We start from the raw sequence: 111,061 nt of genomic DNA on the forward strand, positions 1-111,061 counted from the left end.
GGCGTACGAGCACATCGGCCCCTACCGCTCGGCGCTCGACTGGATCACCGGCGACGCCCACACCATCGACAACAGCGCGCTCACTCCGAGGGAGACCGCCGTCCGGATAGCCGAGGCCGTACACAGCGGGGCGGCCCCGGCCTGCGGCATCGTGCAGACACCCGACCCGACCGCGGAGACCGTCGCGGCCGGGGTACTGCTCTTCGACGAGGAGGGCCGGGTGCTGCTCGTCGACCCCACCTACAAACCCGGCTGGGAGTTCCCGGGCGGCGTCGTGGAGTCGGGCGAGGCCCCGGCGCAGGCCGGGATCAGGGAGGTCGCCGAGGAGATAGGCATACGGCTCGAACAGGTGCCGAGACTGCTGGTCATCGACTGGGAGGCGCCCGAGCCGCCCGGATTCGGTGGCCTGCGGCTGATCTTCGACGGGGGGCTGCTGCCGGGCCGGGACGCCGAGCGGCTGGTGCTGCCCGGCTCCGAGCTGCGCGGCTGGCGGTTCGTCACCGAGGCGGAGGCGGCCACCATGCTGCCGCCCACCCGCTACGAACGGCTGCGCTGGGCGCTGCGGGCGCGCGAGAAGTCAGCCGTGTTCAACCTGGAGGCAGGGGTCCCGGTCGGCTGACCCCGGGCGATCCGTGCGGCGGACGTACGGGACGACGGGCGTGGCCGCACGGATCCACGCGTCGGGCGTGCGCCGCCCGACGCGTGGTGGCGGCGGGCCGGTCCGCGATGAGCGGGCCCGGCCCCCGGGGCACGATCCGGGTGTTCAGGCCTGCTTGGAGGCGGCGTAGTTCTGCAGGAACAGTGCCTCGGCCACCGACATCCGCTCCAGCTCCTCGGGCGACACGCTCTCGTTCACCGCGTGGATCTGTGCCTCCGGCTCGCTCAGCCCGATCAGCAGGATCTCCGCCTCCGGGTACAGCTCGGCGAGCGCGTTGCAGAGTGGGATCGAGCCGCCCATCCCGGAGGACTGCATCTCCTCGCCGGGGTACGCCACCCGCATGGCGTCCGCCATCGCCGTGTACGCCGGGCTGGAGACGTCGGCGCGGAAGGGCTGCCCCTGGCCGATCTGCTCGACCGAGACCCTGGCGCCCCACGGGGCGCGCGAGAGCAGATGCGCGGTGAGCAGCTTCGTCGCCTCGTCGGCATCGCCGCCCGGCGGCACCCGGAGGCTGATCTGGGCCCGTGCGCTCGCCTGCACCGAGGGCGTCGCGCCGACGACCGGCGGGCAGTCGATCCCGATCACGGTGACGGCCGGCCGTGCCCAGATCCGGTCCGCGACCGTACCCGTGCTGATCAGCTCCACCCCGTCCAGCACCTTCGCGTCCTTGCGGAAGTCCGCCTCTGGGTACTGGAGGCCGTCCCACTTCGCGTCGGTGGTGAGGCCGTCCACGGTCGTCGTGCCGTCCTCGGCGCGCAGCGAGGCGAGCAGCTGGATCATCGCGGCGAGGGCGTCGGGCGCGGCGCCGCCGAACTGCCCGGAGTGCAGGTTCCCTTCGAGGGTGTCGAGGCTCACCCGCAGCATCGTCATCCCGCGCAGGGTCGAGGTGACCGTCGGCAGACCGGCGCGGAAGTTGCCGGTGTCGCCGATCACCACGGTGTCGGCGGCGAGCAGCCCGGGGTGGGCCTGCGCGTACCGCTCCAGACCGCCGGTGCCCTGCTCCTCGGAGCCCTCGGCTATCACCTTCACGGAGACCGGGACCCTGCCGTTCGCCTTGAGGGCGCGCAGCGCGAGGATGTGCATGACGAAGCCGCCCTTGCAGTCGGCCGAGCCCCGGCCGAACCAGCGGCCGTCGCGTTCGGTCAGCTCGAACGGCGGGGAGAGCCAGGCGGACTCGTCGAGCGGCGGCTGCACGTCGTAGTGCGCGTAGAGCAGCACGGTGGGCGCTCCGGCCGGACCGGGAAGGAAGCCGTACACGGCCTTGCTGCCGTCCGGGGTGTCGAGCAGGGCGACGTCCTGGAAGTCCTCCTCGCGCAGCGCCCCGGCGACCCACTCGGCCGCGGCGTCGCACTCGCTCCTCGGGTACACCGCGGGATCCGCCACCGACTGGAAGGCCACCAGCTCGGCGAGCTCCGTCTTCGCGCGGGGCATCAGCGAGGCGATGGTTTCGGGAATCGGATGGGCGGTCATGGGCACGCTCCTAGCAGGTGCGACGTTATGTGTACGAATCCGCGTACTTGAACGCCGCGAACGTGGCGTTGTGGTGACGACGGAGGCACGGCCGATCCTCCCACAGCGGGGGTCGGCCCGAACGCGCCGTAGGATGCCGTGAGCAGCTTGGGCCACTGGTCGGATCGGGAGCAGAAGCACATCGTGAGCAGCGAGAACGCAGACGCCGGACATGAGCACGAAGAGTCGTCCGTGTGGGATGTCGTCGTAGTCGGCGCCGGACCGGCGGGCGCCTCCGCGGCATACGCGGCGGCGGTAGCCGGCCGTCGGGTGCTGCTGCTGGAGAAGGCGGAATTGCCCCGTTACAAAACGTGCGGCGGCGGCATCATCGGGTATTCGCGTGATTCGCTGCCGCCAGGCTTCGAACTGCCCTTGCGGGACCGGATCCACGCGGTCACGTTCTCGCTCAACGGCAGGCTCTCGCGGACCCGCCGCTCCAAGCGCATGCTCTTCGGGCTGATCAACCGCCCCGAGTTCGACGCGGGCCTGGTCGAGGAGGCGCAGAAGGCCGGAGCCGAACTGCGCACCGGGGCGACGGTCTCCCGGGTCGAGCAGCACGGGGCCGCGGTGCCCGACCGGCGCACGGTCGCGGTCGTGCTGTCCGGCGGCGAGACGGTTCTGGCCCGTGCGGTGGTGGGTGCGGACGGCAGTGCCGGGCGGATAGGAGCCCACGTCGGGGTGAAGCTGGATCAGGTGGACCTCGGCCTGGAGGCGGAGATCCCCGTTCCGCAGACGGTCGCGGAGGACTGGGCCGGCCGGGTGCTGATCGACTGGGGCCCCATGCCGGGCAGTTACGGCTGGGTGTTCCCCAAGGGCGACACCCTGACGGTCGGAGTGATCTCGGCGCGCGGCGACGGCGGCGGTACGAAGCGGTATCTGGAGGACTTCGTCGCGCGGCTCGGCCTGGCCGGTTTCGAGCCCAAGATCTCCTCCGGCCATCTGACGCGCTGCCGCAGCGACGACTCGCCGCTGTCGCGCGGCCGGGTCCTCGTGTGCGGTGACGCGGCCGGTCTGCTGGAGCCGTGGACGCGCGAGGGCATCTCGTTCGCGCTGCGTTCGGGACGGCTCGCCGGTGAGTGGGCGGTCCGGGTCGCGGAGTCGCACGACGCGGTGGACGCCCGTCGTCAGGCGCTCAACTACGCCTTCGCCATCAAGGCCGGGCTGGGCGTCGAGATGAGCGTGGGACGGCGGATGCTGAAGCTCTTCGAGCGGCGCCCGGGTCTGCTGCACGCGGTGCTGACGGGCTTCCGCCCGGCGTGGAACGCGTTCGCGGGGATCACCCGGGGGACGACTTCGCTGGCCGAGCTGGTCCGCTCGCATCCGCTGGCGCAGCGGGCGCTGTCCACGATGGACCGCAAGTAGCCGTCGCCACCCGGGGGAAGGGAGCCGTCGGGGCGGGCCGGCCGGTCAGCCCTCGACGGTGATCCGGAAGACGGGGTGGTCGGGGCAGGCCGCCAGCAGCTCGGCGTCCGTCGACTTCGCCGTGATGCCCTGGAAGTACTGATTGACCTCCCAGCCCCAGCGCTTCAGGTAGGCGCGGACGACGAGCACCTTCTGCTCGTCGTCCGCGATCTCCACGGCGGTGAAGGCGCGGTTGCTGCGGCCCTTGCGCAGCTCGCCGCCACCCGCGGCCCGCATGTTGCGCACCCACTGCGAGTGGCCGCGTGCCGAGACCAGGTACTGGGCGCCCTCGTAGGTGTGAGGGTTCACGGGGATGCGCTGCATCCGGCCGCTCTTGCGGCCGCGGACCGACAGCTCCTGCGTGCCGAGCAGGCTGACGCCGTACCGGGCGAGCCGGCCGACATAGCCGTTCAGCCGGACGTTGAGCGGGCTTCCCTGAAGGTAGTAAGCCTGCGACATGGTGACCCCCACAGTTTCGGAGAGCGGTGCTCTCGCTTGAGATCAGTGTGCATGAGAGTGGTGCTCGAATGCAAGAGCAGTGCTCTCGTTATTGGTCGGCGCTCTGGAATCGTGGCAGAATGCGCCCATGAGCGCTATCCGAGGAGCCAGGGAACGGGCCCGTATCGAGGTCACCGCCGCCATCAAGGACGAAGCGCGCAAGCAGCTCGCCGCCGAGGGAGCGGCGAAGCTCTCGCTGCGCGCGGTGGCACGTGAGCTCGGCATGGTCTCCTCCGCCCTCTACCGCTACTTCCCCAGCCGCGACGAACTGCTCACCGCCCTGATCGTCGAGGCGTACGACTCCGTGGGCGAGGCCGCCGAGAAGGCCCGCCGGACCGTTGCCCGGGACGGCTCCGCACCCGCCGCGCATCTGGCCCGCTGGGTCGCGGTCGCCTGCGCCGTTCGCGGCTGGGCGCTGGCGCGCCCTCATGAGTACGCCCTGATCTACGGTTCGCCGGTGCCCGGCTACACCGCGCCGCAGGCCACCATCGCGCCCGCTTCGCGCGTCGGCCTCGTCCTCATCGCCGTCGTCGAGGACGCGCACCGCGAGGTGGGGCTCGCGCTGCCGCCGCTCGCCGAGGAGTTGCGCCCCGAGGCCGAGCGGCTCGCCGCCGAACTGGCCCCCGGCCTGCCCCCCGCCGTCGCCGTACCGATCGTCGCCGCCTGGTCACAGCTGTTCGGGCTGGTGTCGTTCGAGATCTTCGGCCAGTTCAACCGGGTGGTGGAGGCCAGGGACAGCTTCTTCCGCCATGCCGTCGAGGAACTGGGCCGCACGGTCGGCCTGCTAGGCACGGCGGCTCGCGGCACGTTGGGCGCGGCGGGCGCAGCGAATACTGAGAGCGCGGCCGTCCGGGCGCAGCGCTGACCCCCGGCTGACCTCCGGCTGATTCCCGGCCGATCCGCGGCGCCCGCCCGGCAGTCCGCTTCACCTCTCCCGCTTCGACCGACCCTGATCCGACAGCTCCCGGCCCGCCCGCCCCCGTTCGCCGTACTCCACAGGGAGTACGGGTGATCGCCACGCCCGGCGGACGCCCGCGCGGTGGTCCGCGGTCTAGCGTGGCCGGCATGGAAGAGCAGCGCTCACAGGCAAGCGGTGGCCCCCCGGGCGAACAGGGCGGACCCCCGCGGCGACGCCCCTGGGCGCACGGCGGACCGGACGGCGGCACGGCGGGTCCCCGGGGGCCCGGCACGCCCTGGGGCCACCCGGAGCCGCCGCGCTGGCTGATTGGAGTACGCGGGCGGTCCGCCGCCCGCCTGCCGTGGGTGTCGACTCTGCTGATCGGCGTCGTCGTCATGGTCGGGTCGAGCGTGGCGGCCCACGGCCAGGCCGGTGACAAGGCACCGCTGGACCTCTTCGCCCGGCTTCTGCTCCTCGCCTCCGTGGCCGTGCTGCTGCTGCGCCACCGTCACCCCGTCGTGGCCGTCTTCGTGAGTTCCGCCGCGGCGATGGTCTATCTCGGTGCCGGATATCCTTACGGCCCGATCTTCCTGGCCGTCGCCGTGGGCTGCTTCAGCGCTGTCGTCGCCGGGCACCGCCGGGCCGCGTGGTCGGCGCTCGGCATGGTGTGGCTCGGACACCTACTGGCCGCCCACTGGCTCTACCGCCGGCTGCCTCCCTCGGGCGACTCGGCCGCGCCCTGGGGGCAGGAAGTGGCGGTCGCCGCCTGGGTGGTGGCCATTGTCGCCGCCGCGGAGTTCGTCCGCGTACGCCGTGAGCAGTGGGCCGCCCAGCGGATGGAACGGGCGGCCGCGGAGAGACGGCGGGCCGAGAAGGAGCGCCTGCGGATGGCGAGGGAACTCCACGACGTACTCGCGCACAGCATCTCGGTCATCAACGTCCAGGCCGGGGTCGGCCTCGCCCTGCTCGACTCCGACCCCGAACAGGCCCGCGCGGCGCTCACCACCATCAAGGCCGCCAGCAAGGAGGCGCTCGGCGAGGTCAGGCAGGTCCTCGACACGCTTCGCACCCCCGGGGACGCGCCCAGGGCGCCGGCGCCCGGACTCGACCGGCTGCCCGAGCTGGTGGAGCAGGCCGCGAGCACCGGTCTGACCGTCAACGTCAGGGCGGAGGGCACACGCGGCGCCGTGCCGCCCGGCGCGGACCTGGCCGCCTTCCGGATCGTGCAGGAGGCGCTGACCAACGTGGTGCGGCACTCCGGTTCGCGTACCGCGGAGGTCGGGATCGGGTACGAGCCCGGCCGCATCCGGCTCCGGATCGACGACCGGGGGCCCGCGACCGGCACCGACGCCGGAGGCAGCGGCAACGGACTGGCGGGCATGCGGGAGCGGGCCGCCGCGCTGGGTGGCACGATCGAGGCGGGGACCCGGCCCGACGGCGGCTGGCGGGTGCGTGCCGAGATTCCGCTGCCCGCCGGTGCGGCCGGCGGGGCATCGCCCCACGAGAAGGAGACACCGTGATTCGCGTACTGCTCGCCGACGACCAGCTGCTGGTCCGGGCGGGATTCCGGGCACTCCTGGACGCCCAGCCGGACATCGAGGTGGCCGGCGAGGCCGCCGACGGCGAGGAGGCCGTCCGGCTGGTACGTGAACTGCGGCCGGACACCGTGCTGATGGACATCCGGATGCCGCGTCTCGACGGCCTCGCCGCGACCCGCGCCATCACCGGCGACCCCGCGCTGAACGAGGTGAAGGTGGTCATGCTCACCACCTTCGAACTCGACGAGTACGTCTTCGAGGCCATCCGTTCCGGAGCCTCCGGCTTTCTGGTGAAGGACACCGAACCGGAGGAGCTGCTGCGGGCCGTGCGAGCGGTGGTCGCCGGTGACGCGCTGCTGTCCCCGGGTGTCACCCGGCGGCTGATCGCCGAGTTCGCGGCCCGCTCCAAGGAACCCGTCGCGGCAACGGGACTGAGCGAACTGACGGAACGGGAGAGGGAGGTGATGGCTCTGGTCGGCATAGGACTCTCCAACGAGGAGATCGCCCGCCGGCTCGTCGTCAGCCCGCTCACGGCCAAGACCCACGTGAGCCGCACCATGGTGAAGCTCGGGGCCCGCGACAGGGCCCAACTGGTCGTGCTCGCCTACGAGTCGGGGCTGGTACGCCCCGGCTGGCTGGGCTGAACCGCCGCTGTCGAGCCCTGTGCCGGACTCTGCCCCCAACGACCCGCCGGACCCGCCCGCCCGAGTTCGACAGCACCGTCGCGTCGGCCGAACCGCCACAGCACGTCGATGACGCGCCCCATGAAGACGAGCCCGGCCACGCAGGCCGCGACCGTCACCATCACGGACCGCAGGCCACCGCGCGGTGCGAGGAGCACGGTGGGGACGCTGACCACGGCAAAGGCCCCGGCGGCCAGCACGGCCCCGGTCAGCAGGGCGAAACCGGTCTCGACGGTCATGGCGTCCCGCTCGGCCCCGCTTCGGTGTCCCATGTCCGAAGTGTCACAGCCGCGGTGACGGGCGGACAACCCCGCCTCCGGCGCCGGGCAGGGCGCCGGAGGCGGGGTCGGAGGCGGCTGCCCGACGTGATCAGTTCACCGCGGACTTCTCGCGCCACAGGCGGGCGAGAGCGGGGTCGCCGGTCACCGTGAGGGCGGTGAGCGGCAGCCGGTTCCAGAGCGAGAGGCACAGGTCCCGGGCCGTGCCGCTCAGTTCGCAGTCCACGGCCCCCTCCGTCGGCTCCCCGGTCCCGCGCACGGTCCGAGGCGCATCCGCCGACAGCTCCACGTTCCACACCGCCCCGGTGTCCGTGGCCCGCACCCGCAGCGTGCGGGGCGCTTCGGTGCGCAGCCGGCTCTTGGGGCGGGCCTGGAACCCGCGGAGCAGTTCGTCGACGCCGTCCACGGCGTGCCCGGCCGCCACCGGGGAGAGGACGCCGCCGCGTGCCGACTCCGCGTCGACCCGGTGGATGGTCGTCTCGTGCGCCTGCCGCCGCGCCCAGAAGGCCAGCGGCGACGGCGCGGCGAAGAAGGTCCAGCACCGCAGGTCCGGCGGTGCGCCCTCCAGGGCGTCGACCAGACCGCGGTGCCCCTCGCGGTACCGGTCGAGCAGCTCGGCCCCGTCCAGGTCGGGCTCGGCCGGGCCGCGGACGTAGGAGGTATGCCCCTCGGTCACGAAGGCGGTCGCCCAGGCGTGCACCATGGCGGTGTGCCGGAGCAGATCCCGCACCTGCCAGCCCGGACAGGTCGGCACGGCCGCCCCGGTGCCGGCCTCCGCCGCGGCTTCGGCCAGCAACCGGCCCTCGGTGGCCAGGGTGTTGATGTGCTCCGTGATGTCCATGGCACGGATTGTGCCAGTGCTCAGGCGCCCTGCGGGTGGGCGGAACGGGTCCGGCCGGCGCCCCCGCGCAGCAGGCGTACGAACCAGCCCAGGACGAACGACTGCACCAGCACGGACACGATCAGGGCCAGGTACATGTACCAGTCGGGTCCGGCCGCGTCCGCTCCCCACATCGCCGTTCCGAGCAGGAAGAGGAACACGGTGGGGGCCGCCAGGAAGAAGAGCCAGACGCCGGAGAACGAGGCGTCCTCGTGCGCGACGAACAGCGTGTCCACCGTGACGAACACGGCAGTGGCCGCGACGACGCCCAGATAGATCAGTGAGGCGGCGTTCCCGAAGGTCAGGCGTGCCATCGCGCGAAGGTGCTGCTTGGTCGTGACCGGCTTGTTCATCATTGCTCCCCGTTGGTGGCTGACCTCTCCATCGTGCGTCCGGGGAACCGTTTCTGCCTGAGTACGGCTACTCACCTGCGCCGGTATGCGACACATTGCGGGCGCCGTACCCCAGCGCCGCGGCCGCGGTCGCCAGCAGGGCCACCGTGGTCAGGGCCGCAGGCAGCGAGAACCAGTCGGTGAGGAACCCGATCGCGGGCGGTCCGAGCAGCATTCCGCCGTAGCCGAGCGTCGAGGCCGCGGCCACTCCGCCGGGACCCGCCAGCTGACCGGCCCTGCTGATCGCCACCGGGAAGATGTTGGCCAGGCCTAGCCCGGTGACCGCGAACCCGAGCAGCGCGAGCCAGGTGGTCGGGGCGAGCGCGCCGAGCAGCATGCCCGCCGCGGCGGTCGTGCCGCCCGCGACCAGGGTCCGGGTCTGGCCGAGCCGTTCGAGCAGCGCCGTACCGGTGAGCCGGCCCGCCGTCATGGCCAGGGCGAACAGCGAGTAGCCCGCCGCCGCGATCCCCGGGTGGGCGTGCAGGTCCTGTTCCAGGTGGAGGGCGCCCCAGTCGGCCAGGGCGCCCTCGCCGTAGGCGGTGCAGAGCGCGATCATGCCGAAGAGGAGCACCACGCGGCGGCCCCGCCCGTCCAGGCGCTTGGGGCGCTCGCTGCTCGCGGACGCCTCCGCCTTGGGCTTCGTGACGGTGTGCCGCAGCAGCACGGGGCCCGCGAAAGCGGTCACCAGGAGTCCGAAACCGGTCAGGATCAGGAGGTGCGTGGAGGGGGAGAGGCCGCCCGCGACCAGCCCGCCGAGCCCGGCACCGATCATGCCTCCGAGACTGAAGGCGGCGTGGAAACTGGGCATGACGGGGCGCCGCAGGGTGTTGACGAGGTCCACCGCCGCGCTGTTCATCGCCACGTTCATGCCGCCGTACGCGGCGCCGAACACCAGCAGGACCAGGCCGAGCGAGAGCGCCGAGTGGGTCTGTGCGGGCAGCGCGATGCTGAGCGGGAGCAGGACTCCGCAGACCACGGTCACCACGTGGCTGCCGAAGCGGTTGCAGAGCCTGCCGGTGATCATCATGGTGATCACGGCGCCGGCGGACACACCGAGGAGTGCGAGGCCGAGGGTGGCGGCCGAGGCGCCGGTCTGGTGCTTGATGGCCGGGATACGGACCACCCAGCCGGCGAAGATGAACCCGTCGAGGGCGAAGAAAACGGTCAGCGCGGTGCGGAGACGGGAGAACGAGGGTGGGGCGGGGTTGCCGCCCGGTCCCCCCGGCAGGGCCGTCCGCAGTTTGTTTAGTTGCGGCACAAACTCAGCATAGAGGCCTGCGGACAACGGGCGCAAGACGGCTGCCGGCGGTGGCCGCGCAGGGGAGGAACCCGGCCACCACGGCGTCGGCGGCACCTCCGGATCATGGGAGACTCGCCCCCATGAACGGCAAGGCGACCACCGCCCGGACGAAGTTGGAGAGGGGCCGCAGCGCGCTCGGCCCCGCGTTGGAACTGGTCCATACCGGACGCGCGCCCACCCGTGCGGTCCTCACCTCCGAACTCGGCGTCACCCGTGCCACGGCAGGCGCGGTCGCCGCGGAACTGGAGGCGCTCGGCCTGATCAGGGTGGACTCCAGCCCCGGTTCGGCCGCAGGCTCGCAGGGCCGCCCCTCGCACCGGCTGGCGGTGCGGGAGTCCGGGCCGGTGGCCGTCGCGGCCCAGGTCCACTCGGACGGCTTCCGGGCCGCGCTGGTGGGCCTGGGCGGCCGCCTCGTCGCGACCGCCCCTGGCTGCGTCACCATCACGGCCGACCCGGCGCAGGTCATCGGTGAAGTCGTCGAGGACTGCGCCCGGTTGCTGCGGGACAGCGGGCTGAGGTGCGTGGGCGCGGGGCTCGCCGTGCCGTCCGCCGTGGCCGAGCCCGAGGGCACCGCCCTCAACCCGCTCCACATCGCCTGGCCCGCGGGCGCCCCGGTACGCGAGATCTTCGCCACATGCGTCCGCGAAGCGGGCATCGCGGGACCGGCGTTCACCGGCAACGACGTCAACCTCGCCGCGCTCGCCGAGCACCGGCACGGAGCCGGGCGCGGCGCCCAGCACCTGCTCTGCGTGGCCACGGGCCACCGAGGCGTCGGCGGGGCGCTCGTCCTGGACGGCCGCCTGCACAGCGGGAGTTCGGGGCTGGCCCTGGAGGTCGGCCATCTCACGGTCAACCCGGAGGGCCGGCCCTGCCACTGCGGCGGCCGAGGCTGCCTCGACGTGGAGACCGACCCGCTCGCCTTCCTCACGGCGGCCGGGCGCCGGCCCGGCCCCGAGGAGTCGCTCCTCAAGCAGTCCGGGGACCTGCTGCGCAACGAGTACGACGACGTGGCCGTGCGCGTCGCCGCCGAGGAGCTGATCGACCGGCTGGGCCTCGGCCTCGCCGGGCTGGTCAACATCCTCAACCCGGACCGGATCATCCTCGGCGGGCTGCACCGCGCGCTGCTCGACGCAGACCCGGAACGGCTGCGGGCCGTGGTCGCCGACCGCAGTCTGTGGGGGCGCAGCGGGAGCGTGCCGATTCTGCCCTGCACCCTTGACCACAACAGCCTGGTCGGCGCGGCGGAGCTGGCCTGGCAGCCGGTGCTGGACGACCCCCTGGGCGCACTCGCCTGAGCGTACGCGCGGACGCCGGCCGGGCCGGGGCCCCGTCGGCGTCCGCGCGCTTCACGCCTCAGCCCACACGCACCGGTTCGAACGCGAAGGCCCCGGCCGGGTTGGTGACCAGCGCCGCCTCCACGAGATCCGCCCCCAGGGCCTCCTCCAGGCGCGGACGCAGCCGGCGCAGCAGGTACGGCATGCCCGGCGTCTCAGGCACGGTGGTGTCGCCGCCGAGCAGCAACTGCCCACCGAAGCCCGCCTCGGCCAGCGCCGCGAGTTCCTCGGGCAGCCGCCAGTCCGTCGCGTGGTTGGCCCGGGACGGTCCGTCGAAGGCGAGGAACGCCCCCGCCCGTGCCGCATCCCGCTGCACGGCGCCGTCCGGTGAGCGGCCCAGGTGCCCGAGGATCACCCGCTGCGGCGCGACGCCCAGTTCCCCGCAGAGCAGTTCGAGCACATCGAGCGCGGCGGTGCCCAGCTCCAGGTGGACGGCGATCGGCGCGCCCGTGCGGTGATGGGCCTCGGCCGCCGCGGTCATGGTGAGCCGGGCGTGTGCGTCGACCCTGTGGAAGGCGCCGGCGACCTTGATCAGCCCCGCCCGTACGCCGGAGGAGCCGATGCCCTCCGTGAGCTCCGCGACGAAGAGCGGGGCGAGCCGGTCCCGGATCCGGTCGAGTTGCGCGGGCGGATACTGCGCCGCCTGGTGCAGCCCGGTGGCCGCCACCACGTGCACGCCCGTCGAGCGGGACAGCGCGGCCAGCGATCCGGCCCCGCGCCCCATCCCGTGGGGCGTCCACTGCACCACCGTGCGGCCGCCGGACTCCTTGAAGGCGCCGAGCCGTCGGGCGGCGTCCTGCGGGTCGTCCAGTTCCTGGCCCGGCAGCAAGGGGCTGCGGATGAAGAGGTGGTCGTGGGCGTCGCACACGCCGAGTTCGCCGGGGGCGACGTCCCCGAGAACGGTGCGGACCGTGGCTACCACTGGCGCCCCTCCTTGAGTTCCTCGCGTTGCGGCCGGCTGACGTGGAGCACCTCGAAGCGCTCGCCGGGCTCCCCGGGCGCGGGATCGTCCCAGAGCGTGAAGTGGACCAGCTCCCAGTGGCGGGGGTCCGCGGCCAGCGCGGTGACGACCGCGCCGGGCACCTTCGCGAGCCGGCGGCTCTCCTCCAGCGCGGCCTCGACCGCGTCGGCCGGGGCGGCCGCCGGGGCGACGAGCGAGCGGCTCCGGGTGGCGGTGCGGGGGAGTGCGGCCGACGAGGGGCCGAGCTCGAACGACAGCCCGGTCCAGTGCCGCACTTCCGGGCGCCCGAAGTCCCGCACGATGCCCTGGAATCCGGGTCCCCAGAGGAAGGAGTTCATACCCTCGGGCGTCGACCAGAGATAGAACGGCGCGTACTGGTTGACCGGTGAGTCCTCGCCGCGTTCCCGGATCAGGTAGGCCTTGACGCCGAGTCCGGGGAAGTCGTCCAGGAGGGGGCCCTTGGCCGTCACCCGGTCCCGGATGATGCCCATGTCGTAGTCGGCGGGCAGGGTGATCTCGTACTGCATGGCGTGCATCGTCCGCTCCTCAGGTCGTGGGGTACTCGGCGACGGCGGCCTCGGGGTGCCAGTGGATGGTGGCACCGTCATCGGCTGCCTCGACGAGGGCCAGATGGGTCATGAAGCTGCGGGGCGCGGCGCCGTGCCAGTGCCATTCGCCGGGCTCGATCCACACGGTGTCACCGGCCCGGACCGGCTCCACCGGACCGCCCCGGCGCTGCACCAGGCCCTCGCCCTCGGTGACATGGAGGACCTGGCCGTGCGGGTGGGTGTGCCAGGCGGTGTGCCCGCCCGGCGCGAAGTGCACGCTGAACATCCTCAGCCGGGACGGCGGTTCGGGCGCCGCGATCTCGTCGAGCCAGACACTGCCGTTGAAGTGCTCGGGAGGTCCGGCCTGTGTGTCGGGGCGGTTCCTGGTGATGCGCATCTGTGCGGTGCTCCTTGTGCGGCGGGTCGCGGGCGGCGGCGGTTCAGGCGGCATCCGTGGCGGGGGCGAGCAGCGTGAGCAGGCCGCGGACGGCGGCGTCGAAGGCGTCCGTCGAGCCGGCGGCGCGGGCCAGTACGTAGCCGCCCTGCACCGTCGCGACGATCGTCGCGGCGATGTCGTCCGGCACCAGGGTGTGGCGGAACTCGCCGCGCTCCAGCCCCTCCTGGACGATCGTGGCCAGCCTGTCGCGCAGCCAAGCGATCGTCTCGTCGACGGGGGCCCGCAGTTCGTCGCTCGCGATGACGTCCGGGTCCATCGTCAGCCGCCCCACCGGGCAGCCCCGCAGGACATCGCGTTCACGCAGCAGGTAGCGCGAGACGCGCTCGTACGCCGGCCCGGGCGCGTCGAAGGCGCGCCCGGCCGTCTCGCGCATCTCGGCGGACGTCTGCTGGATGGCAGTGAGGGCCAGCTCGGGCTTCCCGCTGAAGTGGTGGTACATGCTGCCCTGGCCCGCGCCCGCCCGCTGCTGGATGGCCTTGGGGCTCGTACCCACGTATCCGCGCTCCCACAGGAGCTCCTGAGTGGCTTCGATCAGACGGTCCGGAGTGCTCATGAAGACACTGTACATACTAGTAGGTACAGAATCTACGAGTTCAGGGATGGGGCGGGAGCAGCCGCCGGCCCGCCGTCTGCTCCCGTGGGGGTAGGCGCGCTGCCGCCGGCCGTACGACGACGCGGACCCCTGCCCGGAGACAGGCTCGGAGGTGAAGGAAGAACGTGGACGAGAAACCTCGAACGAGGAGCTGACCGAGATGAACACCCTGGCCTTCAACGGCGGACCCGGACCATGGATCCTCTTCTTCCCGCTGATCTGGGCGGCCGTCGTCATCGGCGTCGTCACGCTCGTGCGCCGTACCCTCTGGCGCGGCGGACGTGGCGGGCGCGGCCCCTGGCAGGTCCGGACCGCACGGGGCGGGCCCGTTGAACCCTCGCCGATCGAGATGCTCGGACGCCGCTTCGCCGTCGGGGAGATCGACGAGGACGAGTACTGGCGCCGTCTCTCCGTCCTCGACGAGCAGTTCGGAACCCGTGGCAGGGACCGTGCGGCGTGACCGTCGCACCGCCGGACGAGCGACAGGAGCGGAACGCCCCGGGAGGCGCCCCGCTCCTGTCGTGTCAGCCGACCGACACGGACCGTGCCACCGAGGGCTGCGCACCCTCCGGCGACATGATGCCGCTCAGGTCGAACGGTCCGTCGGTCGTCGCCCCGTACACCGAATGCGGTGGCTGGGCGGCGAACAGGGAAGGGGCCGGAAGGGTGAACCAGACGATCTTTCCGGCTCCGCCCCGGGGGCGGACACCCCAGCTCTCACTGACCGCGGCGATCAGTGCGAGTCCGCGACCCGAGGTACTGGAATCGTTGGCCTCGCGCACGGTCGGTAGCCGTGGGTCGTGGTCGTGAACGGACACCGTCAGCCGTTCGAGCAGCAACTCGACCTCGACGGTGCATGATTTGTCCGGCTGTGCATGCCGGTGGACATTGGTCAGCAGCTCCGTGACGCCCAGCGCTGCATGGTCGATCAAAGGATCGAGATGCCAGTAGCGCAATTGCGCCGAGATGATTCTGCGGACCTGACCGATTCGCGACGGCAGGGCCTGGAGCTCCACCGTGCAGTGCCTGCTTGGCTCGCTGATCACGGCTGCGACTCCCCGAAATAGGTCCGGAAGAAGACGAAGGGACGGATTCAGCAGCTGGCCGACTGCTGATTCCGGGCCGGCGGCCTGGATCACAGTGTCACCGCCGGTAAACCATGAGTGACGTGACTCCAATGTCGCTCAGGGGATACGGCTCCGCAACTCGCGGTGCCCCCGAGGCCCCGCTCCGTCAGCCGCGCACGGCGGCCGCCCCGCGCAGCGCTTCGAGGAACCGGCGCGCCGGGCCGGCGTCGTCGGGCTTTCCCGGGCGTCGCGGCATCGTCAGCCGGTACCGCGTCCCGTTGACCCTCGCCACCGTCGCGTCCGAGCCCGCGAACCACGCTCTGCCCGTGCTCACGGTCCCCACCGGTGCGCTGTCGATCTCCCGGCCGTAGCTGGTCAGCAGCGCCAGCCGGCCGTCCTTGACGGTCACCTGGCCGGCCCGTGAGAGCGAGCGCGCCCACCGGTCGATGCGCACGCCTGTCTCACTGAACTCCGTTTCGGACATGGCCCCTTCGCCCCCTTCGTCACGCCCCCGAATGAAAGTGTGCACAACCCGGCCCCGCTGCACCAGACCGGGGTGGGGCGCAATGACGGATTTGCGCCGGGACGGCTCCCGCAGGCGTCCCGCCCGCAACACCAAGGCAGGGCTATGGAGTATCAAAGTCAACGTTTGTGCAGGTAGGGGGCATATCGTGGGGCGCGTCGAGACCGGTCGTACGAGGAGAAGCGCGCTGATGGACACGAGTGAGCACAGACACGACGGCGAAGCGGTCGACACCATCGACATCGACCGCACCGACCTGGCGTACCGGGCCTGGCTCAAGGAGGCCGTACGCAAGGTCCAGGCCGATGCCAACCGCTCCGCCGACACCCATCTGCTGCGCTTCCCGCTGCCCGAGAGCTGGGGCATCGACCTCTACCTCAAGGACGAGTCGACGCACCCCACCGGCAGTCTCAAGCACCGGCTGGCGCGCTCCCTCTTCCTCTACGGGCTCTGCAACGGCTGGATCCGCCCGGGAAAGCCGGTGATCGAGGCGTCGAGCGGTTCGACCGCCGTCTCGGAGGCGTACTTCGCCAAGCTGATCGGGGTGCCGTTCATCGCCGTGATGCCCCGCACCACCAGCCCCGAGAAGTGCCGGCTCATCGAATTCCACGGCGGCCGCTGCCACTTCGTGGACGACTCCCGCAGGCTGTACGAGGAGTCCGCCACGCTCGCGGCGGAGTCCGGTGGTCACTACATGGACCAGTTCACCTATGCCGAGCGGGCCACGGACTGGCGCGGCAACAACAACATCGCGGAGTCGATCTACCAGCAGCTGAGGCTGGAGCGGTACCCCGAACCCGCCTGGATCGTCGCCACGGCGGGCACCGGCGGCACCTCCGCGACCATCGCGCGGTACGTGCACTACATGCAGCACGACACCCGGATCTGTGTGCCCGACCCGGAGAACTCCTGTTTCTTCGACGGCTGGACCCACCACGACCCCCTCGCCACCAGCGACTGCGGATCACGCATCGAGGGGATCGGCAGACCGAGGATGGAGCCGAGCTTCGTCCCCGGAGCCATCGACCGGATGATGAAGGTCCCGGACGCGGCCACGGTCGCGGCCGTACGCGCACTGGAGCGCTCCATCGGCCGCAAGGCCGGCGGCTCCACCGGGACGGGGCTGTGGAGCGCGTTCAAGCTGGTCGCGGAGATGCTCGCCCAGGGCGAGACCGGCAGCATCGTCACCCTGATCTGCGACCCCGGGGACCGGTATCTCGACAAGTACTACTCCGACTCCTGGCTGGCCGCCCAGGGCCTGGACATCGAACCCTGCACCCGGACCATCGACCACTTCCTGGAAACCGGCAACTGGCCCGGAACGCAGAGGAGTACGGCCTGATCCCCCCGGGAGCGCACGCCGCGCCGCTCAGCCCCCGGCCGGACCGGAGAGCCGCCGGCCGAGGTTGCGCACCGCGTCCCGGAACGACCTGCCGACCGCCGGCCGGGCCCGCCGCAACGTGAACCGGAACAGCGCCGAACCGTCGGCCGCGAAGGTCCACCGCACCCGGGTGCCGGTGCCCGCCGGAGTCAGCAGCCACTCCTCCACCAGGGCGTGCAGCCCGGGGGCGTTGGATTCGTCGATCCGATAGGCGTACCGCCTGCCGGGCTCGGCGGCGACGATCGTCTCCCGGAACCTGATCCCGCCCCGGAGCCGCACCTCGCGTCCGGCGCCCGCGTCGACCGGCCGCGCCGCCGTGACCTGTGTGAACCACTCGGGCGTGGCCTCGACGTCATCGGCCAGCGCGCGGTACACGGCCTCGGGCGGCGCGGCCACCTCGGCGGCGAAGACCAGTCTCAGCGGAGCGGACTCGATGAAGTCGAGGTCCACCGTGCGGAGTCGCCGTGCCATGGAACGCACCTCCCGTGCGGTCGGCCGCGGACGGGCCGCTGTCACCCTATCTGGCGCACCGTCAGATGTCTCCGGTGGTACGCCGGCCGAATCGGCCGCCCGTACGAAGGGGCCCGGTCAGCGCACCGCTGTGAGTGAACCGCCCTCCCTCAGCCGGGCCTTCAGTTCGACCGAGGTGTTCCGCGCCGCCCGCACCGCGAGCGTCGTACCGGCCGCAGATTCGCGGACCGCCCCGGTGGCTTCGATCCGGTTCACCGCACGGCTCCCCGCCGCCAGCACGTACCACTGCCCGGAGGGCGCCTTCCAGTGCGTGCCGCCCAGGACGTGCTGACCGAACCTGCTGCACAGCGCCGTGTCGCGCTGGTCGCCCACCACGGTCGCCGGGGCGCTCGGTGAGGGATCGGGGGCCAGGAACTGCACCAGCACGCGTCCGGGGCCCTGCCAGGTGTCGGCCCGGGTACAGACCCACTGGGCCGGGGCGCCGCCCTCCGGCAGGCGCTGCTCGGCGAAGTCCCAGTTGTTGACCGCACGCACACCCGTCCCGCGCAGCGCCCGCAGTGAGCACGCGGTGCGCGCCCAGCTCAGCAGTGCGGGGCCGCCCGTCGCCTCCCTCGGCTGCCGTGCGGGCGCGCCGCCGCCGGGTTTCGGGGTGAAGGTGAGATGGACCGGGTTGAGATCGCCCAGGTCGGTGAGGAGGAAGGCGTGCTTCTCCACGATGCGTTCGGAGGAGCGCAGTTGCATCACCGGCCAGGAGTCGCAGCTGCCGCCCGGCGACGGACGCGCGACGGCGGCCGTCACACCGTCCGCCCCGACCTTCAGCGCACGGGCCGGAGTGTTCGGCCGCAGCAGATCGCGCGTCGTGGTCTGCGAGATCCAGGGCGCCAGCAGATAGCGGGCACGGTCCCCGCTGCGGCTGACGACCACCGCGGCTCCCGTCGTCACGTCCGCGTCATCCGTCCGGGCGAAGTCCAGCGCGGGAGCCCCGGACCCGGACAGCGGCTCCGCGTAGCGCACCACCCGTACCCCGCCGTCGTGGAACAGCACCACGGCGGCACCGTCCACCTCTCCCGCGTACAGCAGCCGCGGCGGCTGGGCCGGAGCCACCGCAAGGGCCCCCGGGGTGGTCGAGACCGCGGTGCCCCGCGGGGTACGGCCCCAGGCCCGCAGCGCCCGGCCGAGGAGTTCGCGGTCATCGGCGCGGTCACCGCGGGCCGGCCACGCGGTGAAGTCGACACGGGAGGTGTCCGCCCACTCCTCGGCGGCGGTACGCAGCAGCGCCGCCGGATCGAGGGCGGGGGCGAGCGTGCTCCGGGCGTCGGGGAGGCGGACCGCCGAACCCTCCTCCGCCAGCGCGACCACACCGCCCGCCACCACGCACAGCGCCGCCACGCCCGCCACCACCCGCATCCGGTGCCGGCGTCGCAGCAGATCGCTCGGCCGGGTCTGGACCACGCACGGGTCGAACTCCCCGGAACGCAGCAGCACCCCGGCCCCCGCCCGGTCGCCGGCCCCGAGCTGCCTGGCCGCCCGCACCGCACTCGCCGGGTCCTTCGCATCGGCACGGGCGAGCAGGGCCTGCGCCTCGGGCTCGCCCAGCTCCTCCAGCAGCCGCAGCGCGAACGCCGCCCGGACAGCCGCGGACACCGCCGACAACTCCTGGTCCAGAGCCAGTTCGGCCGCTCCGCCGGCCCGCGGGAAGAGCCGCAGACCCCAGACGGCCGGGAGCGAGGGACGCAGCGCGGCCGGGGCCGGCAGCCGGCCCGGCCACCAGGGCGGCCGCCGCTCGTAGGCCAGCGCGGTACGCAGTACCCGTAACCGCATCCAGGCGTAGGCGGAGGTGACACCGTCGTCGGGAGCGGGGCCGGGGGAAGCCCCGCGAGTCTGTGCCGGCACCCGGACGGACGCCGGTGCCTCGGGCGCCGTACCCGCCCCCGGCAGCGCACGCTGCACCGAGGCGTGGGCTGCCAGCACCCTGCGGTGCCGGCCGAGAGCGGGCGGCAGCACCAGATAGGCGAGCCGGACGAGACGCGGATAGTGCTCCACGAGCGCGGCCTCGGCCTGCGGGACGCCGGGGCGTTCGCTGCTGCCAAAGGACCGCTGCTGCGGTTGGTGGATCGGCATGAATTCGGTGCTTCCTGAGCCGTAGGCGGAAACCGTCACACCGACAAACGACTCGATCGTGTGACGGTCACATCACCTGTTCAGGGCGCCCGTCAGCACCGTGCGGACCGCTCACCGGTCACCGATAGCCCTGCGCCGGCCGGTCGAGCATGGAGTCGAGCACCCGGCCGAAGATCCGCCGCCCCGCCCCGGAGATCAGCGGATCACCCCACCTCGGCAGCAGCCGGACACTCAGCTCCTCCACCCACACCACATGGGAGCCGGCATGGGTGGGATACACATCGATGGAAGCCCGGCCCAGCACCACCCGGCCACGCTTCTCCAGACGGCACATCCCCGCCCGGCTGCCGGACGGCGGCGACCACCGGACCACTTCCATCGGATCGTCGAACGCCAGCGGACCGACGCCGGTACGCGCCACGAAGACCGTCCCGGTCCGCGTCGGCAGCCCGGCGGGCACCGTGATCGTGGTCAGCGGGACATGCGCGGCGTGCCGTTCCCAGTCCGTCACCCGGCGCCAGGACTCGGCTGCGGGAAGAGGAGTGAAGCGCTCGATCCGGAAGACGGCCACAGCACGATCCTAGGCCGTCACGCCCCTCCCGCGAGCTGAGCGGAATCCGGGGCCACCGAGGGCCGGGCCGACCGCCGCTCAGACCTGCGCGGGCCCGCCGTCCGTGTCCCGGCCCGCGACCACCAGGCCGGGCAGGTGCTCCTCGATCTCCTCGCGGGCCTCCCCGGACAGGCCCGCGTCCGTGACGAACGTGTTCACCTGCTCCAGCGTCGCGAACGAACTCAGTCCCACCGTGCCCCACTTGGTGTGGTCCGCGACCACCACCACGCGCCGCGCCGACTGCACGAAACGCCGGTTCGTCTCGGCCTCCGCCAGGTTCGGCGTGGACAGACCGGCCTCGACCGAAATGCCGTGCACGCCGAGGAAGAGCACATCGAAGTGGAGCGAGACGATCGCCTGGTCCGCGACCGGGCCGACCAGCGAGTCGGACGGCGTCCGCACCCCACCGGTCAGCACCACCGTCGCGGCACCCGGCCGGGCACCCGGCGACCCCGGACGCTGCGCCGCGTGGAACACGTCGGCGACCCGCACCGAGTTGGTCACCACCGTCAGGTCCGGGACATCGAGCAGGTGCTGGGCGAGCGCGTAGGTCGTGGTGCCGCCGGAGAGCGCGATCGCACTGCCGGGCACGGCCATCGCGGCGGCAGCCCGCGCGATGTCCTCCTTGGCGGTCAGCTCCAGCGTCGACTTCGCCTCGAAACCGGGCTCGTGCGTACTCGCCTCGACCACCGGTACGGCGCCGCCGTGCACCTTCTCGATGACACCCTGGCGGGCCAGCGCGTCCAGATCCCGGCGGACGGTCATGTCGGAGACGCTCAGCTTGCGGGTCAGCTCATTGACCCTGACCCCGCCGCGCCTGCGCACCTCGTCGAGGATCAGCGCACGCCGCTGCTCCGCGAGCAGATTCTGATTCTCGCTCAACGCCGGGTCCGGTCCTTCCCTGTGGCCGTGCAGGAGTCCGTTCGGACGGGCTCATCCTGCCACGCGGTGTCGCGGGCCGCCGCACTGGGGAGATTTCGTAAGAGCGGCACGGATTCCGCCACCCGGCCGCGAGTCTGGTGACCGGCCATCAGCCGGCTTCCCCCTGCGAGAGCGAGTCACCCCAGTGCCACCTCCCACCCAGGCCCCGCAGAGCACCGGACCAGCGCTGGAACTGCTGGTCCACGGTGTGGGCGGAACCACGCCCCAGGAGATGCTTCTCGACCCGCGCACGGTGCGCGTCACCGGTGACGCCACCGCTGCCATCTACCGGCGCTCCGGCGACGTGGACGCGGAGCAGCACCCCGAGCGGTACCGGGATCAGCCCATTCCCGAGGCCTACTGCTGGTCCAATCTCACGTCCGGCAACGGCTCGCGTGCGCTGTGGCTCCTGCTGCTCCCGTTCATGGTGATCAACCTCGCCCACTGGATGCGCCCGGCCGCCACCGGCCGGCCCCGCACGATCCGGCTCTACGGGGCGCTCGTGCGGCTGGTCGCGCTGAGCCTCACCGTCCTGCTGACCGCCGCGGCCTGCGAGGTCGCGCTCGATCTGACCGCCTGGCAGTGCGCCGGTGTGCACGCCTGCTCCGACCAGCGCTCGTGGCTGGGATTCCTGTCCGCCGCCCAGGGCGGCTGGTGGTCCCAGCCCGGCCGCCGGCTCGCCCTCGCGGCGCTGGTGCCGACCGCCCTGGTGGGACTGCTCTGGTACCTGTCCAACCGCACCTGGAGCGCCTACGAGTCCCAGCGCCCGCTGACCGGCCCGGTCCCGGACGACGACGGCAGCGGCGGGCCCTTGGCCGGTGCCCCCGCCGAGCCCCTGCGGCCCGCGCTCGGGCGCCCCGGATTCTGGTTCGGCCGCCGGCTCGTCGCCCGGCTGCGCGCCGCCCACACCGCCGCCGGCTTCCTGACCGTCACCGCCTCCGTCGCAGGCGCCGCGGCCAGGCACGACCGGGCCGCCGACGGCGCGGTCCCCGCCCTGTACGGACGGCTGATCGAGGCGCTGCTCGTCCTGGGCATGCTCGTCGTGCTCTGGGTCGTCTGCCGGCGCGGCCGCAGCGAACGGCGCCTCGACAACCGGCTCGACCGCGCCGTCATCACCTGTCTGCCGGGAGCCGCGCTGACCCTCCTCGTCCTCGCCTCGGTGCACGCCGCCTGGTCCCGCCCCGGCTGGGCCTCGGCGGGCACCCTCCCCGGCGACATCACCTTCCGCGTGGTCACCCTCGCCCAGGGCGCCCTCGTCGTCGTCCTCGCCTCGGTGGCGTGGCTCCTGTACCGGCGCAGCCCCGGACCGCGCACCGTGATGCACGGACTCGGCGGCCCCGCGGTCGCGATGCTCGCCTGCGCACTGGGCGGCGTGATGACCGGCGGGGTGGCCCAGCGGGTGGCCGACTGGCTCGACGGGCCCGGCAGCCCCGGCATGGGCCGCAGCGCCGTCATCGACGGACCGCCGGTCCTGCTCAGCTGGCAGGCCTCCGTCATCCCCGTGCTGCTGGTGCTGCTCCTGCTCCCCGGCATCGCGCTCGGCGTACGGACCTACCTCACTTCCCGCCGTCTGGAGCCGGTCGTCGACGCCGAGTACGAGGAGCGGCGGCCCGACCCCGCCCGTACCAGGCAGATCGCCCTGACCCGCGCCACGGCCGCGCTCACCGACTCGGCGCCCGGCATCGTCGGCCTGGTCTCCGGCGCCACCCTGCTGCTCGGCGCCGCGGCGGTCGGCGGGGCCTGGGCCAGCGGACAGGTGCCGGGACTCGCGATGGACGGCAGCAGCCCCTTCGTCGAATCGGTGGCCGAGGCGGCGCAGTCGACCGGCTCCTGGATGGTCGGCTTCGGCTTCCTGGTCTTCGTCGCCTGCGGCCGGCGCGCCTACCGGGACGCCTCGGCCCGGCGCACCATCGGCATCCTCTGGGACGTCGGCACGTTCTGGCCGCGCGCCGCGCACCCCTTCGCACCGCCCTGCTACGCCGAGCGCGCCGTCCCCGACCTGGCCTCACGCATGTCCGGCTGGACGGCACGGACCCGGGGCCGGCTCGTCATCTCCGGCCACTCCCAGGGCAGCGTCCTGGCCGCGTCCGCGGTCTGGCAACTGCCCGCCGCGACCCGGCGCAGGGTCGCCCTGCTGACCTACGGCTCACCGATCGAGCGGCTCTACGGACGCTGGTTCCCGGCCTACTTCGGCCCCGCCCAATTGCACGGGCTGCACCGCTCCGTGCACTGCTGGCGCAACCTGTGGCGGGCCACCGACCCGATCGGCGGCGAGGTCCGCCTCGGCGAGGAGTCCGGGCCCGAGGTGGACCGGGGCCCCCTGAAGGACCCGCTGGTCTACGGGCGCACCCCCGAGCACCCGCTGCCAGAGCCGGTGCTGGGCCACTCCGACTACCAGGCCGACCCGGTCTTCGCCCAGGAGCGGGCCGCACTCCTGGAACGGCTGTCCCCGCTGCTGCCCCAGCAGGCCGACGAGCCCCGGCACGAGCTCAGGGAAGTTCCGGGAGGTCCTCCGGATACAGCAGGGTGAGGTCGTCCGTGCTCGTCTCCGCGAGCTGGGCGACCCGGCCCGCATGCCGCTCCACCATCGACTCGAAGGTCTGACGGGCCGTCCGGCCGTTGCCGAACGCGGGCCCCTTGGGGAGCTCGGTGAAGTACTTCAGCAGCGCCTCGTCCGTCCCGGAGGCCAGGCTGTACTCCTGCTCCTCGGTCTGCTGCTCGACGATCCGCAGCAGCTCCCGGGGCTCGTAGTCGCTGAAGGTGATCGTCCGTGAGAACCGGGACGCCACACCGGGGTTGACCGTGAGGAACCGCTCCATCTCGTGGGTGTACCCGGCGACGATGACGACCACCGCGTCCCGGTGGTCCTCCATCAGCTTCACGAGCGTGTCGATCGCCTCGCGGCCGAAGTCCCGCCCGGAGTCCTCGGGGGACAGGGCGTACGCCTCGTCGACGAACAGCACGCCGCCGCGCGCCCGGTCGAAGGCCTCCTGGGTACGGATGGCGGTCGAGCCGATGTGCTCGCCGACCAGGTCGACCCGGGACACCTCGACCAGATGGCCCCGCTCCAGCACACCGAGGGAGGCCAGGATCTCGCCGTACAGCCGGGCCACCGTCGTCTTGCCGGTGCCCGGGGAGCCGGTGAAGACGAGGTGGCGGCGGACGGACGCGGCTTTCAGGCCGGCCTGCTGCCGTCGCCGCCCCACCTCGATCATGTCGGTGAGGGCGCGCACCTCGCGCTTGACGCTGTCGAGCCCGACCAGCGTGTCCAGCTCACCCAGGACCGCCCCCGAGGTACGCACCGGCTCGGCCGGCGCCTGGGCGGCGACGGGCCCGGCCGCACGCGGCGCGGGGACCGACCCGAGCAGTCCGGGTGTCGTCCGGGTCGCCGTCAGGACGGCCGGCGGCGGGGGAGTGGCGGTGCGCAGCGCGCTCTCGTCGCTGGTGCAGTCCTCCACGACGGGGCCGGTGCCGGACCCGTCGCCCTGGGCGCCGCCGTCCGGGAACTCGTAACCGCCGCGGGCACAGCGTTCGGTGCGGCATCGGGTCAGCGTCGTACGGCAGCCCTCCATCACATGGAAGCCGTAGCCCTCGCTGCCGGTGACCCGGCAGCCGTGGAAGGTGCCTCGGCCCTCGGCCGACACGTAGAAACCGGCCTCGGCGGGCGAGGTGACCGTGCAGCGCTCGATCGTCGGATCAGCGCCCTTGGTGACGATCACGCCCGTCTGGGCGGCGTCGATGGTGCAGTTGTTGAGGGTGCCGCCGCTCCCGTGGTCGCGGAACCAGGCACCGGTCGACGTCTCACGGATCCGGCAGTCGTCGAGCTGCGCGGTCGCCCCGTCGCTCACCGACACCGCCGTGTTGCGGATCTGGGAGAGATCGCTGTCCACGACGTCGGCGCGCGAGCCCCGGTCGAGCACGAAGATGGCGTCCGGAACGTCGTGGACGCGGCAGGAATCCAGTATCACCGTCGCGCCGTCGCTGACCCAGACCGCCGGGTAGTCGCCCGTACTGTCGTGGATCTCGCACTGGTTGGCGTCGACCCGGGTGCCCGGGTCCCAGACCGAGAGCCCGTTGCGGCCGAACCGGCGCACCGTGGAGCGGGTGAGGGTGAGGACCGAGCGCGAACGCAGGTCGACCGCGTTCTCCGGGATGTCATGGATGTCGCAGTCGGCGAGCGTGAGCACCGCGTCGGTGTCGAGGGTGACCCCGTCCGCGGACGTGCGGTGCACCGTGCAGTCGGTGAGATGGGCGGAGGCGCGGGCGGCCACCTGTATTCCGCTGCCCTTGATCTCGTAGATCTCGCAGCCGACCGCTTCCAGCCCGCTGCCCTCGCCCGTGACGGACAGTCCCGCGCCCGAGGAGTGGTGGACGCGGCAGCGCTCCAGGCGGGGGTGTGCGCCGTCGCGCACCGAGACACCGGACTGTCCGGCCGAGACGATCTCGCACTCCTCGAACACACCGCCCGCGCCGTCGAGTACGGCGATGCCGACGCCGGCCGGATTGTCGACGGTGCAGCGGCGCACGGTCGGCCGGGCCGCACCGCGCACCTCCAGGCCGGCGGCCGAGCGGGTCACGATCCGCAGGTCCGCGAGCTCCGGGGCGCCTTCCTCGATCAGCAGGGCGGGAGCCGCGGAGTCCTGGCCCTCGATGTGGAGGTCCTGGACCACGGCGGAGGCACGCAGCGTCAGCGGTACGCCGTCGGCCGGGGCGATCCGGACGGAGCCCAGGGAGCCCTCGGGCCCGCGCAGCGTCACCGCGCGGGCGATGACGAGGTTCTCCCGGTAGGTGCCCGGCGCGACGGTGAGCACATCACCGTCGGCCGCGGCCTCCAGGGCCGCGGTGAGGGAGGCGTATTCGCCAGTGCGGCGCCGCCACCGCGATGTGCCGGTGTGCGTCACCTGGACCGTGCCCTGTGCCATGGCGCTGACGTGCCCCCGCCTCGTGCGTGTGTGATGCCCTGGTCACCGGCCTCACGGCGATGACCACCCAGAAGTCCACCCGCCGCAGTGACGAGCGGGCCGGTCCACCGTAGCGCGCGCGGAGGGCGGGAGTTGACCTGATCGGCACCCTCCCGGTGCCGTGACGGGCAAAGCCTGCCGGGCGGGACGGGCCCGGCTCAGCTGCCGGTGCCGGTCCGGCCCCAGTCGGGCCCGGCCTTGGCCCATGCCCGGTCGAGCCGCTCGTACCGTGCCCGCACCATGCGCCATACGATCAGGCGCCGTCCGGCCTCGATCAGCAGGGCGGTGAGCATCGCGGAGCCGAGACCGGCCAGTGCGGCGTGGGTGTGCGCCGTCGGAGCGTCCATGGGGCGCAGTGCGGGATGCCCCTGAGGGTCCGTCCAGATCCTCACCCGGGTCCCCGGTGCGGTGTTGCGCACGGAGGTCGTCACCGTGGCGCTGCGTGCCGTGCCGTCCGGTGCGCGCCAGCGGGCCAGCACCGTGGTCATGGCCGCGCGGTCGGTGGAGATCTCCGGGTCGGCCACGAAGTGCCGCGAACCCGTGGCCCGGTGCACCACGACGGCGTTGGTGAGACGGGTGCGCGCCTGCTGGGCGCGCACCGATTCCTGCAACGCGTCATCGGCGAGTGAGCCGAAGAACCAGCCGAGCGCCGGTGACGCCACCACGAGCAGCACGAACGCGGCCAGGGCCACCCACGCCTCGTGCCGGTCCGTGGCACGGCGCAGAGAGTTGTGCCGCCAACGCCAGACTCCCGAAAGTGCCCGCACAGTCCTGCACCCCCTTCCGTATCCGTCTTAACCCGATACGGTGCGGTCCGCGCGCCGGAGCGGCGAGGAGAGAGCAACCTCACCCCGCCCAACGCGCCGGCCGGCCACGGGAGTTCCCGTCCGCGGGGGGCCGTTCGCCGCGGACACCCGCGCGGGGGGCGGCCGCTGACCTCCTGCGGCCAGCGAGCCCGCGGCGCAGGCGGGCATCCGGCGAGGGCGGTCGTCGAGTCCCCATGGCTCGACTGCGCTCTCGCCGGTCGTCTGTGCCGTCGGCATTCCGATCGGGCGGCTGAGGACGGCACTCGGTACGGCAGGGCGCATGCGCCCATTCTGCCAGCCACAGCCGACAGGCCGCCGCCCGCGGGGGGCGGTGTGCCCCCTCAGGGCCCCTGAATGCCCCCGGACGGTTTTCCCGGTCCTAGTACCCGCGGCCCCCCTGGTACGGGCGGTTGTACGGGTCCTCGTACGGAGACTGCGCGGGAACCGGTCGCGGGGACGCGGGACGCATCGACTCGTAGCCGGTACCGGGCGCGGGCCGCGGCTGCTGGTGCTGTTGCGGCGGCGACTGGTAGCCACCGCGGCTCGCGGCGGGCTGCTGCGGGATGTACGGCGCCGGGGCGTGCTGCAGATGTGCCGGCTGCATCGGCGCGTAACCCTGACCCTGCTGAGCGGCCGGCTGCGGGTAGCCGTACGACGGGGTGGGCTGGGAGGGCGCCGAGGGAAGGGCCGGCAACGCCGACGGAAGCGCCGGCAGATAGCTGTTGCCGGTGTCGTAGGCCGCAGGCACTCGGATCGGTGCGATCTGGGGGGTGCCCCGCTCCGCGACCAGGGAGTCGTAGATCGGAGTGTCGGGGAACGACGGCGCGGCGTAGTAGCCGCCACCGTAGGTGGAGCGAGGGGAGGTCATGCCACCTAAGTTAAGCCCACGATGTGCTGATTGGGGAGTCCCAATCTTGGGGTTATCCGTTTTACGCGGATTCTGCCCTCCTGACCTGCCAGAACATTGTTAAAGCCTTCGTTAACAGAGGGGGCTTTTCAGTCGGGGGTTCCGCAGGACGCGAATAGGTCTTGGTCAAATCCGGATAAGCGAGCCGGCCGCGCGGCTAAGGGAGTTCGGCGCCGAGCCGATCATGAACACGGAAAGAAAGGGAGGGAGCGGGCCGCCCACTGTCCGGCGGTCCGCTCCCTCCCCTTTTTCTCCTCCGCGCCCGGTCAGGCGGCCGGGTCGCGCCGCAGCGCCACCACGTCGATCTCCACGAGGATGTCCATCAGGTCCGAACCGACGGTGGTGCGCACCGGGCGCGGATCGCTGAAGTGCTCCCGGTAGACCTCGTCGTACGCCGCGAAGTCCCGTCGCAGATGCTGGAGGTGGACCGTCGACTTCACCACGTCGTCCAGGTCCAGGCCGTCCGCCCGGAGCAGCGCACGGAGGTTCGCCAGGACCTGACGGGTCTGCTCCCGGACGGTGTCGGCCACCGCCCCGGTGTCCGGGTCCTGCGGGCCCAGGCCCGAGGTGAACAGGTACGGGCCGGCGGCGATCGCCCTGCTGTAGCCGCCCGCCGGCGGCGGCGTGCGGTCGCTGTGCACCGCGCGCCTGACGGGGGCCGCGCCGTCCCGGGAAGCGGTGCTCATCGGGTCAGGTCCCCCTCGCGCTCGTTGACGCCGGCGTAGTGGCGCAGCTTGTCCTCGTCGACCGTGACACCCAGTCCGGGACCCTCCGGCACCCGCAGCCGGCCGTTCTTGAGCGTGAGCGGCTCGATGATGTCGTCCGCGTGCAGGTAGTACATGGAGTCGATGGCGCGCGACAGCACCGGAGTGGACGCGACCACCGCGAGGTGCGCGGCCGTCGCGATGCCGAGCTCGCCGCCGCTGTGCAGGTTCATGCCGAGCCCGAACGTCTCGCAGTGCGCGGCCAGCGCCTTCGTCGGGGCTATGCCGCCCCACTTGTACACGTCACCGTGGATCACGTCGACGGCGTTCAGCCGCATTGCCGGCGCGAAGTCCTCGAAGCGGACCACGCACATGTTGGTGCACAGCGGGATGCGGACCCTCTGCCGGACCTGGCTCATGCCCTCGATGCCGACGCACGGGTCCTCCAGGTACTCCAGGTCCAGCTCCTCCAGGGCGATGCCTGCCCGGATGGAGTCCGGCACCGACCAGGCCGCGTTCGGGTCGACGCGCAGGTTCACGTCGGGCAGCGCCTCGCGCACCGCGCGCAGGATGGCGACGTCGCCCTCCACGTCCTTGGTGCCCTTGAGCTTCACGGCCGTGAAGCCGCCCTCGGCCACCACCCGCACGGTGTGGTCGGCCAGGGCGCCCGGCAGCTCCGCGGGGCGGGCACCGGGCGCGTCGGCGCGGGTGATCAGCGCGGTCAGCGGAACCTCGTCGCGGACCCGGCCGCCCAGCAGGTCGGTCACCGACTGGCCGGTGGCCTTGCCCATGGTGTCCCAGCAGGCGACGTCGAGCGCGGCGAGCGCCGCGTAGCCGAGGTAGCCGTAGAAGAACGGCACCATGTGGTGGCGGCGGTGGAAGGACTCCAGGGCGAACGGGCTCGTCCCGATCAGGTCCTTCGCGAGGTCGCGGACGATCGCGGCGACCGGTTGGCCCCACATCGTCTCGCCCCACCCCTCGATGCCGGAGTCGGTCCTGATGCGCACCACGGTGCGCGTCTCCCCGGTCTTCGTCTCGAAGGAGCTGGTGAACGGGTTGACCAGGGGCAGGTTGACGACCTGGACGTCGACCTCGGTGATCTTCATGCGGTGCGGGTTCCTCTCGGTGGGGGCGGGTCGGGGGCGGGTCACGCGGCGGGGCGGGTGGCGGCGTCGAAGGCGAGTACCGCGCGCGTCAGACCGAGGGCGCGGCGCTCCAGCAGACGGACCCCGCTCCCGGCGTCGGCGCCGGACGCGTCGTCGGTGGAGCCGCCCACCCGTTCCCATTCGCCGTGCCGCTCCACGGTCAGACCGGGGTAGGGCGGCTTGTCGAACAGCGGTGGCGGATCGACGGGCTCGCGCCCCGCCCGCCCGGTCCGCACCAGCTCGGGACGGGCGGCCAGCATCAGCGAGGTCTCGAACCAGCCGGCGTGCCCGGGGATCAGCCCGGCGTGCTCGGCGCCCTCGGCCTCCTTCGGGTCCGTCCCGGGCTCCCCGGTGTCGGTGAGCGTCCAGTACGAGCAGGCCGCCGCGGTCACGTCGGCGCGCAGCGCGAACCGCTTGACCGCGAGGCGCATGATCTCGTCGTTGCCGCCGTGGCCGTTGACGACGAGGACCCGGCGGTAGCCGCAGGCGGCCAGCGAGTCCAGCAGCTCGTCCAGGACGGTGCCGAGCACCGGGGCCGACAGGGTCAGCGCCGCGGCGAACAGATGGTGCGGGCTGTGCCCGTACGGCAGTGTCGGCAGCCGGATCAGCTCGGGCACGTCCTCACCGGCGGCGGCCCGCTCCTCCAGGAGGGCCAGGGCGCGGGAGACCACCGCGTCCGCGAGCATCGTGTCCGTGCCCATCGGCAGGTGCTCGGCGTGCTGCTCCTGCGAGCCGATCGGCAGGATCGCGATCCCGTCGGCGGCCGCGGCGCGGGTCTCGCGCCAGGTGCTCTCGGTCAGATTCCGGTGGGTCATGCCGCTGTCTCCCCGGATCGAGGGCATGACAGAGTCGGCGCATGGCGCATGAACGTATTCCTTTGCGGTTGGTACCCGATCCGCAGCCGGACGAGCCGGCCGGGCGGGACGTCGGTGTGCTGGGCGCCGTGGAGGTGCTGCCCGGCCTGGTGCGGTCCGCGCTGCTGGAGCGCACCGGGGTCGTACGGGAACGCGCGCAGGCCCGCTTCGACGCGGGCAGCGGCGACCCGAGCGTGGTCGACGCGGCGCTGCGGGAGGCGGCCGAGGTGTTCGCCGGCCTGACCCCGCTGGGCGTCGGCGTGGCCGCCGCCGGGGTGGTCGACCCGGCGGCCGGCCGGATCGTCGAGGTCAACGACGCGCCCGCGCTGCGCGGCTACCCGGTCGCGGACCGGCTGACGGAGCTGACCGGTGCGCCGGTCCAGGTCGAGCACCGGGCCCGCGTCCAGGTCCTCGGGGACCGCTGGTTCGGCGCGGGGCGCGGCCGGCGCTCCTTCGCGTCCGTCGCGACCGGTGAGGTGCTCGGCGTCGGCATCCTCTACGACGGTCAGGTGCTCGCCCCGGTCGGCGGCCGCAGCGGCGCCCACATGACGGTCACCGCCACTGGCGACGTCTGCACCTGCGGCCGGCGAGGCTGCTGGAAGACCGTGGCGACGACCCGCTGGCTGCGCGAGCGCGCCGCGGAACTCGGCATGGACCCGCGAGCCGTCTCGCCGGGCACGCTGCTCGCCTCGGCCGACCCCGCGGCCCGCGAGCTCGTCGTGCGGTACGCGGAGAACCTCGTGCTCGGTCTCGCCACCGTCCAGCAGCTTTTCGCCTGCGGCCTGTTCGTCCTGCACGGCGAGGCCCTCGACGGCGGTGAGCCGTTCCGGGAGCTGATCGAGAACCTGCTGCGCGCCGACGGGCTCGGCGGCGGCGAGGCCCCCACCGTGGTGCTCGGCGAGCCCGCCGACACCGGCGCGCTGCTCGGTGCGGCGGGGTTGGTCCTGTCCGGGCGCTAGGCCCCCGTGCGGCGGTGTCATGCCGCCTCGTCCTGTACCGCCGCCCGGACGCGGCGCCCCCGCGACGGGTCGGGGACCGGCACCGCGTCCAGGAGCCGCCGGGTGTACGCGTCCTGCGGGTCGGCGAAGACCTGCCGGGCGGCGCCGCTCTCCACGATGCGGCCCCGGCGCATCACCGCGACCCGGTCCGCGATCTGCCCGACGACGGCCAGGTTGTGCGAGATGAAGAAGTACGTGAGCCCCAGGCGTTGCTGGAGCTCCGCGAGCAGGTCCAGGACCCGGGCCTGCACGGACACGTCGAGTGCGCTCGTCGGCTCGTCCAGGACGACCAGGCGCGGCTCCAGGGCGAGGGCCCGTGCGATGGAGATGCGCTGGCGCTGCCCGCCGGAGAACTCGTGCGGATAGCGGTCCAGGATGTTCGCGTCCAGGCCCACGGCGTCCAGGAGCTCGCCCGCCCGTTCGCGTACCGCCGCCCGGCCGCGCCGCCCGCGCGCCCACTCCTCGTGCGTGACGAGCGGCTCCGCGACGATGTCCGCGATGCGCATCCGCGGATTCATGCTGGAGTAGGGGTCTTGCAAAACGACCTGCATCTGCCGTCGCAGCGGCCGCAGTTCGGCGCCGGTCAGCGACAGCAACTCCGTACCGTCGAACCGCACACTGCCCGCCGTGGGCTCCAGGAGACGCAGCAGCAGCCGGGTCAGCGTCGTCTTGCCGCAGCCGGACTCCCCGACCAGGGCGAACGTCTCTCCCTCGCGGACCGTGAGGGAGACGTCGTCGACGGCGACGCTCGGCGGCCGGCCGGGGAACTCCTTGCGCAGTCCGCTGATTTCCAGAAGGTCGCTGGTGGTCATGGGGCGGGCTCCAGTCGGGGGGTGGCGGCCAGCAGGTCACGGGTGTACTGCGCGCCGGGACGGGCGAAGACCTGCTCCACGTCCCCGGTCTCGACGACCTCGCCGTGCCGCATGACGGCGACGCGGTCGGCAGTCTCCGCGACCACCCCGAGGTCGTGCGTGATGAGCAGGACGGCCATGCCGTGCCGGCGCTGCAGCGTGACGAGGAGTTCGAGGATCTGCCGCTGCACGGTCACGTCGAGCGCCGTCGTCGGCTCGTCCGCGATCAGTACGCGCGGCCGGGCCACGAGAGCGGAGGCGATCATGACGCGCTGGCGCAGCCCGCCGGACAGCTCGTGCGGGAACTGCCGGTAGCGGTGCTCCGGGTCGGGGATGCCGACCTCGTCGAGCGCGGTGAGCGCCGCCAGCCGCGCCTCGGCGCGGCTGTGGCCGCCGTGCAGCCGCAGCGCCTCGGCGACCTGCGCGCCCACCCGTTGCAGCGGGTCGAGGCTGGTCATCGGGTCCTGGAACACCATGGAGATCCCGGCGCCGCGCACCTTGCGCAACTCCCGCTCGCGCAGGGCCAGTACGTCCATTCCGTCGAGGAGTACCCGGCCGCCCGCGTACACGCACGGCGGCTCGGGGTTGAGGCGCATCGCGGACAGCGCGGTGGCGGACTTGCCGCTGCCGGACTCACCGACGACGGCGAGGGTCTCACCGGCGGCGACGGACAGGCTCACACCGCGCACCGCGTGCACGGTGGAGGCGGCGAGTTCGAAGTCGACGCGCAGGTCCCGGAATTCCAGGACGGGCGCGGTGTCGGGGGAGTGGGTCATCGGCGGTACGCCTTCGGGTCCGCGACGTCGCGCAGCGCGTCGCCCAGGATGTTGATGGCCAGGGAGGTGAGCATCAGGGCGACACCGGGGAACACGGCGATCCACCAGGACGTTCCGAGGTACAGCTGTCCGTCGGCGAGCATGCCGCCCCAGGTCACCGTCTCCTTGGGCACGCCCAGGCCCAGATAGCTGAGCGAGGCCTCCGCGACGATCGCGGCCGCGATGTGCAGCGTGCCGATGGTGGCGAGCGGCGCCATGACGTTGGGCAGCAGGTGCCGCCGCATGATCGTCAGGTCGTTGACGCCGATGGCCCGCGCCTCGGTGATGAAGTCGCGGGTGCGCAGCGACAGGACCTCGGAGCGCACCACGCGGGCGTACGAGACCCAGCCGGTGATGCCCAGGACGACGATCACGTAGCCCAGTCCCGAGCCGACGAAACCGACGACGGCCAGCGCCAGCAGGATGGCGGGGAAGGCGAGCTGGACGTCGGCGACGCGCATCACGACGCGGTCGGTCCAGCCGCCGAGGTAGCCGGTGGCGAGGCCCGCGGCGGTGCCGATGACGCCGGCGAGCAGAGCCGCGCCGGCGCCGACGAGGAGCGAGACGCGGGTCCCGTACACGATGCGGGAGAGCAGGTCACGGCCGAGCTGGTCGGTGCCGAGCAGATGGGCGCCGCTGCCGCCGGACTTCCAGACGGGCGGCTGGAGGCGGGCGAGCAGGTTCTGCGCGTTCGGGTCGGCGGGCGCGATCAGCGGTGCGCACAGCGCACAGACGACGATCAGCGCGAGGAGGATGAGCGCGACCGCGGCGAGGCGGTTGCGCAGCAGGGAACGCCATAGGGACGGCTGCTTCGCGGCGGCCGGGGCGACAGCGGCGGTGGGTGCCGGGGCGGTGGTGGTCATCGGGAGTTCCTCACCCTCGGGTCGAGGAGGCCGTAGGACAGGTCCACGAGCAGGTTGACCACGACGAACGTGGCGGCGAAGAGCAGCACAGTGCCCTGGACCAGGGGGAAGTCGCGGTTGGCGATGGCCTGCACGGTCAGCTGGCCGACGCCGGGCCAGGAGAAGACCTGCTCGGTGAGGATGGCGCCGCCGAGCAGGCTGCCGACCTCCAGACCGACCACGGTCACCACGGGCAGCGACGCGTTGCGCATCCCGTGCCGCAGCACGGTGCGCACCGGGCCCAGACCGCGGGCGCGGGCGGTGCGGATGTGGTCCGAGCCGAGCACGTCGATCAGGGACGAACGCAGCAGCCGCGCGACGACGGCGACCGAGTAGACGGAGAGCGTGACCGACGGCAGGACCAGGTGCGCGAACGTGCCGTACCCGGAGGCGGGCAGTGCGTGCAGGCCGACGGCGAACACCAGGATCAGCAGGATGCCGATCCAGAACGGCGGCGTGGACTGCCCGACGAGCACGGCCGTGATGACGCCGCGGTCGGCCGGCTTGCCCCGGCGCATCGCCGCGATCGTTCCGGCGGGCAGCGAGATCAGCAGCGTCACCACGAAGGCGCCGGCCGCGAGCAGCAGGGTGGCCGGGATGCGGTCGGCCAGCACCTGGCGCACCGGCTGGTTGTAGAAGAGGGAGTCGCCGAAGTCGAAGCGCGGCAGGCCCCACAGATAGTCGAGGTACTGACTGAACAACGACTTGTCCAGGCCCAGGCTGTGCCGCAGCACGCTCTCCTGCTGGGCGGTGGCGTCCGGCGGCAGCATCACCTTCACCGGGTCGCCGGACAGCCGCACCAGGAAGAAGACGACGGTCGCGGTGCACAGCAGTACCAGGACCGCGGTACCCAGGCGGGCGGCGGCCGGGCGCAGTACGGCGACGAGGCGGCGGCCCGGTGCTTCGGCCGTGCCGGCGGACCCGGCGGGCAGGGTCAGGGACTCGCTCATCACACCGCCACCTTCGCGCTCGCCATGTCGAGGATTCCGGCGGCGCCGGGCGTCCAGCTCGGCCGGGTGTTCTGCACGTAGATGTTGTCGATCTGGTACAGGGACACGAACGGCGCCTCGTCCTTGATCAGTTGCTGAAGACCGGAGAAGGCGCGGCGGCGCACGGCGGGATCCACGGACAGTTCCTCGACGTCCACGAGCTTGTCGGCACGCTTGTTGTGCCAGCGGCTCTGGCGCCGGTCGCTGCGCACGTTGGACTGGAGCATGCTCTCGCCGTCCAGCGTCCACACGGTCGAGGCGGCCAGGTACATCGGGCCCAGCGCACCGTGGTTGTCCGAGGTCAGGCGCTGGGCGTAGGTGCCCGGGTCGAGCAGATTCACCCTGGCGTGCACCCCGGCCTGGGCGAGCAGCCCCGAGATGGCCTCGGCGACGTTCGCGTCGATGTTGGAGGCGGTGAGCGAGGTGCTGATGCCGTCCGGGTGTCCGGCCTCCGCTAGGAGCGCGCGCGCCTTGGCGGCGGAGCGGACGTAGGGCTTCACGGCCTCGTCGAAGCCGAAAGCCCCGCGCGGGATCATCGCCGGAACCTCGGCGGCGTTGCCGCCGAGCACCGCCTTGATGAGCAGGGGTACGTCGACGGCGTGGTTGATCGCCTGACGGACCCGGCGATCGCGCAGCGGACCGGTGGACAGGGTGTCGAGCGACAGGTACGAGGTGCGGACGCCGGTGTGGTGGCCGATCCGCACACCCGGATAGCCGGCCAGCTGCTGCGCGGCGTCCGGGGTCATGCCCGCCACGATGTCCACGCCGCCGCTCTGCAGGGCGGCCAGCGCGGACGAGGAGTTGGGGGCGGGTACGAAGACGAGTTCGTCGACGTGCGGGCGGCCCTGCCAGTGGTCCGCGTAGGCGCTCAGCCGCAGTTCGTGGTCGCGCTGCCAGCGCCGGAACGCGAAGGGGCCGGTGCCCACGGGGTGTGCGGCGAAGCCCTCGTCCCCGACCTTGTCCAGGTAGCGCGGAGGTACCACGACACCTCCGAACAGTGACAGCTTCGCGGGCAGGATCGGGTCGTGCACCGAGGTGTGGAGGTCCACCGTGTAGCGGTCGACGACGCTGACGTCCTCGACGTAACGCAGCTCCACGATGGGTGACTTGGTCGCGGGGTCGAGCAGCCGCTTGATGCTGAACCGGACGGCCTGCGCGTCGAACGGCTCGCCGTTGTGGAACGTGACGCCGCGCCGCAGCTCGAACCGCCAGACCTTGGGTTCGACGGCCTTCCAGGAGAGCGCGAGCCTCGGCCGCAGGGTGTTGTCGCGGCCCAGGGTGGTGAGCGTGTCGAAGATGTTGATCAGGGCGTTCATCGACGTCATGTCGCCCTGCTTGTGCGGGTCCATCGTCTTGGGATCCCCGGTCTGGGAGACCCGCAGGACGTTGCCGGCGGCGTCCGCGGGCGGCGCCCCGCATCCGCTGAGCAGCGCGGGGACGGTCAGCGCGGGCGCGGCCAGAGTGCTCGCACGCAGCACCGAGCGGCGGGACCAGCCGGCGCGGGGGCCGCTTTGCCCTCCACGTATTCGTTCCATTGAACAACACACCCGTTCCGGTGAATGGAATGCAGTGCGGGTAAGGTAATCCCCATGGGGAAACCGGTCAACAGTCGTTCGCAGCAGCAGACGTCCGCCACCGCTCTCGACGAGGCGGCCGTGACAGCCCTTCCACCCGCGCCAGGCCCGGTGGACAAGGCGATGGAAGTTCTCTCCGCCCTCGCGGAAAACGGAGCACCACACCGCCTCGCGGACCTCGCCCGCCACACGGGCCTCGCCAAACCCACCGTGCACCGCCTGCTGCGCGCTCTCGCGGCCAACGGTTACGCCGAACCGGCCGAGGGTGGCAGCTACCGCCCGGGGCCCCGCCTCCTCGGGCTCGCCGCGAGCGTGCTGGCCGACGACGCCGCCACCCGACAGGCCGCTCCCGTCCTGGAGGAACTACGCATCCGCACCGGCCTGTTCGCCTCCTACGCCGTGCGCGACGACCGGACCCTGGTCCACCTCCGCGTGCACGCCCCCGCCCAGGGGCCCGCCGTCGGCCTGCGCCCCGGCACGCGCGAGGCCGTCACCGCGGGCGCCGCGGGACTGGCGCTGCTGGCGGCCCTGCCCGCCGGTGACGCCGAAGACCTGCTGACCGGCCCGGACGGCGCCCCCGCCGACGAGGCGACGCGCACCGCGCTGGCCGCCGCCGCCCGCGACGGCTACGCCGCCGACAGCGCCGACTCCTGGCGGGACCGCCGCGCACTCGCCGCGCCCGTGCGCGGCGCCTCGGGCCACCCGGTGGGCGTGCTCGTCCTCACCGGACTCGCCTTCACCCTCGACGAGGCGGCCGCCCGCCTGTACGGGCCGATGGTGCGCTCCGCCGCGGCCTCGGTCTCCGCGAGCCTGGCCGCACAGCCGGGCGCCCGGCTCGGCCTCGTGGCCGACCCGGGCCAGGGAGCGGGGCGGACACGATGACCACCCACCACGCGGCGGCGCGGCGGCGCATCCTCGAACAGGGGCGGGAGCGCGGCCTGTACTCGGGCGCCGCCTGGTCCCTGGGCGACGCGAACGGCCCCTACGACCGGGGCTGGACCGGAACCCGCGCGCACGGCGGCACCCCCCTGGACGGCACCGACCTGTGGGACCTCGCGTCGGTGACCAAGCCGATCGTGGGCCTCGTCGTCATGGCGCTCGTCGAACGGGGTGTACTCGGCCTCGACGACACGGTGGGCCACCACCTGGGCCGCTACCGCGACAGCCCGCACGCCGGCCGCACCGTCGCCCAACTCCTCGATCACACTTCCGGACTGCCCGGCGGCGTCCCCCTCTACCGCCGGCACCCCACCCGCGAATCGCTGCTCGCCGCGCTCGGCACCCTGGAGCGCGGCACCGAACCGGGCACCCATGTCGCGTACTCCTCGCAGGGGTTCATCCTCCTCGGCCTGATCGCAGAACAGGCGGCGAACCGGAGCCTGGACGCCCTGCTGGCCGACCTGGTCAGCGCCCCCGTCGGTCTCCCCGACCTCTGCTTCAGGCCCGGCCCCGAACGGCGGGCCCGTGCGGTGGCCACCGAGGACTGCCCCTGGCGCGGCCGGACCGTGACCGGTGAGGTGCACGACGAGAACGCCGTCGTGCTCGGCGGCGTAGCGGGCCACGCCGGTCTCTTCGCCACCGTCACCGACATGGAACGGCTCGCACGCGCCCTCCTCGGCGGCGGCCCGCCGCTGCTCGCACCGGACACCCTCGCGCTGATGACCGCGCCCCGCACCGACCACCTGAACCTGCGCCGGTCCCTGGCCTGGCAGGGAACCGACCCGCACGCCTCGCCCGTGGGTGACACCTTCGGCTCCGCCTCGTTCGGTCACACCGGTTTCACCGGCACCAGCCTGTGGATCGACCCGGAGGCGGGCCGCTACGCGATCCTGCTGGCCAACCGCGTCCACCCGCACCGGGCCGAACGCGGATTCACCCCCCTGCGGAGGGAGTTCCACGACGTCCCGGCCGGTCGCTGACTTCGGTCCGGCAGGTTTCCGCGGGTCCGGCGATCCCGAAGGCGACGCATCGATGGAGATGCATCGTCAACGATGGACCTGGCGTAGTGTGCGGCCATGAGTTCCTCGACGACCCCGGTCCAGCTCTTCCTCCTCGGGCGGACCCTCATGAAGATCGGGGAGGAGGCTCTCCCCGGTCTGCCTCCGGGTGCCGACGCCCATCGCGTCGGCACCCGCGCGGCCCTCGTCGTGCTGAGTGACCTCCTCGGCCACCCGGACACCTCGGTCAGCGCGATCGCGGTGCGCACGGGCCTGCCCCAGAGCCAGGTGTCGGGCGCCGTGGCCCGGCTGAAGGACGCGGGTTCGATCGTGACCGCGCCCGACCCGGCCGACGGCAGACGGCAGTTGATCCGCGCGGCGCCCCAGGTGTCGGAGCGGGTCTCCGAAGTGCGGGCGTCCCGGATCGACGACGCGCTGGCCACCGCGCTCGGCACGGACGACTCCGGGCGGCTGCGCGAGGTCGCGGAGGCCCTGGACGTGCTCGCCCGGCACCTCACCCCCGAGGCGGCGGGCCGCCTGCGGTCGTGAACCGGGACGGGAGACGACGGCAGTCCGGGGCCGGGCGCTGCGTAACAGCCTTCCCGCACCTCATTGACAGCGCTTTCTGAGGTGGGCGAGTATCCCTTCCCGAACACCCCTGACAACGTTGTCCACAGCGGGAGACCTCATGCAACCGCAGGAGCACCAGGGCGGACTGCCGCGGCGGCGGCTGCTCCAGGCAGGCGCCGTACTCGGTCTGGCCGCGACCGGGGTGGCCAACGCGTCACCCGGCCACGCGGCCACGCGGGCGGCGGCGGCCGGGCCGCCCGGCATCGAGTTCGGCGGCGGACAGGACCAACTGCTGGGCGCCGCCTACCGGTCCGCGTGCCACAACCTGCTGGACATCAACACCGTCCCGTACGACCCGGCCGAGTACAACCAGACCGGCCTGATGACGGACTCGCCCGGAACGTTCATCCGGGCGGGCGGCGGATACGAGCAGCCCTGGACCCGGGACGCGTCGGTCAACTCCTGGAACGCCGCCAGCCTCCTGACGCCGGACGTGGCGCGCAACACCCTGTGGGCGGTGTGCCGGCGGCAGGACGACGGCACGCTGATCGTGCAGCAGGACAACCAGTGGTGGGACCAGATCGTGTGGGCGGTCGCCGCCCGGCACCACTATCTGGTCACCGGGGACCGCGAGTTCCTCACCGACGCCTGCCAGGCCGCCGTCAACACCCTTCGGGCCGACCGCGATCAGCACTTCAACGAGAGCTACGGCCTCTTCGAGGGACCCGCGTTCCTCCAGGACGGAATCGCCGGCTACCCCGCCCCGCCCGCCGATCCCGACAACCCCTCCTCGTTCGTCCTCGACCACCCGGGCACGGACAGGATGATGTGCCTGTCCACCAACTGCCTCTTCCACGCCGGGTACCTCGCCACCGCCGAGATGGCGCAGGAGACGGGCGATGCGCGCACCGCACGGGAGTTCCGGCTGGCCGCCGCCCGGCTGCGCACGGCGATCAACGCCCACCTCTGGCGGCCCGACGCGGGTACCTACGGCTACTTCATCCACGGCGCGGGCGAGCGGGCGGGCCGGCTGGAGACGTACCAGGAGGCCAACGGCCTCGCGTTCGCCGTGCTGTGCGGGGTGGCCTCCCGGAGCCAGGCGCGTACGGTCCTGGACCGGACCCATCACTCCCCGCACGGCGTGGTCAACGTGTGGCCGCACTTCGACCGCTTCGACGACGCGCACCCCGGCCGCCACAACGCGATCGTGTGGCCGATGACGGTCGGGATGTGGGGGCACGCGGCGGCGGCAGGCGGCCGGACGGACCTGCTGGCCCGCGCGGTCACCGACATCGCCTCCCTCGAACACCGGGACGGCCATTTCTGGGAGATCCACAACGCGATCACGGGCGCGGTGGACGGCGGTTGGCAGAACGCGCGGCAGTGGGGCTCCGAGCCGGACCAGACCTGGTCGGCCACGGGCTACCTGCGCCTGATCCACCAGGGCGTCTTCGGCATCCGGCACGAGCGGGACGGGATCCGGTTCACCCCGAACCTGCCGCACGGATGGGGTCCGGTGACCCTGCACGACGTGCCCTACCGTGACATGACGCTGGACATCACCCTCACCGGCTCGGGCCGCCGGGTGGCCTCGTCGACCGTCGACGGACACCATCGCAGCGCGGTCCCGGCGGGACTGCGGGGCCGGCACCGGGTGCGGATCGAACTGCGCTGAGCTCCTGGGGACGGACCGGCGGGCCCGCGATGGCTCCCGCCGGTCCGGACGTTCTCCCTGTCGGCGTGCTCAGGCCCGGCTGCGGCGGCGGCGCAGGGCGGTGAGGCCCAGCAGCCCCCCGCCGGCCGTGACGAGGGACGCGGCGGCCACGGTGGTCGCGGAGGCGCCGCCGCCCCGGTCTTTGCCAGCTGCGTGGTCGTATGGGAGGTCGTCGTGCCGGCGGCTGTCGCCGAGGGCGTGGCCGAGGCGGTCGCGGAGGCCGAGGTCGCGGCCGTCTGGGTGGCGGTGCCGGTGGCGGCCGCCTTCAGCGTGAGCGAGGCCGACGAGCCGCAGAAGGTGCAGGTGGTCGGTGCCGCCGTTGCTGTCTCCGTTGTGCGGGGTGCCCATCGGGAGGCCGAGGCGCAGTTGTACGGTCCGCGCCCGGCCGGCGGCCAGCGGGAAGGTGTCGGGGAGTTCGCCGGCGAACTCCGTACCGGTCAGTGTCAGCGGCACCGTCTTCCACGCGGTCGTGCCGAGCCGGTACTGCAGGCTGACGGCGTTCGGCGGCTGGCCCTCGCCCCCATCGATGCGGTAGCCCAGTCGCGCCGAAGAGGCGTCGACCGCACCGGTGTTGGATGCCGTGGTGGTGAAGCCGACCAGCCCGCCGGCCAGCCCGATCTCCGCCGGAGCAGCCGTTGAGACGGACAGCTCGGGGGGCTCCGTGTCCGCCGCTGCCGCCGTGGCCGGCGGTGCCAGGACGGCACCGGCGGCGGCCAGCAGCAGACCGGCGCCCGCGGTCGTGGCGGACGAACGCAGTCTGCGTGCGGTGATGTTCAACGTATCTATCCCCCCGGAGTGCGTGTGTGGCGCGGTGGACCGACGTGCCCGATGGCGGTGAGCGGATTCGCTTGCCGTCTGGCAGAGTTGGACACGCCGGTCCGGCATCCGCTCGTGATGTGTTTTGCGACGGTTCGGTAACCGGCGGGGCGCGCCCCGGAGGAGGGGGCAACGCCCCGTCATGTCAGCCGGCCGGCGCGGAATGCGCGGAGCCCGCCGGTGTTGGGACGGAACCTGGACATGTACAGGACCATTTCAAGATCGACTCGGCCCTAGTGTCGGTGCCAGCAGGGAATCACCGCAATCGAAAGCCGCTGGAGTTCATGATGCGTTCGCGTCTCGCCGCCCGTTCCGCCCGTCTCGTCCTGGCCGCCGCGGCGGTGACGGCCCTCGCCGTCACCGCCACCGCCTGTGGGCCCGAAGACACCACGGACACCGGCAGCTCCGCGGCCCCCTCCGCCGCCGCATCCGACAGCGGCAGCTCCTCCGGCGACACCGCTTCCTCCGGCGGCTCCTCCACGGGCGACGCCTCATCGAGCGGCTCGGGCGAGGAGACCGGTTCCGGGGACAAGGCCTCCTCCGGCGGCGACACCGGCTCCGGCTCCGGCGACAAGAGCGGCTACGGGCAGTCCTGCGGCACCAACGACCTGGACTTCACGATCACCTCGGAGTCGCAGGCGGGCGGCTACTACCTGGTCGCCGCCAAGGCCAAGTCCGGCATCACCTGCTACCTGGACCCCAACACCCCCAGCGTGTCCTTCGGGTCCGGCGCCGACGGTGCCGCGTCCCCGGTCGGGCAGGGCGGCGAGGACCCCATCAAGCTCAGCGGCTCCAGCGTCGCGTACACCGGAATCAACCCCATCACCACCAACAGCAATGACGGCAAGGAGTTCGACAGCGTCATCATCTCGACCACCGAGGACGACGCCAACCCCGCCGAACTGAAGCTCCCCGACACCGCGCACGTCGACAAGCCCATCGTCACCAACTGGGCCACCGACAGCGCCGAGGCCGTCCCCGTCATCGCCTGACGGAGCCGTACCCGGGCCCCGACGGACGCCGCCCCGCACACCGCGGCGTCCCTCGGGGTTCCTGCGGCTACCGGGGAGGCGCCAGGGTGTACCGCGTCTCCTCCGGAACGTGCGACGTGTCGCGGCGGGCCAGCAGCCAGTACAGGGCCGCGGGGATCACCAGGCCCACGATCCAGGAGATGTCCGCGCCGCCCAGCGGATCCACCAGCGGCCCCGTATAGAAGGTCGTCGCGAGGAACGGGAGCTGGGCGAGCACACCGGCCCCGTAGACCGTGAGCGCGTCCCAGCGCCAGGCGCCGTAGCGCCCCCCGGGGTCGGAAAGCGCCGGGATGTCGTACCGCTCCCGCGAGATCAGGTAGTAGTCGACCAGGTTGATCGCGGACCACGGCGTGAAGAACGTCAGCAGGAACAGCAGGAAGTCCTTGAAGGACGTCAGGAAGCTGTCCTTGCCCAGGAGCGCCACCACCGTCCCCGCCACCATGATCACCGCGATGTACGCGGCCCTGCCGCGCGGCGACAGCGTCTTCTGGCCGCGGAATCCGCTGATGCCGGTCACCATCGACATGAAGCCGCCGTAGGTGTTGAGCACGTTGATGGTCAGCTTGCCGAACGCGATCACGAAGTACAGGAACGACGCGATCAGCCCCGCACCGCCCAGGCCGACGACGTATCCGACCTGGTCGGAGAGGAACGCGTCCCCCGCGCTCGCCGCCACGAGCACCCCGAACGTCATCGACCACTGCGAGCCGATGGCCGATCCCGACAGCGTCCACCAGAACGTGGCCCGGCCGGACGTCGTACGCGGCAGATAGCGCGAGTAGTCCGCGACGTACGGCCCGAAGGCGAGCTGCCAGGACGCCGAGAGCGACACCGCGAGCAGGAACATCGGAAGATCGAAGTGCGCGTCCCCGAGCAGCGCCGACAGGTCCACCCGGTCCAGGAGCCGGATGCCCAGGTAGATGAAGGCCAGCGCGCAGACCACGCTCGCCACCCGCCCCAGGACGTGGATCACGCGGTAGCCGACCGCCGCCACCACCGCCGTGACCACCGCGAAGACGATGATGCCCGTGGTGTCGTCGGTCTGCGTGAGCTGGGCGGTGGCCTGTCCGGCCAGGACGCTGCCGCTCGCGAAGAAGCCCACGTACATCAGGACGACCAGGAGGAGCGGAACGACCGCGCCGCGCACCCCGAACTGGGCGCGGGACTGGATCATCTGGGGCAGGCCGAGCTTCGGCCCCTGCGCGGAGTGCAGGGCCATGACGGCGCCGCCGAGCAGATTGCCCAGCAGGAGGCCGACGGCCGACCACACCACGTCGCCGCCGAAGACGACGGCGAGCGCGCCGGTGACGACTGCGGTGATCTGCAGGTTCGCGCCGAGCCAGAGGGTGAACTGACTGAACGCTCTGCCGTGCCGTTCGCCGTCCGGGACGACGTCGATGGAGCGGCGCTCCACCAGGTCTTCAGCTGCCATGACTCGGTTACCCGGCCTCTCGTTGGTATGTCCTGCCGTGCGGTCCCGCGACGGGCGCTACTTGATTCCGTGCTGTGCCGCCCAGTCGCCCGCGACGTCCTCGGGGTCCTTCTTGTCCTTGTCCACCAGGCGGTTCAGCTCGGTGAGGTCCTCGGTCGTCAGCGCGTTGCCGAGGCGGGCGAGCGCCTTGCGGACCGTCGAGTCGGCCTTGCGGTCGGCGATGAGCGGGACGATGTGCTGGCCCGGGACCAGGTTCTTGGGGTCGGTGAGCACGACCCAGTGTTCGGCGGCGATGTCGGTGTCGGTGGTGAAGAGGTTCGCGACGTCCACGTCCCCCTTCTTCAGGGCGCCCTTGACCAGCGGCCCCGAGGAGTCGAGGGACTTGAACTCCTTGAACTCGACGCCGTACACGTCCTTGAGTCCCACCGCGCCGACCTCACGCTTCTTGACCTCGGGTGCTGCGCCGATGACGAGCTTGCCGTTGTGCCGGGCGAGGTCCCCGAGTGACTTGAGGCCGTACTCGGCGGCGGTCTCCCGGGTGACGACGAACGCGTCGGAGTCCTCGGCGCGGCCGTAGGGCAGGATCTGCAGACCGGCCGGCAGGGCCACGGCCAGGGCGTTCTGCATCTCGCCCTCCTCCGCGGCCTTCGACTTCGTGTCGAGGTAGTGCAGCAGGGCGCCCTGGTACTCGGGCAGGAGGTCGATGTCGCCGCCCTTGAGAGCGGGGATGAGGATCTCGCGGGTGCCGAGGTTGGGGCGGACCGTGGTCTTCACACCGGCCGCTTCGAGCGCCGCCGCGTAGAGGTGGCCGAGGACCTGGTTCTCCGTGAAGTTGGCGGTGCCGATGGTGACGCCGTCCTTGCTGGAGCCCCCGCCCCCGCCGCCGGACCCCTGCCCGTCGAGCGAGGTGACGCCGCCGCTGCAGGAGGCGAGCACGGGGACGGAAGCGGCGGCAAGGAGTCCGCCGAGGAGGTTTCTGCGGTTCATCGTGTTTGCTCCTAGGCCGACTTGGCGGGGCGGTTGCGGAAGAGGGCGCGTTGCAGGGCGGAGAGCGCGAGGTCCAGGACGACGGCGACGAGCGCCACGAGCACGGCTCCGCCGAGTACCTGTACGAGGTCGCGCTGGGCGAGCCCGTCGAAGACGTACCGGCCGAGCCCCCCGAAGGAGACGTACGCGGCGATGGTGGCCGTCGCGACGACCTGGATGAGGGCGAGTCTGAGCCCGGTCATGATCAGGGGGAGTGCGAGGGGCAGTTCCACCTGGAAGAGGACCTGGTGCCAGCGCATGCCCTGGCCGCGCGCCGCGTCCCGGACCTCGGGGTCGACGGCGGTCATCCCGGCGTAGGTGTTGGTGACGATGGAGGGCACGGCGAGCGCCACCAGGGCGATGTAGACCGGCCACATCGAGAGGCCGCTGGCCAGGAAGACCAGCACGACGAGCCCGACCGTGGGCAGCGCGCGCCCGAAGCTGGAGAGGTTGATCGCGAGGAAGGCGCCGCGGCCGGTGTGCCCGATGAGGAGGCCGACCGGGAGCGCGATGGCGGCGGCGATCAGGGTGGCGAGCAGCGAGTACTGGAGGTGTTCGGCGAGGCGGTGGCCGATGCCGTCCGGCCCGGTCCACTGCTCACTGCTGACCAGCCAGGCGCCGAGGTCCTTGAAGAGTTCGTACATGAGCGCTCAGGCCCCCTGCTTCTGCCGGCGGGTCCACGGGGTCAGGACGTACTGGAGGGCGACGAGGACCGCGTCCGCCACCAGTGCGAGGAGCAGGGTCAAGGCGACGCCGACGATGACGGGGGTGGGGAAGTTGCGCTGGAAGCCGTCCGTGAAGAGCTGCCCGAGCCCGCCGTCCCCGATGTACGTGGCCACGGAGACCAGGGAGATGGCCATCACCGTGGCGATCCGCACCCCCGCCATGATCACGGGAAGGGCGAGGGGGAGTTCGACGGTGAGCAGGGTGCGCAGCGGCCGGGTTCCCATGGCCTTGGCGGCCTCCTTGGTCCTGGCGGGCACGGAGTCCAGACCCTCGACGGTGTTCCGCAGGAGCACGACCAGGGTGTAGATCGTCAGGCCGGTGACGGTGGTGGTGCGGGTGAGCCCGCTGACCGGCAGGAGGAGCACGAAGACGGCGATGGACGGGATGGTGAACAGGATGTTCGACAGCCCGAGGAGCAGTCCGCGCAGTCTGCGTACCCGGTGCGCGAGCACCGCCAGGGGGAGCGAGACGAGCAGGCCCAGGAGTACGGCGGTGAGGGCGGCCTGGAGGTGGGAGAGGGCCAGGCTGGTGAGATCGCCGGAGTGGTCGGATATCCACGACCAGTCGACGCTCATGCGGCCACCGTGCTCGCCGCGCTGTGGACGCGCCCCGCGTGGTCGTGGATGTCCTCGCGGGACGTCACACCCGTGAGGACGCCCTCCGCGTCGACCCGGGCGACCAGGCCGCTGGGCGCGGCGATCGACTCGTTGAGTGCGGACAGCAGCGAGTCCGTGTCGCGCAGCGGCCGGACCGGGGCCTGTGCCTCGGTCTCGGTGTCGTGCCAGGCCAGCGGCTTGCGGGCGGCGTCGAGGGTCAGCTGCCAGCGGGTGCCCTTGGGTGCGGGCCCCTGGGTGACCTCCGCCAGCGCGGTCAGGGACAGCAGCTTCAGACCGCGCTCCGCGCCCAGGAAGTCCGCGACGAACGCGTCCGAGGGGCGGGCCAGCAGTTCGGCGGGGCCGGCGCACTGGACGAGGTGGCCACCGGTACGGAAGACGGCTATGCGGTCCCCGAGCCGGACGGCCTCGTCTATGTCGTGCGTGACGAAGACGATGGTCTTGTTCAACTCCCGCTGAAGGCGCAGAAGTTCGTCTTGCAGCTGGGTGCGCACCACCGGGTCGACGGCGCCGAACGGCTCGTCCATCAGGAGCACCGGCGGGTCCGCGGCGAGCGCCCGCGCCACGCCGACCCGCTGCTGCTGGCCGCCGGAGAGCTGGTGCGGGTAGCGCTTGCCGGCCTCGGCGGAGAGGCCGACCGTCTCCAGGAGTTCGGCGGCCCGCGCCCGCGCCTTCCGGCGCCCCCAGCCGAGCAGCAGCGGCACGGTCGCGATGTTGTCGAGGACCGTGCGGTGGGGGAAGAGCCCGGACTGCTGGATCACGTAGCCGATGGAGCGGCGCAGTTCGGCGGCGTCCTGCTCCAGGACGTCCTTGCCGTTGACCCTGATCGTTCCGGAGGTCGGATCGACCATCCGGTTGATCATGCGGAGCGTTGTCGTCTTGCCGCAACCGGAAGATCCGACGAGGACGGTCACGCCTCCTTCCGGCATCTCGAGCGTGAGGTCGTGCACCGCGGTTGTGCCGTTCGGGAAGCGCTTGTTGACCGTGTCGAATTGGATCATGTGGAGTCCCTTGCCCGGCTGCATATCATCATGCAGAGTTCTTGGTGTCTGAATAGATTGTCAATAGTCAGTCGCCGTTCAGGTGTAAATCCCTGGTGACAAGTGGCCGTAGGGCAAGACGGAGCTTCCGGTTGAGGAGGAATTGCGCGTGATGTCGTCTCATATCGCGGACGAGGTGACTGGCGACAGCGAATCGGTCGTCGTCCTCGACGGTCGCGGACTGATGGTCGCAGATGTCGTACGCATGGCCGAATCCACCGTAAAACCCGTTCCGGCAGCGGATGGTATGAAGCGTGTGGAGACCTCGTGGAACGCCGCCCGGGAGATCGCCTCATGGGGTCGCGTCTACGGCCGCTCCACCGGAGTGGGCGCCAACCGGAATGAGTCCGTACCGACGGAGGCGGCCGCCGACCACGGTCTGCGGCTGCTGCGCAGCCACGCCGGTTCGATCGGTGACGAGCTGCCCGCACGGCAGGTCCGCGCCATGCTCGCGGTCCGCGCCAACCAGCTGCTCGCCGGCGGGGCGGGCCTGCGCCCGAGCGTCGTCACGGCGCTCTGCGAGGCACTGGAGACGGGTGCCTGCCCGAAGGTCAACGAGTTCGGCTCGGTCGGCACCGGCGACATCGCGGCCCTCGCGCAGATGGGCCTCGCCCTGGCCGGCGAACACCCCTGGCAGGGCCCCGGAGCGGCCCCCGAACCGCAGCCCCTCGACAACAACGACGCCCTCGCCCTGATCAGCAGCAACGCGCTCACCCTCGGGCAGTCCGCGCTCGCCCTGCACGAACTGCGCGGCCTGATCGCGGCCACGCAGGTGGTGGCGGCGCTGTCCCTGATGGCGACCGACGGCTCGTACGAGGCGTACGCGCTGCCCGTGCACGAGGCACGGCGGCACGCCGGTTCGTACGCGGTCGCGGAACGGATGCGGCTGCTGCTCGGCGCGGCCGACCGCCCCACGCCGCCGCTCGGCCGGATCCAGGACCCCTACGGCTTCCGCTGCGTGCCGCAGATCCACGGGCCGGCGCACGATGCGGCGGACGCGCTGGAGGACGTGCTCACGGTCGAGATCAACGCGGCGGCCGAGAACCCGCTGATCTCGGCCGACGATATGGCGGCCTACCACCACGGCGGCTTCTACATCGCCCAACTCGCCCTGGCCCTCGATCACTTCAGGCTGGCCGTGACTCAGGTGGCGCGGCTGTCGACCTCGCGCCTGTCCACGCTGAACGAACCGGCCTTCACCCGGCTGCGGCCGTTCCTCGCGGACGGCGCCCCGGCCGCGTCGGGCGTGATGATCCTCGAGTACGCGGCCGGGGCGGCGCTCGGCGACCTGCGCGCCTTCTCCGCGCCCGCGTCCCTCGGTCACGCGGTGCTCTCGCGCGGGGTCGAGGAGCAGGCCAGCTTCGCCTCGCTGGCGGCCCGCCAGACGCTGCGGGCGTGCGAGGCGTACCGCCTGGTCGTTGGCTGCGAACTCGTAGCTGCGGTAAGGGCGTTGCGTCAGCGCGACATGAGGCTGGACCCGGAGCTGCCCGTCGGCCGGGCCTTCGCCCTTGCGGACGCGGTGCTCGACGCGGAGCTGGCCGACCGGCCGTTGACGGACGATGTGACGGCTGCCGCCGGGCTGCTCGACCGGTTCACCGAGCTGTGGCTGGACCTCGGATCGCGGGACGCGACGGCCTTCGACGATCAGGGCGTGGTGCGACGCACGTGACGGGCGGCCGTTCGGACATGTGACCGGAAGAACCGCCCCGGCAGGTGCAGACCGCGAGAAATTGAGCAGGCGAGAGGTATGGGCTCACTTCTTCGAACCACCCCATCACCGTCCGAGTCGTCGCCCCGGTCACGGGAGAGGAGGAGGGCGTGGCGGGCCGGACCGCTCAGGCCCCGGCTGCTCGCCCCGCTCGCGGTCGCGACGGTCGCCCTCGCCGCGGCCGGCTGCGGCGGGACCACGGCCTCGGCCGGGCAGTCCGCCCCGAGCGACTCCGCCGGCAGTGGCGCGCCGACGGCGAAACCCTCCTCGGGCCCGCCGTCCTCCGCTCCGGCGGCGGCCACGGGCGCCCCGGAGAGTTCGGCCGCCCCCGGGAACTCGACCGGCCCGGACTCCGCCGGCTCCGTAACGGGAACCCGGCGCTGCACGACCAAGGACCTGTCGATGAGTCTGAGTACCGGCGACGGGGGTGCGGGCCAGGTCCACTACCGGCTCGCGTTCGCCAACAAGTCCGGCCACCCGTGCGCCCTGCGGGGGTACCCCGGCGTCTCGCTGATCAGGCGCGACGGCAGCGTGATCGGCGTCCCCGCCGAACACGAGGGCGCCGCGGGGCGGCAGACCGTGATCGGCGCGGGCGGGACGGCGGACGTCACGCTGCACACCCTGAACCAGGGGATCGCGGATTCCGGCTGCTGGCGCACGCCCGACTACCTCAGGGTCTACCCGCCCGGCTCCAAGGAGGCGCTCACCCTGCGAACCCCCGACCTCCGGGTCTGCGGCGACCGCTTCACCACCACGGCGGTGGAGGGCTGACCCCGGAGCGGTCACGGGGCGCCCCGGCCTCCCCGGCTGCGCCGAGGGGCCACCGGCCGAGGGCCGCCCGGGATGTCCCGGACGGCCCTCGGTGCGTGGTGCGTGGTGCGTGGTGCGTCGGGGTGCGACCGCTCAGCCGAGGCTGCCGGTCATCGCGTTGAGCAGGGTGCCCGAGGCGTCGTCGTTCTCCAGGGAGAAGGCGAACATGCCCGCCAGCCCCTTCTCGGCGGCGTACGCGGCGCGGGCCTCGATGGCCCGAGGCGTGTCACCGGTCCAGAAGTTGGTGCCGTCGTAGATCCATGAGCTCTCGGTGACGGGATCCCAGTGGGTCTGCGCCGCCGTCGGGTTCAGTTCCTTCCAGGCCGCGAGTCCGGCCTCCTGGCTCAGGGGTTTGGCGGGCGTGGGGCCGGTGGCGCTCCGGTAGAGCCCGTAGTCCGTCCCGGCGGGCACACCGGTCCAGCCGCGCCAGTAGAACGGCACACCGAGCACCAGCTTCGAGGCGGGGAATCCGCCGCTGATGCCGTACTCGGGCAGTCCCTCGGTGTAGGCGGTGACCGCCGTGTCGAGGTTGTACTTGGCACTGCCCGGTTCGATCGGGGCGGTCGGGTCGGCGGGGCTGTCGTGCAGCGGGTCCTGGTGGTTGGTGGGCCCGGTCGCGTCCCAGGAGCCGTGCATGTCGTACGTCATGACGTCGGCGTAGTCCAGATAGGCGCCGATCTTGTCCGTCTCCAGGTACTTGATCTTGTCCTGCCCGCTGGGCAGCGCCGCCGTCAGCAGGAACTTCTTGCCGACCGTCGCGCCGTACGCGTCGAGCTGGGTGCGGAACTCCTTGAGGAGCAGGGTGAAGTTGGCCTTGTCCGCGTCGGCGTGGTGGTTGCCGGTGTGGCCCCCGGCCGATCCCGGGTATTCCCAGTCGATGTCGATGCCGTCGAAGACGCCGGCCGCCGAGGCCACGCCGCCGGACGGGTCGCCCTGGACGTTCTTCGGCAGGTTGCCCTTCATGAACATGTCGATGCAGGAGGAGACGTACGCCTTCCGGGACGCGTCGGTGGCGGCGGCGTCGGAGAAGTACTTGGAGTAGGTCCAGCCGCCCAGTGACACGGTCAGCCGCAGATTGGGGTACTTGGCCTTGAGGGCGCGCAGCTGGTTGAAGTTGCCCTTGAGCGGCTGCTCGTAGACGTCGGCCGTGCCGTCCACGCTGTCGCCCGCCGCCACGTCGGCCTGGTAGTCGGCGTAGGCATCACCGGCGCCGTCGCCCGCGTTGGGATTGTCCTCGTTGCCCGCGTCCGACGCCTTGATGGCCTCGAAGCACTTGTGCGTCGTGGGATGGACGTTCTCGAAGGCGTACGTCACCACATCGAGCCCGGCCGCCGCACCGCTGGTGCCGATCTGCTTCGGGTAGTACGCGTTCTCGTAGATCCCCCACTGGTCGAAGTAGGCGGAGGCGTACGGCTTCGCGGCCGGTGCGTCGCCGGTCGTCACGGTGACGGGCCCGGACTGGCCCGAGGCGTGGCCGGCCCGGTCGTAGCCCTGCACGGTGAAGGTGTAGGAGGTGCGCGGCCGGAGGGAGCTGACGGCGACGGTGGTGCCCATGGACGTGGCGGCGATCACGCCCTTGGCGTAGACCTTGTACGCGGGTACGTCGCCGTTCTGCGAGGAGTCCGTCGACCTGTTCCACTTCAGTACGACAGCGTTCCCCGTGACCTTCGTCGAGACCAGGCCGGTGGGGGTGCTGACCTTGCCGTCGCCGGTGGGGCCGTTCGGGTCGGTGGTCGGCGGAGGGGTCGTCGGCGGGGTGGTCGGGGGAGTGGTCGGCGGCTCGGTGGGGTCACCGGTGGGGCCGGTCAGGGTGAGGTCGTCCGCGTGGTAGGTGCCCTGGCCGTACCAGCCATGGGTGTAGACGGTCACCGATGTGGTGCCGGCGCCGGTGGTGAAGGTGGTGGACAGCCGCTTCCATGAGGCGGCGTCCGGCGCCCAGACGCTCGCGTCGACACCCGTGCCGGTCGCGCCCAGGTACACGTAGCTGCCCTGGACCCAGCCGGCGAGGCTGTACGTCGTCTTCGGCCGCACGGTCACCGTCTGGCTGCACCGGCCGGTGTCCGAGGCCGTGGTGGTGGCGGCCAGCGCGCCCGAGCCGCTGTGCGCGGGAGCGGCGGAGACGGCACCGGCGGCGCACGTCCACCCGTCCAGGGACGCGGTTTCGAAGCCGGGGTTGTTGAGCAGTTCGGCGTCCGTCGCGGCAGCGGAACCCGGCACGGCGGCGAGCGCCGCGGCCGAGGCGACGAGGACGGCGGCCACCGCCAGGGCGCTGTGGCGCAGGACGGTGCGTCGCGCCGGGCCGCGGACCGCCGCAACTCCGGGGCCGGGTGGGTTTGCGGGCATCATGCAACCTCCGTGGGGGACGGACCGCACCAGGGGATGTGTTCATGCCACATCTAGCGGCACGTCCAAGAGATTGGACTGGACCAATGTGCCCGTCAAGAGGTGCGGCAGACAGTCGGAGGAATTTGGATTAGACCAATTTTGCGGCGCGGAGGCATCGGGCCAGCTGGCCCGGCCCGCGCCCCCGAGGACCAGGGGGAGGGCCGTGGGGAGGCTGCCGGTTCGCGCAACCTCCCCAGTGATCGGGCGGAGTTGGCGGGAGTGATCAGCCGGGCAGCTTCGCCGGGACGACCTTGTTCGAGCCGCCGTTCTCCGTGTCCATGGCGTAGAACGCCACCTCGCCCCGGTTGTTGATGCCGATGCCCTCGGTCGGCACCCGGCGCGGGCATCTCCCTCTCGGCAGCGGTGCCCCGGCGTGACCGGCGTGGACGGTACAGGCGCGACGGGTGTTGGCCCGGACTGGAAGACCGGGAGAGGCGGCATGACTGCCGGACGCGGTGGTGGTCCGGAATCGGGCGACGTGGATCAAGTGTCTTCACGAGTGGATCAGTTCTGACAGCACCCCCTGGCCGCCGCCGACCCCTCCGGCGCGCGGGCCACGCGGCTCCCGAGGCTGAAGCTGGAGGCCCCGCCGCACAAGGCATTAGGTTGACCGGAAAAGGTCTCGGCAGCCGGACTCACGATGGGGGCGAGCATGACCATGCTAAAGGGAACGAATGTTCCAGTGGCGGCGCAGGCCGTGCGCGTCGAACTGGGCTGGCACACCGCTCCCGGTACGCCGGACGTGGACGCCTCGGCGCTCCTTCTCCTCGGCTCGGGCAAGGTCCGCAGCGACGCGGACTTCGTCTTCTACAACCAGCCGGCCCACGCGTCCGGTGCGGTGCGTCACGAGGGCAAGCAAGTCAGCGGCGCGTCGACCACCGACAGCCTGGCCGTCGATCTGGCACGGGTGGAGCCCGCCGTGGAGCGCATCGTGCTGGCCGCCTCGGCGGACGGCGGCACGTTCGGCCGGGTGACGGGGCTGTACGTACGGATCACGGACACGGCGAACGGCTCCGAACTGGCGCGGTTCGACAGCGCCGACGCCACGGTCGAGACCGCGTTCATCCTCGGTGAGCTCTACCGGCGCCAGGGCGCCTGGAAGTTCCGGGCCGTGGGCCAGGGGTACGGGACCGGACTCGAAGGCCTCGCCACGGACTTCGGGATCTCCGTCGATGAACCGCAGCAGGCACAGCAACCGCAGCAGGCACCTCAGCCTCAGACGCCCCCGCAGCCCCAGCAGCCCAATCCGGCAGCACGGGTTGACTCGGTGCCGCCGCCGCAGCCGTCGACCCCTCAGGCACCGCATTCCCAGCCGGCCGCCGCCCCGCCCGCGCCTCCGGTCCCGCCCGCGCCTCCCGCCCCGCCGGTCACCCAGCCCGTCCGCCTCACCAAGGTGACGCTCACCAAGGAAGCGCCGTCGGTCTCGCTCGCCAAGCAGGGCGGTACCTCGGGGTCCATGCGCGTCAATCTCAACTGGGAGGTGCGCAAGCAGTTCAAGGGGTGGGGGAGCAAGCTCGGCCGGGCCGTCGCGAACCACGCGGACCTCGATCTCGATCTCTGCGCGCTCTACGAGCTGACCGACGGACGCAAGGGCGTGGTGCAGGCACTCGGAAACGCCTTCGGGGCCCTCCAGCAGGCGCCCTACATCCACCTCGACGGTGACGACCGGACGGGCGCCGTGTCCTGCGGCGAGAACCTGACCGTCAACCTCGACCAGAAGTCCAGGATCCGCCGCATCCTGATCTTCGTCACCATCTACGAGGGGGCCCGGAGCTTCGCCGATCTGCACGCGACGGTGACCCTCCAGCCCCAGCACGGCGCCGCGATCGACTTCTCGCTCGACGAGTGCACCGTCCCGTCCACGGTCTGCGCGCTCGCGCTCATCAGTAACGACGGGGGCGACTTCACCGTGCAGCGGGAGGCCCGATACCTGGTGCCGCAGCGCGGGGTGAGCCCGCAGCGCACCATCGACCAGGCCTACGGCTGGGGCATGAACTGGACCCCCGGCCGCAAATGAGCCCGCCCGCGGTCACCGGTCCGGTGCGGCCTCGGGGCGCGCGTACGTACGCCCCTTCCAGGCCGCACCGCGGCCCCGGTAGTGCTGGACGGCCGAATCGACCGTCATCAGCAGGTACAGCAGCGCGGTGAACGGCAGCAGCGGAGCCAGCCACAGGGACTGCCGGTAGTACCCCAGCATCGGCATGTACGTCGCGGCCATCACGACCCAGGCCACGCCGCCCGCCCAGGCGGCCGCACCGTTGCCGCCCAGCAGCCCCGCCACGAGCGTCACCGGCGGCGCGAGGTAGACGAGCGCGAGCCCCAGCACCGTCCCGAGCAGGAGCAGCGGGTTGTGCCGCAGCTGGGCGTATGCGCTCCGGGAGATCATCCGCCACAGGTCGGTGAGGCACGGGTACGGCCGCACACTGTCCACCCGGTCCGCGAGCCCCAGCCAGATCCGGCCGCCGCTGTCCCGCACCGCACGGGCCAGCGACACATCGTCGATCACCGCCTGCCGGATCGACTCCGGCACCCGCGCCCGGACGGCGGCCTCGGTCCGCAGCAGTACGCAGCCGCCCGCGGCCGCCGCGGTCCGCGCGCCCGCCCGGTTCACCCGGCGGAACGGGTAGAGCTGCGAGAAGAAGTAGACGAAGGCCGGTACGACGAGCCGCTCCCAGGTGCTCTGGACCCGCAGCCGTGCCATCTGCGACACCAGATCGAACCCGCCCGCCCCGGCGGCCGCCACCAGCTCCCGCAGACTGTCCGGCTCGTGCGCGATATCGGCGTCCGTGAGCAGCAGGTACTCCGGCTCCCTGGCCCGTGCCACCGCCATCCCGTGCCGTACGGCCCACAGCTTGCCCGTCCAGCCCGCCCGGAGTTGCCCGGGAGACACCACGGTCACCCGGAGCCCGCCGTGCCGTACGGCCAGCGCACGGGCCACCTCCCCGGTGCCGTCCTCGCTGCAGTCGTCGACCAGGAAGATCTCGGCCGGCCCCGGATAGTCCTGCGCCATCAGCGACGGCAGGCTCACCGGGAGCATGTCGGCCTCGTCCCGTGCCGGGACGACGATCGCGACGGACGGCCAGTCCCCGGGTTCCGTGCGGTCCGGAAGCCGCTGGTCCGTCCGCCAGAAGAAGCCCTGCCCCAGCAGCAGCCACACCCACGCGGCGAGGGAACCCACGGCGATCCAGACAATGGCGGTCATTGGCCGAAGTCTGCCCCACTGAGCCGGGACCGCAAGGGTGGTCGACTATGGTGACCGGGTGAAGATCGCGCTCATGGACTCCGGAATCGGCCTGCTCGCCGCCGCAGAAGAAGTACGCCGGCTGCGGCCGGACGCCGATCTGGTGCTCTCCTCGGACCCCGCGAGCATGCCCTGGGGCCCGCGCACCCCCGAGTACGTGACGGAGCACGCGCTCGCAGTGGCCCGCGCGGCCGCCGCCCACCGCCCGGACGCGCTGATCGTCGCCTGCAACACCGCCTCCGTACGCGCCCTGGCGGCGCTGCGGGCGGAGCTCGAACCCGGCCTGCCGGTCATCGGGACCGTGCCCGCGATCAAGCCCGCCGCGGCCGCGGGCGGACCGTTCGCCATCTGGGCCACCCCGTCGACCACCGGCAGCCCGTACCAGCGAGGACTCATCAGGGACTTCGCCGGCTCCGCCGCCGTCACCGAGGTCCCCTGCCCCGGGCTCGCCGACGCCGTGCAGTACGCGGACGAGGAGGGCATCGACCAGGCCATCGCCGCGGCCGCCGCGCTCACCCCGCCCGATGTCCGGGCCATCGTGCTCGGCTGCACCCACTACGAGCTGGTCGCCGAGCGCATCCGCGACGCCGTGCGGCAGCCCGGCCGGCCCGCCGTGGCCCTGTACCCCTCCGCCGGGGCCGTCGCGGCCCAGGCGCTGCGCCGGATCGGGGCCCAACCCGCTCCGTCGGCCGAACCGGGCACCGGTCTTGTGGTGCTCCTCGGCGGCCAGGTGTCCGAGATGCCCGAAGCCGCTCTGGCCTACCCGGAGGGGCGTCGCCTCATGGCGGCCACGCCCGCTCGCTGACCCCAGGGCGACCCGGCCGGGGCCGCCGGACCCGTTCCGCCGCGCGGTTTCTTCAGTACGCTGCTTGGCATGAGGGACCATCCCCGAGAACCGAGGCACACCGGAGCCGACTCCCCCCCGGCGGTCTGGACGGGCCGGGCCACCAACCGGACCCAGTGGGTGCTCGCCGCTGCGGGCGCCGCCTGCCTGGCGCTCGGCATCCAGCTCGCCGTCAGTTCCACCTGGACCTCCGGTATCGCACCGCTGCTGATGTCGGTGATCGGCTGCATGGCGGCCGGACTGCTGATGCTCTTCGGCACCCTCGCCTTCGTGAACGTGGCCGTCAGGGTCGACGGCGACGCCCTCGAAGTGCGCTGCGGCCACATGGGACTGCCGCGCCGCCGGATCCTGCTCACCCACGTGGTGGGCGCGGAGTTCGCGCCCCGGGTCACCCCGCGCCAGTGGGGCGGCTGGGGCTACCGCTGGCGCCCCGAGCAGGGCACCGCCGTGGTCGTCCGACGCGGCGAGGGCCTGGTGCTCCGGCTCGGCGACGGCAGGACCTTCACGGTGACGGTGGACGACGCCGAGGCGGGGGTCCGCTTCATCCGCGACCGGCTGCACCTGCCGGCCACCGGCGCCCCGGCCGGCGCCTGAAACACCGGAGCCCCCAAGCACCGCACCGGCCCCAAGGAGAGCGCACCGGCCTCAAGCACCGCACGGCCCCAAGCGCCCGCACCGGCCATGCGGGACGCGGCCTCAGCCGCCGTCTCCGATGGGCCGCCTGGCCGACGCCGGCCCGGCCAGCAGACCGGCCCCGGCCGTCACCGGCGTGAAGCTCAGCGCGTTGCCGAATCCGGCCAGCACCGCCGGCGCGGTGAGCGCGGCGCCGGCGGTCAGCACGACCGGGGTGCCGCGCGGCGAGCGCCACAGCACGTACAGCAGCCGGCCGAACGCGGCCCCCAGCAGCAGCATCCCCACCACACCCTGCTCGGCCGCCTACTGCAAGGGGGCCGAGCCGAGTGCGACTTGCCGTCGGAGTGGAGGGTCTGCTGCGCGGTGGCGCTCAGCTCGGCGAAGCGGCCGGGGCCGATGCCGCGCAGCGGGTGCTGCCCGGCCAGTTGCGCGGCGTCCTGCCAGAGCCGCACCCGGTTTCCGGTGAGCCGGCCTCAAGGGAGGTGGTCAGCCCGTCCGGCAGCACGCCCCGGGCCACCGCCCAGGGGACGGCGGTGACCAGACCGGCGGCCAGGGCGAGCCCGACGAGAGCGGGCAGCCGCCGCCGGACCCCCGACGCGGCGACCGAGCACAGCAGCACCCCGAGCGCGGCCGCGCACCCCGCGGCCGAGCCGAGTCCGAGCGAGGCGCAGGCCGTGCCCAGGGCCAGCAGCCGCAGGGTGAACCGCAGGGACTCCCGGCCGGCCGCCGCCGCAGCGCAACAGGCCGCGCCGGCCGCGAGCACCAGCAGCCCGGCCGCCGCCCCGGTGCAGCCGGGCGCGGTGTCCGTCGTGGCCGTGGCACCGGGCACCCCGTCACGCCAGACGAACGCCATGGCGAGGGCGGCCGGCGCGGCGACCGTCGCGGTGGCCACCGGCAGCAGCGTTCCGCAGATGCGCCCGCAGGCGAAACCCGCCGCCACCGCGAGGAGCGCCAGCAGCACCCCCTCCGGCCGGGTCTCCCGGCCCGCCGCGCTGATCAGGGACCAGATCGCGCAGGCGGCGAGAATCACCGCACCGGCGGCGTCGGACGCGTTGCCGCCCGCCGGCTCCCGTTCCGTGGATGAGGTCATCACGTCCGTCCCCCGGCCTGTGACGGTCCCGGGCGCGATGGCCGGAACCGGCCGGGTCGGCGAGGGACTGCGGCACAGGTTGTCGGCATCAACAGGCATATGTGCGGAAGATACGGAGAAACGATCCGGCGGTAGGGATTCCGCCATCGGGACAGGGCTGCGGGGCGCACAGCCCGCCACCGTAGACTCCGCCGGGTGAGCACCACCATCGCCCCGGTCGGCGACCCGCAGAAGCCCGCCTCCGTCCATCGAGCCAGGCGCCTGCTGCCTCGGCTCGTCCGTCCCGGCGCAGCCCTGCTCTCCGGGCTGATGCTGTACGCGAGCTTCCCGCCCCGGCCCCTGTGGTGGCTGGTTCTGCCCGGTTTCGCACTGCTCGGCTGGGTGCTGTTCGAGCGCAGGCTCCGGGCCGCGTTCGGCCTCGGTCTGCTCGCCGGGCTGGGCTTCATGCTGCCGTTGCTGCACTGGACGGGAGAAGAGGTCGGCCCGGTGCCGTGGCTGGCCCTGGCTGCCGCCGAGGCACTGTTCATCGCGGTGGGCTGCATCGGCATCTCCGCCGTGTCCCGGCTCGCAGGCTGGCCGTTCTGGGCGGCCGCGGTCTGGGCCCTGGACGAGGCGGTACGGGCCAGGGTGCCGTTCGGCGGCTTCCCCTGGGGCAGGATCGCCTTCGGTCAGGCGGACAGCGTGTTCCTGCCGCTCGCCGCGCTCGGCGGCACCCCGCTGCTCTCCTTCGCCGTGGTGCTGTGCGGCTTCGGACTCTTCGAGGCGGTCCGCCGCTTCCGTCTCCGCCGCGCCACCGGGGAACTGCCCCGTCTGGCCGCCGGGGTGACCGCGGCGGCCGTCCTGCTCCCGGTCGCCGCCGCACTCGCGTCGCTGCCGCTGGTGGACGACTCGGCCGAGGACGGCACCGCGACCGTCGCCGCGGTCCAGGGCAACGTGCCCCGGCTCGGCCTCGACTTCAACTCCCAGCGCCGCGCCGTCCTGGACAACCACGCCAACCGTACGGAGCAGCTCGCCCGGGACGTGAAGGCGGGCAAGGTGCCGCAGCCCGACTTCGTCCTGTGGCCGGAGAACTCCTCCGACCTCGACCCCTACCGCAACGCCGACGCGAAGATCGTGATCGACGACGCGGTGAAGGCCATCGGGGTGCCGACCGTCGTCGGCGCGGTCGTCGAGCCCGACACCGGCAAGCTGCGCAACACCCTCATCCAGTGGGACCCGGACAAGGGCCCGGTGGCCACGTACGACAAGCGCCACATCCAGCCGTTCGGCGAGTACATGCCGATGCGTTCCTTCGTGCGCGTCTTCAGCTCGGACGTGGACCGGGTGCAGCGCGACTTCGGTCCCGGCAAGAAGGTCGGCGTCTTCGACCTGTCCGGCACCTACGTCGGGCTCGTCACCTGCTACGAGGCCGCGTTCGACGACGCCGTGCGCGACACGGTCGAGCACGGCGCCCAGATGATCGCCGTCCCCAGTAACAACGCCACCTTCGGCCGCAGCGAGATGACCTACCAGCAGCTGGCCATGTCCCGGGTGCGCGCGGTGGAGCACAGCAGGTCCGTCGTCGTCCCCGTCACCAGCGGCGTCAGCGCGGTCATCCGCCCGGACGGCACCGTCGTCCGCAAGACGAAGATGTTCACCCCGGACGCGCTGGTCGAAGAGGTGCCGCTGCGGTCCTCGCTGACTCCCGCGACCAGGATGGGACCGCTGCCCGAAGGGGTGCTCTCGCTGCTCGCGGTCATCGGCCTCGGCTGGGTCGGCACGCGGGCGCTTCGGGCACGGCGCAGCCGCTGAACGGCTCAGCACGCCGCGTAGGGTCATGTCATGGCAACTCCTGACTTCATCCGAGAGATTCGCGCCACCGCGGGTCAACAGCTGCTCCTACTGCCCGGCGTCAGCGCCGTCGTCTTCGACGAGGAGGGCAGAGTGCTGCTCGGACGGCGCGCGGACACCGGGAACTGGTCGATCATCGGCGGCATCGCCGAGCCGGGGGAGCAGCCGGCGGCGACGGCGGAACGCGAGGTGCACGAGGAGACGGCCGTGCACTGCGTCGCGGAACGCGTGGTGCTGACCCAGGCACTGCCGGCCATACAGTACGAGAACGGCGACCGGTGCCAGTACCTGGACATCACCTTCCGCTGCCGGGCCACCGGCGGCGAGGCCCGCGTCAATGACGACGAGTCGCTGGAGGTGGCCTGGTTCGGGGTCGACTCGCTGCCGCCGCTGGAGGAGTTCGCGCTCCTGCGCATCAAGCAGTCGCTCAACGACGGACCGACCTGGTTCGAGGCCACCGACTCGCCCTGAACGCGACGGGCCGGGCGGGGCTCCGAACGGCCGCCGCCGGTCCGGGTCACCGGCAGGAATCCGGCGGGGCCGCAGGCCGGTGCGCCGACCCCGGTCGTCCGGGCGGGAGTTGTGGTCCGGCGGGTGCGGATGTGGCACAGTCGGGCCGTGGACGCACTGAGGCCCCAGGACCCCGCGCGAATAGGCGCCTACCAGTTGCTCGCCCGTCTCGGCGCGGGCGGCATGGGGCAGGTGTATCTCGCCCGGTCGCCCGGTGGCCGGCTGGTGGCGGTCAAGGTCATCCGGGACGAGATCAGCGATCACCCCGAGGTACTGGCCCGGTTCCGGCGCGAGGCCGCGACCGTCGAGACCGTGCGCAGCGTGTACACCGCCCAGTTGATCGAGGCGTCGCTCGGCACGTCCCCGTACTGGCTCGCCACGGAGTACGTGCCGGGGCCCACACTGCGCGCCGCCGTCGGCGCGGGCGGCCCCTTCCCGCCGGACAGCGCGCTGCGGCTGCTGGCCGCGCTGGCCGAGGGGCTGGCAGCGGTCCACGTACACGGAGTCACGCACCGGGACCTGAAACCGCACAACGTCATCCTGTCCCCGCAGGGACCGCAGCTGATCGACTTCGGGATCGCACGGGCGATCGATCAGTCGGTCCTCACCCGGGAAGGGATGGCCTCGGGGACACCTGGATACACGGCCCCCGAGGTGCTGCTGGGCAACGAGGCGGGTCCGGCGGCGGATGTCTTCGCACTGGGTGCGACGCTCGCGTACACGGCGACCGGCCGGCCCCCGTACGGCACGGGCGACGCCGCCTCAATCAGTTACCGGAGCGTGCACGAGGAGATCGACCTGGCGGGCGTGCGGCCGGACCTGGCCGCGCTGATCCGCATGTGCGTCGACAAGGATCCGGCGGAGCGGCCGGGGCCCGCCGTCGTGATCGCGCTGTGCGGGGTGGACTCGCCGCTGGCCTCGGACGCCCACTACGGCAGGCTCGTCCGGGCCGCCGGGCCCGGCCTCGTACCGGGGGACGAGATCACGCCGCCCATGGCGCCCGGTGGGCGGGCGGAGCCGGAAACGGTGCCGGCCGGCGACGCCACCACCCCGACGCGGCGTGCGGAGCGTGAGCCGGCCGATCAGCCGGTGGCGGCGCCCGCGACGGCCGACGCGGGGCCGTCCGGCAGTCCGGGCCGGGGCAGCGCACGGTGGGGGAAGATCTGGGTCGCCGTGTGCGCGGTGGCGATCGCGGTGCCGCTGACGGTCTGGCTGCTTCCGGAGACGGACGGCAAGGGTTCCGATGCCTCGGCCGAGCCCGGTGCCACCGTGTCGAGCCGGCCGGCCGCTGGCCGTTCGGCAACCGCTGACAGGACGGCGGGCCCACCTGGCCACATCGAGAACGACCGTGTCCCGAAGGACCGCTGGACCCTGTCGGACGATCCCGGACAGGCCGCCCTGGGCAGCGGCCGCTGCGTTCCGGACCGCGTTCCCGAGTCCTTTCCGCCGTCCGGCCTCATGTCCACCGTCTCGCACACCTCCGGCTCCGACACCGCCTCGGTGTCGATGCGGTTCGAGGACGCGGGCAAGGGGGAGCGGCCCGCGCCCTACTACGTGTCGGTTGGCGTGCGGCCCCCGCACGAGACCGACCGCGCCACCGGGCGGCCGCTCGCGTCCGGGGCAAAGGGCATCGGCTTCACCAGCAAGCCGGTCGATATCTACTCCCACTGGTCCTCCGGCGGAGCCGTCAGCCTCACGTACCCGGACGACTTCCGGGCGCACTTCGGTGCGAAGACCCTCGACGCGATCCCGGTGGGAGACGACCGGGGTGACTGGACGGTGATGATCTACCGCGTCGACGGAGGGCCCAAGGAGTACACCCCCGTCGTGTGCAACGGCTTCCACGCCTGAGGCGGTCCCTGTCCGCCCCGGCCGGGTCAGGCCGCGTAGGCGGACACGGTCAGGGTCTCGGAGAGGACGCGCCACAGGGCCCAGGCACCAGCGCGGCTCGCCGCGCTGCACAGCGTCCGCTCGCTGCACGGGGTCGGCCGGTCCTGCCAGGCGCTGACGACCAGGCAGTGCAGGCCGAGACTGCGGGCGAACGTGAACCGGATGTGCATCCCCTCGCCGAGGCTGTGGCCGGGAAGCGTCGCGATCTGGAGGCTGTCGTACCCGATCGCCTCCACCCGGACCGGGTTTCCGCCCAGCAGATCGCATGCGTCGGCCGGGTGGATCACGGCCGGGCAGTCACCGCTCACCGGAAACAGCCAGAAGTTGCCGGTGAGCTGCTCGCGTACGTCGTGGGGGCTGGTGAAGGGGTGGAAGCCCAGCGAGTAGCCGTACCGGTAGAGCTGGTCCGTACCGGTCGACGGCGGTTGAGACCTGAGCGAGCCTGCCCAGGGCGGTGCTGACCCGATCGACGGTGACCCGCTCGGTGGTGACGCGGCGTACGACGGGGACGCCGCCGTCGCCGTGAGCAGGAGTGCGGCGGCGAGCAGGCCTGCGGGCGCGGCACGGGCAGGCGTCCCGCCCGGCCTCGGGGCGGCGCCGCCGAGCACCCGGCGCGGAGTGCGGCCTGCCTTCCGCATCAGCACCTCCCGAAGCGCGAACATGAGCCAAGTGGAAGGTATGCGCTGATATGCGGTTCGGCATCTCGGCGCCCGCCCGGGATGCCGTGCAGGGGTGGCGCGGGGTCAGAGCCTCTCGTTTGGATCATGCCGGGCTCGCGGTGTCCGGCACGCACATCTGCGGCGTTGTCGTCGGTCGCCAATGCTCCGCGTTCACTCCCTCCTCCGCCTTGCAGCCGCACGCACCGGACACCGCTCCCTGATCCGGCCTGATCCAAACGAAAGATCCTAAGGGCTGTCCCGTAATCCCTGGTGGATCAGCGCGCGGCGTCAGATGCGGTGCATCGCAAGGCGGAGGAGCGTCCGCATACTGGATGTATTCGGGCGTTTCGACAACGCAGCGAGGTGCCGTAGCTGTCGTCGTGCGCCCGCCAGGGATTACGGGACAGCCCTTAGGCGCCCGCTGTCACGGCCTTGAGCTCGTCGAGCGACTCCCGGATGAGCCGCGACATGTCCGGGGAGCCGGTTGCCGCGATCCAGCGCTCGAACGTCACCTTGAAGACGGCGATCCCCGCCTCGGCGGCAAGGCTCGCCGCCGGTTCCGGGACACCGCGCCGGCGCAAGGTGTCGGAGATCGCCGCGGAGAGCCTCGCGAGCTTGATCAGTTCGCGTTCCTGCAGATCGGCATTGGCGGCGATGATCATCTGGCGTTGCCGCGCGTATGCGTGACGGTCCTGGAAGACGGCCGCCGCCGCGTCGAGCGCCGCGGCCACGGCGTCGATCGGAGCCGCCGAATCGGGCACCTCCGTGAGCGTGTCCACGAAGAGTCCCTGCAGCGCGGACGAGCCCGCGAACAGCACTTCGCGCTTGTCGCTGAAGTGCCTGAAGAACGTCCGCTCGGTGAGCCCCGCCCGTCTGGCGATCTCCGTCACGGTCGTCTGTTCGAACCCGCGCTCGCTGTAGAGATCCATCGCGGCCTCTTCCAGCCTGCCGCGCGCGTTCGGCTCCCATCTGCCCATAGCGGTGATTCTATGCGATGACAGTGACTGCCATCAGGTGTACTGTGATGACAGTTGCTGACATCGACTGTCCGTCGTTCTCCTGAGGCGTGGACGGTCGGTATATCCGGGAGGTTCCCATGCGCGTTTTCGTTACCGGAGCGTCGGGCTGGATCGGTTCCGCCGTCGTTCCCGAGCTCATCGGCGCGGGCCACCAGGTCGTCGGGCTCGCCCGCTCGGCCGCCTCGGCGGCCGCGCTCGAAGCGGCAGGGGCCGAGGTGCGGCGTGGCAGCCTCGACGATCTCGACGAGCTGCGGAGCGCCGCCGAAGGCGCGGACGGAGTGATCCACCTGGCGTTCAAGCACGACATAGCCTTCTCGGGGAACTTCCAGGGGGCCGCCGAAGCGGACCGTGCGGCGATCGAGGCGTTCGGTGAGGTGCTCGCGGGCTCGGACCGGCCCTTCGTCATCGCGTCCGGGACGCTGGGCCTCGCGCCGGGGCGGGTCGCGACGGAGCGGGACGGGCTCGCCCCCGGCTGGGAGGTGCCGTTCGAGGGGGCGAGGGCCCGGCTGGCCAATGCCCAGCTGACGCTCTCCTTCGCCTCCCGAGGCGTCCGCTCATCCGTGGTCCGGCTTCCCCCGACGGTGCACGGTGACGGGGACAACGGCTTCATCGCCTCCGTTGTCGGGGTCGCCCGTGACAAGGGGGTCTCCGCCTATGTCGGTGACGGCTCCAACCGCTGGCCGGCCGTGGCCCGGTTCGATGCCGCACGCCTCTTCCGCCTGGCGCTGGAGCAGGCCCCGGCGGGATCGGCGCTGCACGCGACCGCTGATGAGGGGGTCCCGATCCGCGAGGTCGCCGAGGTGATCGGACGCGGTCTCGGTCTCCCCGTGACCGCCGTCCCGGCGGAGGGCGCGGCCGAGCACTTCGGCTGGCTCGGCGGCGCCCTGGGCATGGATGGTCCGGCGTCGAGCGCCCTGACCCGCGAGCTGCTCGGGTGGCAGCCGACCCACCCCGGGCTCCTCGACGACCTCGGCAAGGGGCACTACTTCGACGCCCCGTCCGCCGGGCACGCCTGAGGTTCAGGAGCTGTGCGGCGCCCGATTCCTCAAGGGCAGGACCCGATCAGGACCCGGGGGTGAACGGGCCCGGCGTGCCGGGTCGTTGTGCCGGGGTCCACACGCCGAACCACTGCTCGGCACCGTAGTCCTGGAACCGCTCCACCTCGGTGAACCCCACCCTTGCCGCGAGACGCATCGAGGCCTCGTTGGCGGTCTGGGTGCGGAGCACCACCGCCTCGCCGGGCAGCTCGCCGGCGAACCAGGCGAGTGCCGCCGCGCAGGCCTCGGCGGCATACCCCTGACCCCAGACCCGGGGCAGGAAGAGGTAGGCGAGCTCGGTGTTCCCGATGTCCGGACGGATGTGCCCCGGGCGCTCGTCGTGCGGATCGAGCGAAATCGTGCCGATCGCCGCGCCGTCGAGCTCGGCCACGAAGAAGCCGGGCCGCCGGCCGGGCACTTCGGGCACCTTGCGTTCGAGCTCCTCACGCGGCTGTGGGCCACCGAGGTACGCGGTCACCTCCGGTGAGGCGTTCAGCTCGATGGTCATCGCGCGGTCCTGGGGCCCGGACTGCCGCAGGACGAGCCGCTCGGTCGCTATCGGGGCGGTCGGCCAGATGATCGGTCGGCTGTCAGTCATGCCGGCCAGCCTAGATCAGCCGCCCCTGCGGCGATCAAGGAGCCGTGTGCCTCCCGGCGAAGCCCTGCCGGGTGGCACACGGCGCGCCGGTCCCGTGCGAGCCCGCCCCGGGCGCCGTCAGTCGCGCCGGGCGAGCAGGAACAGGTGCGGTTCGGGCACTGCCGCCGGATGGGCCGGAGTGAACACGCTGCTGGTTTCCGACAGGACCGCGAATCCGGCCCCGGCCACCAGCGCGGTGAACTCCGCAGGTCCGAAGCTGGTCACCCGCGCCGGCCGCCCCATGAACTCACCGCTCACGTCCTCCAGGTCCAACGGCACCGTCGCGACTGCCAGGTGACCGCCGCTCCGCAACGCCCGCCCGAGCCGGTCCAGTACCGCCGCCTGTTCGGCGCGCGACATCTGCAGGAGCGAGAAGTACACACACGCGGCGTCGAGACTCCCGTCCTCCAGGGGCAGTTCGCGGATATCGGCACAGCGGAACGCGGCCCGGGGCACCTGCCGGGACGCGATGCCCACCATGACCGCCGAGACATCGACCCCGAGCACCACATGACCGGCGTCGGTGAGGACCTGCGCGGTCGGCCGTCCGGTGCCGCTGCCGACGTCCAGTACCCGGCTGTGCGGTGCCAGGTGCTCCAGCAGTATTTCCAGCGAGGCCCGGTGGGCGGCCGATCCGGCGAACGCCTGCTCGTACTCGGCGCCGATGGCATCGAACAACGAGGCAGCCGTGGGCTGTTGACCTGCGTCCATCGCGATCCACTCCTTCTCGGGCTGCCGCCGCCGGCCCGCCGGTGTCCGGTCCCGCAGTCTGGCACAGCGGCCCGCCGCTGACCGTGCTGTCGGCGCACTCGAACGCCCGGAACGCCCGCCGGGTCCGTGACTACTGCAGCGCGTGCACCGCGGCGCCGAAGACCGCAGGCGCGCGGTATGCGGCGGGGACGATCAGACGCGCCGTCGCCGGATGCCGGGCGACCGCCAGCAGTCCCTCGGTGAGGAACCGGTGACGTCTCGTCAGCGTCCGCCACCGGGCCGGGTAGTCCTGCGGCCGGCCGGCCGCCAGGCAGTCCACCGCGGCCGCGGCTGTCGCCAGGGCCAGCGCCACCCCTTCGCCGGTCAGCGCGTCCACATAGCCCGCCGCGTCACCGACCAGCAGGACGCGCCCGGCCCGCCGGTCCAGCGCCCGCCGCCGCAGCGGTCCGGCGCCGCGCACGGGCCCCGCGTCCAGGCCGGCGAGCGAGGCGGCCAGCCGGGGGAACGCCGTCAGGTGCTCCTCGTAGGAGCGCCGTTCCCGGCTGAGCACGGCCACGCCCACCAGGCCGTCCCCGAGCGGCGTCACGTACGCCTCGCCGCGCCGGGACCAGTGGACCTCCACGAACTCCGTCCACGGGGCGAGCCGGTAGTGCCGGCGCTGCCCGTACCTGCGCACCGCCGGGCCCGGCCCGTCCAGGCGCAGCTCGCGGCGGAGCGGCGAATGCAGCCCGTCGGCGGCGACCAGCCAACGGGCCGTCAGTCCGCCCGCGCTGACCCGGTCCCCGCTCTGCCGCACGCCGGTGACCTTGCCCGGCACGATCCGGACACCGAGCTCCACCGCCCGGCCGTGCAGGGCGGCGTGCAGCTCGGTCCGCCGCACGCCGAGCCCCGTCCGCCCCCGGAACACCGCCGCCGCGCTGCGCGCCCCCTCCACGTACCGGATGCCGCGGAGCCGGTGCCCTGACACGTCGACGCCGAGGGCCTGCAGTGCGGTGACGCCGCTGGGCATGATGCCCTCGCCGCAGGCCTTGTCGATGGGCGAGGCGCGGGGTTCGACGACGACCGTCTCCAGGCCGAGCCGGGCCGCCCGGATCGCCGCGGCCAGGCCCGCCGGACCGCCGCCCGCCACCAGCACGTCGATCACGCCGGCACGTCCGCCGCCGTCGTGGCGGTCAGGGCCGCCTCCTCGCACCGCACGCGTACGGTCATGAGCGCCCCGTTCAGCACCGTGAAGAGGGCCGCGGTCAGCCACGCGCCGTGGACGAGGGGCAGCGCGAGCCCCTCGGCGGCGACGGCGACGTAGTTCGGGTGACGCAGCAGCCCGTACGGCCCGCCGGTCACCAGCGGCAGCCCCGGAACGACGATCACGCGGGTGTTCCACCTGTGTCCGAGCGTACGGATGCACCACCAGCGCAGGCCCTGAGCAGCCACCACCACCGCCACCATCGCCCAGCCGAACAACGGCACGAACGGCGGGTCCGTCAGCCGGACCTCCGTGAGACAGCCCAGCAGCAGGGCCGTGTGCAGCGCGACCATCGCCGGGTAGTGGGCGCGGCCGGTCTCGACCCCGCCCCTGGCCAGCGCCCAGCGGGTGTTGCGGAGTGCGACGAAGAGTTCGGCGAGCCGTTCGCCCGCCACGGCCAGCACCAGCGCCGTGTACCAGATCATGTGTCCTCCGGACTACCAGCGCAGCAGCACCAGTTCGCAGCAGAATCCCGGTCCCATCGCCAGCAGCAGCCCCGGCGAACCCGGCTCCGGCCGCCGCTGCTCCAGCGTGTCCCGCAGTACGTGGAGCACCGAGGCGGAGGACAGGTTCCCCACCTCGGCCAGCGAATTCCAGGTGACGTCGAGCGCGCCGTCGGGGAGCGAGAGAACCTCGGACACGGCCTCCAGGACCTTCGGGCCGCCCGGGTGGCACACCCAGTGCGCCACGTCCTTCGGTTTGAGCCCGTGCTCCGCCAGGAAGTCGCGCACGTCGTCCGCGAGATACCGGCGCACGACGTCCGGGACGGCCGGATCGAGGAGCACCTTGAAGCCGGAACCGCGAATGTCCCAGCCCATCACGTGCTCGGTGTCCGGATACATGCGGCTGCGGGTCGCCACCACCTCCGGCCCGGCACCGGCCGCCCGGCCCGCGCCGAGCGCCACCACGGCCGCCGCCCCGTCGCCGAAGAGCGCGGTCGCCACCAGGTTGGCCGTCGACGCGTCGTGGCGCTGGAAGGTGAGCGAGCACAGTTCCACCGAGAGCAGTACCGCCACGTCGTCGGGGCGGCCGAGAAGATAGTCGTGCAGCCGGGCCACCCCGGCGGCCCCGGCCACGCAGCCGAGCCCGAACACCGGCAGCCGCTTCACGTCGGGGCGCAGCCCGAGCCGCCCCACCAGCCGGGCGTCGACCGAAGGAGCGGCCACCCCGGTGACGGACGTGAACATGAGGAGGTCCACGTCCTCGGGCCGCAGCCCCGCCGTCCGCAGCGCCCCGCGCAGCGCGTCCGCGCCCATGTCCACGGCCGCGCGGATGAACACGTCGTTGGCGTCGCCGAACCCGCCCAGCTCCGCGTACCGCTCCAGCGGCAGCACCATGTTCCGCGTGCGCACCCGGGCGTTCTCGTGCAGCCGGTCCAGCACCCGCCGGCCGGTCCCGGGCGGCAGACAGGTGCGGGCCACCATGTCGGTGACCTCGCGCTGCGTGTGGCGGTACGGGGCCGGGGTGCCGTGAACGGCGGCGATCCGGGTCATCCCGGGTCCTGATTCGGAGACGTCATGGCCCAACCCTGCCCCACTCAGGAGACAAAACGGCGCAAACGTCCCGTGTGGCTGCCATGTCCCTCCGGCACGGAGTACCTACGATCACCGGATGGCTACCCCCGACCCGCCGCGCCTGTACGCCGCGACCGGCCGGCCGCCGCGCCGCGCGGCGGCGCTCGCCCGCTCCTGCCACCCGGGCCCGGTGGTCGCGGTCGGCATGCTGACCGGCGCGCTGGGCGTGGGTGTCGGGCTCGACGGGGTCCGCCTCGCCCTCCTCGTCGCCGCGGTGCTGAGCGGGCAGCTCTCGGTGGGATGGTGCAACGACGCCTTCGACGCCCGGCGGGATGCCGCGTCCGGGCGCCGCGGCAAGCCGGTGGCCGACGGCTCCGTGACCCGCCGCACGGTGTGGACGGCCGCGTTCACCGCCGCGCTGCTGTGCGTTCCGCTCTCGCTGGCCTGCGGACTGCTCGCGGGTACGGTGCACCTGGCCGCGGTGGCGGCGGCCTGGGCGTACAACCTCCGGCTGAAGGCGACGCCACTGTCCTGGCTCCCTTACGCGATCGGCTTCGCCGCCCTGCCGGCGGTGGCCGCCCTGACCCTGCCCGGCAGCCCGGGCCCGGCCTGGTGGGCCGTCACGGCCGGCGCGCTGCTCGGCCTCGCGGCCCATCTGGGCGATGTGCTCCCCGACATCGAGGACGACCTGCGGGGCGGGGTGTGCGGACTGCCCCACCGGCTGGGTGTCACCGGCACCCGGCTGCTGCTGCCGGTGCCACTGCTGGCGGCCTCGGCGGTCCTGGCGTTCGGACCGGCCGGACCGCCGGGCCGGTGGGGAGCGTTGACCCTGGCGGTGGCGGCGCCGGCCGCGCTGGCCGGGCTGGTGCTCGGCCGGTACTGGCGCGAGGCCGCGCTCGCCGCCGCCGTGGTCGTCGCGGCGGCCGACGTGGCACTGCTGCTGGTGCGCGGCGCAGCCCCGGTGTGACCCCTGTACCGGGGCCGGCGCACGGCCTCACACCGTGCGCAGCCAGGCGTCGAGCTGCCGGAAATCGGCGTCGGTGAGGCCGCGCCCGGGATCGACGCGGTGGAGCAGGGACCGCCCCTCGTGGTGTGCGGCCACCCATCGCCGGTCCGCGTCCCCGATCTCGTCGTCGACCCACGCGAAGGCCCGCCCGGCGGCCCGGCCGACGAGCGTGCGGGTCTTCCAGTACAGCCCGGCCCGCGCGTCCCGTTCGTCCTCGGCCGACGGACCGGGCCACAGCACCACGGGGAGCGGCGGCAGCCCGAGCCGCGGCGCGACGACCTCGTTAGCCTCGTGCGTCCAGGTCGTCGCCCACACCAGCTCGCAGCCGAGCGCGGCCAGCCGGGGCCCGAGTCCCGGATCGATCCTGGCGAGCAGCGGATGCGCCCCGGCCCCGGGTGGAAGCAAGCCGTCCGGATACGTGGGGTGGATGCCGCCGGGCCCGGTCGCTGGGCCGAACGGCAGGAGCGGGCCGTCGACGTCGAGGAAGAGCAGCGCAGGCCCGCCGGAATCGGTCACGCCGCACCGTACCGCCGGATTCAGCGTCCGCCCGCCACCCGCAGGATCGCCCCGGTGGCGTAGGAGGCGTCGTCCGAGAGCAGCCAGGCGACGGCTCCGGCGACCTCCTCCGGCTGACCGGGCCGGCCCAGCGGGATGCCGGCGGCGGCCTTGTCCGGGCGCTCGGGGTCCTCGTGGAACTCGGTGCGGATGATGCCGGGCGACACCGCGTTGACCCGGATACCGGCGGCGGCGACCTCCTTGGACAGGCCGATGGTCATGGTGTCCACCGCGGCCTTGGCGGCGGCGTAGTGGACGTACTCGCCGGGGCCGCCGAGCGTGGCGGCGGCCGAGGACATGTTCACGATGGCCCCGCCACCGGTCCGGCTCATATCGCGCACGGCCCGCCGCGCGCACAGGAGGTACCCGATGACGTTGACGTCCAGGGCGCGCCGGAGCCCGGCCGCGTCGGCGTCCGCGAGCGGGCCCGTCGGGCCGCCGACGCCCGCGTTGTTGACCAGTCCGGTGACCGGGCCGAGCCCCTCGGCCGCCGCCTGGAAGAGCTGGTCGACACCCGGTTCGTCGGTCGTGTCCATGCGCACCGTGACGCAGCGCCGGCCCGTCGCCCGCACGGATTCGGCCACGGCCTCGGCGGCCGCCGCGTCCGAGCGGTAGCCCAGCGCGATGTCGTGGCCGTCGGCCGCCAGACGTACGCAGACGGCCGCGCCGATCCCGCGGCTGCCGCCGGTGACCACGGTGACGGGATGACGGCTCATGGATGCCCCTGACTCGCGTGCGGGGACCCGGCGGCCCCTGCGGAGGGGACCATCGTAGAAAGTGGTGATCGAACTCCGTCCCGCGGTGGCCCGGACGCGGCGTGACAGTCCCGGCAGCTGCGGAAACGACTCGGTGGACTGCCACCCACTCATGGAAGGGTGACAGTCCACCGGACGTACATGTGACGCGGTACCGCGCGTGCAGCGGTACTACACGGGGAGGTCGCTGCCGCCCCGCTCGGCCTGCTGTTCGCTCCGCTCCTGGAGCTTCTGGGCCTTCTCCTGCAGCCGTCGGCGCTGCTCCGGGTCCTTGGTGCGCTCCGCGGCCTCGGCCATGTGCCTGGCCTTCTCGCGCATCTGATCGGCTCGGCCGGTTTCTCCTGCAACGCTCATCGTCGCTCCTTGAACGGTAGGGAAGAGCGGGCCCCCTCAGAGAACCAGCGCTCCGCGACGGTCGCACCCCGAAGCGCTACGTACCGTGAAGGTGCCAGGTGAGGTGGGTTCCGGGAGCGGGCCGTGGGCACGGGCGGGACTCGCGGGTCCCCGGCGCTGGCATGATCTGGGGTATGAACGAGCGCATGATCGCCGCGTGTGACGGGGCATCGAAGGGTAATCCGGGGCCTGCGGCCTGGGCGTATGTGGTGGCCGACGCGGAGGGCAGGCCGTTCAGGTGGGAGGCGGGGCCGCTGGGCACCGCCACCAACAACGTCGCCGAGCTCACCGCGCTGCGGGAACTGCTGGAGTCCGTCGACCCCGGTGTGGCCCTTGAGGTCCGGATGGATTCCCAGTACGCGATGAACGCCGTCACCAAGTGGCTGCGCGGCTGGAAGCGCAACGGCTGGAAGACCTCGGCGGGCAAGCCCGTCGCCAACCGGGAACTGGTGGTCCGCATCGACGCCCTGCTGACCGGCCGGTCGGTGGACTTCGTCTACGTGCCCGCCCACCAGGTGGACGGCGACCCGCTGAACGCCCTCGCCGACCAGGCGTGCAGCGAGGCGGCCGTGGCGCAGCGCGCGGCAGGCACCTCGCAGGGCTCGGCGGACCTGCCGGTGCCCGTGGCCGCCCGCGCCTCCGAAGGGCGCCGGACCGGCGCTGCGGCGAAGAGCACGGCCAGGAGCGCCGCGAAGAGCGCGGGTGGCACGGCCCGGGGCGGCGCGACCATCCGCGCCAGGTACGCGGGCCGGTGCCACTGCGGCAAGCCGTACGCGGCCAAGGACACGATCGCGAAGAACGACCAGGGCTGGGGCCACCCGGAGTGCCGCACCGCCTCCGCCTGACCCGCACCGCCTGGAACGCCGCCGCACGGGTCCCGGTGATCCGCCCCGCGCGGCGGGCCGCGCGTGCCATGATGCGGCTCCGGCGGAGAGGTCGACGCGCCGCCGGAGCCGCGGACGACGGCGACACGCTGGGGGGCGTATGGAAAGCACGGGAACGGTGCTGCGTGAACTGCGCGGGGCGCAGAAGACGGCCAAGGGGGTGTCGCTCTACTCGCGGTACGTGAACCGGCCGGCGGGCCGGATCTTCGCCGCAGCCGCCTTCCGGCTGGGTATGACACCCAATCAGGTCACCTTGGTGAGCGCCGCGTTCACCTTCGCGTCCATCGCCGCCGTGGCTCTGGCCAGGCCCACCTGGGGGCTGGCGGTCCTGGTCTGGCTGGGGCTCGTCGTGGGCTTCGCCCTGGACTCGGCCGACGGGCAGCTCGCCCGGCTCACCGGGCGGGGCGGCCCCGACGGCGAATGGCTCGACCACGTCGTCGACTGCGCCAAGATGATCCTCGTCCACACCGCCGTACTGATCTCGTTCCAGCGCTGTTTCGCCCTGCCGGCCGACGGCTGGCTGCTCCTGCCGCTCGGCTTCCTGTTCGTGGCCGTGCTGACCTTCTGCGCGGGGCTGCTGCGGGAACAGCTCGGCAAGGCGGCCGCCGCCGCCCGCCCGGAGCCGGACGGTGGCGGGCCCCCCCCGCAGGCGGTCTCCCGGCTGCGGGCCGTGGCGCTGCTGCCGGCCGATTACGGGGTGTTCTGCCTGGTGTTCCTGCTGCTCGGCGACGAGACGGCGTTCCGGATCGGTTATGCCGCGCTCGCCGCCGTGCACGCGCTGTTCCTGGTGGCGTTCCTGGCCAAGTGGTTCAGGGAGCTGAAAGGGCTCCGGGCGCACTGACCAGCGAGTCCAGCGCCCGGCGCAGCTGGGTGCTGGATGTGTGCACGGTGTACGGGAAGTAGACGACCTCCACGCCGACCTCCGCGAAGTCGCGTTCGAGCCGCTTGCCCTTCTCCGTGCCCCGCCAGTCGTCCCCCTTGAAGATGACGTCGAACCTGACCTGCTGCCAGGTCTCCACCTTGTCGGGGACGGTCTCGACGAAGGCGGCGTCCACGTACCGGACGCTCCGTACGATCTCCAGCCGTTCCGGCAGCGGAATGACCGGTCCGCGGCCCTTCGCGAGCGCGGCCATCTCGTCCGAGACGACCCCCGCGACCAGGTAGTCGCACTGGCTGCGGGCATGCCGCAGGATGTTGAGGTGACCCACGTGGAACAGGTCGTAGACACCCGGCGCGTAGCCGACCCTGTGCACCATCCGTTCTCTCCCCCACGGTGAACGTGATGTCCGTGTCCCAGCGGTGGTTTTCCGGACATGGCATCCGGTCCGGTGGGATATCGGTATCGGTGTTGATCGTGCAACGACCTTACTGTGAAGACCACTTGCGCATCACGTGAACGGATAAGCTCACTTTTGGGGCTGTTCCTTGGGGGGAACACAGGTGGCTCCGGGGGGAAGGCGACCGTTTCGATGCCAGACGCAGATCAGCTGCCGTACGCAGACCAGTGCGAGCCGTTCCGCGACCGCCGCCTGCTGGTCGTCTCGACCAACTACGCGCCCGAACTGACCGGAATCGGCCCGTACGCCGCGCAGCTCGCGGAACACTGGGCCGCGTCCGGCGCCGAGACCCATGTGCTGACCGGCATGCCGCACTATCCGTCCTGGCGGACCGAGCCGGCGTACCGGGGGGTGTGGCGGATCGAGGAGGAGCGCTCGGGAGTGAGGGTCCACCGGCGAAGACACTATGTGCCGCCCCGTCAGAGCGCCCTGCGCAGAGCGGCGTTCGAGGCGACCGTCCTCGCCCACGGCCTGGTCTCCCCGCCCTCGGTGCGGGCGGACGTGGTGATCTCCCAGATGCCGAGCCTGGCCGGCGGCGTCCTGGGCGCGCGGCTGGCCCGCCGCCACCGCGTCCCGTACATACCCGTCGTACAGGACCTGATGGGCGCCGCCGCCGCACAGAGCGGCATCCGGGGCGGCGACAGGGCGGCGGCGGTGGCATCCCGGGCCGAGCGGTACGCACTGCGCGCCGCCTCGCTCGTCGGCGTCATCCACGAGAGCTTCGTCCCCCGGGTGACCGCCTACGGCGTCGACCCCGGACGCATCCGGCTGGTCCCCAACTGGACCCATGTGAAGCCACCTTCGGCCGAACGCGCCGTGACCAGGGCGCGGCTGGGCTGGCACGAGAGCACCCCGGTGGTCCTGCACTCCGGGAACATGGGGCTCAAGCAGGGCCTGGACGTCCTCGTCGACGCGGCCAGGCTCGCCCCCGGGATACGCATCGTGCTGATGGGCGACGGCAACCAGCGCGAGGCCCTGCTGGCCCGTGCGGCCGGGCTGCCCAACGTCGAGTTCCTGCCGGCGGCGGGGGCGGACGAGTTCACCGACGTCCTGGCCGCCGCCGACGTCCTCGCCGTGACCCAGCGGGCGTCCGTACTCGACATGAGCGTGCCCTCCAAGCTGACCTCGTACTTCGTCTCGGGCCGCCCGGTCGTCGCCTCGGTGGCGGACGAGGGGGGCACCGCCCAGGAGGTGCAGCGCTCCGGCGCCGGGTTGCTCGTCGCGCCCGAGGACCCGGCCGCGGTACTGGCGGCCGTACGCAAGCTCGTCGAGCAGCCGGCCGCCGCCGCCGAACTCGGCGCCCACGGACCCCGGTACGTGGCACAGCACCTCGGCCGGGAAGCCGGCCTCGCCCGCTTCGACGCACTGCTCACCGAGGTTCTTCAGGACGCCCAAGGGAGACCACGCCGATGACCCAGCCGATCCGCGCCCTGGAGGACCAGGACGAACCCGCGCTGCTAAGGGACCAGTTCAGGCAGCTCCTGCGCTATCGAGCCCTGCTCGCGTGCGGCGTGGTCCTCGGACTGCTCGGCGGCGGCTGGCTCGCCCTGAGCGGCGAGGACACCTACAGCTCCACCGGCGAGGTGTCGGTGCGCTCGGCCGCCTCGGACCCGTTCGCGGCGGGCGCCTCGGCCGACAAGGGCATCAACATCGGCTCCGAACGCCAGACCGCCGTCAGCGACGCCGTGGGCACCGTGGCCGTCGGCTCGCTGGCCAAGCACGGCGACCGGGTGGAGGTCGGCAAGCTGCTGACCGGACTCCAGGTCACCAACCCGCCCAACACCCTGGTGCTCAGGTTCTCCTACACCGCCCGCGACCCCGAACAGGCCAGGGCACGGGCCCAGGCGCTCGCCGAGGCCTACCTGGAGATCCGCAGGGAGCGCACCGAGAACAGCATCGACAACATGGTCGACGGCTACCGCGCCCAGCTGAAGCCGCTCACCGAACAGCGCGACCGGCTGGCCGAGCAGGAGACCGGCACCGTCGGCAGCGACGTCACCAGCGCCCGCGCCAACATCATCGTCGCCATCTCCGAACTGAGCCAGAAGATCTCGGAGTTGCGCGCCCTGGACACCACGCCCGGCTACCTGAACAAGAAGCCGGTGGCGCCCGAGCAGCCCACCGGTGCCGGACTGACCCTGCTCCTCGGACTCGGCGGCGTCGTCGGACTCGCACTCGGCCTGCTGCTCTCCTGGGTACGGCTCGTCTTCGACCCGGCGGTCCGCTCCACCAGGGAACTCGTCCGCTCGCTCGGCGCCCCGCTGCTCGGCACCCTGCCCCGGGAGCGCGCCGCCGCGGGCCGGCTGCTCGCCATCGGGCGCGGCGGCAGCCGGCTGGCCGAGGAGTACCGGGCGGTGGCCTTCCGGCTCGCGTACGACCCCTCGTTCGCCGAACGGCGGCGGCTCCTGGTCACGGCCCCCCGCGGGGACAACGCCATGGCCGCCGCGGCGGCGGTCAACCTGGCGGCCGCCTTCGCGGAGATGGGGCGCGACGTGCTGCTGGTCGAGGCCGATCTGCGCACCCCGTCACTGGCCAGGGACCTCGGCGCCGCGACCCGGGGCGGGCGCCCCCGCTGGGCCGCCGAGCGCGACGAGCGGGGCTGGCCGTCCGACAGCCGCACCAACGTGGACGTGCCCGGCTCGGGGGCCTTCACCCTGATCGCGGGCCGCCGGATGGACAACGTGCCCCGTGCCCTGACGTCCGCGCCCGTCGGCCGGATCGTCGCCGAGGGCGGCCGGCCCGGAGCCGTCGTCATCGTGCTCGCCCCGCCCGTCCTCTCGTTCGCCGACGCCGTCGCGCTCATCGACCGGGTGGAGGGCGTCGTGGTGGTCTGCGACCCGCGTGAGGTGCACCGCAGCGACCTGGAACGGATCCGCGAGATCATCGGCGCCGCGGGCGGCTCCGTGCTCGGCACCCTGCTGCACCCCGGACACGGACGGGCCGAGCGCCGGGCGCGCCGGAAGGCGGCCGAGCGCGGCGCCCGCGACGCGCAGACACCGGGACAGGGGCGCGACGGGCAGGGCGGCCGCGCACAGCCGGACGGTGGCCCCGTCCGGACCGGCGGCGGCCGCGCCGGAGACCCCGCCGAGACGCTCGGCCTGCGCACCCTGGACGCCGGCAGCACCCGGCCCGGCGGCGGCAACGGCCAGGGCGGCGGCAGCGACCACAGCAGTTCCGCAGGACACAGATGAAGGCACGCACCGCGGTCGCCTGCTCGGTCGCGGACCAGGGGGTGGCGGCGCTCACCAACATCCTGGTCCTGGTGGTGGCGGCCCGGCTCTCCACCGTCTCCGACTTCGCCCGCTTCTCCGGCGTCTACCTGGTCTTCACCGTCCTGCTCGGCGTCTTCGGCGCCTACACCGGACAGCCGCTCGTGCTGCGCCGGGGCGCCGGCGAGGAGACCCGCGGCGCCTGCCGCTCGGCCGTCGCCTTCACGCTGCTCGTCTCGGCCGTCCTCGGCGCCCTGCTCGCCGCCGTCTGCGCGGCGCTCGCGGAGGACACCGCGCGGGCCCTGATGACGCTGGGACTCGTACTGCCCGTCGTCCTCGCGCAGGACACGGCCCGCTACGCCTTCGCCACGCTCCAGGCGCAGCACCTGGCCCTGGCCGCGGACACGCTCCGGCTGGTCTGCGTGCTCGGCGCCCTGACCGTGCAGCCGCACGGCGCGTCGGCCGCCCGCCTGGTCACCGTCTGGGGCCTGTCCGCGCTGCCGGCGCTCCTGCTGTCCGTCACCCTGCTGCACCGCCGGACCGCCGGAGCGCCCGTGCGGCTGACGCCGCTGCTGCGGCGCGGGTACCTGGGCCGGCGGTTCGTCGTCGAGTTCGGCGTGGGCAACGCCGGCAGCCAGCTCTCCGTGCTCGGCCTGGGCGTGGTCGGCAACCCCCTCGTGGTCGGTGCGCTGCGCGGCGCGACCACCCTCTTCGGCCCGCTGAACGTGCTGTTCACCTCCGCCACCGGCTTCGGCCCGCCGCTGCTCGGACGGCTCGCCACCGACCGGCTGCGGGTGCGGGCCGCCGCCGCGCTGGCCGCCGTACTGGCGGCGACCGCCGCGGGCTGGGCCACCGTCCTGGCCCTGCTGCCCGGATCGGTGGGCCGGCACCTGCTGGGGGACACCTGGCCCACGGCGGCCGCGCTGCTCCCGGCTACCGGCAGCCAGTACGCGGCGATGGCCGTCGGCACCTGCGGGCTGCTGGCGCTGAGACTGCTCGATCCGCGCACCACGCTCTCCATCCAGGTGGTCTTCTCGCTCGCCGCCGTGGGCTTCCTGATCGGCGGATACTGGCTCGGCGGGGTGCCGGGGGCCGCCTGGGGCCTGTGCCTGGGCTCCGTCTGCAAGGCGATCGCCACCTGGACCAGGGTTGCCCGGCTGAACCGTCGCGGAGGCGCGGAACGGCCCCCGGTCAGTGCGGCCGCCGTGCGTTCCGCTCCCTGAGACTCGTGACCAGCGCCAGGCACAGCGCGGCGACCGCCAGCTTCCCGGCCGCCTGCAGCAGCGGACCGCGCAGCAGGATGAAGGTGTACCCGGCGATCAGCGGAGCCGCGATCGCCAGGACGCTGCCGGGCCCGGGGCCGTCCCGGGAGACCGCCCGCGCGTACCGCCGGTCGGTGCGCGCGGCCGCGTAGCCGATCAGGGCGAAGCCGCCGATCATTCCCGGGGCGCCGAAGTCGACCCACAGCTCGGTCCACAGCGGCGCCGAGAGGTTTGTCATGTTCATCCCCATCCACTGCCCGACCCGCACCCCGGTGTCCTCGGGCTTGCCGCTCCACGCCGCCCGGGGCACGAAGAAGAAGGCGGAGCCCGCCAGCTGACGGCCGTAGGTGTGGCCCCGGGTGTCGACCCAGGAGATGGTGTTGGCGAACATGACGGTCTGGTCGTAGTCCTTGGTGGCCAGCGGCTCGAAGACCGAGGACGACTGGACCGGCCGGTACCCGGAGTCGTCGTAGCGGAACCGGTCGGCGTACGGGAACAGCACCAGCGCCCCGATCACCCCCGTCGCCAGCACCGAGCGGTACATCGCCGCACTGCTCGGGAACGCGGTGAAGAGGAACGAGACCAGTACGGTCAGGAACCAGTAACGGGCATTGGATATCGGGTTGTTCACGACCAGGTTCACGATCAGCAACGCGAACCACACCAGTACGGTCGAGGGTGCGCGACGGGCCCGGCGCGAGGTCACCAGGCGCCGGGTGAAGAAGAGCAGCGCGAGCAGCGCCGGAACCGTGCCGAACCCCTTGAGGAACGCGGAGCCCACATTGGACCCGCCGGACACCACCCCGCTCTCCGCGACCGACGCGCTGATCTCCTGGCGGCTGGAGAAGAACACCGCGGGCCCGCCGAGCTTCAGGACGTAGTAGCCGCTCGCGGCGAACGCCAGCAGCACCAGCAGCCGCAGCCTGACCGGGTGCGCGGTGGCCCCGGCGCCGCTCCCTCGGGCGGTGGTACGCCTGCGCAGCGGACGCCGGGACGCCAGCAGCGCCCCGAGGTCGAACGCCGCGCACCCCACCAGGACCAGCGCGATCGCGGTCACCAGATCGGAGCGCGGCCCGACCAGCGGGGTCGGGGTCTGCCCTATCACGGCCTGGGCGAACGGGGCGACGCCCATCGCGATGTACACGAACATCCAGAAGACGCCCTGCAGCAGCCGGCGCCGGGTCGACAGGATCATGGTCGCCAGCCGTGCCCCCGAGTAGCACGTCAGCACCAGCTGCAGCCAGTACCCGGTGTCCCGGGCCCCGCTCCCGGGCTGTGCGGCGATCAGCGCCGGCAGGAAGCAGACCAGGCCGAGGATGAGCGGAACGGCCATCGCGCGCGACAGCATCGCCCATGACATGGGCTTGGCGGGCAGCTCCACCCGGCTCGGCGGCCCGCCCCCGAGGCCGGGACCGGGCGGTGCCACACCGTGCACGGACGTCATCTGTTCCCCGTTCCGTGATCCTGTGAACACTCTAACGAATCAACCCACTTGGGGTGATGTGATGACTAGTCTGTGGAGTGCTGCCGAGGTCGAGGGGAACCCTGGTGAAGATCCTGCACGTCGTCACACTGCACACCCCGGACCACGCGTTCGGCGGTCCGACCCGGGTGGCCCTGAATCTCTCCAGGGTCCAGCGCGCCGAGGGGGACGACGCCCGGATCATGGCGCTCGGCGACGGCTTCGACGGACCGCTGCCCTCCCACGTGGAGGGAGTGCCGGCCCACCTGCACCAGGCCCGCCACCTGCTGCCCCGCTTCGAGGTCAGCGGCATCACCTCGGGCCCCCTGCTGCTGGCCGCGCGCCGGATGATGCGCGGCGCCGACCTCGTCCACGTGCACCTCATGCGCGACCTGGTGACGCTGCCCGCCGCGCTCCTCGCCCTGGGGTCCGGGACCCCGCTGGTCGTCCAGACGCACGGCATGGTGGACCCGACCGAGAACCGGGTCGCGCAGCTGACCGACCTGCTCGGCGTACGAAGGGTCCTGCGCCGCGCGGACGCCGTGCTGCACCTCACCGAGGCCGAGCGCGTCGACGTGAACGCCGTCGCGGCCCCCGTCCCGCTCACCCGGACCGTGCGCCTGGTCAACGGCGTACGGCCGCAGGAGCGCAAGCCCGCCCGGGACCCCGGGCGGCCGCCGACGGTGCTCTTCCTCGCCCGGATACAGGAGCGCAAGCGCCCCCAGGACTTCGTCGCCGCGATGCCCGCCGTGCTGGCGGAGCACCCGGACGCCAGGTTCGTGCTCGCGGGACCGGACACCGGCGCGCTGCCCGGCACCCTGCGGCTCGCCCGCGAGCTCGGCGTGCTGGACTCGCTCGACCACGTGGGACCGCTCGGCCACGAAGAGGTGCTGGAAGCGGGTCGGCAGGCCGATGTGTACGTCCTGCCGTCCATCGAGGAGCCCCTCGGCGTCTCGGTCCTGGAGGCGATGTCCGTCGGCACCCCCGCGGTCATCACCCGCACCTGCGGCCTCGCACCCGACATCGCGCGGGCCGGTGCGGGCCGGGTGATCGACAGCCGGGCCGGCGAGGACGCGGCCAACGCGGGGAAGGTCGCGCGGGCGGTGCTGGAACTGCTGGAGCCCAAGGCCAACGCCGAGGCCGGACAGGCCGCCTGGGAGCTGGTCGGGGCGGACTTCACCATCGACGTGGTGACCCGGACGCTCCGGCGGACCTACGAGGACGTGGTCCGCCGGAAGCGCCGGTGACTCAACGGGCGGGCGCCTCGCGCGACTTCAGGGCGATCTGCCAACGGTAGAAGCTCATCGCGAGGGCGAAGTCGAAGCCCGCCCGCCCGTCCAGGAAGCCCCGCCGGTACACGTACATGTACGCGAACGAAACCAGCGGCTTGAACGGCGCCTTGTGGAACAGCTGCCCCTGACGGGACTTGACCCTGCGCACCTGTTCCTTCACCTCGGGATGGTGCTCCAGCCACGCCTCCCAGTCCGAGTACCGGTTGTGCCGTTCGAACCAGGCGGTCACCGGGTCGAGGTCCTGGTGCTCGATCGGGTTGCGCAGCGCCCCGGCGCTTTCCGCGACCGGCTGGTAGTGGCCCTCGACCTCACCGATGCCCGGCGCGTCGAGATCCCCGACGTCCGGGTAGCGGCTGCGGGTGCGGTCGGTCAGCGACCGCTTGCGGATGGTGTAGCCGTGCCGCAGCCGCTTCCCGGAGAACCAGTACCCCAGTGGAATGTCGTACGCGGCGGGTCTCGGCGCGTCCGGATCGGCGAAGACCTGCCGCAGTTCGGCCAGCAGACCGGGGCTCAGCCGCTCGTCGCCGTCGAGCAGCAGGATCCAGTCCAGGTCCGTGCGGACATGGTCCAGACACCACTGCTTCTTACGGGGGTGCCCACCGTCCCAGGTGTACATGACGACCTCGGCCCCGCACTCCGCGGCGATCTTCGCCGTGTCGTCCGTACTGTGCGAGTCGACCACGACGACCGCCTCGAAGTGGCCGAGGACCGATTTCACCGCCTCGGCGATGTTGAGCCCCTCGTTCTTCGTGGGGATGGCCACGGCTATCGGCAGTCTGTTCATCCGTTGCCTCCTTCGGGCAGCCAGGCGTAGCAGCCTGTGGAGGTGAAGGCGCGGGCCGTCGCCGGGATGGTGACGCTGCTGCGCTTCCCGTCGTCGGACGAGCCCGACGCCAGGACCTTGCCGTTCGCTCCGGTGACCTCCCAGCCGCAGTTCTTGGTGGGTGCGACATCGCGGTAGCGGCCCGGCCGCAGCCGCGCCCCCTCGTGCGTGCCGTCCGGGTAGGCCAGCGAGGCCTGTTCCACCAGGCCCCTGTGCTGGGGGCACAGCTGGCCGGCGGCGGGTTCGGCATCAGCGATCTCGCCCGTGGCCACGGCCCCGATCGCGATGTCCCGGTCGACCTTGACCAGGTACGTCAGCCGGTCGCAGGTCTCCTGGCCGCTCTGGAGCACCGCGGCCGGGTCCATGCCCTTGGGTACCCGGTCGACCAGGTACTTCTTCTGCTTCTTGGTGAACGTACCGGTGGCCGGGGTGAGTTCGTCGGTAGGCGTCTTGGGCACCGCGCTGGAGCGCGCGGCCCGCGGAGCGGCCGGGGCGGAGCCGTCCGGCTCCGCAGGCGCCCCGGCCACCGGCCCCGCCGATGCCGACGCCGCGCGGCCGGCGCCGGCCGTCTTCTCCCCGCCCCCGCCCGGTGAGGCGGAGGAGGAGCCGCAGGCGGCCAGCGCCGCCGTCGTGATCACGACGACGGCGCCGGCCAGGAACGGATGTCTCATCCACCTGTCCTCAGGGCGTAGTGGGCGCTGACCTGGGCCGCGGTAAGCGCGGTCGGGTACACGGCGGTCTCGTCGATCTGTCCGGCGAAGAAGTCGCTCGCCGGACGGTTCGGCCAGGTCGCCAGGTTGTCCCCGCCCACCCGCCAGTAGCCGGTGTAGGTCTCGTTCGTGGTGTACCGCGTGTTCGAGGCGCGGAGCTGTCCGTCCACGTAGAGGGCCATGCCACCGGAGCCCTGGGTGGCGACGACATGGTGCCAGCCGCCGTCGTTGTAGGCCCCGGTCGTGCTGACGGTCTGGCCGCCGCCGTTGTGGGTGCCGAAGGTGAGGCGCCCGTTGTTGAGCATGTACACGTGCTTGTCGTACTTGCCGCTTTTCTCCAGGGTGTTGGAGCCGAAGCCGATGATCTTCCCTCCCCGGGTCGTCTTCGTCTTGATCCAGGTCTCGACGGAGAACTTCGAGGTCTGGTTGTGGCTCCGGTTGCTGTACGCGTACTGGGTGCTCCCGTTGAACCCGATGGCGGTCGAGGGGCCGGACACGGCCGCCGGGGTCTGCCGGTAGGAGGGCGCGTTGCGCAGGAAGCCGTTGTCCTTGCCGGCCCCGGTGTCGGCGGCGAAGGTGGACGTGCCCTCGTCGTAGCGCCAGTACAGGCTCGCCCCGTCGGACAGCACCCTGGCCGGGTAGCTCTCCGCCTTCGCCGCCACGGTCGCGGTCACCGCGGGGGACTTGGCACTGGTGTTGGTGCCGTCACTCGCGGTGATCCGGTAGGTGTGCGTCTCGCCCGCCGCGACGGCGGTGTCCGTCCACCGCAGCTGCGGCCGGTCCCAGAACACCGAGTAGCCCGTCGTGGTGTACACGGGGGTGCTCGCGCCGTCCTTGTAGATCCGGTACGTCAGCTCGCCGTCGTCCGTGTCGAAGCTCGTCTGCCAGTTCACGTCCACCTTGCCCGCGGCGACCGTGGAGACGCTGACGTTGGGCACCCAGGGCGCCCCGGTGTCGGGTCCGTCGGCGAACCGGGTCAGCCCCTGCTGCGGAGAGCTGTTGACGGTGGTGAACTCGCCGCCCACCCACAGGTAGTGGTGCCCGCCCTTGTCGGTCTGGGCCATCGACCGCGGGCCGACCGGCTCCCCGATCCCGTCGTTGGTGTCCGGGAACCACGGCAGCAGCTTGGGGTCGTCCACGGACTGCGCCAGCAGGTGCTTGCGCGGCTGGTCCGGGAACTCGCCCATCGAGGAGCAGTCATGCGCGTGGCTGCCGCTGTACAGAACCCCGCTGTGCACCAGGATGGCCTGCGTGGCACCGAGGCAGGTGTCGCGCCACACCTGCTGGAAGGTGGTCAGGTCCACCGCGATCCGGCCGTCGAAGACCCCGCCCCCGGTCCCCTCGTTGGCGGTGTAGAACTTCTTGGCGTCCGCGGTGAGGTCCTGCACCGTCGAGGTGTTCGGGATGAAGCCCGGGTAGCTCTTGTCCAGGGCTCCCGTCGTCGCGTTCACCACCGCGAGCGCGTGCGAGGTGGTGCCGTTGACGGTGAAGAAGTCGCCGCCGATCACCACGTGCGAGCCGTCGGGAGTGACCTGGACGGCCCGGCCGACCTCGTCCGTGTTGGCCTTCCACGGCTTCAGCTCCGCGCCCGTGGTGACCGCGGCGAACTTGTTCCGCGTCTGTCCCGCGACGGTGTTGAAGTCACCGCCGAGATAGACCGTGTCGTCGGTGACGGCCAGGGCCCTGACCGTCGCGGACACGGCGAGCTTGAAGTTCGTGCGCGGGGTGCAGGTCGCCGTGTCGATGGCCGCGATGTTGCTCACCCCGACGCCGTTCACCGAACCGAACTGGCCACCCGCGTAAAGGGTTTCACCATCGGGGGAGAGGGTCAGGGCCCGCACCGTCGCGGTCCCCGAGGACTGCGTGAACGACAGCTCGCAGCCGGTCGGCGCCCCGGTGGCGGCGTCGAACGCGGCGAAGTTCAACGCGGGCTGTTCGGACGTCCCGGCCGGCGCGTCCGGCGGCCGTACGGTGGAGAAGGTGCCGCCCGTGTAGACGACCCCGTCGTCCGTCGCGGCCATCGACCAGACGATTCCGTTGGTCTGCCAGGTGGAGAGGTCGTCGGCGGTGATCGAGACCGGAGGGGTCAGCGCCGACGCCGGGGAGCCCCCGGCAGCGGCGGCGCTCAGGGCTCCGGCGAGCAGGCAGAGCGCGGCGGCCGCGGCCCTTACCCGGCCGCGCCCACGGGATCTGCGCCCCGTACTTTCGTTCATCATTCAGCTCCGAAGGTGAGAACGAGCTGCGGCCGGTGGGCCGCGGTTGAGACGTCGCCCGGCCTGCTGCGCGGCGAATCCGCTCCGCAGCGGGCCGGGGCGAGCGAGTAGGCGGAGCACAGGGCCCCGCCCGGCGCCGGCGCGAACGGTGCCACCTGGCATTCGGTGGAACCGGCGGTCGCGCCGGGGATGGTCCCCGGCACCGTCGGGGCGAGCGACGGGCGGGAGTCGTGGGTGAGCCCGGGGCCGCTCACCGGTCCACCCGTACGGCGGCCCCGGTGAGCTGGTCGGCCAGCTGCCGCACATCGGCGTCGACCATGATCCGGGCCAGCTCCCGGGACTTCACGGCCGGCTTCCAGCCGAGCAGCTCCGCCGCCTTGGACGCGTCGCCCACCAGCGCGTCGACCTCGCTGGGGCGCTCGTACTTCGCGTCGTAGCGGACGTGCTCGCGCCAGTCCAGACCGGCGTGCTCGAAGGCGTACTCCAGGAACTGCCGGACACTGACCCCCTCGCCGGTGGCCACCACGTAGTCGTCCGGGGCGTCGCACTGGAGCATCCGCCACATCGCGTCGACGTACTCGGGGGCGTAACCCCAGTCGCGCACCGCGTCCAGGTTCCCCAGGTGCAGATGCGTCTGGAGCCCCGCCTTGATCCTGGCCACCCCACGAGTGATCTTCCGGGTCACGAAGGTCTCTCCGCGGCGCGGGGACTCGTGGTTGAACAGGATCCCGTTGACCGCGAACATCCCATATGCCTCACGGTAGTTGACCGTGGACCAGTACGAGTAGACCTTCGCGACGCTGTAGGGGCTGCGCGGGTGGAACGGTGTCCGCTCGTTCTGCGGGGGCGGGCTGGCGCCGAACATCTCGGAGGAGGAGGCCTGGTAGACGCGGGTGTCGATCCCGCTGGCGCGCACCGCCTCCAGGAGGCGGGTGGTGCCGAGCCCGGTGATGTCCCCCGTGTACAGCGGCGCGTCGAAGGAGACCCGGACGTGCGACTGCGCGCCGAGGTTGTAGACCTCGTCGGGCCGGATGTCGCGCAGCAGGTTCACCAGGGCGACCCCGTCCGCGAGATCGGCGTGGTGCAGGACGAAGGAGCGGTCCGCCTCCTCCGGGCCCTGGTAGATGTGGTCTATCCGCTCGGTGTTGAAGCTCGACGAACGGCGGATGAGTCCGTGGACCGTGTATCCCTTGTGGAGCAGCAGCTCGGACAGGTACGAACCGTCCTGTCCGGTCACGCCGGTGATGAGCGCGGTCTTCGCCACGTCTCCCCCTTCTGTGTTCGTCCGAGAGGCTGTTGGCCGTCGAAATTTCAGAGTTTGAGCGATCTGCGGTAAAACGTCACCGCGTCGTGGAGCTGCTGGCACAATCCGAGCCATGACGACTGAACTGCCCGGCCCTTCCCAGGAATCCGTCCCCTCCCTGCTACGGCCCGGCGCCCGGGTGTTCGTCGCCGGCCACCGCGGTCTGGTGGGCTCGGCGCTGGTGCGCCGGCTGACCACCGAAGGCCATGAGGTGATCACCCGGGGCCGCGACCGCCTGGACCTGTGCGACGCCGGGCGGACCGCCGCCTTCCTGCGCGGGACCCGGCCGGACGCCGTGGTGCTGGCCGCCGCCAAGGTCGGCGGCATCATGGCCAACAGCACCTACCCGGTGCAGTTCCTGGAGGAGAACCTGCGGATCCAGCTGAGCGTCGTCGCCGGGGCGCACACGGCGGGCGTCGGGCGGCTGCTCTTCCTCGGCTCGTCCTGCATCTACCCCAAGCACGCACCGCAGCCCATCCCCGAGAGCGCCCTGCTGACCGGCCCGCTGGAGCCGACCAACGAGGCGTACGCGCTCGCGAAGATCGCCGGCATCGTGCAGACCCAGTCCTACCGGCGGCAGTATGGCGCCTCCTACATCAGCGCCATGCCCACCAATCTCTACGGGCCCGGTGACAACTTCGACCTGGAGACCTCGCACGTCCTGCCCGCGCTGATCCGCCGCTTCCACGAGGCGGGCCTGAGCGGTGCGCCGGCCGTCACGCTCTGGGGCTCCGGAAGCCCCCGGCGGGAGTTCCTGCACGTCGACGATCTGGCCGCCGCCTGCGTGCTGCTGCTGGAGCGCTACGACGGCGACGAGCCCGTCAACGTCGGCTCCGGCGAAGACCTGACGATTCGTGAACTCGCTTCGACCGTAGCTGATGTGACGTCCTATCAGGGCACAGTGGAATGGGACAGCGGCAAGCCGGACGGCACCGCGCGCAAGCTGTTGGACGTGTCCCGGCTGGCCTCCCTCGGCTTCGTCCCGCAGATCGCGCTGCGTGACGGCATCGCCGCCACCTACGCCTGGTGGCTCGAGGAACAGGGCGCCACGGTCTGAGCGGGCGCCGGGGCCGCCCCGGCCCGCCTGGCGGGCGGACACCGTCACGCCGCCCACCCGGCCCCCTCCGGCACCTCGCACCGGCCGCCGCACTCAGTACGCCCCGCGGCCGTCGGTGACGGCGCGCAGCGTGCGGGCCATGAGTCCCATGTCCGTGGCCACCGACCAGTTGTCCACGTACCAGAGGTCCAGGGACACGGTCTCCTGCCAGGACAGGTCGGAGCGCCCGCTGACCTGCCACAGGCCGGTCAGCCCCGGTTTGACCGAGAGCCGCCGCAGCTCGCGCTCGTCGTAGCGGGACACCTCGTCCGGCAGCGGCGGACGCGGACCGACCAGGGACATGTCACCTCGAAGGACGTTGAGGAGCTGGGGCAGCTCGTCCAGGGACGAGCGGCGCAGCAGCCGGCCGACGCGGGTGACCCGGGGGTCGCGCCGCATCTTGAACGTCGGGCCGTCGCTCTCGTTGGACGCGGCCAGCCGCTCGCGGCGCTGTTCGGCGTCCGCCACCATCGTGCGGAACTTCCACATGGTGAACGGCCGGTTGTGCTGCCCGTGGCGGATCTGCCGGTGGAAGACCGGCCCGCAGGAGGTGAACCGGACCGCCGCCGCGACCAGCAGCAGCAGGGGAGCCAGCGCGAGCAGGCCGAGGACGGCGCCGGTCCGGTCCACCGCGGCCTTGAGCGCGGCCTGCGGTCCCCGTCGCAGTGGCGGCACGATGTGCAGCAGGGTCAGCCCGGCCGCCGATGCGGGACGGACCCGGCCCGCCGCGATCTCCGAGAGGTGCGAGAGCACGGACAGCTCCAGTCCGCCGTCGTGCAGCCCCCAGGACAGCCGTCGTAATCGCTCCTCGGTGAGTTCGGGGCCCGGTATGACCAGGGCCAGGTCCGCCTCGTGCGCGAAGGCCGCACCGAGCACCGTCGAGGCGTCGTCGTCGGCCGGCGCGGGCGCGAGCCGCCCCGGGACCGGTGCCTCGCAGTTCAGTGCCGCCGTCCCCACGGGCACGGCGGCCACCACGAGGTAGCCGTGGTCCGCCCGGGAACCGAGCAGCCGCACCGCCCGGTCCACCCCTGCGGCCGCCCCGACCACCAGCACCCGGCGGGCCGGCCGACGCTTCCGCCGCCCCGGCAGCCGCCGGACCCCGGACACGGCCGTCGTCGCCAGCAGCCCGGGGATCAGCGCGACGACCGCCGCCGCCGGATCGATGGACCCGTCGGCCACCGTCCAGAGCACCGCCAGTACGCCGATGAGCACCAGCCAGTCCCCGGACGCGGTCAGCGCCCCGGCCGGCCGGCCGGGCGTCCGGAGCGAGTACCGGCCGCGCGCGGCCCGTACGCAGCCCCAGCCCACCGCCGCCGCGACCGCACCGGCCAGGGCCCGGGGCTCGCCGTCGGTGCGCAGCACGAGCCAGCCGGGAATCCCGAGGCCGAGCAGGTCGAAGCAGATGACCAGTGGCAGATACCGGCCAGGTCTGTTCTTCGGCCCTGGCCGGGCGGAACGCTCGCGCTGTACGGTCGGGCCCTGCGGCAGCCGGTCGAACTCCTGGCTGCGGGGCCGGTTGGAAGCGGTCCGTGGAAGCGGCGCCCCAGCCAGTCCCACGGGTCCTGATATTCCGGTTTCGGGTAGCTCGACATGCCCCATGAACCCCCCAGTCACAGTTGCATCTCCACAAACGGGGCGCATCCGCCGATCCTGTGGACTGACGGATGCGCCCTCGCTCGGTGCACGATATCCACACACGTGCCATTTCGCTGGAGTTCCAGTGAAGTTCAGACATGCGGTGTGAGCCGGAACTCGTCCCGTTCCGGGCTGGATCACAGGTTCTGTGCGGGGGTGTTGGTATTTGGGACACACCGGAATCGGGCGGTGTGCGGATATGTACCGGTGCCTCGCCAACTACTGTACGTGGTCGGCCGGTTGGTCTGTGCTGCCTGCTCGCCGGAGAGGCTCACAACGCCGTCTGGGAGAATGCAGCGCCGGGGGACTGAGCCCGGCCACGAGCGAAAGAGGACGAACGGTGACTCCCGCGGAGAAGAACTGGGCCGGCAATGTCACGTTCGGGGCGAGGCGGCTGTGCGTCCCCCGCTCGGAGGCCGAGCTGCGGGAGACGGTGGCCGCCTCCACCTCGCTGCGGGCCCTGGGCACCCGGCACTCGTTCAACGACGTCGCCGACACCGCCGGGGACCTGGTCTCGGTGGCGGGCCTGCCGCGCGTGGTCGAGATCGACCCGGCCGAGGGAACGGTGACGGTGAGCGCGGGGCTGCGCTTCGGTGAGTTCGCCGGGGAACTGCACGAGAGAGGCTTCGCCCTGCACAACCTGGGTTCGCTCCCGCACATCTCGGTGGCCGGCGCCTGCGCGACCGGGACGCATGGTTCGGGGGTGGGGAACCGGTCGCTCGCGGGCGCTGTCCGGGCGCTGGACATGGTCACGGCCGACGGCGGGACGCTCTCGCTTCGGCGCGGTGACGAGGACTTCCCCGCAGCGGTGGTCGCGATGGGCGCGCTGGGTGTGGTGACCCGGCTGACGCTGGACGTGGTCCCGGCCTTCGACGTACAGCAGTGGGTGTACGAGGACCTTCCCGAATCCCGGCTGACCGGCGCTTTCGACGAGGTGATGTCGGCCGCGTACAGCGTCAGTGTCTTCACCGGCTGGCGCCCGGGGCCGGTCGGCCAGGTGTGGCTCAAGGAGCGGGTGGGGAGCGGGGGAGTGCGGCAGGCGCCGGCCGAGTGGCTGGGCGCACGGCTCGCGGACGGTCCGCGCCATCCGATCCCCGGAGTGCCGGCCGGCAACTGCACCCGGCAGCAGGGCGCGGCCGGCGCCTGGCACCGCAGGCTGCCGCACTTCCGGCTGGAGTTCACCCCGAGCAACGGGGACGAGCTCCAGTCGGAGTACTTCGTGGCCCGCAAGGACGCCGCGGCCGCCTACGAGGCGCTGGGCAGGCTCCGGGACCGGATCGCCCCGCTGCTCCAGATCTCCGAGATCCGTACCGTCGCCGGTGACGACCTGTGGCTGAGCCCGGCGTCCGGCCGGGACTCGGTGGCCTTCCACTTCACCTGGATACCGGACACCGCGGCGGTCGCACCGGTGCTCGGCGAGATCGAGGAGGCGCTGGCCCCGTTCGGTGCGCGGCCGCACTGGGGCAAGGTGTTCACCACCGCCCCCGGCGTCCTGCGCACGCTGTACGGGCGGTACGCGGACTTCGAGAAGCTGATGGCCCGCTACGACCCGGACGGCACCTTCCGCAACGCCTTCCTGGACCGGCACTTCCCGGGCTGACCCCCGGAGCGGCGGGGGTCAGCGGCCCTCGCGCTCGTCCCTCGCCCTGGACGGCCAGGCCGCCGCCGACCGGCCCGGCGCGAGATGGTCCACCACATCGGCCAGCTCCTCGCAGGCGCGCTCGATCCGGCGGCGGATGTTCTGCTGCTCCGCCACGATCGCGGCCAGCAGCAGCGAGGTCAGCGCCACGGCCCCGTTGAGAACCGTGAGGTTGACCATCACCTCCAGCATGCTGTGCCCGGCGAACGGCCCCACCTGCTCGGTGCCCGCGACCACCGCCAGGACGGACACCAGCAGGGCGCACGGCGCGCTGCCCGCCAGCTGGAACCGCAGCGCCGCCCAGATGAGGATCGGGAACACCAGGTAGAGCATCGACAGTGGACCCCGGGTGGCCACCAGTGAACCGGCGACCGTGACGACCAGCAGCGCACCGGCCTCGATCCACCGGTCGGACATCCGGGGCCGCCGCGCCTTGCGCAGCACGACGAGCACCAGCGGCGTGACCACCAGCACCCCCATGGCGTCCCCGGCCCACCACGCCACCCAGACCGTCCAGAACCCGCTGGCGGGCAGTTTGCCGTCGACCGCCAGCATGGCGCTGCCCACGGTCGCGCTGACGGCCATGCCGGCCAGCGCGCCCAGAAAGACCAGCAGGACACCGTCGCGCAGCCGGTCCAGCTCCGCCCGGAAGCCGACCCGGCGCAGTAGCAGACAGGCGCAGACGGGTGCGAGGGTGTTGCCCGCCACGACGGCGGCCGTCGACGGGGTCACGGAGCCGCTGAGCGTGGCGATGACGACCAGCGAGCCGATGGCGATCCCGGGCCAGATGCGCAGTCCCATGATGAGCAGGCAGCCCAGGGCGATGCCGGTCGGCGGCCAGAGCGGTGTCACGATCGCACCGTGGACGCTCACCTGCCTCAGCAGGCCCAGGCCCCCGCCCACGTAGTAGACGGCCGCGACTGCCAGGATGCGCAGCAGCGCCACGGCCCTGCGCCGGTTTTCCTCACTGCGGATCACGGTACTCATCAGATCTCATCAGACACCGGACCCGGCTGGAGGCGGCGGCGTGACACGCACCGCCCCGGTCACCGCGTCATCCGGGGGCGGCGGGAAACGCGTCGTGGCGCACGACGAGCACGGCGGCGTCGTCCTCGTGCCCGGTGCGCTCCGCCGTCCCCAGGATCGCGTCGGCCAGCTCGTCCGCGTCGTCGCCGACCCGGGAGCGCACCAGCCGCATCACGGCGTCCAGCCCCTCGTCGATCGAGTAGGACGGCCCCTCGATCACTCCATCGGTGAGCAGCACGAAGGCACCGGGGGTGGTGAGCCGCCGGGTGGTGACCGGGTACTCCTCACCGGTCTGGATGCCGAGCGGCAGACCGCCCTCGTCCTCGGTGGTGCCCGAACGCCCGTCCGCCGTGGCCCACACCGCGGCGACATGGCCCGCCCGCGCGCTCTGGAGCTCCCGGGTGAGCGGGTCTATCCGGACGAAGGTGCAGGTGGCGAGGAGACCGGAGTCCACGGACAGCAGCAGGTCATTGGTCCGCCGTACCACTTCGCCCGGATCGGCCGCGGTGACGGCCAGGGCGCGCATCGCGATCCGGATCTGGCCCATGAAGGCCGCCGCCTCGACGTCGTGTCCCTGTACGTCCCCGATGGCGAACGCCAGCGAACCGTCCGGGAGCCGGAAGCCGTCGTACCAGTCGCCCCCGATGTCCAGCCCGCTGCGCGCGGGCGTGTACCGGGCGGCGGTCTGCAACCCGGGCAGGGCGGGCAGGGACGAGGGGAGCATCTCCCGCTGAAGTGCCTCCGCCAGTTCCACCCGCGCCTGATGGAGCTCCACCTCGCGGCGTGCCCGGGAGGTGAGCTGATGCAGCGTGGTCAGCAGTTCCTCGGCACTGGCCGAGCGGGGAGGACGACGCCGGTTCATGGGCCGCTCCGCAGTGGCTGTGGTGGCGAGCCGCACCACAGGGTCTGTCGTGGCGGGACGATCCGGGAGGTCAACGCTTCGGATCCGGTACGGGGCCCCGCGCCGGCTGCTCCGGACGAGGCTCCGCTCATCGTATTTCGGTGCGGTGATCCGCGCAGGCCGAGCCGCTCCCGGCGGCGGGAACGCGCGGGGTGTGCGGGTCGGGTGGATGCTGGGAGGGAGCCTGTGTGGCGGCGTCGTACGGCGGCCGGCGCGGGCCGGGAGGTGTGCGATGAACCGGACGATGGAGTGGACGGTCCACGTTGATCTGTCCGAGGAGGACGGCGCGACGAAGGCGGAGGCGGTGCTGGACACCGGCACGGCGAGACTCACCGGCCACGGAGTGGCCCGCTGCAGCCCGCAGGACCCCGACGTACCCACCATCGGCGACGAACTCGCCGCGAGCCGTGCGATGCGCGATGTCGCGGCCCAGCTGATGAGCGTGGCCGACCGGGAACTCGGCGAGGCCGGCGCGGGGCGTTCCGACGGGCCGGTTCCGCCGCCCTACGCCTGGACGGACGCGACCGCCTGAGCGCGCGGCGCGGCGGCCGCGTCACCTGTCGTGCCCGTGAGGGGCGCCGTAGCGTGAGCGGCGAGTGGACCGGTTCACGCGAACGAGAGACCCCCGGGTGACGCCATGTGCTGGAGCGCGACCGCCGACCTCGTGGCGGGCACCGCCATCGCGGCGACCGGCGCCGCCTGCGTCATACGGACGCGCCGGGCCCGCGATCTTCCGCTCGCCGCGCTCCCGCTCCTGCTGGGCGCTCACCAGATCATCGAGTCCGCGGTGTGGCGTGCGGACGGCGGCGCCGGCCCGGCGACGGTGGCCTGGGCGGTGATCGCCCTGCCGTTGCTGGCGCTGTGGGTACCGGTGGGCGTGCTGTGCGCGGCGCCGCCGGACGCCCGGCGCCGGCTCCTGGTGCCGCTGGTGGCCGGCGCCGCGACATCCGCCGCGCTCGGGTACGCCCTGTCCGCCCGGCCGGTGACCGCGCAGATCCGCGGGCACACCCTGGGCTATGTGCTCGATCTGCCGCGCCCCGGTCTGCTGGTCGCGGGCTATCTCCTGGCCACCGTCGGATCGCTGCTGCTGTCCGGCGACCGGTGGCTGCGGTGGCTCGGGGCACTGGCCGTGACCGGGGCCGCGGTCTGCGCCGCGCTGTGGCGGCTGGAGTTCATCTCGACCTGGTGCGCGTTCGCCGCCGTGTGCTCGGTCGTCCTGCTCGGCTGGTCCGGGCGGCGCCCCGCCGGGAACGCGGCACCCGCCGGGCCGTGAAACCCGGTTCATCACGTGTTCGAGGGAACTTCCGTGCGTACTTCCCGGGGGTAACGGAACGGGCGTTCAGGTCCGCCCGTTCGATGGCTGTTACAGATTCCGGGACCGGATCAGCGGACCGCGCGCGGGCCGGGGGAGGCGGGCGGGACGGCGCGTCCGGCCTCGTCAACCCGGTGCCGTACGGGTGGGTGCAACGGACAGGGATTGACAGGTACCCGGAGGGTTCGGTGGGTGGTGCCTGCAGTCGTGTGTGACGGAAATGTCCGCGCTTCGTAACACGTACCGGGGCGCTGTTCGCAGAACGGTCAGCGGGGTCAAAGTGTGGCTTCTCGGCATCACGCCGGGACCGAACAACGCCCGGACCGCAAGGCCCGGGCCTGCACCTGAGGGGTCTTCATGTCCCGTTCCGCACGGCGGATCACCGCCACCGTCATCGCTTCCGGCGCGCTCCTGGCCGCCGCCGCACTCCCGGCGGTGGCAGACGGCCACGGCCGTGGCCACGACCACGGCCACAGCAAGCCCGCCCCGCGCTCGGCCGTCGTCCTGGGCAAGATCCAGTACGACAGCCCCGGCCGTGACAACGGTTCGAACCGCAGCCTGAACGGTGAATGGGTCACCGTCACCAACACCGGCCGCAGCTCGGTCAACCTGCGCGGCTGGACCCTCAGTGACGAGAGCCACCGCACCTACCGCTTCGACCTGCGTCTGGCCGGCCGCTCCTCGGTGCGCGTGCACACCGGTGTAGGCCGCGACAACAGCCACGACGTCTACCAGGACCTGCGCCGCTACGTCTGGGACAACAGCGACACGGCGACCCTCAAGGACGCGCGCGGCCACAAGGTCGACTCGAAGTCCTGGGGCCGTCACCACGGGGGCCGCCGCTGACCGCTCCGCAACCCGGGGCCGCTGACGGCTTCCTGACCGCGGCGCACCACGGCCCGTCCGGCCGAGGTGCGCCGCACCCGTTTCTCCGGACCCGTCAGGGCCCGCCCTCCGGGGCGGGGATCTCCTGCTCGGTCCACAGGGCCTTGCCCTCGGAGCCGTACCTGGTGCCCCAGTGCGTGGCGAGCTGCGACACGATGAACAGACCGCGGCCGCCCTCGTCCACCGTGCGCGCGTGGCGCAGGTTGGGCGCCACCGGACTGGTGTCGTGGACCTCGCAGGTCAGGGTGCGGTCCAGCAGTAGACGCAGGTGCAGCGGCGGGGTTCCGTAGCGGACCGCGTTGGTGATCAGCTCGCTCACGATCAGCTCGGTCGCCTCGATCGTCTCCTCGTCGAGGTTCCATCCTTCGAGCCGGTCCCGGACGAGGGTGCGGGCGATGGCGGGCGTGGTCCGGTCATGGGCCAGCTCCCAGGTCGCGACCCGGTCGGGCGGGACGACGCCGGTCCTGGCGAGCAGCAGCGCGGCGCCGTCGGGATGGGCGCCGGCCGGCAGGCTGTAGACGATGGAGTCGCACAGCTGCCGCAGGGGGCGGTCCGGATACACGAGCGCCTCCCGTACCCGGGCCGCGGCCTGACCGTCCGGCAGCAGCGAACCGGTGAGGAACGCCAGCACACTGCCTTCGTCGAGGTGGATCGTCGCCGTGGCGAAGGGCGCGCTGTCCTCGGAGAACAGCGGCGGGCCCTCCGGTACGTCGAGGGCGACCGGGCTGCCGTCGGGTGCGACGACGACCGGCGCCGGGTGTCCCGCCCGTGCCACGGTGAGGGTCCGGGCGAACGGGTCGTATACCGCGTACATACAGGTCGCCGTCAGGGACTGGTTGTGCAGCGAGTCGCCCGGCGGCAGCGCCCTGCGCTCGCGCGCCAGCCGGTCGGCCGTGTCGTTGAGCCTGGCCAGCACCTCGTCGGGTTCCAGGTCGAGGCCGGCCAGCGCGTGGATGACCGTGCGCAGCTGCCCCATGGTGATGGCCGTCTGCAGCCCGTGTCCCTCGACATTGCCGATGATCAGCGCGGTGCGCGCACCCGACAGGCCGACCGTGTCGAACCAGCAGCCGCTGTTGCGCCCCGGAAGCAGCACGTGCGCGGTCTCGACGGCGACCCGGGCACCGTCGTGCTGGGGGAGCAGCCTGCGCTGGACGGTCGACGCGATCACGTGGTCACGCTCGAAGCGCCGGGCGTTCTCGATGCTCAACGCGGCATGGGCGGCCGCCGTCAGCGCGAGGGCGAGGTCGTTCTCGTCGTACGGCTCGGTGCCCCGGAAGCGGTAGAGGCTCACCAGACCGAGCACGGAGCCGTGCAGTTTCAGTGGCACCACGATCAGCGAGTGCGCCCCGGACACCTCGATCATCCGCGCGGTGTCCGGATCCGAGGGCAGCCACGGGGTGTCCGGGCCGAGCGTGGACAGCCGGGGCCGCAGATCCGTGACGGCGAGCGCGAACGGCGTGTGGTCGGGCAGCAGCCGCATGTCCCCGGCCATGGCGTCGCCACCGTCCCCCTGTTGGGCCGCGCGGCGCAGCGGGACGTCTCGGCCCAGCGGACTCACCGGCGGGCGCGAACCCCGCAGGACCTCGTCGACCACCTCGACCACGGCGAAGTCGGCGAACCTCGGCACCAGGGCGGCGGCCAGGCCCTCGCAGGTCGCCGCCACATCGAGGGAGTGGCCCACCTCCCTGCGCACGGCCGTGAGGCAGTCCGCGCGGGCGCGCGCCTTCTCCCGCTCGTTGACGTCGATGACCGCGGCCAGCACCCCGAGCGGCCGCCCCCCGGGGTCGTCCAGCCGGTGCAGGGTGACCCGCAGGCTGTGGTCGGGGCCCGGCGCCTGGGCCAGCCGCCCCCGGATCACCCGGTCGAGCACGGGCACGCCGCTCTGCAGCACGCTGCGCAGCAGCTGTTCGGCCTCGTGCGGATCGTCGAGCCGGTATGCCTCGGTGAAGTGCAGTCCCACGATCTGTTCGGCACCGACGGCGTCGGACAGGGCGTTGACGCGCTCCACCCGCAGCTCGGTGTCCAGGACGTGCAGACCCACCGCGGACTGGCTGAACAGGGCGTCCAGGAGCGCCACCGCCATCACGTCGCCCGTGGTCGTCCCAGGGACCGCTCCACCGGCGTCCGACACGTCGCACCCCCATCAGGCTCCGCCGTCCCAGCGAATCAGCGGCTCTCGGGACAGCCTGCGTACCGCCCGTCCGGCCCGCCACCGTGCGGGGCCGGACGGGTGAGTCCGCCGCGCCGGTTCAGCCGCCGAGGGCGGCCGAGACGACGCTCTTTGCCTCCTCCTGGACCCGGCCGAGGTGCTCGGCGCCGAGGAAGGACTCGGCGTAGATCTTGTAGACGTCCTCGGTGCCCGAGGGGCGGGCGGCGAACCAGGCGTTCTCCGTCGTCACCTTGATGCCGCCGATCGCCTCCCCGTTGCCCGGCGCGGAGGTGAGCACGGCCGTGACCGGTTCGCCCGCCAGGGTGTCGGCGCCGACCTGCTCGGGGGAGAGCCGCGCCAGCACCGCCTTCTGCTCACGGTCGGCCGGGGCATCGATGCGGGCGTACGCCGGCTCACCGAACCGGGAGACCAGCGCGGCGTAGTGCGCGGACGGCGATTCGCCCGTCACCGCGAGGATCTCGGAGGCGAGCAGCGCCAGCAGGATGCCGTCCTTGTCCGTCGTCCACACCGATCCGTCATGGCGCAGGAACGAGGCCCCGGCCGACTCCTCGCCACCGAACCCCAGGGAGCCGTCGGCCAGACCGTCCACGAACCACTTGAACCCGACCGGCACCTCGACCAGTTCACGGCCGAGACCGGCGGCGACCCGGTCGATCATGCCCGACGACACCAGCGTCTTGCCGATGCCCGCCCCGGCGGGCCAGCGGTCCCGGTGCCGGTACAGGTAGTCGATGGCGACGGCGAGGTAGTGGTTCGGGTTCATCAGGCCCGCGTCGGGGGTGACGATGCCGTGCCGGTCCGCGTCGGCGTCGTTGCCGGTGGCGATGGAGTAGCGGTCGCGCTGCCCGATCAGCGAGGCCATCGCGTACGGGGACGAGCAGTCCATCCGGATCTTCCCGTCCCAGTCCAGCGTCATGAAACGCCAGGTGGGGTCGGTGAGCGGATTGACGACCGTCAGGTCGAGCCGGTGCTGCTCCGCGATGCGGCCCCAGTACGCGACCGACGCCCCGCCCAGCGGGTCGGCGCCGATCCGTACCCCGGCCGCGCGCACCGCGTCGAGGTCGAGCACGGACGGAAGGTCCGTCACATAGCTGCCGAGGAAGTCGTACGTCCCGGTCGAGGGCGCCGCCAGGGCGCGGACGAAGGGCATCCGGCGGACGTCCTTGAGACCGCCCGCGATGATCTCGTTGGCCCGCTCCTGAATCCAGCCGGTCGCCCCGGACCCGGCCGGGCCGCCGTTCGGCGGGTTGTACTTGAACCCGCCGTCGCCGGGCGGGTTGTGGGACGGGGTGACCACCACACCGTCGGCGGGATGCGAGGTACGGCCGCGGTTGTGGGTGAGGACGGCGTGCGAGACCGCGGGTGTCGGGGTGTAGCCGTCGGCGGAGTCGATGAGCACACTCACGTCATTGGCCGCGAACACTTCGAGGGCGGTGACCCGCGCGGGCTCCGACAGCGCGTGGGTGTCGGCCCCGAGGAACAGCGGGCCGTCCGTACCCTGGCGGGCCCGGTACTCGCTGATGGCCTGGCTCGTCGCGGCGATGTGGTCCTCGTTGAACGCGGTGGCCGTCGACGAACCCCGGTGCCCCGAGGTGCCGAACGCCACCCGCTGGCCCGCCTCGGCCGGATCCGGGTGCAGCGTGTAGTACGCCGTCACCAGCCGTGCCACATCGGTCAGGTCCTCGGGACGCGCCTGCTGTCCGGCTCGTGTGTGCGGCATCTGCCACTCCTCCGTATCGGTCGGTCGGTGCGATCTGCCCGCCGGGTCATTTTCACCGGTCGTCGTCGCGGGCGGGCGCCCGCCCCGCCGTGCGGACGGCCACCGCCGCCGCGTATCCCCGGGGGGCCGCGACATCGGTGACGGTCCAGCCGTCGGGGCCGGGCTGCGGCAGGGGACCGGTGCCCACGTGGTCGTGCGAGAGACCGCCGGCCAGGCCGGCCCCCGTGCCCTTCAGATACGCCTCCTTGCGGGTCCAGGCCCGGACGAAGGCGGCGGGCCGCTCCTGCTCCGGCAGGGCCGCCAGTTCGCGGCGTTCCGCCGGATGCAGCTTGTCCCCGATCTCCGCCACGATCCCGGCCGCCGGGACGCGCTCGACGTCCACCCCGACCGGCTCGTCCGCGAACGCCAGCAGCGCGACGCCCCGGGTGTGCGAGAGGGAGAAGTGCACGCCGTCGGTCGCGGGCCGGCCGTGCGGCCCGCCGCAGGAGGGACACGCCTCACGCGTCAGCCGCACGGCGGCGGGCGCGATGCCGAGCCGGGCCCCCAGCAGCATGCGCAGCGCCACGTGCGAGGCGACGAAGCAGAGGCGGTCGGCCTCGACGGCCAGTGTCCCGGCCCGCGAGAGCTCCGCCGCGTCGAGGATGCCCGGGGCCAGCCGCTGTGCCCGTACGCCGTCCCGCTGCGGGTCCACCGTCCACAACGCGGGGACACCGGGGCGCGGGACAGGCTCCGGGCCCCGGTAGCCGGTCTCCGTGAACGCGAACTCCTCGGGCTGGTACACCGTTACGTCTTCCCTCGTCCGGGGCGGGCGCCGCGAGCGGTCGTCGACGGCGGGGCGGTCGCACATATTCTATGGAGACCGGGACCGGTGCGGACGTACGCTCGCTCACAGGTGACCAGGTCACCGCGGAGCAGGTCACGGCGGCTTCCGGCCACCGGCCCATCGGACAGGAGACACCGGATGTCATCGGACGACCGCCCGGCCGCCGGCCCCGTGCGGCTGCGTGAAGCCCGCTCCGGCGACGCGGACCGTCTCACCCGGCTCTTTCTCGCCTCCCGCGCCGCGGCCATGCCGTACCTGCGCAGGGTGCACAGCGACGAGGCGACCCTCGGCTGGATGACCCATGTCGTACTGCCCGGCACCGATGTCTGGGTGGCCGAACTCGGCGAGGAGGGCGCCGACGCGGAGATCGTCGGCTTCGTCTCGCTCGACGGCCAGGAACTCGAACACCTCTACCTGAGCCCCGGTGCCCGGCGCCGGGGCATCGGCACCCTGCTGCTGGCGAAGGCCAGGGAGCGCAGCCCCGAGGGGCTCGCGCTCCATACCTTCCAGCGCAACACCGCCGCACGCGCCTTCTACGAGCGGCACGGCTTCACCCCGTCGGAGTTCGACGACGGCAGCCGCAACGAAGAGGGCGAACCCGACGTCAGGTACCGCTGGACCGCCGCCGGCTGACGCGTGCCCGCCCCTGAGAGCTGTCCCGTAGCGCCGTCGTACGCGCCGGAGCCCTCGGACTGAATCCCCGTCCGAGCTGGCACTTTTCAGCGCCTTTCGCTTTTACGCAAATCTGTTGCGTGAATTGCAATCCGCTTGCGGTGCCGTCCGCGCGGAGTCGATGAGCCATCTATTGCCGTGTTTGTCATGGCAGTTGAGCCGGTGCGAGGCAATCCGCTTACGTCGCGGTTTCTGTCGTGACGGTGGACTCGCCGTCATTTCTCTGCAACTCTCTGACCGCAATACGCAAAAGTCCATCCTGTGGGCGCAGAAAATCATGCCCCCAACAGGTACGCAGAAAGAGCCGCGCCTTGGACGCGCCCTGCGCCGAGGCCGAAGATCGGGGACATATGAGAACGCAACGCTGGAGATGGCGGGTTCTTTCCGCCGCTGTCACCACCAGCATGCTGATGGTCGGCTGGCCGGCGATCAGCGCCTCGGCGGCCGGCGGCCCGAACATCGCCGCAGACCAGAAGGCGGCCGCGAGCAGCGCCGGCAGCGGGAAAGCCGCCGGGAACATCGCCGACGGTGAGCAGTCGACGTACTGGGAGGGGTCGAGCAGCGCTCTGCCCCAGTGGGTGCAGAGCGACCTGGGCAAGGTCACGCGCATCGACCAGGTCACCCTGAAGCTTCCCGCCGACTGGAAGACCCGCCGGCAGACCCTGTCGCTCCAGGGCAGCGCCGACGGCACCAGCTTCTCCACGCTGAAGACCTCGGCCGCGTACACCTTCGCACCGGGCAGCTCCAACAAGGTGACCATCAGCTTCCCGGCCACCCGGGCCCGGTTCGTACGGGCGAACATCACCGCGAACACCGTCGCGAAGAACGGCCAGCTCTCCGAGCTGGAGGTCCGCGCGGCAGCTGCCTCGTCGGTGAACCTGGCCGCCGGCCGTACGCTCACGGCCAGCAGCTACACCCAGAACTACATCGCATCACAGGCCAACGACGGCAACGCGGCCAGCTACTGGGAGAGCCGCAACGGCGACCTGCCGCAGTGGATCCAGGCCGACCTCGGCTCCTCGGTGCGGGTCGACCGGGTGGTGCTGCGCCTGCCCGACGGCTGGGAGTCCCGCAGCCAGACGCTGAAGATCCAGGGCAGTACCAACGGCTCGGACTTCACCGACCTGACGCAGTCCAAGGCGTACACCTTCAGCCCGACGGCCGGCGAGACGGCGACGATCAGCTTCGACGCCACGACCACCCGCTACGTGCGCGTCCTGGTCTCCGCCAACTCCGTCCAGCCGGGCGCCCAGGTCTCCGAGCTGGAGATCTACGGCCCCACCACGGGCGACACCCAGGCGCCCACCGCGCCGACGCAACTGGCGTACACCGAGCCGGCCACCGGGCAGATCAAGCTGACCTGGAAGGCGGCGACGGATGACACCGCCGTCACCGGCTACGACATCTACGCCAACAACACCCTGCTGAGCAGCGTGGCCGGCAACGTCACCACGTTCACCGACACCCGTCCGACCGGCTCGACCGTGTCGTACTACGTCCGGGCCAAGGACGCGGCGGGCAACGTCTCGGGCAACAGCAACACCGTCACCCGGACCGGCGACACCGGGGACACCCAGGCACCGACCGCACCGGCCAGCCTGAGCTTCACCGAGCCGGGCGCCGGGCAGATCAAACTGGCCTGGCAGGCCTCCACCGACAACAAGGGCGTCACCGGGTACGACATCTACGCCAACAATGTGCTGCGCAAGAGCGTGGCCGGCGATGTCACCACCTACACCGACACCCAGTCGGCCGCCACCACGGTCTCCTACACCGTGCGGGCCAAGGACGCGGCGGGCAACGTGTCGGGCGACAGCAACACCGTCACCCGCAACGGCAGCACGAGCGCGGCGTCCAACCTCGCGATCGGCAAGCCCATCACCGCCTCGTCCGTGGTCCACACGTTCGTCGCGGAGAACGCCAACGACAACAGCCTGACCACCTACTGGGAGGGCGCGGGCGGCAGCTACCCGAACACGCTGACGGTGAAGCTGGGCGCGAACGCCGAGACCGACAGCGTCGTCGTGAAGCTCAACCCGGACAGCAGCTGGGGGGCCAGGACCCAGAACATCCAGGTGCTGGGCCGGGAGCAGAGCGCCTCGTCCTTCACCAGCCTGGTCGCGGCCAAGGACTACGCGTTCAGTCCGGGCAGCGGCAACGCGGTGACCATTCCGGTCAGCGGCCGGGTCGCCGACGTCCAGCTGAAGTTCAACTCCAACACCGGCTCCGGTGCCGGTCAGGTCGCGGAGTTCCAGGTGCTGGGCGCCCCGGCCCCCAACCCGAACCTTCAGGTCGCCTCGGTGACCGCGGCTCCCGCCGCGCCCGTCGAGTCCGACCCGGTCACGCTGACCGCGACGGTGCGCAACAGCGGTTCGGTCGCGGCTCCGGCGAGCAAGGTCGAGTTCCGGCTCGGCGGCACCAAGGTCGCCACCGGTTCCGTGGGCGCGCTGGCCGCCGGAGCCTCCACGCAGGTCAGTGCGGAGATCGGACCGCGTGACGCCGGCAGCTACGAGCTCAGTGCCGTCGCCGACCCGGCGAACGAGGTCATCGAGCAGAACGAGACCGACAACACCTACACCAGCGCGACCGCCCTGGTCGTCAAGCCGGTCGCCAGCTCGGACCTGGTCTCCACCGGGGTCAGCACCTCCCCGTCGGCCCCGTCCAACGGCCAGAACACCACGTTCTCCGTCGCCATCAAGAACCAGGGCTCGGTGGCGTCCGCCGCCGGCGCCCACGCCGTCACGCTCAGCCTGCTCGACGCCAAGGGCGCCACGGTGAAGACCCTCACCGGCACCTACAGCGGCGCCATCGCGGCGGGCGCCACCAGCGCGCCGGTGAGCCTGGGCAGCTGGACCGCGGTCAACGGCTCGTACACCGTGCGCACGGTGATCGCGGACGACGGCAACGAGCTCCCGGTGAAGCGCGAGAACAACACCACCACCAGCTCGTTCTTCGTCGGCCGGGGCGCCAACATGCCCTACGACATGTACGAGGCCGAGGACGGCGTCACCGGTGGCGGTGCCAAGGTCGTCGGTCCGAACCGGACCGTCGGAGACATCGCCGGTGAGGCCTCGGGCCGCAAGGCCGTGACCCTCGACAGCACCGGCAACTACGTGGAGTTCACCACCAGGGCCAGCACCAACACCCTGGTGACCCGGTTCTCCATCCCCGACTCCGCGAGCGGCGGAGGCATCGACTCCAAGCTGAACCTCTACGTGGACGGCACCTTCCTCAAGGCGATCGACCTCACCTCGAAGTACGCGTGGCTGTACGGCGCCGAGACCGGACCCGGAAACTCCCCGGGCTCGGGTTCGCCGCGGCACATCTACGACGAGGCGAACGTGATGCTGGGTAAGACCGTCCCGGCGGGCAGCAAGATCCGGCTCCAGAAGGACGCCGCGAACACCTCCACCTACGCGATCGACTTCGTCAGCCTGGAGCAGGCCGCACAGATCGCCAACCCGGACCCGGCCGCCTACGCCGTGCCCGCCGGATTCACCCACCAGGACGTCCAGAACGCCCTGGACAAGGTCCGGATGGACACCACGGGCAAGCTGGTCGGCGTCTACCTGCCGGCCGGTGACTACCAGAGCGCGAGCAAGTTCCAGGTCTACGGAAAGGCCGTGAAGGTCGTCGGCGCGGGTCCCTGGTACACCAGGTTCTTCGCACCCTCGGGCCAGGAGAACACCGACAACGGATTCCGTGCCGAGGCCAGTGCGAAGGGATCGTCGTTCGCGAACTTCGCGTACTTCGGGAACTACACCTCGCGCATCGACGGACCCGGCAAGGTGTTCGACTTCTCCAACGTCTCCGACATCACCATCGACAACGTCTGGAACGAGCACACGGTGTGCCTCTACTGGGGCGCGAACACCGACAGCATCACCATCAAGAACTCCCGCATCCGTGACACGTTCGCCGACGGCATCAACATGACCAACGGCTCGACGGACAACCACGTCGTCAACAACGAGTCCCGGGCCACGGGCGACGACAGCTTCGCGCTGTTCTCGGCCATCGACTCCGGTGGCTCGGACATGAAGAACAACCTGTACGAGAACCTCACCTCGATCCTGACCTGGCGCGCGGCGGGTGTCGCCGTATACGGCGGCTTCGACAACACCTTCCGCAACATCCTGATCGCGGACACCCTGGTCTACTCGGGCATCACGGTGAGCTCGCTGGACTTCGGCTACCCGATGAACGGGTTCGGTACCGAGCCGACGACCATCGAGAACGTCTCGGTGATCCGCTCCGGAGGCCATTTCTGGGGGACGCAGACCTTCCCCGGGATCTGGCTGTTCTCCGCCTCCAAGGTGTTCCAGGGCATCCGGATCAACCATGTCGACATCGTCGACCCGACGTACAGCGGCATCATGTTCCAGACCAACTACGTGGGAGGACAGCCACAGTTCCCGATCAAGGACACCGTGCTGAGCGACATCTCGATCTCCGGCGCCCGCAAGAGCGGCGACGCCTTCGACGCCAAGTCCGGCTTCGGACTGTGGGCCAACGAGATGCCGGAGGCCGGCCAGGGGCCCGCCGTCGGTGAGGTCACCTTCAACGGCCTGAAGCTGAGCGGCAACGCACAGGACGTGAAGAACACCACCTCCACCATGAAGATCAACATCAACCCGTAACCACCTCGCGCGCAGGAGCGCCGTCCGGCCTGCCGGACGGCGCTCCGTGGTGCGCAAATTCCTTGCGCCGACCCGTGAGAAGTTTGCGGAAGCGACCCCGCCCACCGGTCACGAACCGTGCGGAACCACCCCTGGCGTGCTGTCTCGGCCGTATGGAGCCGAGTGGCACGCCTCTGTCGTGCATCACACGAGGTGCGCAACGGACTGTCAAACTTTTACGAAAACTGCGCGAGATATTGCGTTCACATGTCGGCGCTGGTTGAGTGAACCTCGCCCCGGCAGAGAGCCGGCCGAGGGCCTTCCATGCTCATGCCCGAAGGGGACCATCGATGAGAAGTGCTGGGTTCAGCCGCACACGCCGTACAAGCCGTGCCTCAGCGGCTGCCCTTGTCACCGCACTCGCCCTGACCGCTCTCGCCTCCTGCGGCACGAGCAGCAGCAGCGACAACGGTGACAACGGCAGTGGATCCAAGGGTTCGTCCGACCCGTCGGCGCCCCTCGACCCGAAGACGAAGGTGACGATCTCGATCGACTGCATGCCGCCGGCGGCCAAGGCCGCCGAGCTGCGTGAGTGGAACGAGGACATCAAGACGTTCAAGAAGACCTACCCGAACGTCACGATCAACGGGAAGTCCACTCCCGGCCAGTGCAACGAACCGCCCCGCTTCACGGCGATGCTGAAGGGCAAGTCGCAGCCCGACGTCTTCTACGCGTACTTCAGCGACCTCCAGCAGGTCCTGGACAACAACGGCGCCGAGGACATCTCCGCCTACGTCACCGACAAGACGGTGCCCGCGCTCAAGGACATCCAGACCCAGGTCATCGACGTGGCCCGCAAGGACGGCAAGCTCTACGCCCTGCCGACCAGCAACTACACCATGGGCCTGATGATCAACCGGAAGCTGTTCACACAGGCCGGTCTGGACCCGAACAAGCCGCCGACCACGTGGGACGACGTCCGCACGGCCGCGAAGAAGATCGCGGGCCTGGGCAAGGGCATCTCCGGCTACGGGGAGTACAGCGCCGGCAACAACGGCGGCTGGCACTTCGCGGCGGCCCAGTTCGGTCTCGGCGGGGACGTCGTGGACGCCTCCGGCAAGAAGGCGGCCTTCAACAACGCCACCGGCAAGCAGGTCCTCCAGCAGCTGCACGACATGCGCTGGGAGGACGACAGCATGGGCAAGACCCAGCTGCTGAAGTGGGGCGACCTCCAGAAGCAGATAGCCAGCGACAAGCTGGGCATGTTCCTGGCCGCCCCCGACGACATCGCCTACATGGTCCAGCAGCTCGGCGCCAAGTACGAGACCTTCGGCCTGGGCCCGATCCCGGGCGGCAAGGGCACTCTCTTCGGCGGCAACAACTACATGATCAAGAAGGGCAGCTCGCCCGACCAGATCAAGGCCGGCATCGCCTGGCTGAACTTCAAGAACCTCACCCCGGGCAAGGGACAGTTCGACTGGGCCCGCACCAAGGCCGACAAGCTCCCCGTCGGACTGCCGCAGCCGAACTTCTTCCTCAACGAGTCCAAGACCAAGGACGACGCGGCACGCGCGACGGACGCGACGATGCCCGTCGAGAACTTCAAGGCCTTCATGGACAACCCCGTCCCGGGCAAGGCCGAGCCGCCGAAGGCGCAGGAGGTCTACAAGATCCTCGACAACGCCATGTCCGGTGTCCTGACCAACAAGGACGCCAACATCGACAAGCTGCTCTCCACCGCCGAGCAGCAGGTCAACCAGGTACTGGCGAACCAGTAACGGACGCGTGGGACCGGGTCACGCGGACCCGGTCCCACATTCCGGACCCGTCCGATCTACTGCGCTTCAGTTCACCGGCACCTAGGAGACACCATGTCGGCCCCTACCCTGTCCTCCCGTAAGGCCGCCGGGCCCCGGCCGGGACACCCAGGCCCCGCACGCCGGACCTCCGCCCGCGAGGAGTTCCTGCGCGCCGTGCGCCGCAACATCTCAGCCCACGGCTTCCTCATCGGAGCGGTGCTCTGCTTCTCGTTCTTCTCCTGGTATCCCATGGTCCGGGAGTTCATCCTGGCCTTCCAGAAGACCGAGGACGGCAAAACCACCTGGGCCGGCTGGTCCAACCTGAGTTACGTCTTCAACGACCCGGCGTTCTGGCAGGCCTGGCGCAACACCCTTCAGTACACCGTGCTGGCTCTGCTGCTCGGCTTCGTCGTCCCGTTCGTCGTCGCCGTCGTACTCAACGAGTTCCGGCACGCACAGGGTTACCTGCGCCTCCTGGTCTACCTCCCCGTCATGCTGCCGCCGGTCGCCTCCGTGCTGCTGTTCAAGTACTTCTACGACCCCGGGTACGGCCTCTTCAACCGCATCCTGGAGATCTTCCACCTGCCCGCACAGCAGTGGCTCCAGGACACCGACACCTCCATGCTCTCCGTCGTCATCGCGGCGACCTGGATGAACATGGGCGGTGCCACCCTGATCTACCTCGCCGCGCTCCAGGGCATCCCAGGAGAGCTGTACGAGGCCGCGGAACTCGACGGCGCCGGCCTGCTGCGCAAGATCTGGCACGTCACCATCCCGCAGACCCGGCTGATCCTCTCGCTGCTCCTGCTCATGCAGATCATCGCGACGATGCAGGTCTTCACGGAGCCGTTCCTGCTCACCAACGGAGCCGGCCCCGAGGGGTCCACGACCACCGTCGTCTACCTCATCTACCAGTACGCCTTCAACTTCAACAACTACGGCAGCGCGGCGGCACTCGGCCTCGTCCTGCTCGTCGTCCTCGCGGGCTTCTCCGCGGTGTACGTACGACTGAGCCGCAGCAGCGAAGACTAGGACGGGAGCACGACCATGGCATCGAACACGCTAGTCTCCCGGCGCGGGAGCGAGAGCCGCAGGGCCGGCCGCCGCAGAGCCGCACGCGCGGCCGACGTCGGACGCCAGCGGACCCTCATCTCACCGGCCCAGCTCGGCAGGCCCCGCGGCAAGACGTTCTACTGGATCACTTTCGCCGTAGTGGTCATCGTCTTCACCGTGGCCTTCCTCGGGCCGCTGTACTGGATGGTCACCGGTGGTCTCAAGACCACCCAGGAAGTCGTACAGAGCCCGCCCACGGCTTTCCCCGGCTCCATCCACACCGAGAACTACAGCCAGGCCTGGACGGTCATGGACCTGTCCAAGCTGTTGTTCAACACCCTGTACTACGCCTTCGGCGCGCTCGCCTTCCAGCTGGTCTTCGACGTCGCCGCCGCCTACTCGCTGTCCAAGCTGCGGCCGGTGTTCGGCAAGGTCATCCTCGGCATGATGCTGGCCACCCTGATGATCCCGGCCACCGTGCTGGTCGTCCCGCAGTACCTCACGGTCCTGGACGTACCCATCTTCCAGCGCAACCTGGTCAACTCGCCCTGGGCGATCTGGCTGCCGTCGGTCACCAACGCCTTCAACATCTTCCTGCTGAAGCGGTTCTTCGACTCGATCCCGCGCGAGCTGCTCGACGCCGCCTCCATCGACGGCGCCTCGCCGCTGCGCACCCTGCGCTCGATCATCCTGCCGATCTCCCGGCCGATCCTCGGAGTCGTCTCCATCTTCGCCATCGTCGGCGTGTGGAAGGACTTCCTCTGGCCGATGCTCACCCTGCCGGACCCGAGCAAGCAGACCCTCAACGTGGGCATCTACTCGCTGGCCAGCGGCGTACCGGAGAACATCCTGATCGCCGCGCTCACCATCGCGTCCATTCCCACACTGCTCATCTTCCTGATCTTCCAGCGCAACATCATGGGCGGTCTGACCGCGGGCGGCCTCAAGGGCTGACCCCCTCGCCACACCGCCCGGCACAGCCGCCCTCCCCCAGCACTCCGCCGCCGGCCCGGCCTCCTGCCCCGCTTGCGGGCCGGCGGCGGAGTACCACCTGCCCGAAAGGAACGCCACGTGGCAGCCAACCGTCCGTCCGAGCCCACCGCGAACTGGTGGCGCGACGCAGCCATCTACCAGGTCTATGTACGCAGTTTCGCCGATGGCGACGGTGACGGCACCGGCGACCTCGCGGGAGTACGGGCCAAGCTGCCCTACCTCGTCGAACTCGGCGTGGACGCACTCTGGTTCACCCCCTGGTACCTCTCGCCGCTCGCCGACGGCGGCTACGACGTGGCCGACTACCGCACCATCGACCCCGCGTTCGGCACCCTGGCCGAGGCGGAGAAGCTGATCGCGGAGGCCCGCGAACTCGGCATCCGCACCATCATCGACATCGTGCCCAACCACGTCTCCGACCAGCACGCCTGGTTCCGGGCAGCCCTCGAAGCCGGCTCCGGCAGCCCCGAGCGCGACCTCTTCCACTTCCGCAAGGGCCGCGGCCCGGACGGTGCGATCCCGCCCAACGACTGGGTCTCCGAATTCGGCGGCACCCCCTGGACCCGGCTGGACGACGGCGAGTGGTACCTCCACCTCTTCGCCACCCAGCAGCCCGACCTCAACTGGGCGCACCCGGCGGTCCGCCAGGAGCACGAGGAGGTGCTGCGCTTCTGGTTCGAACGCGGCGTCTCCGGCGTACGGATCGACTCCGCGGCCCTGCTCGCCAAGGACCCCGCCCTGCCCGACTTCGTCGTGGGCAGCGACCCGCACCCCTTCGTCGACCGTGACGAACTGCACGACATCTACCGCGCCTGGCGCGCCATTGGCGACGAGTACGGCGGCGTCTTCGTGGGCGAGGTCTGGCTCCCGGACACCGAGCGGTTCGCCCGCTACCTGCGCCCCGACGAACTGCACACCGCCTTCAACTTCAACTTCCTGGCCTGCCCCTGGGAGGCCGGACTGCTGCGGACCGCCATCGACGACACACTCGCCGAGCACGCCTCGGTCGGAGCCCCCGCCACCTGGGTCCTGTGCAACCACGACGTCACCCGCACCGTCACCCGCTACGGCCGCACCGAGACCGGTTTCGACTTCGCCGCCAAGACCTTCGGCACACCCACGGACCTGGCCCTGGGCACCCGGCGCGCCCGCGCCGCCGCCCTGCTCTCGCTGGCCCTGCCCGGCGCGGCCTACCTCTACCAGGGCGAGGAACTCGGCCTGCCGGAGGTGGACATCCCGCTGGACCGCATCCAGGACCCGATGCACTTCCGCAAGGGCGGCGCCGACCCCGGCCGCGACGGCTGCCGGGTGCCGCTGCCCTGGTCGGCCGAGGGGCCGTACGCCGGCTTCGGCGCCACCGCGCAACCCTGGCTCCCGCAGCCGGCCGACTGGCCTTCGTACGCAGCCGACCTGCAGAGCGGCGACCCGGACTCGATGCTCACGCTGTACCGCGAGGCGCTGCGGCTGCGCCGCGAGGAGCCGGGGTTCGCGACGGCGGGGGAGCCGGGCGCCCCCGAGCTGACCTGGCTGGACGCGGCCGCCGGGGTGCTCGCCTTCAGCCGGACCGACGGGCTCCTGTGCGTGGTCAACCTGGCCGACGGCGCGGCCGAGCTGCCCCGCCACAGCGCGGTGCTGCTGGCCAGCGGCCCGCTCGACGAGGCGGGCCGGCTCCCGCAGGACACCGCGGTCTGGCTGCGCGCCTGACCTGCGGACGGACGACGTGACTGCCCATGGACCCGGCGGGGCCCATGGGCAGGATCGCGGGGGGACGAGGGCTGCGGCACAGTAGGGCATATGGATGCCGCGAATGATCTGAATGCCCTCGCCGCCGAGCACCTGGCCGCGGCCCGCACCTCCGCGCACGGCCGCAGCGCGCACCTCCTGCTGCACCAGGAGCCGCTGCGGCAGACCGTCATCGCCCTGACCTCGGGTTCGGCGCTCGACGAGCACAACGCCCCGCCCGCCGCCTCCCTCCAGGTGCTGCGCGGCCGGGTCCGGCTCACCGCCGCCTCCGGCGATGTGGAACTGGCACCCGGACGGCTGCTCCCCATCCCGCAGGAGCGGCACGGGCTGCTCGCGCTGGAGGACGCCGTGGTGCTGCTGACAGCGGTCAACGGCTGACACCCCGGTCAGCCCCGGTCAGCCGCCGAGCAGCCCCGGTCGGCCGCCGGGCAGCGACAGGCGGCGCCGTCGCAGGAAGTCCCGCTCGGCCGTGTTCTCCGTCAGGCCCGCCGCCGCTTCGTAGGCGGCCGAGGCCTCCCGGGTACGGCCCAGCCTGCGCAGCAGCTCGGCCCGCACGGCGTGGAACACGTGATAGCCG

At 72.2% G+C, this 111,061-nt stretch carries 103 protein-coding genes (2 of these 103 cut by a window edge); 43 read left to right on the forward strand and 60 right to left on the reverse strand.

The features are described 5' to 3' along the window. A protein-coding gene (locus ACGFU6_RS01285) for an NUDIX domain-containing protein (protein WP_393607419.1) crosses the window boundary here: on the forward strand, positions 1 to 619 show its 3' portion. 422 nt of this gene lie to the left of the window's left edge; 619 of the gene's 1,041 nt are visible here — the last part of the coding sequence; the start codon falls outside the window, past its left edge; the stop codon is at positions 617 to 619. 144 nt (positions 620 to 763) lie between these two features. Here the strand turns inward: ACGFU6_RS01285 and ACGFU6_RS01290 are convergent, their stop codons facing one another. Beyond that, on the reverse strand, positions 764 to 2,128 hold the full coding sequence (locus ACGFU6_RS01290; protein WP_393607420.1) for a dipeptidase: 1,365 nt from the start codon (positions 2,126 to 2,128) through the stop codon (positions 764 to 766). Positions 2,129 to 2,311: 183 nt separating this feature from the next. On the opposite strand from ACGFU6_RS01290, the gene ACGFU6_RS01295 reads away from it, so the two are divergent. Further along, complete coding sequence (locus ACGFU6_RS01295) at positions 2,312 to 3,529, forward strand: geranylgeranyl reductase family protein (RefSeq protein WP_393607421.1); 1,218 nt, start codon at positions 2,312 to 2,314, stop codon at positions 3,527 to 3,529. 45 nt (positions 3,530 to 3,574) lie between these two features. Here the strand turns inward: ACGFU6_RS01295 and ACGFU6_RS01300 are convergent, their stop codons facing one another. Continuing rightward, positions 3,575 to 4,027 carry a nitroreductase/quinone reductase family protein gene (locus ACGFU6_RS01300; RefSeq protein ID WP_393607422.1) on the reverse strand — a complete coding sequence of 151 codons (453 nt, stop codon included), beginning with the start codon at positions 4,025 to 4,027 and terminating at the stop codon, positions 3,575 to 3,577. Positions 4,028 to 4,154: 127 nt separating this feature from the next. Here ACGFU6_RS01300 and ACGFU6_RS01305 point away from each other — a divergent pair, with 127 nt between their 5' ends. The 3 genes from ACGFU6_RS01305 to ACGFU6_RS01315 all read left to right on the forward strand — a co-directional run bounded on the left by ACGFU6_RS01305 (position 4,155) and on the right by ACGFU6_RS01315 (position 7,146). Then, positions 4,155 to 4,931 carry a TetR/AcrR family transcriptional regulator gene (locus ACGFU6_RS01305; RefSeq protein ID WP_393607423.1) on the forward strand — a complete coding sequence of 259 codons (777 nt, stop codon included), beginning with the start codon at positions 4,155 to 4,157 and terminating at the stop codon, positions 4,929 to 4,931. Positions 4,932 to 5,131: 200 nt separating this feature from the next. Next, entirely contained in the window at positions 5,132 to 6,484 is a 1,353-nt protein-coding gene (locus ACGFU6_RS01310) for a sensor histidine kinase (protein WP_393607424.1), read from the forward strand. After that, positions 6,481 to 7,146: a response regulator transcription factor gene (locus ACGFU6_RS01315; RefSeq protein ID WP_073738105.1), complete on the forward strand. Its 666-nt coding sequence runs from the start codon at positions 6,481 to 6,483 to the stop codon at positions 7,144 to 7,146. The genes ACGFU6_RS01310 and ACGFU6_RS01315 overlap by 4 nt, the downstream gene beginning before the upstream one ends. Here the strand turns inward: ACGFU6_RS01315 and ACGFU6_RS01320 are convergent. From ACGFU6_RS01320 to ACGFU6_RS01335, 4 genes are all read right to left on the reverse strand, one after another. Beyond that, entirely contained in the window at positions 7,107 to 7,457 is a 351-nt protein-coding gene (locus ACGFU6_RS01320) for a DUF6332 family protein (RefSeq protein WP_393607425.1), read from the reverse strand. The genes ACGFU6_RS01315 and ACGFU6_RS01320 overlap by 40 nt on opposite strands. A gap of 97 nt (positions 7,458 to 7,554) precedes the next feature. Next, entirely contained in the window at positions 7,555 to 8,304 is a 750-nt protein-coding gene (locus tag ACGFU6_RS01325; RefSeq protein ID WP_393607426.1) for a maleylpyruvate isomerase family mycothiol-dependent enzyme, read from the reverse strand. Positions 8,305 to 8,324: 20 nt separating this feature from the next. Beyond that, a complete protein-coding gene (locus ACGFU6_RS01330) occupies positions 8,325 to 8,696 on the reverse strand; it encodes an SCO4225 family membrane protein (RefSeq protein WP_393607427.1) in 372 nt (123 codons plus the stop codon). Positions 8,697 to 8,763: 67 nt separating this feature from the next. Then, positions 8,764 to 9,993, reverse strand: a complete 1,230-nt coding sequence (locus ACGFU6_RS01335; protein ID WP_393607428.1) for an MFS transporter — start codon at positions 9,991 to 9,993, stop codon at positions 8,764 to 8,766. Between the two features lie 122 nt (positions 9,994 to 10,115). Here ACGFU6_RS01335 and ACGFU6_RS01340 point away from each other — a divergent pair, with 122 nt between their 5' ends. Further along, a complete protein-coding gene (locus tag ACGFU6_RS01340; protein ID WP_393607429.1) occupies positions 10,116 to 11,330 on the forward strand; it encodes an ROK family protein in 1,215 nt (404 codons plus the stop codon). A gap of 58 nt (positions 11,331 to 11,388) precedes the next feature. Here the strand turns inward: ACGFU6_RS01340 and ACGFU6_RS01345 are convergent, their stop codons facing one another. Genes ACGFU6_RS01345 through ACGFU6_RS01360 form a run of 4 tightly spaced genes read right to left on the reverse strand, consistent with a single transcriptional unit; the run spans position 11,389 to position 13,888 of the window. Continuing rightward, the gene (locus ACGFU6_RS01345; protein ID WP_393607430.1) at positions 11,389 to 12,291 is read right to left on the reverse strand and encodes a phosphotriesterase; all 903 of its coding nucleotides are present in this window, start codon (positions 12,289 to 12,291) and stop codon (positions 11,389 to 11,391) included. Then, the gene (locus tag ACGFU6_RS01350) at positions 12,285 to 12,866 is read right to left on the reverse strand and encodes a DUF4865 family protein (RefSeq protein WP_393607431.1); all 582 of its coding nucleotides are present in this window, start codon (positions 12,864 to 12,866) and stop codon (positions 12,285 to 12,287) included. Before ACGFU6_RS01350 ends, ACGFU6_RS01345 begins: the two co-directional genes overlap by 7 nt. A gap of 10 nt (positions 12,867 to 12,876) precedes the next feature. Then, complete coding sequence (locus tag ACGFU6_RS01355; protein ID WP_393607432.1) at positions 12,877 to 13,275, reverse strand: cupin domain-containing protein; 399 nt, start codon at positions 13,273 to 13,275, stop codon at positions 12,877 to 12,879. 43 nt (positions 13,276 to 13,318) lie between these two features. Then, entirely contained in the window at positions 13,319 to 13,888 is a 570-nt protein-coding gene (locus ACGFU6_RS01360) for a TetR/AcrR family transcriptional regulator (protein ID WP_393607433.1), read from the reverse strand. A gap of 199 nt (positions 13,889 to 14,087) precedes the next feature. On the opposite strand from ACGFU6_RS01360, the gene ACGFU6_RS01365 reads away from it, so the two are divergent. Next, positions 14,088 to 14,387 (forward strand): SHOCT domain-containing protein, encoded by a 300-nt coding sequence (locus tag ACGFU6_RS01365; protein WP_393607434.1) that lies wholly within the window; start codon positions 14,088 to 14,090, stop codon positions 14,385 to 14,387. Positions 14,388 to 14,451: 64 nt separating this feature from the next. Here the strand turns inward: ACGFU6_RS01365 and ACGFU6_RS01370 are convergent, their stop codons facing one another. Beyond that, a complete protein-coding gene (locus tag ACGFU6_RS01370; RefSeq protein ID WP_393607795.1) occupies positions 14,452 to 14,973 on the reverse strand; it encodes an ATP-binding protein in 522 nt (173 codons plus the stop codon). 187 nt (positions 14,974 to 15,160) lie between these two features. Next, entirely contained in the window at positions 15,161 to 15,478 is a 318-nt protein-coding gene (locus ACGFU6_RS01375) for a hypothetical protein (protein WP_393607435.1), read from the reverse strand. Positions 15,479 to 15,707: 229 nt separating this feature from the next. On the opposite strand from ACGFU6_RS01375, the gene ACGFU6_RS01380 reads away from it, so the two are divergent. Next, positions 15,708 to 16,859 carry a PLP-dependent cysteine synthase family protein gene (locus ACGFU6_RS01380; protein WP_393607436.1) on the forward strand — a complete coding sequence of 384 codons (1,152 nt, stop codon included), beginning with the start codon at positions 15,708 to 15,710 and terminating at the stop codon, positions 16,857 to 16,859. Between the two features lie 27 nt (positions 16,860 to 16,886). On the opposite strand, the gene ACGFU6_RS01385 is transcribed toward ACGFU6_RS01380, so the two are convergent. From ACGFU6_RS01385 to ACGFU6_RS01400, 4 genes are all read right to left on the reverse strand, one after another. After that, positions 16,887 to 17,369 (reverse strand): SRPBCC family protein, encoded by a 483-nt coding sequence (locus ACGFU6_RS01385; protein ID WP_393607437.1) that lies wholly within the window; start codon positions 17,367 to 17,369, stop codon positions 16,887 to 16,889. A 117-nt stretch (positions 17,370 to 17,486) separates the two neighbouring features. Next, positions 17,487 to 19,490, reverse strand: a complete 2,004-nt coding sequence (locus tag ACGFU6_RS01390; RefSeq protein ID WP_393607438.1) for a hypothetical protein — start codon at positions 19,488 to 19,490, stop codon at positions 17,487 to 17,489. 118 nt (positions 19,491 to 19,608) lie between these two features. Then, complete coding sequence (locus tag ACGFU6_RS01395; RefSeq protein WP_393607439.1) at positions 19,609 to 20,061, reverse strand: SRPBCC family protein; 453 nt, start codon at positions 20,059 to 20,061, stop codon at positions 19,609 to 19,611. A gap of 78 nt (positions 20,062 to 20,139) precedes the next feature. Next, on the reverse strand, positions 20,140 to 20,982 hold the full coding sequence (locus ACGFU6_RS01400) for a DeoR/GlpR family DNA-binding transcription regulator (protein WP_393607440.1): 843 nt from the start codon (positions 20,980 to 20,982) through the stop codon (positions 20,140 to 20,142). A gap of 184 nt (positions 20,983 to 21,166) precedes the next feature. Here ACGFU6_RS01400 and ACGFU6_RS01405 point away from each other — a divergent pair, with 184 nt between their 5' ends. Continuing rightward, a complete protein-coding gene (locus ACGFU6_RS01405) occupies positions 21,167 to 23,551 on the forward strand; it encodes a hypothetical protein (RefSeq protein ID WP_393607811.1) in 2,385 nt (794 codons plus the stop codon). On the opposite strand, the gene ACGFU6_RS01410 is transcribed toward ACGFU6_RS01405, so the two are convergent. The 6 genes from ACGFU6_RS01410 to ACGFU6_RS01435 all read right to left on the reverse strand — a co-directional run bounded on the left by ACGFU6_RS01410 (position 23,511) and on the right by ACGFU6_RS01435 (position 30,359). Next, positions 23,511 to 25,943 carry a right-handed parallel beta-helix repeat-containing protein gene (locus tag ACGFU6_RS01410; RefSeq protein WP_393607796.1) on the reverse strand — a complete coding sequence of 811 codons (2,433 nt, stop codon included), beginning with the start codon at positions 25,941 to 25,943 and terminating at the stop codon, positions 23,511 to 23,513. The genes ACGFU6_RS01405 and ACGFU6_RS01410 overlap by 41 nt on opposite strands. Before the next feature lie 197 nt (positions 25,944 to 26,140). Next, complete coding sequence (locus ACGFU6_RS01415; RefSeq protein WP_393607441.1) at positions 26,141 to 26,749, reverse strand: hypothetical protein; 609 nt, start codon at positions 26,747 to 26,749, stop codon at positions 26,141 to 26,143. A 418-nt stretch (positions 26,750 to 27,167) separates the two neighbouring features. Beyond that, on the reverse strand, positions 27,168 to 27,656 hold the full coding sequence (locus ACGFU6_RS01420) for a DUF6643 family protein (RefSeq protein ID WP_393607442.1): 489 nt from the start codon (positions 27,654 to 27,656) through the stop codon (positions 27,168 to 27,170). 305 nt (positions 27,657 to 27,961) lie between these two features. Then, entirely contained in the window at positions 27,962 to 28,381 is a 420-nt protein-coding gene (locus tag ACGFU6_RS01425; protein WP_393607443.1) for a RidA family protein, read from the reverse strand. Next, positions 28,378 to 29,505 carry a mandelate racemase/muconate lactonizing enzyme family protein gene (locus ACGFU6_RS01430; RefSeq protein ID WP_393607444.1) on the reverse strand — a complete coding sequence of 376 codons (1,128 nt, stop codon included), beginning with the start codon at positions 29,503 to 29,505 and terminating at the stop codon, positions 28,378 to 28,380. The genes ACGFU6_RS01425 and ACGFU6_RS01430 overlap by 4 nt, the downstream gene beginning before the upstream one ends. Before the next feature lie 41 nt (positions 29,506 to 29,546). After that, entirely contained in the window at positions 29,547 to 30,359 is an 813-nt protein-coding gene (locus tag ACGFU6_RS01435) for a creatininase family protein (RefSeq protein ID WP_393607445.1), read from the reverse strand. Between the two features lie 41 nt (positions 30,360 to 30,400). Here ACGFU6_RS01435 and ACGFU6_RS01440 point away from each other — a divergent pair, with 41 nt between their 5' ends. Continuing rightward, a complete protein-coding gene (locus tag ACGFU6_RS01440; RefSeq protein ID WP_393607446.1) occupies positions 30,401 to 31,357 on the forward strand; it encodes an ROK family protein in 957 nt (318 codons plus the stop codon). A gap of 17 nt (positions 31,358 to 31,374) precedes the next feature. Here ACGFU6_RS01440 and ACGFU6_RS01445 read toward each other — a convergent pair whose 3' ends face one another. The 5 genes from ACGFU6_RS01445 to ACGFU6_RS01465 are packed head-to-tail and all read right to left on the reverse strand — an operon-like array spanning position 31,375 to position 36,488. After that, the gene (locus ACGFU6_RS01445) at positions 31,375 to 32,208 is read right to left on the reverse strand and encodes an ATP-binding cassette domain-containing protein (RefSeq protein ID WP_393607447.1); all 834 of its coding nucleotides are present in this window, start codon (positions 32,206 to 32,208) and stop codon (positions 31,375 to 31,377) included. Beyond that, on the reverse strand, positions 32,205 to 33,023 hold the full coding sequence (locus tag ACGFU6_RS01450; RefSeq protein ID WP_393607448.1) for an ATP-binding cassette domain-containing protein: 819 nt from the start codon (positions 33,021 to 33,023) through the stop codon (positions 32,205 to 32,207). Before ACGFU6_RS01450 ends, ACGFU6_RS01445 begins: the two co-directional genes overlap by 4 nt. Beyond that, on the reverse strand, positions 33,020 to 33,925 hold the full coding sequence (locus tag ACGFU6_RS01455) for an ABC transporter permease (protein ID WP_393607449.1): 906 nt from the start codon (positions 33,923 to 33,925) through the stop codon (positions 33,020 to 33,022). Before ACGFU6_RS01455 ends, ACGFU6_RS01450 begins: the two co-directional genes overlap by 4 nt. Next, positions 33,922 to 34,914: an ABC transporter permease gene (locus ACGFU6_RS01460; protein ID WP_393607450.1), complete on the reverse strand. Its 993-nt coding sequence runs from the start codon at positions 34,912 to 34,914 to the stop codon at positions 33,922 to 33,924. The genes ACGFU6_RS01455 and ACGFU6_RS01460 overlap by 4 nt, the downstream gene beginning before the upstream one ends. Then, positions 34,914 to 36,488 carry an ABC transporter substrate-binding protein gene (locus ACGFU6_RS01465; protein WP_393607451.1) on the reverse strand — a complete coding sequence of 525 codons (1,575 nt, stop codon included), beginning with the start codon at positions 36,486 to 36,488 and terminating at the stop codon, positions 34,914 to 34,916. Before ACGFU6_RS01465 ends, ACGFU6_RS01460 begins: the two co-directional genes overlap by 1 nt. Before the next feature lie 54 nt (positions 36,489 to 36,542). Between ACGFU6_RS01465 and ACGFU6_RS01470 the strand changes: the two genes are divergently transcribed. The 4 genes from ACGFU6_RS01470 to ACGFU6_RS01485 all read left to right on the forward strand — a co-directional run bounded on the left by ACGFU6_RS01470 (position 36,543) and on the right by ACGFU6_RS01485 (position 40,709). Next, entirely contained in the window at positions 36,543 to 37,409 is an 867-nt protein-coding gene (locus ACGFU6_RS01470; RefSeq protein ID WP_393607452.1) for an IclR family transcriptional regulator, read from the forward strand. Further along, positions 37,406 to 38,446: a serine hydrolase domain-containing protein gene (locus tag ACGFU6_RS01475; protein WP_393607453.1), complete on the forward strand. Its 1,041-nt coding sequence runs from the start codon at positions 37,406 to 37,408 to the stop codon at positions 38,444 to 38,446. The genes ACGFU6_RS01470 and ACGFU6_RS01475 overlap by 4 nt, the downstream gene beginning before the upstream one ends. A 96-nt stretch (positions 38,447 to 38,542) precedes the next feature. Next, complete coding sequence (locus tag ACGFU6_RS01480; RefSeq protein WP_393607454.1) at positions 38,543 to 39,013, forward strand: MarR family transcriptional regulator; 471 nt, start codon at positions 38,543 to 38,545, stop codon at positions 39,011 to 39,013. A gap of 139 nt (positions 39,014 to 39,152) precedes the next feature. Beyond that, entirely contained in the window at positions 39,153 to 40,709 is a 1,557-nt protein-coding gene (locus tag ACGFU6_RS01485) for a hypothetical protein (RefSeq protein ID WP_393607455.1), read from the forward strand. A 69-nt stretch (positions 40,710 to 40,778) separates the two neighbouring features. Here the strand turns inward: ACGFU6_RS01485 and ACGFU6_RS01490 are convergent, their stop codons facing one another. Next, complete coding sequence (locus tag ACGFU6_RS01490; protein WP_393607456.1) at positions 40,779 to 41,525, reverse strand: hypothetical protein; 747 nt, start codon at positions 41,523 to 41,525, stop codon at positions 40,779 to 40,781. 326 nt (positions 41,526 to 41,851) lie between these two features. Between ACGFU6_RS01490 and ACGFU6_RS01495 the strand changes: the two genes are divergently transcribed. Beyond that, positions 41,852 to 42,556 (forward strand): hypothetical protein, encoded by a 705-nt coding sequence (locus tag ACGFU6_RS01495; RefSeq protein ID WP_393607797.1) that lies wholly within the window; start codon positions 41,852 to 41,854, stop codon positions 42,554 to 42,556. A gap of 67 nt (positions 42,557 to 42,623) precedes the next feature. Here ACGFU6_RS01495 and ACGFU6_RS01500 read toward each other — a convergent pair whose 3' ends face one another. From ACGFU6_RS01500 to ACGFU6_RS01520, 5 genes are read right to left on the reverse strand one after another with little or no spacing between them, the layout of a single operon-like run. After that, a complete protein-coding gene (locus ACGFU6_RS01500) occupies positions 42,624 to 44,027 on the reverse strand; it encodes a purine-cytosine permease family protein (RefSeq protein ID WP_393607457.1) in 1,404 nt (467 codons plus the stop codon). 57 nt (positions 44,028 to 44,084) lie between these two features. Continuing rightward, positions 44,085 to 45,014 (reverse strand): ABC transporter substrate-binding protein, encoded by a 930-nt coding sequence (locus ACGFU6_RS01505; protein WP_393607458.1) that lies wholly within the window; start codon positions 45,012 to 45,014, stop codon positions 44,085 to 44,087. 11 nt (positions 45,015 to 45,025) lie between these two features. Beyond that, positions 45,026 to 45,697, reverse strand: a complete 672-nt coding sequence (locus ACGFU6_RS01510) for an ABC transporter permease (protein WP_393607459.1) — start codon at positions 45,695 to 45,697, stop codon at positions 45,026 to 45,028. A gap of 6 nt (positions 45,698 to 45,703) precedes the next feature. Continuing rightward, positions 45,704 to 46,354, reverse strand: a complete 651-nt coding sequence (locus tag ACGFU6_RS01515) for an ABC transporter permease (RefSeq protein ID WP_393607460.1) — start codon at positions 46,352 to 46,354, stop codon at positions 45,704 to 45,706. Beyond that, positions 46,351 to 47,394, reverse strand: coding sequence for an ABC transporter ATP-binding protein (locus ACGFU6_RS01520; protein WP_393607461.1), 1,044 nt, complete (start codon positions 47,392 to 47,394; stop codon positions 46,351 to 46,353). The genes ACGFU6_RS01515 and ACGFU6_RS01520 overlap by 4 nt, the downstream gene beginning before the upstream one ends. A 151-nt stretch (positions 47,395 to 47,545) precedes the next feature. Here ACGFU6_RS01520 and ACGFU6_RS01525 point away from each other — a divergent pair, with 151 nt between their 5' ends. Together ACGFU6_RS01525 and ACGFU6_RS01530 are read left to right on the forward strand one after the other, a co-directional pair. After that, positions 47,546 to 49,102 (forward strand): aromatic amino acid ammonia-lyase, encoded by a 1,557-nt coding sequence (locus tag ACGFU6_RS01525; protein WP_393607462.1) that lies wholly within the window; start codon positions 47,546 to 47,548, stop codon positions 49,100 to 49,102. A gap of 441 nt (positions 49,103 to 49,543) precedes the next feature. Beyond that, positions 49,544 to 49,912: a DUF4232 domain-containing protein gene (locus ACGFU6_RS01530; protein WP_393607463.1), complete on the forward strand. Its 369-nt coding sequence runs from the start codon at positions 49,544 to 49,546 to the stop codon at positions 49,910 to 49,912. Positions 49,913 to 50,044: 132 nt separating this feature from the next. Here ACGFU6_RS01530 and ACGFU6_RS01535 read toward each other — a convergent pair whose 3' ends face one another. Further along, a complete protein-coding gene (locus tag ACGFU6_RS01535) occupies positions 50,045 to 52,294 on the reverse strand; it encodes a glycosyl hydrolase family 18 protein (protein ID WP_393607464.1) in 2,250 nt (749 codons plus the stop codon). Positions 52,295 to 53,018: 724 nt separating this feature from the next. On the opposite strand from ACGFU6_RS01535, the gene ACGFU6_RS01540 reads away from it, so the two are divergent. After that, positions 53,019 to 54,353 carry a TerD family protein gene (locus ACGFU6_RS01540; protein ID WP_393607465.1) on the forward strand — a complete coding sequence of 445 codons (1,335 nt, stop codon included), beginning with the start codon at positions 53,019 to 53,021 and terminating at the stop codon, positions 54,351 to 54,353. A gap of 12 nt (positions 54,354 to 54,365) precedes the next feature. Here ACGFU6_RS01540 and ACGFU6_RS01545 read toward each other — a convergent pair whose 3' ends face one another. Beyond that, on the reverse strand, positions 54,366 to 55,538 hold the full coding sequence (locus tag ACGFU6_RS01545) for a glycosyltransferase (RefSeq protein WP_393607466.1): 1,173 nt from the start codon (positions 55,536 to 55,538) through the stop codon (positions 54,366 to 54,368). A 58-nt stretch (positions 55,539 to 55,596) separates the two neighbouring features. Between ACGFU6_RS01545 and ACGFU6_RS01550 the strand changes: the two genes are divergently transcribed. Continuing rightward, positions 55,597 to 56,382, forward strand: coding sequence for a glutamate racemase (locus ACGFU6_RS01550; protein WP_393607467.1), 786 nt, complete (start codon positions 55,597 to 55,599; stop codon positions 56,380 to 56,382). Positions 56,383 to 56,451: 69 nt separating this feature from the next. After that, a complete protein-coding gene (locus tag ACGFU6_RS01555) occupies positions 56,452 to 57,015 on the forward strand; it encodes a hypothetical protein (RefSeq protein ID WP_393607468.1) in 564 nt (187 codons plus the stop codon). A 102-nt stretch (positions 57,016 to 57,117) separates the two neighbouring features. On the opposite strand, the gene ACGFU6_RS01560 is transcribed toward ACGFU6_RS01555, so the two are convergent. Continuing rightward, positions 57,118 to 57,333: a hypothetical protein gene (locus ACGFU6_RS01560; RefSeq protein WP_393607469.1), complete on the reverse strand. Its 216-nt coding sequence runs from the start codon at positions 57,331 to 57,333 to the stop codon at positions 57,118 to 57,120. A gap of 91 nt (positions 57,334 to 57,424) precedes the next feature. Then, positions 57,425 to 58,144, reverse strand: a complete 720-nt coding sequence (locus tag ACGFU6_RS01565; RefSeq protein ID WP_393607470.1) for a hypothetical protein — start codon at positions 58,142 to 58,144, stop codon at positions 57,425 to 57,427. Between the two features lie 195 nt (positions 58,145 to 58,339). On the opposite strand from ACGFU6_RS01565, the gene lnt reads away from it, so the two are divergent. The 3 genes from lnt to ACGFU6_RS01580 all read left to right on the forward strand — a co-directional run bounded on the left by lnt (position 58,340) and on the right by ACGFU6_RS01580 (position 62,335). Further along, positions 58,340 to 59,935, forward strand: a complete 1,596-nt coding sequence (gene lnt, locus ACGFU6_RS01570) for an apolipoprotein N-acyltransferase (RefSeq protein WP_393607471.1) — start codon at positions 58,340 to 58,342, stop codon at positions 59,933 to 59,935. 30 nt (positions 59,936 to 59,965) lie between these two features. Then, entirely contained in the window at positions 59,966 to 60,445 is a 480-nt protein-coding gene (locus tag ACGFU6_RS01575; protein WP_393607472.1) for an NUDIX domain-containing protein, read from the forward strand. 147 nt (positions 60,446 to 60,592) lie between these two features. Beyond that, positions 60,593 to 62,335: a serine/threonine protein kinase gene (locus ACGFU6_RS01580; protein WP_393607473.1), complete on the forward strand. Its 1,743-nt coding sequence runs from the start codon at positions 60,593 to 60,595 to the stop codon at positions 62,333 to 62,335. A gap of 26 nt (positions 62,336 to 62,361) precedes the next feature. On the opposite strand, the gene ACGFU6_RS01585 is transcribed toward ACGFU6_RS01580, so the two are convergent. Beyond that, positions 62,362 to 63,036, reverse strand: a complete 675-nt coding sequence (locus ACGFU6_RS01585) for a hypothetical protein (RefSeq protein WP_393607474.1) — start codon at positions 63,034 to 63,036, stop codon at positions 62,362 to 62,364. Between the two features lie 407 nt (positions 63,037 to 63,443). After that, entirely contained in the window at positions 63,444 to 64,010 is a 567-nt protein-coding gene (locus ACGFU6_RS01590) for a TetR family transcriptional regulator (RefSeq protein ID WP_393607475.1), read from the reverse strand. 119 nt (positions 64,011 to 64,129) lie between these two features. Between ACGFU6_RS01590 and ACGFU6_RS01595 the strand changes: the two genes are divergently transcribed. Continuing rightward, the gene (locus ACGFU6_RS01595; protein ID WP_393607476.1) at positions 64,130 to 65,068 is read left to right on the forward strand and encodes an SDR family oxidoreductase; all 939 of its coding nucleotides are present in this window, start codon (positions 64,130 to 64,132) and stop codon (positions 65,066 to 65,068) included. A 46-nt stretch (positions 65,069 to 65,114) separates the two neighbouring features. Here ACGFU6_RS01595 and ACGFU6_RS01600 read toward each other — a convergent pair whose 3' ends face one another. The 5 genes from ACGFU6_RS01600 to ACGFU6_RS01620 all read right to left on the reverse strand — a co-directional run bounded on the left by ACGFU6_RS01600 (position 65,115) and on the right by ACGFU6_RS01620 (position 69,173). After that, positions 65,115 to 65,687 (reverse strand): GNAT family N-acetyltransferase, encoded by a 573-nt coding sequence (locus tag ACGFU6_RS01600; RefSeq protein ID WP_393607477.1) that lies wholly within the window; start codon positions 65,685 to 65,687, stop codon positions 65,115 to 65,117. Between the two features lie 117 nt (positions 65,688 to 65,804). Beyond that, entirely contained in the window at positions 65,805 to 66,437 is a 633-nt protein-coding gene (locus ACGFU6_RS01605) for a class I SAM-dependent methyltransferase (RefSeq protein ID WP_393607478.1), read from the reverse strand. Positions 66,438 to 66,567: 130 nt separating this feature from the next. Further along, the gene (locus tag ACGFU6_RS01610; protein ID WP_393607479.1) at positions 66,568 to 67,581 is read right to left on the reverse strand and encodes an NAD(P)/FAD-dependent oxidoreductase; all 1,014 of its coding nucleotides are present in this window, start codon (positions 67,579 to 67,581) and stop codon (positions 66,568 to 66,570) included. Next, complete coding sequence (locus ACGFU6_RS01615) at positions 67,578 to 68,105, reverse strand: isoprenylcysteine carboxyl methyltransferase family protein (RefSeq protein ID WP_393607480.1); 528 nt, start codon at positions 68,103 to 68,105, stop codon at positions 67,578 to 67,580. Before ACGFU6_RS01615 ends, ACGFU6_RS01610 begins: the two co-directional genes overlap by 4 nt. A gap of 12 nt (positions 68,106 to 68,117) precedes the next feature. Then, positions 68,118 to 69,173 carry a type III polyketide synthase gene (locus ACGFU6_RS01620; protein WP_393607481.1) on the reverse strand — a complete coding sequence of 352 codons (1,056 nt, stop codon included), beginning with the start codon at positions 69,171 to 69,173 and terminating at the stop codon, positions 68,118 to 68,120. 118 nt (positions 69,174 to 69,291) lie between these two features. Between ACGFU6_RS01620 and ACGFU6_RS01625 the strand changes: the two genes are divergently transcribed. Further along, positions 69,292 to 70,161, forward strand: a complete 870-nt coding sequence (locus tag ACGFU6_RS01625; RefSeq protein WP_393607482.1) for a UbiA family prenyltransferase — start codon at positions 69,292 to 69,294, stop codon at positions 70,159 to 70,161. Between the two features lie 27 nt (positions 70,162 to 70,188). Here the strand turns inward: ACGFU6_RS01625 and ACGFU6_RS01630 are convergent, their stop codons facing one another. The 3 genes from ACGFU6_RS01630 to ACGFU6_RS01640 form a co-directional block, all read right to left on the reverse strand. Beyond that, positions 70,189 to 70,716 carry an HAD domain-containing protein gene (locus tag ACGFU6_RS01630; protein WP_393607483.1) on the reverse strand — a complete coding sequence of 176 codons (528 nt, stop codon included), beginning with the start codon at positions 70,714 to 70,716 and terminating at the stop codon, positions 70,189 to 70,191. 20 nt (positions 70,717 to 70,736) lie between these two features. Then, on the reverse strand, positions 70,737 to 71,471 hold the full coding sequence (locus tag ACGFU6_RS01635) for an SDR family NAD(P)-dependent oxidoreductase (RefSeq protein WP_393607484.1): 735 nt from the start codon (positions 71,469 to 71,471) through the stop codon (positions 70,737 to 70,739). A 210-nt stretch (positions 71,472 to 71,681) separates the two neighbouring features. Then, positions 71,682 to 71,864, reverse strand: a complete 183-nt coding sequence (locus ACGFU6_RS01640; protein WP_393607485.1) for a DUF6381 family protein — start codon at positions 71,862 to 71,864, stop codon at positions 71,682 to 71,684. Positions 71,865 to 72,037: 173 nt separating this feature from the next. Between ACGFU6_RS01640 and ACGFU6_RS01645 the strand changes: the two genes are divergently transcribed. Next, positions 72,038 to 72,748 carry a ribonuclease H gene (locus tag ACGFU6_RS01645; protein ID WP_393607486.1) on the forward strand — a complete coding sequence of 237 codons (711 nt, stop codon included), beginning with the start codon at positions 72,038 to 72,040 and terminating at the stop codon, positions 72,746 to 72,748. Positions 72,749 to 72,887: 139 nt separating this feature from the next. Beyond that, positions 72,888 to 73,628, forward strand: a complete 741-nt coding sequence (locus tag ACGFU6_RS01650; RefSeq protein WP_393607487.1) for a CDP-alcohol phosphatidyltransferase family protein — start codon at positions 72,888 to 72,890, stop codon at positions 73,626 to 73,628. Here the strand turns inward: ACGFU6_RS01650 and ACGFU6_RS01655 are convergent. Next, on the reverse strand, positions 73,597 to 74,043 hold the full coding sequence (locus ACGFU6_RS01655) for an adenylyltransferase/cytidyltransferase family protein (protein WP_123528815.1): 447 nt from the start codon (positions 74,041 to 74,043) through the stop codon (positions 73,597 to 73,599). The two genes, ACGFU6_RS01650 and ACGFU6_RS01655, sit on opposite strands and share 32 nt — an antisense overlap. Positions 74,044 to 74,256: 213 nt before the next feature. On the opposite strand from ACGFU6_RS01655, the gene ACGFU6_RS01660 reads away from it, so the two are divergent. The 3 genes from ACGFU6_RS01660 to ACGFU6_RS01670 are packed head-to-tail and all read left to right on the forward strand — an operon-like array spanning position 74,257 to position 78,556. Beyond that, positions 74,257 to 75,537, forward strand: coding sequence for a glycosyltransferase (locus ACGFU6_RS01660; protein WP_393607488.1), 1,281 nt, complete (start codon positions 74,257 to 74,259; stop codon positions 75,535 to 75,537). Beyond that, positions 75,534 to 77,315, forward strand: a complete 1,782-nt coding sequence (locus ACGFU6_RS01665) for a lipopolysaccharide biosynthesis protein (protein ID WP_393607489.1) — start codon at positions 75,534 to 75,536, stop codon at positions 77,313 to 77,315. Before ACGFU6_RS01660 ends, ACGFU6_RS01665 begins: the two co-directional genes overlap by 4 nt. Beyond that, positions 77,312 to 78,556 carry a hypothetical protein gene (locus ACGFU6_RS01670; RefSeq protein WP_393607490.1) on the forward strand — a complete coding sequence of 415 codons (1,245 nt, stop codon included), beginning with the start codon at positions 77,312 to 77,314 and terminating at the stop codon, positions 78,554 to 78,556. Before ACGFU6_RS01665 ends, ACGFU6_RS01670 begins: the two co-directional genes overlap by 4 nt. Here the strand turns inward: ACGFU6_RS01670 and ACGFU6_RS01675 are convergent. Further along, positions 78,525 to 80,039, reverse strand: coding sequence for a hypothetical protein (locus ACGFU6_RS01675; RefSeq protein ID WP_393607491.1), 1,515 nt, complete (start codon positions 80,037 to 80,039; stop codon positions 78,525 to 78,527). The two genes, ACGFU6_RS01670 and ACGFU6_RS01675, sit on opposite strands and share 32 nt — an antisense overlap. A gap of 104 nt (positions 80,040 to 80,143) precedes the next feature. On the opposite strand from ACGFU6_RS01675, the gene ACGFU6_RS01680 reads away from it, so the two are divergent. Beyond that, positions 80,144 to 81,304, forward strand: coding sequence for a glycosyltransferase (locus ACGFU6_RS01680; RefSeq protein WP_393607492.1), 1,161 nt, complete (start codon positions 80,144 to 80,146; stop codon positions 81,302 to 81,304). A gap of 1 nt (position 81,305) precedes the next feature. On the opposite strand, the gene ACGFU6_RS01685 is transcribed toward ACGFU6_RS01680, so the two are convergent. The 4 genes from ACGFU6_RS01685 to gmd all read right to left on the reverse strand — a co-directional run bounded on the left by ACGFU6_RS01685 (position 81,306) and on the right by gmd (position 86,359). Beyond that, a complete protein-coding gene (locus ACGFU6_RS01685; RefSeq protein WP_123528825.1) occupies positions 81,306 to 82,133 on the reverse strand; it encodes a glycosyltransferase family 2 protein in 828 nt (275 codons plus the stop codon). Then, positions 82,130 to 82,843, reverse strand: coding sequence for a hypothetical protein (locus ACGFU6_RS01690; RefSeq protein WP_393607493.1), 714 nt, complete (start codon positions 82,841 to 82,843; stop codon positions 82,130 to 82,132). Before ACGFU6_RS01690 ends, ACGFU6_RS01685 begins: the two co-directional genes overlap by 4 nt. Continuing rightward, positions 82,840 to 85,095, reverse strand: coding sequence for a LamG-like jellyroll fold domain-containing protein (locus ACGFU6_RS01695; RefSeq protein WP_393607494.1), 2,256 nt, complete (start codon positions 85,093 to 85,095; stop codon positions 82,840 to 82,842). The genes ACGFU6_RS01690 and ACGFU6_RS01695 overlap by 4 nt, the downstream gene beginning before the upstream one ends. 250 nt (positions 85,096 to 85,345) lie before the next feature. Then, positions 85,346 to 86,359, reverse strand: coding sequence for a GDP-mannose 4,6-dehydratase (gene gmd, locus ACGFU6_RS01700; protein WP_393607495.1), 1,014 nt, complete (start codon positions 86,357 to 86,359; stop codon positions 85,346 to 85,348). A gap of 112 nt (positions 86,360 to 86,471) precedes the next feature. Between gmd and ACGFU6_RS01705 the strand changes: the two genes are divergently transcribed. Then, the gene (locus ACGFU6_RS01705; protein ID WP_393607496.1) at positions 86,472 to 87,455 is read left to right on the forward strand and encodes a GDP-L-fucose synthase family protein; all 984 of its coding nucleotides are present in this window, start codon (positions 86,472 to 86,474) and stop codon (positions 87,453 to 87,455) included. Between the two features lie 93 nt (positions 87,456 to 87,548). Here ACGFU6_RS01705 and ACGFU6_RS01710 read toward each other — a convergent pair whose 3' ends face one another. Next, complete coding sequence (locus ACGFU6_RS01710; RefSeq protein WP_393607497.1) at positions 87,549 to 89,051, reverse strand: exopolysaccharide biosynthesis polyprenyl glycosylphosphotransferase; 1,503 nt, start codon at positions 89,049 to 89,051, stop codon at positions 87,549 to 87,551. 418 nt (positions 89,052 to 89,469) lie between these two features. On the opposite strand from ACGFU6_RS01710, the gene ACGFU6_RS01715 reads away from it, so the two are divergent. Beyond that, positions 89,470 to 90,729 carry an FAD-binding protein gene (locus tag ACGFU6_RS01715; RefSeq protein ID WP_393607498.1) on the forward strand — a complete coding sequence of 420 codons (1,260 nt, stop codon included), beginning with the start codon at positions 89,470 to 89,472 and terminating at the stop codon, positions 90,727 to 90,729. Between the two features lie 18 nt (positions 90,730 to 90,747). Here the strand turns inward: ACGFU6_RS01715 and ACGFU6_RS01720 are convergent, their stop codons facing one another. Together ACGFU6_RS01720 and ACGFU6_RS01725 are read right to left on the reverse strand one after the other, a co-directional pair. Then, entirely contained in the window at positions 90,748 to 91,746 is a 999-nt protein-coding gene (locus ACGFU6_RS01720) for an MASE1 domain-containing protein (protein ID WP_393607798.1), read from the reverse strand. A 76-nt stretch (positions 91,747 to 91,822) separates the two neighbouring features. Beyond that, positions 91,823 to 92,656 carry a PP2C family protein-serine/threonine phosphatase gene (locus tag ACGFU6_RS01725; RefSeq protein ID WP_393607499.1) on the reverse strand — a complete coding sequence of 278 codons (834 nt, stop codon included), beginning with the start codon at positions 92,654 to 92,656 and terminating at the stop codon, positions 91,823 to 91,825. Between the two features lie 271 nt (positions 92,657 to 92,927). Here ACGFU6_RS01725 and ACGFU6_RS01730 point away from each other — a divergent pair, with 271 nt between their 5' ends. The 3 genes from ACGFU6_RS01730 to ACGFU6_RS01740 all read left to right on the forward strand — a co-directional run bounded on the left by ACGFU6_RS01730 (position 92,928) and on the right by ACGFU6_RS01740 (position 94,853). Then, positions 92,928 to 93,227: a DUF1876 domain-containing protein gene (locus ACGFU6_RS01730; protein ID WP_393607500.1), complete on the forward strand. Its 300-nt coding sequence runs from the start codon at positions 92,928 to 92,930 to the stop codon at positions 93,225 to 93,227. 105 nt (positions 93,228 to 93,332) lie between these two features. Next, positions 93,333 to 93,968 carry a DUF6629 family protein gene (locus ACGFU6_RS01735; protein WP_393607501.1) on the forward strand — a complete coding sequence of 212 codons (636 nt, stop codon included), beginning with the start codon at positions 93,333 to 93,335 and terminating at the stop codon, positions 93,966 to 93,968. Between the two features lie 396 nt (positions 93,969 to 94,364). Continuing rightward, a complete protein-coding gene (locus ACGFU6_RS01740) occupies positions 94,365 to 94,853 on the forward strand; it encodes a lamin tail domain-containing protein (protein ID WP_393607502.1) in 489 nt (162 codons plus the stop codon). Positions 94,854 to 94,947: 94 nt separating this feature from the next. Here the strand turns inward: ACGFU6_RS01740 and ACGFU6_RS01745 are convergent, their stop codons facing one another. The 3 genes from ACGFU6_RS01745 to ACGFU6_RS01755 form a co-directional block, all read right to left on the reverse strand. Continuing rightward, entirely contained in the window at positions 94,948 to 97,023 is a 2,076-nt protein-coding gene (locus ACGFU6_RS01745; RefSeq protein ID WP_393607503.1) for a SpoIIE family protein phosphatase, read from the reverse strand. 118 nt (positions 97,024 to 97,141) lie between these two features. Continuing rightward, positions 97,142 to 98,782, reverse strand: coding sequence for a phosphoglucomutase (alpha-D-glucose-1,6-bisphosphate-dependent) (pgm, locus tag ACGFU6_RS01750; RefSeq protein WP_393607504.1), 1,641 nt, complete (start codon positions 98,780 to 98,782; stop codon positions 97,142 to 97,144). 52 nt (positions 98,783 to 98,834) lie between these two features. After that, entirely contained in the window at positions 98,835 to 99,563 is a 729-nt protein-coding gene (locus tag ACGFU6_RS01755) for a 4'-phosphopantetheinyl transferase family protein (protein WP_393607505.1), read from the reverse strand. A 180-nt stretch (positions 99,564 to 99,743) separates the two neighbouring features. Between ACGFU6_RS01755 and ACGFU6_RS01760 the strand changes: the two genes are divergently transcribed. The 7 genes from ACGFU6_RS01760 (at position 99,744) to ACGFU6_RS01790 (ending at position 110,862) form a co-directional block, all read left to right on the forward strand. After that, the gene (locus ACGFU6_RS01760) at positions 99,744 to 100,238 is read left to right on the forward strand and encodes a GNAT family N-acetyltransferase (protein WP_393607506.1); all 495 of its coding nucleotides are present in this window, start codon (positions 99,744 to 99,746) and stop codon (positions 100,236 to 100,238) included. 389 nt (positions 100,239 to 100,627) lie between these two features. Next, complete coding sequence (locus ACGFU6_RS01765; RefSeq protein WP_393607507.1) at positions 100,628 to 104,917, forward strand: discoidin domain-containing protein; 4,290 nt, start codon at positions 100,628 to 100,630, stop codon at positions 104,915 to 104,917. 329 nt (positions 104,918 to 105,246) lie between these two features. Next, complete coding sequence (locus ACGFU6_RS01770; protein WP_393607508.1) at positions 105,247 to 106,674, forward strand: extracellular solute-binding protein; 1,428 nt, start codon at positions 105,247 to 105,249, stop codon at positions 106,672 to 106,674. 93 nt (positions 106,675 to 106,767) lie between these two features. After that, positions 106,768 to 107,727 carry a carbohydrate ABC transporter permease gene (locus ACGFU6_RS01775; RefSeq protein ID WP_393607509.1) on the forward strand — a complete coding sequence of 320 codons (960 nt, stop codon included), beginning with the start codon at positions 106,768 to 106,770 and terminating at the stop codon, positions 107,725 to 107,727. Between the two features lie 15 nt (positions 107,728 to 107,742). Beyond that, positions 107,743 to 108,702, forward strand: a complete 960-nt coding sequence (locus tag ACGFU6_RS01780; RefSeq protein WP_393607510.1) for a carbohydrate ABC transporter permease — start codon at positions 107,743 to 107,745, stop codon at positions 108,700 to 108,702. Between the two features lie 117 nt (positions 108,703 to 108,819). Further along, complete coding sequence (locus tag ACGFU6_RS01785; protein ID WP_393607511.1) at positions 108,820 to 110,445, forward strand: glycoside hydrolase family 13 protein; 1,626 nt, start codon at positions 108,820 to 108,822, stop codon at positions 110,443 to 110,445. Positions 110,446 to 110,535: 90 nt separating this feature from the next. Continuing rightward, on the forward strand, positions 110,536 to 110,862 hold the full coding sequence (locus ACGFU6_RS01790; protein ID WP_393607512.1) for a cupin: 327 nt from the start codon (positions 110,536 to 110,538) through the stop codon (positions 110,860 to 110,862). Positions 110,863 to 110,880: 18 nt separating this feature from the next. On the opposite strand, the gene ACGFU6_RS01795 is transcribed toward ACGFU6_RS01790, so the two are convergent. After that, a protein-coding gene (locus ACGFU6_RS01795; protein WP_393607513.1) for an RNA polymerase sigma factor crosses the window boundary here: on the reverse strand, positions 110,881 to 111,061 show its end. Its footprint extends 1,109 nt past the window's final position; only the last 181 of its 1,290 coding nucleotides appear in the window; its start codon lies beyond the right edge, outside the window; it ends in the stop codon at positions 110,881 to 110,883.

It is taken from the genome of Streptomyces sp. NPDC048462 (assembly GCF_043200175.1).
GTDB lineage: Bacteria > Actinomycetota > Actinomycetes > Streptomycetales > Streptomycetaceae > Streptomyces.

What these genes read in the sequence shown, in the direction of transcription:
- ACGFU6_RS01290 (WP_393607420.1), bottom strand. Translation starts at nt 2,128, where the DNA reads ATGACCGCCCATCCGATTCCCGAAACCATCGCCTCGCTGATGCCCCGC.
- ACGFU6_RS01300 (WP_393607422.1), bottom strand. Translation starts at nt 4,027, where the DNA reads ATGTCGCAGGCTTACTACCTTCAGGGAAGCCCGCTCAACGTCCGGCTG.
- ACGFU6_RS01305 (WP_393607423.1), top strand. Translation starts at nt 4,155, where the DNA reads ATGAGCGCTATCCGAGGAGCCAGGGAACGGGCCCGTATCGAGGTCACC.
- ACGFU6_RS01310 (WP_393607424.1), top strand. Translation starts at nt 5,132, where the DNA reads ATGGAAGAGCAGCGCTCACAGGCAAGCGGTGGCCCCCCGGGCGAACAG.
- ACGFU6_RS01320 (WP_393607425.1), bottom strand. Translation starts at nt 7,457, where the DNA reads ATGGGACACCGAAGCGGGGCCGAGCGGGACGCCATGACCGTCGAGACC.
- ACGFU6_RS01325 (WP_393607426.1), bottom strand. Translation starts at nt 8,304, where the DNA reads ATGGACATCACGGAGCACATCAACACCCTGGCCACCGAGGGCCGGTTG.
- ACGFU6_RS01330 (WP_393607427.1), bottom strand. Translation starts at nt 8,696, where the DNA reads ATGAACAAGCCGGTCACGACCAAGCAGCACCTTCGCGCGATGGCACGC.
- ACGFU6_RS01340 (WP_393607429.1), top strand. Translation starts at nt 10,116, where the DNA reads ATGAACGGCAAGGCGACCACCGCCCGGACGAAGTTGGAGAGGGGCCGC.
- ACGFU6_RS01350 (WP_393607431.1), bottom strand. Translation starts at nt 12,866, where the DNA reads ATGCACGCCATGCAGTACGAGATCACCCTGCCCGCCGACTACGACATG.
- ACGFU6_RS01355 (WP_393607432.1), bottom strand. Translation starts at nt 13,275, where the DNA reads ATGCGCATCACCAGGAACCGCCCCGACACACAGGCCGGACCTCCCGAG.
- ACGFU6_RS01360 (WP_393607433.1), bottom strand. Translation starts at nt 13,888, where the DNA reads ATGAGCACTCCGGACCGTCTGATCGAAGCCACTCAGGAGCTCCTGTGG.
- ACGFU6_RS01365 (WP_393607434.1), top strand. Translation starts at nt 14,088, where the DNA reads ATGAACACCCTGGCCTTCAACGGCGGACCCGGACCATGGATCCTCTTC.
- ACGFU6_RS01375 (WP_393607435.1), bottom strand. Translation starts at nt 15,478, where the DNA reads ATGTCCGAAACGGAGTTCAGTGAGACAGGCGTGCGCATCGACCGGTGG.
- ACGFU6_RS01380 (WP_393607436.1), top strand. Translation starts at nt 15,708, where the DNA reads ATGGACACGAGTGAGCACAGACACGACGGCGAAGCGGTCGACACCATC.
- ACGFU6_RS01385 (WP_393607437.1), bottom strand. Translation starts at nt 17,369, where the DNA reads ATGGCACGGCGACTCCGCACGGTGGACCTCGACTTCATCGAGTCCGCT.
- ACGFU6_RS01390 (WP_393607438.1), bottom strand. Translation starts at nt 19,490, where the DNA reads ATGCCGATCCACCAACCGCAGCAGCGGTCCTTTGGCAGCAGCGAACGC.
- ACGFU6_RS01410 (WP_393607796.1), bottom strand. Translation starts at nt 25,943, where the DNA reads ATGGCACAGGGCACGGTCCAGGTGACGCACACCGGCACATCGCGGTGG.
- ACGFU6_RS01420 (WP_393607442.1), bottom strand. Translation starts at nt 27,656, where the DNA reads ATGACCTCCCCTCGCTCCACCTACGGTGGCGGCTACTACGCCGCGCCG.
- ACGFU6_RS01425 (WP_393607443.1), bottom strand. Translation starts at nt 28,381, where the DNA reads ATGAGCACCGCTTCCCGGGACGGCGCGGCCCCCGTCAGGCGCGCGGTG.
- ACGFU6_RS01430 (WP_393607444.1), bottom strand. Translation starts at nt 29,505, where the DNA reads ATGAAGATCACCGAGGTCGACGTCCAGGTCGTCAACCTGCCCCTGGTC.
- ACGFU6_RS01435 (WP_393607445.1), bottom strand. Translation starts at nt 30,359, where the DNA reads ATGACCCACCGGAATCTGACCGAGAGCACCTGGCGCGAGACCCGCGCC.
- ACGFU6_RS01440 (WP_393607446.1), top strand. Translation starts at nt 30,401, where the DNA reads ATGGCGCATGAACGTATTCCTTTGCGGTTGGTACCCGATCCGCAGCCG.
- ACGFU6_RS01445 (WP_393607447.1), bottom strand. Translation starts at nt 32,208, where the DNA reads ATGACCACCAGCGACCTTCTGGAAATCAGCGGACTGCGCAAGGAGTTC.
- ACGFU6_RS01450 (WP_393607448.1), bottom strand. Translation starts at nt 33,023, where the DNA reads ATGACCCACTCCCCCGACACCGCGCCCGTCCTGGAATTCCGGGACCTG.
- ACGFU6_RS01455 (WP_393607449.1), bottom strand. Translation starts at nt 33,925, where the DNA reads ATGACCACCACCGCCCCGGCACCCACCGCCGCTGTCGCCCCGGCCGCC.
- ACGFU6_RS01460 (WP_393607450.1), bottom strand. Translation starts at nt 34,914, where the DNA reads ATGAGCGAGTCCCTGACCCTGCCCGCCGGGTCCGCCGGCACGGCCGAA.
- ACGFU6_RS01465 (WP_393607451.1), bottom strand. Translation starts at nt 36,488, where the DNA reads ATGGAACGAATACGTGGAGGGCAAAGCGGCCCCCGCGCCGGCTGGTCC.
- ACGFU6_RS01470 (WP_393607452.1), top strand. Translation starts at nt 36,543, where the DNA reads ATGGGGAAACCGGTCAACAGTCGTTCGCAGCAGCAGACGTCCGCCACC.
- ACGFU6_RS01475 (WP_393607453.1), top strand. Translation starts at nt 37,406, where the DNA reads ATGACCACCCACCACGCGGCGGCGCGGCGGCGCATCCTCGAACAGGGG.
- ACGFU6_RS01480 (WP_393607454.1), top strand. Translation starts at nt 38,543, where the DNA reads ATGAGTTCCTCGACGACCCCGGTCCAGCTCTTCCTCCTCGGGCGGACC.
- ACGFU6_RS01485 (WP_393607455.1), top strand. Translation starts at nt 39,153, where the DNA reads ATGCAACCGCAGGAGCACCAGGGCGGACTGCCGCGGCGGCGGCTGCTC.
- ACGFU6_RS01495 (WP_393607797.1), top strand. Translation starts at nt 41,852, where the DNA reads ATGCGTTCGCGTCTCGCCGCCCGTTCCGCCCGTCTCGTCCTGGCCGCC.
- ACGFU6_RS01500 (WP_393607457.1), bottom strand. Translation starts at nt 44,027, where the DNA reads ATGGCAGCTGAAGACCTGGTGGAGCGCCGCTCCATCGACGTCGTCCCG.
- ACGFU6_RS01505 (WP_393607458.1), bottom strand. Translation starts at nt 45,014, where the DNA reads ATGAACCGCAGAAACCTCCTCGGCGGACTCCTTGCCGCCGCTTCCGTC.
- ACGFU6_RS01510 (WP_393607459.1), bottom strand. Translation starts at nt 45,697, where the DNA reads ATGTACGAACTCTTCAAGGACCTCGGCGCCTGGCTGGTCAGCAGTGAG.
- ACGFU6_RS01515 (WP_393607460.1), bottom strand. Translation starts at nt 46,354, where the DNA reads ATGAGCGTCGACTGGTCGTGGATATCCGACCACTCCGGCGATCTCACC.
- ACGFU6_RS01520 (WP_393607461.1), bottom strand. Translation starts at nt 47,394, where the DNA reads ATGATCCAATTCGACACGGTCAACAAGCGCTTCCCGAACGGCACAACC.
- ACGFU6_RS01525 (WP_393607462.1), top strand. Translation starts at nt 47,546, where the DNA reads ATGTCGTCTCATATCGCGGACGAGGTGACTGGCGACAGCGAATCGGTC.
- ACGFU6_RS01530 (WP_393607463.1), top strand. Translation starts at nt 49,544, where the DNA reads ATGAGTCTGAGTACCGGCGACGGGGGTGCGGGCCAGGTCCACTACCGG.
- ACGFU6_RS01535 (WP_393607464.1), bottom strand. Translation starts at nt 52,294, where the DNA reads ATGCCCGCAAACCCACCCGGCCCCGGAGTTGCGGCGGTCCGCGGCCCG.
- ACGFU6_RS01545 (WP_393607466.1), bottom strand. Translation starts at nt 55,538, where the DNA reads ATGACCGCCATTGTCTGGATCGCCGTGGGTTCCCTCGCCGCGTGGGTG.
- ACGFU6_RS01555 (WP_393607468.1), top strand. Translation starts at nt 56,452, where the DNA reads ATGAGGGACCATCCCCGAGAACCGAGGCACACCGGAGCCGACTCCCCC.
- ACGFU6_RS01560 (WP_393607469.1), bottom strand. Translation starts at nt 57,333, where the DNA reads ATGCTGCTGCTGGGGGCCGCGTTCGGCCGGCTGCTGTACGTGCTGTGG.
- ACGFU6_RS01565 (WP_393607470.1), bottom strand. Translation starts at nt 58,144, where the DNA reads ATGACCTCATCCACGGAACGGGAGCCGGCGGGCGGCAACGCGTCCGAC.
- ACGFU6_RS01575 (WP_393607472.1), top strand. Translation starts at nt 59,966, where the DNA reads ATGGCAACTCCTGACTTCATCCGAGAGATTCGCGCCACCGCGGGTCAA.
- ACGFU6_RS01585 (WP_393607474.1), bottom strand. Translation starts at nt 63,036, where the DNA reads ATGTTCGCGCTTCGGGAGGTGCTGATGCGGAAGGCAGGCCGCACTCCG.
- ACGFU6_RS01590 (WP_393607475.1), bottom strand. Translation starts at nt 64,010, where the DNA reads ATGGGCAGATGGGAGCCGAACGCGCGCGGCAGGCTGGAAGAGGCCGCG.
- ACGFU6_RS01595 (WP_393607476.1), top strand. Translation starts at nt 64,130, where the DNA reads ATGCGCGTTTTCGTTACCGGAGCGTCGGGCTGGATCGGTTCCGCCGTC.
- ACGFU6_RS01600 (WP_393607477.1), bottom strand. Translation starts at nt 65,687, where the DNA reads ATGACTGACAGCCGACCGATCATCTGGCCGACCGCCCCGATAGCGACC.
- ACGFU6_RS01605 (WP_393607478.1), bottom strand. Translation starts at nt 66,437, where the DNA reads ATGGACGCAGGTCAACAGCCCACGGCTGCCTCGTTGTTCGATGCCATC.
- ACGFU6_RS01615 (WP_393607480.1), bottom strand. Translation starts at nt 68,105, where the DNA reads ATGATCTGGTACACGGCGCTGGTGCTGGCCGTGGCGGGCGAACGGCTC.
- ACGFU6_RS01620 (WP_393607481.1), bottom strand. Translation starts at nt 69,173, where the DNA reads ATGACCCGGATCGCCGCCGTTCACGGCACCCCGGCCCCGTACCGCCAC.
- ACGFU6_RS01625 (WP_393607482.1), top strand. Translation starts at nt 69,292, where the DNA reads ATGGCTACCCCCGACCCGCCGCGCCTGTACGCCGCGACCGGCCGGCCG.
- ACGFU6_RS01635 (WP_393607484.1), bottom strand. Translation starts at nt 71,471, where the DNA reads ATGAGCCGTCATCCCGTCACCGTGGTCACCGGCGGCAGCCGCGGGATC.
- ACGFU6_RS01640 (WP_393607485.1), bottom strand. Translation starts at nt 71,864, where the DNA reads ATGAGCGTTGCAGGAGAAACCGGCCGAGCCGATCAGATGCGCGAGAAG.
- ACGFU6_RS01645 (WP_393607486.1), top strand. Translation starts at nt 72,038, where the DNA reads ATGAACGAGCGCATGATCGCCGCGTGTGACGGGGCATCGAAGGGTAAT.
- ACGFU6_RS01650 (WP_393607487.1), top strand. Translation starts at nt 72,888, where the DNA reads ATGGAAAGCACGGGAACGGTGCTGCGTGAACTGCGCGGGGCGCAGAAG.
- ACGFU6_RS01655 (WP_123528815.1), bottom strand. Translation starts at nt 74,043, where the DNA reads ATGGTGCACAGGGTCGGCTACGCGCCGGGTGTCTACGACCTGTTCCAC.
- ACGFU6_RS01660 (WP_393607488.1), top strand. Translation starts at nt 74,257, where the DNA reads ATGCCAGACGCAGATCAGCTGCCGTACGCAGACCAGTGCGAGCCGTTC.
- ACGFU6_RS01665 (WP_393607489.1), top strand. Translation starts at nt 75,534, where the DNA reads ATGACCCAGCCGATCCGCGCCCTGGAGGACCAGGACGAACCCGCGCTG.
- ACGFU6_RS01670 (WP_393607490.1), top strand. Translation starts at nt 77,312, where the DNA reads ATGAAGGCACGCACCGCGGTCGCCTGCTCGGTCGCGGACCAGGGGGTG.
- ACGFU6_RS01675 (WP_393607491.1), bottom strand. Translation starts at nt 80,039, where the DNA reads ATGACGTCCGTGCACGGTGTGGCACCGCCCGGTCCCGGCCTCGGGGGC.
- ACGFU6_RS01685 (WP_123528825.1), bottom strand. Translation starts at nt 82,133, where the DNA reads ATGAACAGACTGCCGATAGCCGTGGCCATCCCCACGAAGAACGAGGGG.
- ACGFU6_RS01690 (WP_393607493.1), bottom strand. Translation starts at nt 82,843, where the DNA reads ATGAGACATCCGTTCCTGGCCGGCGCCGTCGTCGTGATCACGACGGCG.
- ACGFU6_RS01695 (WP_393607494.1), bottom strand. Translation starts at nt 85,095, where the DNA reads ATGAACGAAAGTACGGGGCGCAGATCCCGTGGGCGCGGCCGGGTAAGG.
- ACGFU6_RS01705 (WP_393607496.1), top strand. Translation starts at nt 86,472, where the DNA reads ATGACGACTGAACTGCCCGGCCCTTCCCAGGAATCCGTCCCCTCCCTG.
- ACGFU6_RS01725 (WP_393607499.1), bottom strand. Translation starts at nt 92,656, where the DNA reads ATGAACCGGCGTCGTCCTCCCCGCTCGGCCAGTGCCGAGGAACTGCTG.
- ACGFU6_RS01730 (WP_393607500.1), top strand. Translation starts at nt 92,928, where the DNA reads ATGAACCGGACGATGGAGTGGACGGTCCACGTTGATCTGTCCGAGGAG.
- ACGFU6_RS01735 (WP_393607501.1), top strand. Translation starts at nt 93,333, where the DNA reads ATGTGCTGGAGCGCGACCGCCGACCTCGTGGCGGGCACCGCCATCGCG.
- ACGFU6_RS01740 (WP_393607502.1), top strand. Translation starts at nt 94,365, where the DNA reads ATGTCCCGTTCCGCACGGCGGATCACCGCCACCGTCATCGCTTCCGGC.
- pgm (WP_393607504.1), bottom strand. Translation starts at nt 98,782, where the DNA reads ATGCCGCACACACGAGCCGGACAGCAGGCGCGTCCCGAGGACCTGACC.
- ACGFU6_RS01760 (WP_393607506.1), top strand. Translation starts at nt 99,744, where the DNA reads ATGTCATCGGACGACCGCCCGGCCGCCGGCCCCGTGCGGCTGCGTGAA.
- ACGFU6_RS01765 (WP_393607507.1), top strand. Translation starts at nt 100,628, where the DNA reads ATGAGAACGCAACGCTGGAGATGGCGGGTTCTTTCCGCCGCTGTCACC.
- ACGFU6_RS01770 (WP_393607508.1), top strand. Translation starts at nt 105,247, where the DNA reads ATGAGAAGTGCTGGGTTCAGCCGCACACGCCGTACAAGCCGTGCCTCA.
- ACGFU6_RS01775 (WP_393607509.1), top strand. Translation starts at nt 106,768, where the DNA reads ATGTCGGCCCCTACCCTGTCCTCCCGTAAGGCCGCCGGGCCCCGGCCG.
- ACGFU6_RS01780 (WP_393607510.1), top strand. Translation starts at nt 107,743, where the DNA reads ATGGCATCGAACACGCTAGTCTCCCGGCGCGGGAGCGAGAGCCGCAGG.
- ACGFU6_RS01790 (WP_393607512.1), top strand. Translation starts at nt 110,536, where the DNA reads ATGGATGCCGCGAATGATCTGAATGCCCTCGCCGCCGAGCACCTGGCC.